Below are 115,343 nucleotides of genomic sequence, written 5' to 3'. Positions count from 1 at the left end.
TTGAATACGAAAGACGTCATGACCCGAATGTGGGGAAGGAATCCAACGCTAACGGATCAGCGGAGGGCGCTCGCTCCGCACTCAGCGAGCCTGCGGAGAAGTCGTTGAGGAACTCCGACGATGCAGGCATGCTGTCCGACTCAAGGTGTCCGTCGCGGAGTGACAGCACACGCTGCATCGATGAGGCCAACGCCGCGTCGTGCGTCACAAGCACGAGGGTGGTGCCGTAATCTCGGTGGAGTGAAAGCAGCAACTCAATGACATGGGCACCGGTAGAACTGTCGAGGTTCCCCGTCGGCTCATCCGCCAACAAGATCGGCGGTCGACAGGCAAAAGCCCGCGCCACGGCGACTCGCTGTTGTTCTCCCCCGGATAACTGAACCGGATAGTGCCCCACACGATCGGACAGTCCGACCGCAGCCAACAATTCAGCCGCGCGGTCGCCGACGTGGCTTGCTCCCTTGAGCTCCAGTGGAACGGAGACGTTCTCGATAGCCGTAAGGGTGGGGATGAGGTGAAACGATTGGAAGATATAACCCACCTTTTCACGTCGGAAGCGGGCCATCTGACTCTCACCCATACTCGTAATGTCTGTTCCATCCAGGTGAATTGATCCAGTGGTCGGTCGATCGAGGCCGGCCATCAAACCGAGCAATGTCGACTTTCCGCTCCCGGACGGACCCACAATGGCCACGGTCTGCTTTGCAGGGATTTCAAAGGTGATGTGGCCGAGGATCGTGACAGAACGACTTGCCGCGGGCAAGACCATCGAAACATCTTTCACGGTGATCATCAAAAACCTTTTTCGGCTTCGGAGATAAGAAGTCAGTGAATGATATTATACTGTACAGAGTCAGTGATCGAGACTTGCTTCAGATTAACCGATGAAACAATTTCATGACATAGTCGTGCCAGCCTTCTTGATGCTGCTTGGGCCGCTCACGTCGGAAGCGATCTCTTCTTCAGCCTCAGACGATAGACCACGCATCGTGGCATTTGGTGACAGTCTCACGGCCGGGCTTGGGGTGGAGGCCGATGAATCCTACCCGGCTCAGCTTCAACGTCGACTGGACAGCCTCGGCTACAACTATCGGGTGATCAACGCCGGTGTGAGCGGTGACACGACGGCCGGTGGACTTCGACGAGTAGCCTGGATCCTCAATAACAAGCCTGAGCTGGTGATTCTCGAATTGGGCGCGAACGATGGGCTTCGAGGGCTCTCGATCGATCACGCAAAAAGCAACCTTCGTCAGATCATCCGACAATTACAGGAGGGCGGTACGACGGTGGTCCTGGCTGGGATGAAGTTGCCACCGAATTATGGACATGAGTACACGGCACGGTTCGAAGCCATGTACCGGATGCTGGCCAAAGAGTACGAGCTTGCCCTGATCCCCTTCTTCCTCGAAGGGGTAGGCGGTTCGTCCTCGTTGAATCAGGCTGACGGCATTCATCCGACTAGGGAAGGCTATGAGATTATCGTCGACCAGGTGCTCAAAGTTCTCAGGCCAGTCCTGAATGAACGGTTACGCAACCCCTCGGCTCTTCAAAAGCAAAGTTGAAGATGAGACTACTCGATCCAAATCAGCAGAACCGACAAACTACAAGACACAGCGGCATAAGTCGGATCGACGAGACGCTATTCCCTACGACTTTTTGAAAAACGTGTCATAGACGCCGTACGCAAGGACCACTCCAATCAGCGTATAGTACAAGCCTGTGATTCCGCTATAATCAGGAGCCCCTCCTCCCTCTGGCGCGTTCGCCAACGCCGGTAAAGCTTGGACGAGCAGAGCCCCCAGTAACAGACTTATTTGCGAGAGTTTCCGTTTCATCTCTACCCCCTCCCAAATCCACACAACAGAATTGCGCCGTATTGTACCGGATGCCGGCTTGAAGGCGCAAGCGGAAACGAGTCGAGGGAGAATCGGCGTACCTAAGGACGGCGCAATTTGCTATTCATGGCGAGGAAGCGAGACGGCCGACTGAAGTGCCTCAGCCACATCCTTAAACGAGCTGACAAGCTTATCGAGCTGCGACCCCTTCTGGAGCATATCGCCTGTTACGGCGCGCATTTGGCCGGCATACCGTAGGACTTCTGCAGTCAACTCGCTGACTCTGGTCAGCACCTCCTTGTAGGAATCCACTTCGCGCTGAAGTTCTCGGGTTGTGGCCTGCGCAGCATTGCTCTCTCGCAGAGAGGTTTGGAATTGTTGCGTGAGGCGTCCAATGTCCGACTCACGGTCTTTCAGCTGCGATTCGAGGCTCGTCATGACCTCTTCACTTTCCCTGCGTCGATCCTCAAGGTTTCTGATCGCTTGAATCCAGGTTGAGATCGCGCCAGGACCGAGTGTGGGAGGACCGGGAAGCGGCTCCTGCCTTTCAAGCGCTTTCGCCGCAGGTTGCAGCCATTCCAAAAAGACCATCACATCGCTCAGTTTTACGTCTGACGAAACCGAGTGCGCGGTGATCCTTTTCCCATTATCAGAATAACCCCTCGGAGGTGTCGTTATCTCGTCCTTCCCAAGGCTGGAGTTGCGGGATTGATGAGGCTGGGCCCATCGCCGATATTCCAGCAGCACCGCGATGCAATGGCGGCACATGGGCTCTTCAGGAAGCGTGCAGGAACATTTCGAGACGAGGTGGCCGTCGTTCAATCGAATGTTCTGCTCGTACAGACCGGCATTGCCGACGACAGTGGAAGTGATCTGGGAATCATCGGCCGCAACAATACGGACCCGATTCGCAGTCAAGTACTGATGGGCAATTTGAAAGGCCGAGGCATTCGACACGGCCTGGATCATTTCAGAGGTCAACAATCCAAGGCGCTCGGCACTGCAGGAAATTTTGTTTCGCATCTAGACGCGGTGAAATCTTGGGCAAGCAGCGCGCATGATGGCCTCAGTGTGACGAGCGAGTTGAATCCTGTCAAGCAATGACCCGTTTCGCGTTGCCCTCCCTCTCCTTGACCGGCTCCAGAAAAAGGCTCTGAATTTTCCTACCGGCAGGGTTTGGCGGAACTGGACTTGCCCATGGGCGTCAGCCAAATATAGTCCGCGATGGGTTCCTGCATGAGAGCCCGAACATCAGATCCTTTACCTGGCTCAAACGACATCATGTAAATCGTGGTCTGTTTGACCTCCCCTTCCAGGCGCCTGGCGACCCGCTTCGGCACGGGGAGGTTATATTGAACATGGCCCGCACCCGTGTAGCTCACGATCATACGACGGGAGCCGCCGCTCTCGCGACGAAGCTCCTCTTGCCTAGTGGCCAACGTCCTCGCCATACCCTCATCCCGAACCATCGACGCCTCATACATCGTTTGGTAGTGCTCCTCGGTTCCTCCGTGACAGCGTCTCAACTGATCGACGATCCTCTCGCGGTACGCTGGATCGTCGACGATCTCTTCCTGGAGGATACGCCACGGCGCCCATTCAGGCTCTTGCCTGGCCTGGTCAAGGCCCACCTTCACGACTCGACGAATCAAGGGTTTGGGTGGATTCATCGCCCGGACGGACAACTGCCGGTTTTGAGCAAACCTCACCAATGGCGCGTAGTCATCAAAGGCTCCCCCCCAATTTTGTTTCCAGCGCACCTGTTCCAAAAACTCGTTCGCATCCGACTGGGCGGTCGAGACATAGTCATCGAGCGCCTGTTGACCGTCCCAGCCGAACATCTCCATTCCAATAGTGGGTTCAATACCGTCGGCCACCAATTGATTCAGCACTTTCAGTGCTGCTTCGATATGGTATGGATTGTGGTGCTCCTCTCCCAGATAGACAATGTCGGACTGTTCCAGCGCCGTGACAAATTCTGGAAAGGGAACCACGCGACCGGTTTGGGTTTCGAGGAGCTGCCAGGGTTGCCATCTCTCATCGTCTGCAGAACGCAGGCTGCCATTTCCCTCAGCCGTACAGTCGATCGGAAATGCCAGGATCCCCACGAACAAGCCCAGCATGACGCCCGATCGCCGCCGCAGAGGGTCGGTAGGCAGGAATCTCGACTTCATGAAAACACTCCTACCACACAGAATGACCGTGAACAAGCGGACTTGACCCTGAAGTTTGATGATGACTATCCTCCTAAATGATGCCGTCTCATTGATACCTCACGCACACAGCCCATGACGCTTTCATGAGTCGCGACCCCCTCACCGAATTCCGCCTTGTCGTAAGTCATCGGGCGCGTCAGTCTCCCGGACAATGGGAGGCTTCAAAGAAGTTGCTGGAGGAGACCACCTTTCCCTCCACCATCGCCCGACTCTGTAATGCCGTCCAGAGCAAGGATCTTCCGGCGTCCGTGAAGCAAACCTTGTTGCGCCTTTTCGAGCGGCATCCGCTTCGACGCGCACAGGATCTAGATGGAGCAGGGCTCAAGTGCCTAACCGGCCTTACACCTGCAAAAGCCCTACGTGCGCTGGTCGTCTTTTTTGAGTTGGTGCCGGCAGCCGCCTCGAAATGGCCTGTGGCTCACCTGTCGAGCGAGGAGGTCGAGGAAGCCGTTCGCAATCTGGACAATCCGTTCGATCTCCTACGTCGCACTGAAGTGGCGTCTATGTTGGAGATTGGAGCCGGCGATCTCTCGTTCGCTGAGGAACTCGTCGATCTGTACGGCTCCGAGCTCACACAACAACAGCGGCCATTCATCGTCCACTGCCTAGACCGACTCGATCCTCGTTCTGATCTGGGCGGTCCGCTCCATGCGAATCCGGAGAGAATGCAAAAGTTCCAGCGGAAGAAGGGCATATCCTTCTCCTTCTTCGGCAAGCAAGATATGTTTGACCTTGAAGATCTAGATAGGCAGCAGTTGCTGGCGCCACGATATACCATTGCCACCTGTTGGGCACCAGCCACCCCGACCTTTGCCTACGAGCCGACCAGGCTCTCTGAAATCTTCATCCGCAATGAACTCAAGCGAACCAAGGGCGAGTTTCATCACGTCCCCTTCCGGAAAGAACAAGCGCTCGAAGTCCTGCATGCCGGTCGCGCTCTTCTCTTCCCACCATGGAAGTTTGACATCATCGGTCCCCTTCCCCTTCTGACCTTACTCGCCCGTCGCGGATCACTCTGTGTGCTCGGATCAGTGGATGAGCAAGTATTTTGGGAACTTCTCGCGCAGTTGCTGGAGGAACCCCGCTATCGGCCGCGAGACCAACCATTTGACTCCGTCAATCTGCCCAAGATCTTCGGCGAGGTCCACCATATTCTCACAGGTCTCCAGGTCGGCGAATCATTTGACTTGGCCGAAGCGGCGGCCCTTCGGCGTCACTATCTTCAGTCGGCCTCACCAGCCTTCATAGACTGCGTTCAAGGTCATTTTCGTTATGTCCGCGTCAGCCGTGGCGCCATCTTCCCTGGCACTCCCGCGAGCAGCACCGCAAGGAAGTTCTCCGGCATGCGGGAAGAACCGCCTCCGTGGATGCTCACGCTTGTTCCGGCCTAGAAGTGCCCCACGGCTCGGTGCCAGGGGAGTAGGGACGAAAACACATGACTAATTGACCGTTTTTCGACCTATTGTTAGACTTCGATCGTGTCCGATCACCAAGTCATTCTCAAGCGCCACCCCACGATTTAGTCCTAACATGAATTCGACCCAGACCATTCGAGCCATCCAGGAGAATATTGCGCGGGTGATCAAGGGCAAACCGCAGGTGATCGAAATGAGTCTGGTCGCTCTCTTGGCGCGAGGGCATCTTCTCCTCGAAGACGTACCGGGAGTCGGAAAAACGACGCTCGCACATAGTCTGGCACGATCGTTGGATTGCTCCTTCAAGCGTATTCAGTTTACGAGTGATCTGCTTCCATCCGATATCGTCGGGGTCTCCATATTCAATCGTCAGAAACAGGCATTTGAATTCATGCCCGGTCCGATCTTCGCCAACATCGTGCTGGCGGATGAGATCAACCGAACGACGCCGAAGACGCAAAGCAGCCTTTTGGAAGCGATGAGCGAAGCGCAGATTTCCTTCGACAATAAGACCTATCCCCTGAATCAGCCCTTCATGGTCATTGCCACGCAGAATCCAGCCGAATACCATGGCACGTTTCCGCTCCCGGAGTCGCAACTGGATCGGTTCTTGATGCGGCTTCGCATCGGCTATCCCTCGCCGGAGGAAGAGAAGAAAGTCCTCGAGCGATCGCAATCGCTTCATCCGGCCGAAGAGCTTCAACCGTTGCTTACGGCTCATGCTGTCCTGCTGCTCCAGGATCAGGTCGATCAGGTCCTCATGGAAGAAAGCATCACGGACTATCTCCTGGCCATTGTCCAAAGCACCAGGCAGTCGGATCTGCTGTCATTGGGCGTGAGCACCAGAGGAGCGTTGGCGCTGAGCCGCGCTGCCAAAGCGTTGTCGCTCGTCCGTGGACGGACCTATTGTCTCCCGGACGATATTAAGGAACTGGCCCCCATCGTGTTGTCTCACCGCATTATGGTGGCCCGCACACAAGGTTTGCATCAGAGAACCTTTGAGCAAGCTGAGAGCATCATCCAGGATCTGGTCGATACGATTCCCGTCCCTGTCTAGCGTCTCCGTTCTCACCCGGCGCAGGTGGTCCATGCCGCATCAATCTCCTTCCTTCTTCCGTCGATTGTTTCGCCACCGTAGAACGAACGTGACCTCGGAAGGCATTCAATTCCTGCTCTTCACCATGGCGATCGGCCTCGCAGCCATCAATACCGGCAACAATCTCTTCTATCTCTTGTTCGCGATGATGCTGAGCCTGATTTTGACCTCGGGAGTTGTGGCGGAATATTGTCTGCGGCGGTTGGAATTCCATCGTCATCTTCCCGATCATGTCCTTGTGAATGAACCGTCCACTGTCACGCTGGTCGCGAAGAATCGGAAGTCATGGCTCCCCAGCTTTTCCCTGACGATGTTTGATGTCAGCGATGGTCACGAGCTGCATCGAGGCCTGGAGGTTCGCCAACTCCTACCAGGCGCGAGCCGACTCTTGTCGTATCCTCTCATTGCCACGCGGCGTGGCCGGCTGCAACTTAGCGGGGTATGCGTCGAGACGGAGTTTCCCTTCGGACTCTTCAAGAAACAAACCTTTTACCCGCTTGAAGAAGCAATCATTGTCTGTCCGGAACTCAAGCCGATGGACGAGCGATGGCTAGGGGGTCTTTTCACTGCGGGACCGGACCGTAGCATCCACCGACGAGGCTATGGCAATGATTTGTACAATCTGCGTCTGTATCAAGCAGGAGATGACTCGCGAAAGATTCACTGGCCGACGACGGCACGGACCTCCCAACTGACGGTCCGAGAAACCGAGGCCGAAGACCAACGTCGAGCCATCGTTCATCTACCGATCGTCGCTCCAATGAGCCACGATGCCTTGTTTGAACAGGCGGTCTCCCTCACGGCCTCCATCGTTCACCACCTGACGCAGCACGGATATATTCTTCAGTTGGTCGTGGGGTCGTCGCGCTCGCCCTTCGATCAAGGCGAGCTCCACCTCTTGGACCTTCAGCGAATGCTCGCTCTCTGCGAACGGACTTCGCCCCATGCAGAGTCCGCTATGCCGGGAGAATCGCTGAGACACCCTTTGGATCTCGATGGAGCGACAATCATCGTCGTGCAGTCCTGGCTGGGACCAGAGGATACCGAGCCAGAAAACCTCACCCTACTGATTAACGGATCCGTCGTTGCCGGAGCCTCACATGCAGTTTGATCACGCCCATCGGTTCGCATCGATTTGGCTGGCTACCACGTCCTTCATCGGCCTGACGCTTGGGGCAGGTCTGCCGGAATGGCTGGCTGCCCTGACGGGTGCCGCGCTGATTCTTGCCCTCTTACGGAACAGAGGCGGCAAGGTTGTGGATCCACTCGCCGCCTTGACGTCGATTTCAGCCATGAGATGGAATCTGCTTGTGATCGTCGGATTTCTTGGATTCTGGGTGGATGTATTGTGGGTCTCGGGCGAACTGCTCCCCGCAGGCATTCACTTCCTCATGATCCTCCTGATCATCAAGCTGTTCAACCTCAAGCTTCGTCGCGATTATCTCCAGCTCTACGCCATCAGCCTCGTGGCGATCCTGGCTTCCGGCTCTCTCACGGCGGAGCTATGGTACCTCCCCATTTTCCTGCTCTATCTTTTGGCCGCTGTGTGGGCCCTGTTGCTGTTTCAGCTGACCAACAATCTGGATGGAACCAGACTACCGACGACGTCGGCCACTCTGCGAGCGCAACCTCCTGCCTCGGTCAGCCAGGTAACACCACAACTCTTTTGGTTTGCAAACGGGCTTGCCCTCGCAACCTTTGGTCTGACCTTGGCGATCTTCTTTACGATTCCCCGAGTCAGTGCTGGGTTCTACCAAAAAGGCTTTGGGGAGAACATGCGCACGTCGGGCTTCTCCGAAACGGTGAACTTGGGGGAGATCGGGCCCATCAAGCGAGATCCCACAGTCGTGATGCGAGTCGGGTTGTCCGACAGCTCTCGACATGAAGCGGGTCGGCTTTACTTACGAGGTGTGGCATTCGATCAATACGACGGCAAGGCCTGGACTAATCGACTGAGTTACCGACGGACTGTGAGCGAAGACGAGACCGGGACGTTCGTCCTCCACGGTAGTCGATCTCCCGCGTCGGCCCACCATGGCGAAGCCATCCGACAGAGCATTCTTTTGGAACCGCTCGACACCACCGTGCTTTTTGCTGCCGCTTTTGTCGAGAGAATCAGCGGAAGGTTCCCCAGCGTTCAGTCAGACTTAGCCGGGTCTGCCTACTTGCCATTCCCCAGTTCGTCACGAATCGAATATTCCGTCCTTTCGCGCTCCAACCCGGTACTACCGGCGGATCTCAGTTCGGAATCCAACCTCTATCCGGAATCATTTGCCCGACATTTCTTGCAGATCCCCGCTCAATCCGAACGAATCGCTACCCTGGCGAGAGAGATCGCCCACACGAAGCGCACGACCTACGAGAAAGCCGACGCCATCCAATCGTTCCTCACCCGTAACTTTCGTTATAGCCTGGATGCGCCTCTGAGAGATCAAGACCAGCCGCTTGAAGAGTTTCTCTTCACCCGAAAAACCGGCTATTGCGAACACTATGCGACCGCCATGGTGGTGATGCTCCGCACCATCGGAATCCCAGCACGCCTCGTCACGGGGTTTCTCGCCACCGAGTGGAATGAATACGGCAACTACTACTTGGTCAGACAGCAAGACGCCCACGCCTGGGTGGAGATGCATCTGCCGAATTCTGGATGGATCACGATGGATCCAACTCCACCCTCCATCGAAACTCTGGCCAGCGGATCATCAGCATGGCATGCGTTGGAACGAATAATGGATACCATCAGACTCCACTGGAGCCGATTTTTTGTCCAGTATAGTGCCGCGGACCAGCTTGCCGTTGTGCGGGAACTAAAAGCGGAGAGTACGTCGGCCCGAACCAAGGCACTCGATTCCTTGAGCGCACTCCTCAGCCCGTTCATCTCCATACTTAGTGGGATAAAGGACTATACATCTAAAGGAGCGATACGGTCTTTGACTGAGGTGCTTGGCCCAGCCTTGATCGGCCTTGCCATTCTTCTCTGGCTAGGGATCAAGCGGCCCTGGGCCAAGGGGACGGCCAGTAAAAAGACGTCTGAGGACGAACAGCTCATCACGCAACTCTATGGACGAATGATCAGCCACCTAGCTCGTAGAGGTGTTCCCAAACTCACTGCAATGCCACCTCTTGAATTCGCCCGCCTCACTCAGGAGCGGTGGAGCGATGCCGCTTCGGCGGTCGCCTCCATTACAGATCTCTATTGCCGAGCCAGATTCGGTCGAATTCCTCTCACAGGAGAAGAACTGCACCGAGCAGAAGATCATCTTCGCTGCCTCATGGCGCTCGATAAACCGTAACACAATCGGAAACCGATCGTCCCCCGCACACATCGTGATATGTGCCTGAAGAAGACGGACTTACCAGCCACTCAGCCTGATAAGGAACGATAACTTCTATTGGAGCGGGAAAAGGGATTTGAACCCTCGACCCTCGCCTTGGCAAGGCGATGCTCTACCACTGAGCTATTCCCGCTCGCGAGGTTTGAGATGCGGAGTGTACTGACCTCGTTGAAGACTGTCAAGCCAGGGTGCTGCTGTAAGTACAGCAAAAAAGAAAGTTACCAAGTTTAAAACGTTACCTATGTGTAACTGCCATCGCTAATGACAGAGCATGTTAAGCAAATCATGTGATATTAAAGCATAATAAGTACGAGTCGGCGCATGTCATAGCCTCAACTACAAAACATTGTAACCTCTGCTACTCACGCCTTACCGTGGATCTGTCTCCAAACTCCTAGAACACAATTCCGAAAGATCGATCTCTTTTCATTAACTTACGACGTCAATGAGCGAAAAGGCTACGTACGGCCAACATGGCTTGGATATTGCGAAACATGTCAGCTGAATCTCTGGGTGTGAAGTGATTATGTGCGACACGTTCTTTACAAGCGAGTCGGTGATGAGCCAAAGATATCAGTTTCAGTTCCCCATCATTCCGATTAAGAGAAAACAGATTAGTGCCGGTATCTCTCCGGCAAATATGAAAATCAAACAGGGAAACCGAGCCAGTTCAAGTTCCTAAACGTTGAGGAGGTATCCACAATGTTCTTGTCACGTCGACAATTTTTGAAGGTCTCAGCAGGCACCGTCGCGGCTGCCGCCGTGGCGGACAAAGTCCTGGCCCTGACGGCCCTGCAGCCGGTGATCGAAGTGGGCAATCCCTTGGGGGATTATCCGGACCGCTCGTGGGAGCGGGTCTATCATGACCAATACCGGTATGATTCCTCCTTTACGTGGGTCTGCTCCCCGAACGACACCCATGCTTGCCGCATCCGGGCCTTTGTGCGGAACGGCGTCGTCATGCGGGTGGAACAGAACTACGACCACCAAACGTATGAAGACCTGTACGGCAATCGTGGGACGTTTGCCCATAACCCACGGATGTGCCTGAAGGGGTTCACCTTCCATCGCCGGGTCTATGGGCCCTATCGCTTGAAGGGGCCCTTGATGCGGAAGGGGTGGAAACAGTGGATGGATGACGGCTCGCCGGAGCTGACCCCGGAATCCAAACGCAAGTACAAGTTCGACAGCCGTTTCTTGGACGACATGCTGCGGGTCTCGTGGGACACCGCCTTTACCTATGCGGCGAAGGCGATGATCGTCATCGGCACACGGTACAGCGGGGAAGCCGGGGCCCGGCGGCTGCGCGAGCAGGGCTATGCGCCGGAGATGATCGAGATGATGAAGGGGGCGGGGGTGCGTTGTTTCAAACACCGCGCCGGCATGCCCATTCTCGGACTCATCGGCAAGCACGGCAATACCCGTTTCAACAACAGCGTCCTGCCGTTGCTGGACACCTGGATCCGGAAGGTCGGTCCGGATCAGGCGCAAGGGGGGCGGTATTGGAACAATTACACCTGGCACGGAGACCAGGACCCCTCGCAGCCCTGGTGGAACGGCACCCAAAACTGCGATACCGATTTGAGCGACATGCGGTTCTCCAAGATGAACACGAGCTGGGGCAAGAACTTCGTGGAAAATAAGATGCCGGAAGCGCACTGGAAGCTCGAATCGATCGAGCGCGGCTGCCGCATCGTGGTCATCACCCCGGAGTACAATCCGACGGCGACGCGCGCCGACTACTGGATTCCTCTGCGACCGCAATCGGACGGGGCTCTGTTCCTCGGGGCCTGCAAGATCATTCTCGATGAGAACATGCAGGACATCGACTACATCAAGCAGTTTACCGATATGCCGCTGTTAGTCCGTACGGATACTTTGCAGTATTTGGATCCGCGGGATGTCGTGCCCAACTACAAATTTCCCGACTTTTCCCACAGCTATTCGGGCCGGATCCAATCGTTGAAATCGGATCAGATCGAGCGGCTCGGGGGCTTCATGGTGTGGGACTTGGCCAAGAAACAGGCGGTGCCGCTCCATCGGGAGCAGGTCGGCTGGCATTTCGACAAGAGCGGGATCGATCCGGCCCTGACCGGCACCTATCGGGTCAAGTTGCTGAACGGCCGCGAAATCGACGCCCTGCCGATCTACCAGATGTATCTGATCCACCTCCAAGACTACGATCTGGATACCGTCCATCAGATCACCCGCTCGCCCAAGGACCTCATTGTTCGCTGGGCGCGCGACTCCGGCACGATTAAGCCGATGGCCATCCACAACGGCGAGGGCGTCTGTCACTATTTCCATATGACGGAAACGGGCCGGGCGGCGGCCCTCGTCACGACCTTGACCGGCAATATCGGCAAATTCGGCACGGGCTGCCATACCTGGTCCGGCAATTACAAAGTGGGGATTTGGAATGCCACGCCCTGGTCCGGGGTCGGCTCCGGTGTGCATCTCTCGGAAGATCCCTGGCGGCTCAATCTGGATGCCAATGCCCATGGGAAGGAAATCAAATACCGGAATTACTATTATGGCGAGGAGCCGGGGTACTGGAACCACGGCGACACCGCCTTGATCGTCAATACCCCAAAGTATGGGCGCAAGGTGTTTACCGGCAAGACCCATATGCCGACCCCCAGTAAGATCCGGTGGGTCGTGAACGTCAACATCTTAAACAACGCCAAGCACCATTACGACATGGTGCGGAACGTCGATCCGAACATCGAATGTCTGATGACGCAGGACATCGAAATGACGTCCGACGTCAACCACAACGATATCGCCTTCGCCGCCAACTCCTGGATGGAGTTCACCTACCCGGAGATGACGGCCACGGTATCGAATCCCTGGATTCAGATTTGGAAGGGAGGCATCCGACCATTGTACGACACGCGGAACGATGCGGATACGTTTGCCGGCGTGGCGGCCAAGTTGGCCGAGATGACGGGGGACGGCCGCATGCGCGACGTCTTCCATTTCGTCTATCTGAATCGCGTGGATGTGTATGCGCAACGGCTCCTCGATGCGTCCAGCACCTTCTACGGCTACAGTGCCGATGTGCTGTTGAAGTCGGAAAAGGGCTGGATGGTGATGACTCGCACCTATCCGCGACATCCTCTCTGGGAAGAGACCAACGAGTCGAAACCGATGTGGACCAGGTCCGGGCGCATCGAGACCTATCGTGTCGAACCGGAAGCCATCGAGTACGGCGAAAACTTCGTCGTGCATCGCGAAGGGCCGGAGGCGACCCCCTACTTGCCGAACGCCATCTTCACGACGAACCCCTATGTGCGGCCGGACGACTATGGCATTCCCATCACGGCCCAGCACCACGACGACAAGACAATTCGGAACATTAAGCTGTCCTGGGCTGAGATCAAGCGTCATAGCAACCCCCTGTGGGAGAAGGGGTACCAGTTCTACTGCGTGACCCCCAAGACCAGGCATCGGGTCCACAGTCAGTGGTCGGTGAACGACTGGGTACAGATTTACGAGTCGAACTTCGGCGATCCCTACCGCATGGACAAGCGGACGCCGGGTGTCGGCGAACATCAAGTGCACATCAATCCGCAAGCGGCCAAAGACCGCGGCATCAACGACGGCGACTATGTGTACATCGACGGTAATCCTGTCGACCGTCCCTACCGCGGCTGGAAGCCGAGCGATCCCTACTACAAGGTCGCGCGGTTGATGATTCGCGCGAAATACAATCCGTCCTATCCGTACCATGTCACGATGGCCAAGCATGCACCCTTCGTCTCGACGCCGAAGTCGGTCAAGGGTCATGAAACGAGACCGGACGGGCGCGCCATCGCGATCGATACCGGCTACCAGTCCAACTTCCGGTACGGCGCGCAACAGTCCTTTACGCGCAGTTGGCTCATGCCGATGCATCAAACCGACTCGCTCCCCGGTAAATATTCGAACGGGCTCCGGATGAAGTGGGGGTTCGAAATCGACCACCATGCGGTCAATACCGTGCCGAAGGAATGTCTCATCCGCATCACCAAGGCGGAAGACGGCGGCATCGGGGGTCGTGGGCCGTGGGAACCGGTGCGGACCGGCTTCACGCCGGGTCAAGAAAACGAGTTTATGATCAAGTGGCTCAAAGGTGAGCATATTAAAATTAAAGTCTGAGGTAGACGTTCACCGTGACTCGTTAACCGTGCATCGCAGCAGAGGGTCCCGACGTTTAACGAAGAACGAGTAACGAATAACGGTCGCGACTGAAAGGAGCAACGCAATGCCTGAAGTCTATAATTGGCAGCTGGGACGCAAGATGTTGTATCCCTACGAGGAACGGCATCCGAAGTGGCAGTTTGCCTTTGTGTTCAACATCAATCGCTGTTTGGCCTGTCAAACCTGTAGCATGGCCGATAAGTCGACCTGGCTCTTCTCCAAAGGCCAGGAATACATGTGGTGGAACAACGTGGAAACCAAGCCCTACGGCGGGTATCCCCAGTTCTACGACGTGAAGATCACGCAGCTGATCGAGCAGGTCAATCCGGGTGGGCAGGTCTGGAACGTCCGGGTCGGACGGAAGCACCATGCCCCCTACGGCGTGTTCGAAGGGATGACGATTTTCGATGCCGGGGCCAAAGTGGGCCAGGCCGCGATCGGCTATATTCCGACGGACCAGGAATGGCGGTTCGTCAATATCTATGAAGACACGGCCACCTCGATGCGCGCCCTGGTCGAGGGCATCGACAAGACCGGCTTCTCTCGGGATGAACCCTGGAAAATGACCGGCAGCAGCCTCCCGGAACATGAGACCTTCTACTTCTATCTTCAACGCATTTGCAATCACTGCACCTATCCCGGCTGCTTGGCGGCCTGTCCGCGCAAGGCGATCTACAAGCGGCCGGAAGACGGGATCGTCCTGATCGACCAGAATCGCTGCCGAGGGTATAAGAAATGTGTCGAGCAATGTCCCTATAAAAAACCCATGTATCGGGGGACGACGCGGGTCAGCGAGAAGTGTATCGCCTGTTATCCTCGGATCGAAGGGAAGGATCCGCTCACCGGCGGCGAACCGATGGAAACGCGCTGCATGGCGGCCTGCGTGGGCAAGATCCGGATGCAGAGCCTGGTGCGGATCGGCGAGGATGGGCTCTGGGCCGAAGACCGGTGGCATCCGCTCTACTATGCCATCCGGGTCGAGCAAGTGGCCTTGCCGCTGTATCCGCAGTGGGGGACCGAGCCCAATGGGTACTACATCCCGCCCCGGCATTCCCCCCGTGGCTATGCCCGGCAGATGTTTGGGCCTGGTGTGGACAATGCCATTGAAAAGTATCTGGTGCCGAGTCGGGAACTGTTGGCTGTACTTCAGCTCTGGCGCGCCAGCCAGCAGATCATCTTCCGGTACGATGTCATTCCGGGGCCGAAAGTCTTCGAAACCCAGATTCACGGGAAGCGGTTCGAGATGTACAACGATACGGTGTTGGGCTTCAATAAGTCGGGGAAAGAAGTGGCCCGCATTCAAGTCGAAGAGCCCATCTATATCCGGCCGGCCGAACGGGTAACCTGGCTGTAGCGCGACCTCAAGCGCAAGGCTCCGCGGGGGCGGCGTCCGTCAAGGGTGTCGCCCCCTTCCTGTTTCAGGACGGCAAACCCTCGCGTTGTTCAGCAAACACCCATGTGACTACCCCGACCTACGCACGTATCGTAGAAAGTGCTAGGGCCGATCTAGCCAGAAACATCTATCTTTTGGCTCACCACCACTGTATCTTCAGAGCACTTGACGAGATGGATACCGTCCAGTACAGTTTTTACTTATGGCGTCCTTGCTATTCAACTGTGGAGCAATCCCGGCGTGACATCACATCAGCAGCAATCAGTGCCCTTTGCTGCACAGGCCATCCCATTTGATGAGTTTCTCGCTTCCGGTAAACTCCCAGATGGCTATCTGCATAGTGATTATGTCGCTCAGCAATTCGTCGAGCGCCTTGTGCACTATGTTCTTAGCGTGCCCGCCGGCAGTTATTCCATGGCTCAGCTGAGCCAACTCTTGGAGCAGCTCGATCCACGTACGCAGGTCTTCTTTTTCAAGCGCTTGAAGGAAACGAGTCCGGACTCTTTGAAAGATTTTGCACCCCTCTACTACGGGTTCATGAACGAGTTCCATTCCCTCCTGTTCACATAAGATTGCCAACTAAAAATACCCCTTGTCCGCACTCGAATCTCATGTATAATTGCGGCTCATCCAAACGAGAAGGAGTATAAGGAGTATTATGAATCCATCGTTACAAAGGGGAGTCACCAGTTTCTACAATTTGATTTACGAAGCACAGACTTTCGCCACTGCGATGGCAAGGATCGACACCGCTGAGCAGGAGCATTACGCCGGGCGTATTGAAGGCCTCAACTGGGTTCTCGATCGCTGTCAGGAGCTGGAGGACATGGATACCAACCTTACGCCATCGTCCCTTCAGCGAATCCTGGGGGAAGTCAAATCAGATTTGGATCATGAACTATCCGTACAGCGAAGAGAGAAAGGACGCAGAGCCGACGGACGGGAGGAAGCCCTCAATTTCGTTGCCGATTATCTCTCCAGCCTCATTACAGCAACTGAGATCGAGTCCGCCAAGGCCACCGTCTAACCCGGTCCTTTATCACAGCGCGGTCCGTGTCTCTCATGTCGCCGCATGGGTCTTGCTTTCTCCAGTCACGTCTGGAGCAGCGTGACCCAGTCGTGAGACACCAAATCGACCGGTTGTCGAACGGTATACCATGACTCTACCAGCTCACCCCCTCTCATCCAGGCTGATCGATCCAGCCGCTTCTCCCTTCTCTCGGGTGGCGTCCCAACTCCCAAAGCGACATCCGAACCCCCCATTGTTGTGGGAAATATTGATTGCTCGACCGACTGCCGTTCCCCCATCAGTTCACATTGATTAACCCTTGACCAGGACTGACAACTCTCACTAATATAAAACATGCGCTCACACAGATCAGGCCCTCCATGGCTTCCAACCACTCACCGGGCTCCCAACAACCAACCCCACTCTTCATCAGAAACCACACAAGCCCAATTCGCCTCTCTCAATGCTTCGCTCCTGTTCTGTCCTCGGTGCCGCATGGCCACCCCGACGAGAGAACGACTTCTGCTCGTTCTACCCGTCGGAAATCTTTATGAATATCTTTGTGTCCATTGTGGCACTTCGACTGGTTCAAAGACTGACAATCGCGACAAGACTGTTCAAATTGTCGCTCCTTAACCTCATCAAGTATCGATCCATCACCGGTCGGAGCATCCGACAGGGTGGTACTTAACCGGCTATCCTTATCCACTGATCCCGTATCGACACCGACACAGCCTCAGGTATCAGGCCTGACCGCATATGCCCCCCAGCGCAGGAGACTGCGCCGACCAGATACCGGCATGACTGGGACACCATGGACATTCTAGTAGAGATGGACCGTCGCTCGACGGACCAGGGTCTGGTGCCTCTCGACCCAATGCCGTCACTGCAGAGAAGTACGTCGCAGGCTGGGTCAACGAATTTGTTCCAGCGGAATGCCTTCCTCGATCAGCATCACCGGAATGTTGTCGCGGATGGGGTAGAGGATCTGCTGGTCGGCGCGAATCAGACCACCGTCGAGCACATCGGATACCGGCCGCTTCCCCAAATTCTTCACTCCGCCTCGTGCCACAGCGGCATTGAGCTTCTGAATGAGGGATTCCTCCGCCAGAGTGACCACCTGCTTGGTATCCGGGCAACAGAGGATTGCCAAAAGCTCTTTGTCAATGCTCACAGTCATCGACCTCCCATGTATGATGCCCCTAGAATATTCGAACGAGACATCTCGTGCAAGCTCTCTCATAAGGAACTCCTCATCCTCAGCCAATTCTGATACACTCGACCTGTTTTCCGCAAGCCTGGCTCGTCATGATTAAATTCTTTTGGAAGACGTGCGTGACAGGTCTCATCGTCTTGGTCCCGGCCTGGGTCACATTCTTGATTCTCTCGACTCTGTTCACCATCCTTGACGGGGTCGTCGGCCGATACATGTCGGACCCAGTCCCAGGTCTGGGCCTACTGCTATTGGTCATCCTTCTCGCTGTTGTTGGCCTCATCGGCGATCATGTCATCGGGCAAGGCCTGTTAGTAAGGCTGGAACAGCGCATTGAACGGATCCCACTCGTGCAGAGCATCTACCTCACGCTGAAAGGCATGACCGATGTTTTAAACTTCCGGTCTCGCTTTGGTAGCAGCAAAGTGGTGGCCTTTCCATTCCCGCGCGATGGATGCTGGGCATTGGGTTTCGTGATGGGGATGGCGCCTTCATCCCTCCAGGTCGAACCATCCAGCACCCTCTTCATGGTGTTCGTCCCGACCGCCATCCACCCCCTTACAGGATTTCTTGCCTTTATCCCGGAGCAGGTCCTCCGCCCGATCAATCTCCCTGTTGAGGATGCGATGAAAATGGAGTTTTCAGCCGGATTCTATAGACCCAAGCGCGGATGGCTTGACGCATCTCAATCCCTCCACTCGTGATCCAGCATGACCGAGAGCATCCACATCAGACCAGCCAGTCAAGACGATCTGGATATCATCGTCATGTTCAATGCCGCCATGGCACTCGAAACAGAGCGCCGTCAGCTCGATCTTGCAACATTGCGCCAGGGGACTCTTGCAGTCTTAGAAAGCCCCGCCTATGGATTTTATGTCCTCGCGGCACTTCCGGAGGACAAACGCTACAAGCCGGTTGGCCAGCTCATGATCACCTACGAATGGAGCGACTGGCGGAACGGCGCCTTTTGGTGGATCCAAAGCGTCTATGTCGAGCCGAATCGGCGTGGCCAGGGCGTGTTTCGAGCCATGCACGACCATATCCTCGTCAGAGCCAAGGCCGATCCACGAGTGTGCGGACTCAGGTTATACGTGGAACGAGAGAATCGCAGGGCTCAGACTGTGTACCAGCATCTGGGACTCACCCCGTCAGCGTATACGGTCTTCGAGCAAGATTTCGTCCTGGGGCATGAAATCACTTCCAAATAGGCAAGGAGTCCCAATGAAATTCCCTCATTCCTTGATTTGTCTTCTAGCAGTCGCCTCCTTGCTTCAAAGCTGCGCCTTCAGTCGAGGGACGCTAGGCGACGAACTCCAAACCGACGTTGTCAAGACCATTCAGAAAGGTACGACAACAAAGGAAGAGCTGCTTCATCTCCTAGGGGCCCCGGATCGGCTACTCGCTCTCAATGGCAGAGACGTCTTTCAGTATTATCGATACGATGCAAAGGCAGGCAGTCTTCTGCTGATCGTCCTCAATTTCACGCGTCTTTCTATCAAGAGCGACGATCTCTTCGTCATTCTCGACCGCGATGGGGTTGTCGAGGATGTGATTTCATCGAAACGGACGGAGGACCTCAAGTTCCGATTCTGGCCGTTTGGAGATTGATGTGATCAACGACTGCAAGGACATCTGCGCCTTTGTTCTGGTGGTGACTCTCGGCTTGTCCCTGTTTGGCTGTAATGTCGTTCGAATCACACTCAACAGGCCCATCACTCCGATGGATGTCGCATTCATTGTTCCGGGGCGCACTACCCTGGCTGACGTTGTGGCCAAGCTGGGAGCGCCTGACTCGATCACCGATTCCGATACGGGCCTTGTGGCTACCTATCGGTTCCTTGACTTGAAATACTCACGGATCAATTTGGGTTGGCTCGCGAAACCCTGGACACCTGTGGACCCTGATTTGATCTTTTCACGCACGGGACTCGGTGTGGACGCCTTTGAAGTGTTGTGTGATCCGAAGTGGGTGGTAGTGCACCAAGGGTTTCACCGTCATCTCTACAGACATCCTTTTCACCCCTATCCCTTCCTACAATCCCGGGACCCCACTGTTCACGAATTGCCGCCGTTCAACGCCCTCGCTATAATGACGAGCCATGGATGAGGGAATATCCGACCATCCGACCCATCACTCCAGCCACGTCCGCTCCTCCTCCTATATCCCGGCCGATAAGGACACCGAGTTTCTTCAACGCGATGAGCTTCGCTCCGTCCGCATCGGACTTGAGCTGCTCAAGCCCGAACTGATCCAAAAAGAAGAACATATCAAATCCACCATCGTGGTATTCGGGAGCGCCAGACTGAACGAGCCGACTGTCGCAAAGCAGGCGCTCAGCATGGCGGAAGAAGAAGCAACGCAAGCTCCGAACGATCCCGTTCGCCAACAACAACTCGGTATCGCCAAACGGCGGCTCGAATTGGCGAAGTATTATGATGTCGCCAGAGAATTCGGGCGGTTGGTCTCCTCGATCTGTCAGATCGGCGGTCATTGTCACTACGTCATCGTGACAGGTGGCGGACCAGGCATTATGGAAGGAGCCAACCGTGGCGCGGCGGACGTGAATGCCAAATCGATCGGGCTGAACATTGAGCTGCCGCACGAACAGCAACCAAACCCCTATATCACGCCGCGCCTCAGTTTTCAGTTCCATTATTTCGCCATTAGAAAAATGCATTTCCTCATCCGAGCCAAGGCTCTTGTGGCGTTTCCCGGAGGGTTCGGCACGGTCGATGAGTTGTTCGAAACGCTGACCCTACTCCAGACCGGGAAAATCGAGAGGCTGATTGTCGTCTTGATTGGACGAGCCTTTTGGGAGCGCTTGATCAACTGGCAACTGCTCGTTGAGTACGGCTTGATCACGGAGTCAGACCTCGCCCTGTTTCACTACGCCGAGACGGCTCAGGAGGCTTGGGACCTGATCGCACGCCACAATGGAGTGCCCACGCCATGAAACTCACATTCCATGGTGCCGCTCGCTCCGTCACCGGGAGTCGGCATCTATTGGAGGTGCCGGGCTTCCGGCTGCTGCTCGATTGCGGAATGTTTCAGGGCCGCCGAGAAGAAGCGGCCCGCCGAAACCGAGACTTGGGGTTTGAGACAAAATCCCTGGGCGCCGTCTTGCTCTCGCACGCCCATATCGACCATTCCGGTGCCCTCCCGATGTTGCCGCGGCAAGGCTTTTCCGGGAAAGTCTACCTCACCAGAGCGTCAGCCGATCTCACTGGCATCATGCTCGAGGATTCCGCTCGTGTACAAGCAAACGACTGCCGCTATGTCAACAAACAAGAGCGTCGACGTGGGAAGACCTGCATTCGGCCATTATATGATGGGGAGGACGTCCGGAGGATCGTCCGACGGTTTGAGGGAGAACGGTACGGCGATCAGCTTAAGATCGCACCTCGGATCACCGCATCGTTTCATGATGCAGGCCACATCTTGGGATCGGCTGCCGTCAGAATGAAATATACGGCGCGCGGCAATACCACCACACTCTTGTTCAGCGGCGACCTGGGTCGATCTCATATGCCCATCTTGCGCGACCCTGAGCCGCCGCCTCCCTGCGACGTGTTGATTCTCGAATCTACATATGGCGACCGCATGCATGAACAGCTCGGCGAGGAGATGAAGAAGAAGGCGCAGGATCTCCTCGACCATGCGCGGACCCACAAGAGCAAGATCATCGTGCCGGCCTTTGCCGTGGGGCGGACACAGGAATTGGTCATGCGGATCAAGGAGCTGGTCGGTGAAGGCCGCGCGGACCCGGTTCCGATCTACATCGACTCACCCCTGGCCGATAAAGCTACGGAGGTCTTCAAACGACATCCTGAGTGCTATGACGACGAAACCATCAAGACCTTCTCATCCGGTGAGGATCTCTTCTCCTCCCGCTACATCCATTTCGTGTCATCTTCTGAGGACAGTAAGCGGCTTAACGCCATGCGCGGCCCCTGTGTCATCATTTCTTCCTCCGGGATGTGCGAGGGGGGACGTATCATTCATCATCTCAAACATGCTATTCAAGACGAAGCGACTATCATCGTGTTTGTCGGCTTTCAAGCGGAACATACGCTCGGGCGAAAGCTCGTCGAAGGCTGGGACGTCGTCCCTATCTTCGGCGTGCCGACGCCAAGACGGGCTCAGATCGTCAGGTTCAATGGTCTGTCGGCACATGCCGACCGGAATGATCTCTTGGCATACGTACGAGCCATCCACCCACCACCCAGCAGCATTTTCATCGTACACGGCGAAGAGAAACAGGCTCTCTCCCTCGGCGCAGCGATCCAGGCGGAACACCCGACCATCGATGTACGGATTCCACATCAGAGTAGTACGTATGACATCTAGGTCTCTACAGTTCGTCGCAATGGGTGGCCGACATGCGGCTAGGCTGCTGGCCCTATCCTGCGCCGCTGGCCTGCTTGCCGGTTGTCTCACCCCTGCCGCAGCAGAACCGAACCAGGAACGCCACCGTCTGCGTGAATTGGGGATCGTCGTCGGACAATATCCTCCCGGTCCCCTCAACGCGATTACCGACATTGCAGGCGTAAAGGTCGGCCATACCACGTTGATCTCAGGCGTGGGCCCCTTAAAGCCCGGGCAGGGCCCTATTCGCACGGGTGTGACGGTCATCATTCCGCGCGACGACGTCTGGCACAAGAAGGTTCCGGCAGGCTCGTTCGTCCTCAATGGTACCGGTGAGATGACCGGCCTCGCCTGGGTGGCCGAGTCGGGTTTTCTTGAATATCCCGTCGCACTCACCAATACGCTCAACGTTCCACGCGTGGCCAACGGCGTGATGAGCTGGATGATCAGGCAATATCCGGAGATCGGCATTTCCGACGATACGCTCACACCAGTCGTGGCCGAATGCGATGACGGCCGATTGAACGATATTCAGGGGCGCCACGTGTCCGAGGAGCATGTCCTGGCGGCGCTCGACGGTGCCACCAGCGGGTCGGTGGCGGAAGGCACGGTCGGCGCCGGCACGGGCATGGTGTCTTATGGATTCAAAGGCGGAATCGGCACGTCATCGAGAACAGTATCCGACAAGGAAGGTGGCTATAGGGTGGGAGTCCTGGTCAACGCGAACCACGGACGAAGACCGGAACTGATGGTCGCTGGGGTCCCTGTCGGAAAGCTCTATGATCCGCCACAACAGGTCTCCGAAGCAGTCGTGCCTGGCCAGAGCGAAGGGTCCATCATCATCGTGATCGCTACCGATGCGCCGCTGGATGGGCGCCAGCTCACCAGGCTGGCCAAGCATGCGGCGCTCGGTCTGGCCCGCACCGGCTCGACGGTGCGCCACGGAAGCGGGGATTTCATACTGGCTTTCTCCACAGCCAACGTGATTCCACACTACCCGACAGCTCCTACCTACAACTTGACGCATCTCGCCGACCCTCATCTGAATCCGCTCTTCGCGGCGACGGTCGAGGCCACCGAAGAGGCCATTCTCAATGCACTCACCACGGCCACCACGGTGACCGGCCGCGACAATCACCGCATCGAAGCCATTGACCTCACCCGACTCACAACCTTGCTCGCCGAATCACGTTGAAACTGATCACCTGAATCTTGAGCGCCTGCTGTAAAGTGAGCCAAGCTTGCAAATGTAGCGATTCCCTCGCTATCCTTCTGAACGTCAACCAGGAGGGTGGTATGGGTGACTACCAGATCGGGGGCGGGTTGCAACTGCTGACCGCGGTGCAGAAGACCGAAGCCTTCGGTGAGTTCCTAAAAACCAGGATGATCCATGCCCTGGAAACAGAGGATCCGACAGAACTCCACTACCTCCTTGCGCAGGTGGACGACTACCATTCCTACCTGTGGCGATATTATAAGAAATTGGCGCAGACCAGGGCTCAGCGGATGGATCCAGGAGTCTGACTCGATCCTGTGGCGAGCCCGCGCGCCCCTCACTCATGCCGGGCTCATCGACCACCCTTCCACATCACGAGACGAGATCGTGCAATTTGCCGTGGCCCTCTCAAAAACAGAAGAGACGGAATCCGCGGCGCGGGCCGTGGTCCAGGACATTCGGACGCAGTTGAATGACGCCCCCATCGACCTTGCTTGCGTTTTCTTTTCAGCGCATCACGTCGCCGAGGCCGACCTCTTGGTCCATGTGCTGAGGGAGACCCTTCGTCCAAGCCTCCTGATCGGCTGCAGTGGAGAGGGCGTGATCGCCGGAGCAGAGGAATTGGAAACCGTCCCGGCGATCACCGTCTGGGCCGCCGTCCTTCCCCACGTCAACCTTCACCCGCTGCGATCATCGTTTTCATCGGCGCACGATCAATTTCACCTCTCGGGATGGCCAGAGCCGGGCGTTCCAGAGGCGTCGTTCCTCTTACTCGCCGATCCATTCACCGTGCCGGTTCAGGATATCCTTGGGCTTATGGAGGAGCGCTATCCTGGAACGAAGGCGGTCGGAGGATTGGCCGGAGGTGGACAAGAGGCCGGCATGAATCGATTGGTCCTCAACGATCAAGTCCTCGATGGCGGGTTAGTGGGTGTCCGTCTCACGGGGGCCGTGGATATTCGGCCGATCATCTCCCAGGGCTGTCGCCTGATCGGTGACCGGTTCGTCGTGACGAAGGCCGAACGCAATTTCATTCACGAACTTGGGGGCGTGCCGGCTTTGGAGCGATTGCAGGCAATCTTCGAATCGCTGACGCACGAAGACCGGCAGCGCGCTCATCGGGCGCTACATCTCGGTATCGTGATCGACGAACATCGGAATCGCTTCGAGCGGGGAGACTTTCTCATTCGGAATCTCCTCGGAGCCGACCGTACCACTGGTGCTATCGCCATCGGCGATGTGGTGCAAGAAGGCCAGACCGTGCAGTTCCATCTGCGCGATGCTGAATCAGCAGCGGAAGATTTGAACCTTCTGTTGGCGACCGACCGAGCCCGCCATCGGCATCCTCCGCTCGGCGGGCTCCTCTTCAGCTGTTGCGGCCGTGGTCGAGGGCTCTTTGGGCGGCCGAACCACGATGCGGCCACGACTACGGAACGTCTGGGACCGATTCCCATCGCGGGTTTCTTTGCGCAAGGGGAGATAGGGCCCATTGGAAACCGCAATTTCTTGCATGGGTACACGGCTAGTCTGGCGCTCTTTGCCGAACGGAATTCCTAGCAATTCCATAGTTGACCACGCCGTCTCTCCCATGCCATACAATGAAATGAAGGAGACTCGTATGAAACCTCGATACATTGTATCTATCTTTGCGATGTTGGTTCTCGCATCAACATTCGGATGGGGAGGGGCTATGGCATCAAGCGAACAACCGTCAAACGCGCAGGAAATCACCACATCGTCCGGGCTCAAATACGTGGATCAGGTGGTCGGCACCGGAGAGGTGGCGGTTGCCGGGAAAACGGCGAACGTCCACTATACCGGTTGGCTGGAGAACGGTAAAAAGTTCGATAGCTCCGTCGATCGTGGACAGCCCTTCTCGTTTCCTCTCGGAGCCGGGCGAGTTATTAAAGGCTGGGACGAAGGGGTGCAGGGAATGAAGGTGGGAGGCAAGCGAAAACTCACCATCCCATCCGATTTGGGATACGGACCGCGGGGCGCGGGTGGCGTAATCCCACCGAACGCCACGCTGATCTTCGACGTTGAGCTGCTCGGGATACGGTAGCTTCACGGTGCAGCACACGCCTCTCATCGCACAACATCGCGTCGCCGGGGCGAAACTCGTCGATTTCACGGGGTGGGAAATGCCCATCCAGTACAGCGGCGTTGTGGATGAGTATCATACCGTTCGAAGCAAGGCGGGTCTCTTCGATGTCAGCCATATGGGGCGGATTGTCGTCACCGGCTCCGGCGCGGAAGCCTTCCTTCAACGCATGACGACGAACGATCTCACAGCGCTGCGGCCCAGGCAGGCGCAGTACTCGATGATCTGTAACGAGCAGGGCGGCATCATGGACGATGTCTTCGTCTATCGGATGGCGAACGCCGGAGAATTTCTTTTATGCGTCAACGCGTCCAATCGAGCCAAGATCCTGTCCTGGCTCACGGAGCACAGTCGGGGAGTTCCTGGCTGTCAGGTCTCCGACCGTTCAGCAGAGATCGCGCAGATCGCCTTGCAGGGCCCGGCTGCGCGAGCGATCGTCGCATCGCTAGGATTGTCCCAGCTGGAACAGCTGAAGCTCAGAGAATCAGCGATGGTGCGTGTCGCAGATGTCGAATGCCTGGCGGCGAGAACGGGCTATACCGGAGAATTCGGCTACGAGTTCTATGTCTACGGACAAGTCTCGACCCTCTGGGATAAGCTGTTTGCTACAGGCAAATCCTACGGTTTGAAACCGGCGGGACTCGGGGCACGGGATCTCCTGCGTCTCGAGATGGGTTATCTGCTGTATGGCAACGATATCGATGAACACACGACGCCGATCGATGCTGGAGCGGAATGGGCCGTGCGTTTCGAGAAGGGGGAATTTGTCGGCCAGACTGCCTTGTTGATTCAACGACAAGCGGGCCCGTCCCGCCGATTCGTCGGCTTTGAGTTGTTGGAGAAAGGCGTTCCTCGCCATGGCTTCAAGATTCTCTCTGCATCGTCACCCCAGTCTCCCATCGGAGAAGTCACCAGCGGCAATCTTTCCCCTCTTCTGCAGAAGGGGATCGGCTTAGGGTATGTATCATTCGAGCATGCCGAACTCGGGACGGATCTCTTCATCGACATTCGAGGGAAGGCGGTTCCGGCAAAGGTCGTCAGGCCGCCGTTCTACAAGCGAAACTCCAAATAGCAGGAGCGCAATCTCGCCCTTGCGGCCGGCCCAACGGCTGAACAGCATGACCGAAATGGAACATCCAATGGTTCGCAACATCTATTCAGGGAAGGTGATCACTCTCAACATCGACACCGTCCAGTTACCGAATGGGGTGACGGTTGACCTCGAAACAATCCGTCATCCGGGGGCGGCAGCGGTGGTCCCTATCAAAGACGATGGTACGGTGGTCTTAATCAGGCAGTTCCGCCATGCTGCCGGCGGATTCATTTACGAAATTCCAGCGGGAAAGCTTGCTCCCGGAGAAGATCCCTTAGATTGCGCCGCACGAGAACTGGAAGAAGAAGTCGGCTATCGAGCATCCTCGTTTGAGTTACTCTCGAGTATCTTTACGGCTCCCGGCTTTGCCGACGAAGTGATTCATGTATACAAGGCCATCGGTCTCACGAAAGGGCGTCAGAACCTGGATCGAGATGAAGTGCTGGAGATCATCGAAATGCCGCTGCATCAGGCGATCGCACGAATTCAAGATGGTACAATCCGAGATGGGAAAACGATCGTCGGCCTTCAAGCGGTCTTTATCCGAAAGAGCGATTGCCGCTGATCAGGGCGAGGTGGGGGCACCATTGGAGTCGGTCTGGATCAGAGTTGTGCGAAACGTGAATCGTAATCAACGCTCATGTCGTTGAGCTTCAAGAAGGAGAAGAGTGCTCATGTTGCTCGAGGGGAAAAAAGGACTCATCATCGGCGTGGCGAATAAGCACAGCATCGCTTGGGCCATCGCGGAATCGACGGCCGGTCAGGGAGCTCATCTCATCTTCAATTATCAAAATGAACGACTGAAACAAAATGTGGAAGAGCTCGCCGCCACCTTGCCGGGCGCGAGAGCGTTCCCCTGCGATGTGACCAACGATGGAGAGATCACATCGCTCATGCAGCAGGTCCAGAAGGAAGCCGGACAAATCGACTTCCTTGTCCACTCCCTGGCCTTCGCCCCCCGGGAAGAGCTGAGCGGACAATTCGTGAATACCACTCGACAAGGGTTTGCAACGGCGCTCGACATCAGCGCCTATTCTCTCGTGGCTGTCGCAAGGGCCGCCTTGCCGTTGATGGCCGCCGGAGGCTCCATCCTCACCCTCACCTATCTCGGGAGCGAGCGCGTCGTACCCCATTACAATGTGATGGGGGTCGCGAAAGCTGCACTCGAAGCGACCGTTCGCTACTTGGCTTACGATCTCGGCCCCCTCAACATTCGCGTGAATGCGATCTCCGCTGGACCGATCAAGACGCTGGCCGCGCGCGGGGTTTCAGGCATCACCAAGATGGTGGACCTCCATAAGGAATTTGCGCCGCTCCGTCGCCCAACCGAGCAGAGCGAGGTCGGCGACACCGCATTGTTCTTGGTCAGTTCACTGGGGCGGGGCATTACCGGCGAAGTCATCTACGTAGATGGAGGATTCAATATCCTAGGCATGATGGTTTCCGGGGGACAGGGAATCTCCTGACCTATCGACGACCAAGCCATTGGGTGTGTGAATGATACGGATGAAGACCCTCCTACTGGTTGTTCTGGTAAGCAGCCTGTCCTTCTTGCCGATGCAGTCCACGGCACAGGAGTCGAGCCACCGTCTTGCCAGACAGGCTCTCGCGGAATGTAATCTCGGGAGACTCGCCATGGATCGTGCCACGCGCCTGGCTCATTTCCAACAGGGGCAGACCTTGGGCGAGCGTGCGGTGGCAGCCGATGAAGGAAGCGCCGATGCCCACTTTGCGCTGTTTTGCAATCTGGGGGAGCTGCTCCGCATCGACGGAGAATCCCTCACCTCCCTCTTCGGGCTTCGACGCATGATGAAGGAAATCGACCGGACTCTCGAACTTGATCCAACTCACATCGGTGCGCGCTCGGCCAAGGGTACCTTGCTGGTGAGGCTTCCCAGCGTCCTTGGAGGTGACTCAGAACAAGGTGAGCGACTTTTGCAACAAGTCATCAAGCAGGCACCCGAAGCAGTCAATGCTCGGTTGGCACTCGCCAAGGTTCGGTGCCAGCACGGCCACCACCAGGAAGCCGTGGCACTGGCCGCCGATGCGCTGGCCTTAGCTAAGGAATACAAGCAGATTGAGTTCGTCCCGGAGGCCGAAGCAGTACTGCAGCAGGCACGAGCCAACGCGCGGTAACAACCAAGGAATACCGTTCCTAGCCCAGCTCGACATCAACGAAGCCACCCTCTCTCATCGCTCAACTGTTCCCCTAAGCGCCTTCAAGCGCCCCTGACGCTTCTTGCCCTCAATCCGTCGCTCCTGAGAACTCCTGGTCGGTACGGTGGCTTTTCGCTTCTTGCGAGGAATCGCCGCACGTTGTATGAGTGTCCGTAAGCGGTTCAGCGCATCCTCACGGTTGCGCTCCTGCGTGCGGTATTGCTGAGCCTTAATCGTGATCACTCCATCGGCTGAGATGCGGTGATCCCGCAACCTCAACAGGGCATCTTTATAGAGTTGCGGCAAAGATGACCTATGGATATCGAATTGCAGATGGATGGCGGTCGAGACTTTGTTGACGTTCTGCCCACCTGTACCTTGCGACCGAATGCCGTGTATCTCCATCTCGCAATCTGGAATGCCAATGGACGATGAAATGTGCAGCATGATAAATAGCTAGCACAGTCAATATCCAGGCGCAACGAGTGGCCCCACAACGGACCTCCTCCCGTTTCCCCTCTCTAACTTCAACAACACCAATATAGGAACGCCTCTTCAAAGAGAGCGTATTCGCACCGCATCATCACGATCAATACGCTCGTTTCAATAATCACACAATGACAATGGGTTAGGAACTCATACGTGAGACGCGATTCAACTAATTGTAACTATTGATCATTTATGCACTGTGCGTCTTTCTAGAGTGAACCGAGTCGGTTCATAACGTAGGCACCGGATGTGCTTCGTGAATCAGTGAACGCCGAGTCTAGGCGCGTCTCGAAGGGACGAGAGTGCGATGTCGCCATTTGAACATCTGGCTGGGCCTCAGGGCGAAACACCACAGAACGGGATACCTGGCTTAATACATTGGCGGTATGACCTAGTAGCTGGGTTACAAGTTGCGCTGGTGGCACTTCCACTTTCTCTGGGCATTGCACTCGCCTCAGGTGCAGCTCCGATTGCAGGAGTGATCTCAGCCATCATCGCAGGACTCGTCTTTCCTCTTCTCGGCGGATCTTATATCACCATCAGCGGACCAGCAGCAGGCCTCGCACCAGCTCTACTGGCTGGTATTCTGGCTCTCGGTCAGGGAGATCTTGAGGCAGGGTACCCTCTGGTGCTTGTGGCCATTTTCTTTACTGGAGCAGTACAGATATTTTTGAGCATCTATAAGGTCGGCCGTTTCGTCATGTACTTTCCGATGTCGGTGCTCCATGGCATGTTGGCCGCCATCGGGATGCTGATTATCATCAAGCAGATTCCCTCACTCCTCGGCCACCTGACGCTTTCAACTAAATCGATTCCGGAAGCCATCATCCTCATCCCCGCGCAGATCATGGGGATGAACTTCGAGATCTTCGCCGTCGGAGGCATTACCTTGGCCCTGCTCTTCGCGCTCGACAGCAATACGGTCAAGAACCAAAGCTGGGCGAGGAATATTCCTGCACCTCTCTTAGCCGTTGCCTTGGGCGGGATAGCCGGGTGGATGCTGCACATCCCCGAGGCCTATTTGATCCATGTCCCTAAAGATGCTCTGATCCAAGGATTCCATTTCCCCAATTTCTCGGGGATATGGCAGCGCCCGGAACTATGGTTTACGTTGCTGACCACGGTTATCACCCTGACGTTGATCGATGGAATGGAGACCTTGGCCACCATTGCCGCCATCGATAGAATCGACCCATTCACCAGAAAATCGGACCCTACTGTCACGCTTCGGGCCATGGGTATATCCAACATCCTCTCTGGGTTAGCCGGCGGATTGACGATTATTCCAGGGGGAATCAAGAGTACGGCAAACGTCATCGCAGGAGGGCGAACACTATGGGCGAATTTCTACCACGCCCTGTTCTTGGCGCTCTTTGTCTGGGTCGGCACCGGCCTTATCAACAGAATCCCACTCACCGTCCTGGCTGCGTTGCTCATCTTCATCGGATGGAAACTCTGTGCGCCGAGAATCTTTTTAAAGGTTTTTTCGATCGGGGTCGAGCAACTCCTGGTCGCGTCCGTCTGTGTCGCGGTCACACTCTACACATCAAACATCTTGTCGGGAGTCATCGCAGGAACCGTGACGAAGGTGCTCGTGCTTTGCTTTGATGTGGCAAAGGCGCTGACGATGGAACAGCAATCCCATGCCGGTCACACTGCATCCTTCTCCACCCGCCTCTGGGCCGCATTTGGAGAGCTATTCCGAGATCCCGTTATCCGAATCGGAGATGGGCGCACCAGTAGAAAAGGATCTCTCCCCGTCATGAGTGTCGCGGCAAAAAATATGAAGCACCCTTACAAGATCTACCTCTCATCGCTCAGCTGCATGAATTTGTTGAAACTCGACGACAAACTCAAGACCCTCCCTAATCACAGGGACAACTTCATGATCATCTTGGCTGGGCATGTGGTGGATCACACTGCGATGGAGTATTTGCATCGGTATCGAGATCAACATGTGAAAGAGGGTCGTAAGTGCGTAATCATTGGAACTCAACATTTCCTTTCTCATTCAGACCATCGTTTGGCCTACCGAGTGAGCCAATCGGATGAGGCTCTGGCCTATGGGTGAGGCTCGCTTGTGAGGCATTGGACTTCACTTTAAGTTCTCAGCCGATGTCGTAGGGTCGCAAGTTCTCGGTTTAGTCACAGGGTGCCTGTCCCTACCGAATGTCATCGATTTCCCTTCCACAAAGTGGTCGTCGTCAACACCTTGCAGCGTAACTTCGCATACAGTAGCATGCCATGAGAGGCTCTCCCATGATGCAAGCGAGTATTTTCGTCGTCGACGACCAAGCTGCATTTCGCAACGCACTCGACAAACTGCTTTCTCGTATGCAGCACCGGGTTCGGTCGTTTCAATCCGGCGAAGAACTCCTGGCCGCGGTCGAAGAGGATGTGCCGGACTTGATCTTGCTCGACCTGAAGATGCCCGGCATGACCGGGATCGAGGTTCTGCAAGCGCTTCGTCCCAAAGGCTGCGACGCCCTCGTCATCCTGCTGACCGCATATGGAACCGTAGAGGATGCGGTTGAAGCCATGAAGCTCGGGGCATTTGATTTTCTCATTAAAACGGTCGATCTTGAAACACTGGAGCCGGTCGTCAAGCGCGCTCTTGAGCATATTCTGCTGAAGCGGCGAGTATCCTACACCATCGAGCACGAAGCCCATCAATATCAACTGGGCAACTTGATCGCACAGAGCCCGGCGATGAGAGCCTTGCTGGTCCAGGTGCGGGAAGTGGCTCAGAACCCGAATATGCCCATCCTCGTGATGGGAGAAACCGGCACTGGGAAAGAATTCTTAGCGCGCGTCATTCATCATAACAGCGGGCGCGCGAAGGGGCCGTTTGTGAGGATCAGTTGCACCTCTCTTTCCTCCATGCGGTTCGAACGCGACCTGTTCGGGTATGAACGAGGCGCCTTCGCCGGGGCGGAACGGAGGAAGCTCGGTCTGCTGGATCAAGCGGAAACCGGCACGCTGTTTTTCGACGAGATCGGTGATCTCGACCTCGTGATGCAGGGTAAGCTCCTCGGGATCGTACAAGATCGAACGTTTCGCCGTCTCGGCGGCGTCGAGGATATTTCCGGGGACTTCCGCGTGATCGCCTCTTCTTACCGGGATCTTAAGGAGGAAGTGTCGGCAGGGCGTTTTCGAGAGGACCTCTTTTTTCGGCTCAACGCGATGCAATTCGTCGTACCGCCGCTCAGGAGCCGCACCGAGGATATCGTACCCCTGGCCAAGCTCTTCATGATGAAGTATGGGCTGGAACTCGGGAAAGAGGTGACCGATATCGATCCGAAAGCCGTGGCGATGCTTCAACAGTATTTATTTCCTGGCAATGTGAGAGAACTTCAGAACATTATAGAACGGGCGATGATGCTGTCCATCGGCAAGACTTTGACCAGTAGCGACCTCCCGGGAGCGCATTGAAGCCGTGCGCGTTCGGCCAGTCAACGCGAACGGTTGGTACATGGTCGGTAGTATTCGGGTGTCGTCGGAGTGTTTATGCAAGGACGTTTTCCTCGGAAGTTCTTAGACGATCTCCCGATCCTTCCCAAGCTGCTTCTCATTCCGGCCATTCCCTTTGTCTCTCTGATGTTATTCAGCATGATGACCTATCTCGATGTTCAGAATTTTATACAGGGTGAAGAACGGCTGACACACCTCTACCAGCGTCAAAAGACGGCAGCCCAATACGTGCGCACTATCGCAGATTTGGAAACCGCATTTCTGGGTTATGTCATCTCTGAGGACGATCGATACCTGGCACGCTTTCAGGAGGGGCGGACAAGCGTCATGACAATGGACCAGGAGCTGGAAATCCAACTTCCCGCACAGCATGCACGCTTCGAGGACATTCGCGCCCTGGTGACGAAGTCGTATTTGGAGAAAGAAGCCTTGCTGCAAAGCATGCAGCAGGGAAATCGCGCCGACGCCATACGGTATGTTCGCGAGGGACGAAGTCGAGAGGTCATGCGTGAGGTTCGGAAATGGATGGAATGGTTTGATCAACAGCAACATGGCATGCAGCAACAGGAGTTGTCTCGATTGAGCTACGATCGAACGTGGACACGCTTTCTCATTCTCGGCGGCGGATTGGTGACGCTCACCCTCGTCATCCTCGCACTGGCGCTCATTGCCCATTCCATCGCCACTCCATTAACGGCCTTATCGAAGGTCGTCGGTTCCACGGCCGGCCAGACCATTCCCTCCATTCCTGTCTTTGACCGCAAAGACGAAATCGGAGAGCTCACCACCGTGATGAAAAAGATGAGCTTACAGATCCGCAAAGATCTCGACGAAGTCCAGCAGTCGGAAGCCACCCTCAAGAAGCTGAATGCACACTTGTCCGCATCCGAGGGGAAGTATCGAGGTCTCGTGGATCACGCACCGCTCGGCATCTTTATGACAAAAGGAATCAGAGTCACGTTCAGCAATCGTTACAATCAGCAGTTGGCGGGGCTGGACCCTGAATCCGCTGCCGATCCCGAGACATTCCGCCAACGGATGCATCCTGAAGATCGCGACCGCGTTGTCACGACGTTTGCAGAAGCCGTCGCCGCGGGGAGACCCTGTGAAATCATTTTCCGCTTACTTCAGGATGACGGCAATATCCGAACGGTTTTAAGTCAACGTGTGCCCATCATGGAGTTTGACAGTCCCGATGTCGTCTATGTGGGCTTTAATATCGACATTACGACCCTCGACAATCTCCAATTGCAATTGCGGCGAGCGGAAAAGTTGGCGACGTTGGGACAAGTTGCGGCCGGCATCGCCCATGAGCTCAGGAATCCGCTGGTGGGCATCGGTTCGACCGCCAAGGTGTTGTTGGACGACTTCGAATCCGGCGATCCGAAGCGAAAGGAAGTCGAAGTGATCTTGTCGGAGACTCGGCGATTGGATCGAATCGTTAGCCAGATCGTGGACTATGCACGGCCGCGCCGCCCTGCACCGACAGGCATCGATCTTACCCGACTCGCCGATGAGGTCTCCAAGATGTTGAGGCTCCGGTTGGAGGAGAAGCACCTCACGATCAAGGTCACTATTTCACCCATGATCAGCGAATTCATCGCCGATCGAGACCTCCTGAGACAGGTTCTCTTAAATGTCGTGGACAACGCAATTGATGCTACTCCGAAGGGTGGCGCTCCCATCGAGATCATCGGGCACGAGTTATTCCGGGAAGAGAGGCCCGGTTTGGTGATTCAAGTCAAGGACGAAGGTGTGGGAATTCCTCCCGAGTTGCTCCCCAACGTATTTCAACCATTCGTGACGTCCGGAAAAAAGCATGGAACAGGACTGGGGTTGGCTATTTGTCAGAATATCATTGAAAGCCACGAGGGAAGCATCTATGTCACGAGCGAGGTTGGAAAGGGTACGATTGTCGGCATCTGGTTACCGTTGGAGCAACGAACTGCATTGGAAAGGGTTTGACGCATGCACACAGTCGTTTTTGTGGTCGACGACGAACAAGTCATTCGCACGGCCATCGTCAAGCGGCTGAACAGACAAGGACATTTCGCTACCGGCTATGAATCCGGCGAGGTGTTGCTGCGAGAGCTTGAGCACAAGCTCCCTGAGCTTGTGCTGCTCGATCTGAGGATGCCCGGCATCAGCGGTCTTGATGCCCTCAAACACGTGCGTCAACTTGCTCCCTCCGCCCTCGTCATCATGCTGACCGCATATGGGACAGTGCAGGATGCGGTGGAAGCCATGAAATTGGGAGCGTACGATTTCTTGATCAAAACGGTCGATCTGGAAGGAGTGGAGGAGGTCGTCAACCGTGCGATTGAAATCCTAAAATTACGCCGCCGCCTGGAATCGGAACTTGATGGCCAGACCAACCGCTACCATCTGAGTAACGTCGAGGCTCACAGCCGCGCGATGAAACAGTTGCTCGACCAAGTTCGAGAAGTCGCGGAGAATCCAAAACCTACCGTGATGCTGTTGGGCGAGACCGGAACAGGGAAAGAGTTCCTGGCAAGGGTGATCCATCACAATGGGCCGAGGGCGTCGGGTCCCTTCGTGGGGGTCAACTGCACGGCGATTCCCAAGGAGCTCTTTGAAAGTGAATTGTTCGGATACGAACGGGGCGCCTTTACCGGTGCCAACCAGCGCAAGCTGGGCTTGCTCGAAAAGGCGGAAGGCGGCACGCTGTTTCTGGATGAGATTGGGGATCTCGATCTGACGATGCAGGCAAAGCTGCTGCGGGTGATTCAAGAACGATCATTCAGGCGGCTAGGGGGAACTGACGATCTCGGGGCTGATTTCCGCCTCATTACCGCGACGAACAGAGAAATCAAGAAAGAGGTGGAACGAGGAGCCTTTCGCGAAGATCTCTATTTTCGTCTCAATGTCGTCTCATTTGAGATCCCTCCCCTTCGTAAGCGATTCGAAGACATTATTCCTCTCTGTCGGAAAACGATCGTCCGCTTTGCACGGGAATTCGGCAAGCCTATCCCAGAATTGGACTCGGAAGCTCGCGCAATGTTGGAGCGATATCAATATCCCGGGAATATTCGAGAACTGGAAAACACCCTCGAACGAGCCATGATTTTCTGCTCGGGACAAACGCTGACGGCGAACTATCTCCCGCGAGAACTCCATGAACAGGTCGGGCAAACCACCACGTCTGTTTCCCAAGGGGCTGAGCGCGTGATTCGCATTGAAATGCAAGTCGGCAAGCACACGCTGGAGCGAATCGAAGACTCCATCATCGAAGAAGTCTTACGGCTGGCCGACTACAACAAAAGTTTGGCTGCCAAGCAACTGGGCCTCACCCGATTCTCGCTGGACCGACGATTGAAAAAGCTCACGGATACACCACGGTAACGTTCCCCTCCGTTTCATCGAGCTAGCATGACAGTCCAAGCGGTGAAAACTGACCGAGCGATAAAGTCCTGACCACCAGCCTGATCTCAGCAACGAAGTGCGGTTTCTTACCCTGCCGACCGGGGGCACAAAACCGGAGATCACAGTAGGCGCTGGATCGGCACATTTTAAGGGACTCAGTTCTCTGCTTTCATTCCTTGTGCCGTTGGCATATGATCCAGTGCGCGTTCCTCATGATGTCATACCCTACGGTTCATTGATGGAATCTTTTCAATGGAGCGGTTCCTTTCACAGATCGAGAATGACGTAGAAGCCCACGAGCGTAACCTTCTCCGCAGACGGCATTACCAGGTGAGGCCACGGCAGCCATCATGGGCAAAGATTCGGAGCACCCGCCGCAGCGGCCAGAAATGAGATGGACCCCGCTCAGCCCGCAGCTGGGTAGAGAGTATGGTGTGGCCATCGGCGCAACGTTTTTTGCGTTTGTTCTGCGCTTGTCTCTTGATTCTTACCTCGACGATCGCTTGGCCTATGTCGCATTCCTCGTGGCTATAGCAGTTACCACGTGGTATGGCGGGATAGGGCCATCGGTCGTGACGGTTGTCTTAGGCGGCCTGATTGCCAATTGGGTCTTCATTCATCCCCGTTCTAGCCTTACCTTTACTGATCTGGAGGATCAAGCCGGGATCGCCGTCTACTTGACGATCAGTTTCGCGCTGGTCGGGTTTGCACAAACCTGGCGGTGGGCTTGGAAGAAAACGGAAGAAATGACACAAGAACTCCGAATGGAAATGGACCGCCATAGGCAGGCCGAAGTCGGCCCCCTGCATGTCGAATCAACGGAATCCGCACCGGCTCCACAACGCGAACACAGCTTGTAACTCGAAGCTCCTTCACATATGAGAGAAGGCAACAGAGCTTTCCCGAAGGCGACTCTCACCCGTTTGACTCCTCACTTCATCCCGATCCGTGCTTCTCCAGCTTTATCCCCTCCTCCTACATCGGAAACAATCACGGAGGATCGCTCCTAGCCCATCTCCACGTAGAAGGAGGATGATCGCCTATTCGCTCAACCGTTCGCCTAAGAATCTTCAGACGACCCTGTCGTTTCTTGCGCCAAATCCATGGCGCCTGACGATCGAAGTTCACATTTCTGACTAGCGATTTCTTCTTGGAAGAGGTACAAGATTGTGGCCGAGGAAACGTTCTAACGTTAAGTCCCGGCTAGACAAAGAGTTATCCTGAACTAAGGAAGGTCTGATTAATTCCTGATTTTAATCAGTTGGCACTCAAAACACGGGGAATTGAGCTGATTATTTGTCGGAACTTTGAATAAATCAGACCTTCCCTAAGCGATCCAAGAAGGGAGATCGCTGCCCCCGAGAGTCGGGGGCCGGAGACCTCGGAAGCGCCGAGCATCAATCTGTGCTAGGAGGTAATTATGCAGCAAGTGGCACATCACCGAAGACGTAAGGTCGCGGGCATCATCAGCATCTCAGTCCTCGTCTGGAGTCTGCTTCTGAGCCCTGTAGCCTTTGCCCAGTCCCCCTCGACATTCAAACAGGACTTAGCCCTGTGGGCACCTGTTTTCATGACGGTGAAGCTTCCCAAGTCGTTTTACGCCTACATGGAAGTCAACCCACGCTTCTTCGATCTCGACGATGGCGGCGACATTGGTCAGCTCTTACTCCGTCCGGCAGCCGGCTATCAGCTGACGGAGAAGCTCTCCATATGGCAAGGTTACGCCTGGGTCGGTAACTTTAATGTGCCGCACACACCACCTCAGTCGTCCTTCTTCGAAGAAAACCGGATCTACCAGCAAGCCAACTATGTGCATAAGTTCCAATCTTGGAACACCCTGAGCCGCGTTCGCCTGGAAGAACGCTGGATCGAGGGTGCAGCCGGTACTGCGGTGCGGCTCCGTCTGATGTGGCGGGGACTGTATCCTTTGCCCATTGCTCCGGAGTGGGCCTTTGCCACCTACGACGAGGTCTTCATCAACCTCAACACGGTCGAAGGTCGTAGAGGACCAGAAGCCGGATTCGATCAAAATCGGTTTTTTATCGGCATCAACCGGACGTTCTCTAAACGGTTCAACATGGACTTCGGTTACCAAAATCAGCTGGGCAACGTCAGGTCGATCCCTGATCTTGCCAACACGATGAACCACACCATCTTATTTAATTTTTTCATCAATCTGTAGGGCTTTGCGTGAGGAGCCCGTGCGTGATGGAAGAAGAGCAGCTTCGTTTTCCCGGCAGTCACCACATGGGGGAGGGTCTACTTCTTCACCTATGACGGCAAGAAAGCAGACAGAAGGGCATAGAGTCGCTGAGCTCGACTACGTCAACCGGCCACCTACAGCTTGGATGTATCGAACAGAGCAGGCTGCTGGAAAACCCTCCGTTCGTCCTGAGGCTCTCGAAGGATGAACGGAGTGATCATTGAATCTACCGAAGGGTTTCCGTTCGTGCTGTGCCTGTCGAATCACACGAAGGAACTTTTTTCGCAGCCTGTTGGGGTGACCTAGTGATGAAGCGGTTCGTTCGGGTAACTCAACGAGAAGCCGTTAGTGGCCAAGCACCGTTCTTCATCTCACCCGGAAGTGAAGCTGTACACACTCTCACCGTCGGCAACGCTACCGACGAATGAGAGTGTATAGAGTCTCTGAGAATCGGTGTTCCGTCCTGTGGAACCATTACGTACGTTCTGAGACCTCCGAGAGATTTGCGACCAAACCCACAATCACTACTTCGTCGCGGTCGTCGCGGTCGTTGCATTCGCGAAATTCGTCTCCAGCACGAAGCGTTTATGCAAAGGTTGCGTCGGTCGCACATTATCATGTCCCACGAGCGCGCGGAACTTCTGGATCTGTTCAGCGGAGACTTCGATGGTATCGTGCATGACCATCCAAATGACCCCTTCGGAGCATGGTGGAGTGGTGAAGGATCCCGAGTATAGGTAGTAGGAGCGCCGTTCGGGTAAGAGAGTTATCGGATTGACGGAATGGTTGTGGTCATCCATGATTTCCCCGACCTTGGTAGGAGCATGCTCTAAAAATGTCTCGAAAAACGGATTGTGTTTCCCCTCCTCCATGAAGACGGCAACCACCGCCGCTTCATGTCGCTCGTTGTGATGCACCAGATGCAGTTCCATCGGGTAATGTCTCTGATCGACCGTGTGTTCACTCGGAGTATGGAAATGAAATTGTTCAAGCAAGTAGAGGTCATCATCAAATACGATAGCGCTGTCCTTGTCAAAATGGAGCACCGTCTGGCCGTGCTTGGGATAACGGGACTTGGCCGTTTCTGAAACCGGTTCCACTTCTTGTAGTGTATGCCCGTTGTTGACCACATGGAAGGGAGCGTCTCTATAAGAAAACTGAATGTCGTCGAGTGTCGTCTTGCGGGTGCGCAACAGATCGATCGGTGACTGGTTCATGCCTTTTTCACAGAGAGAGGATTCCGGCCCGAGCTTGCCCCAATGAAGCGGTCCACGATCCCCGTCATAGCCCCATGAGCTGTGCCCTGTCTCTCCCGCATACGCGCACCCCGGCACCGACAACGCGAGCGTTAGCATCATGATCCGAATCACCATCCTCGCCAAGTCTCTGTGGGGCAACAGGCTATCTGCGACTGCTGGACTCAGTGTATCCATGACCCATCCCTCCTCTATAAGTTGATAGTCTGTCGGAGTCTCCCTGACTCACCAACAAATCGTGAAACAGTAACGGAGACGGGACAGAAGCCTCTTCAATGACTGTAAGACTCGGACTCCTACGCACATTCAACTTCTTTTGGCTGCGGATGTTTTTTCAGCAATCCACATGATAAAACGAGCGATATTGCACACTGTACACAGTGCGAATTCTAAAATCAATCCTCCTATCGAATCTTTCCTTCCATCTCGTCACGGAAGTTTAGCTAATAAAAATAACAACTTGTAGATCGCGCGATTTTACTGTTTGGGGTGTGAGTCTTGCTCATTCCTATAATGTAACTTCGCGTAATCGGGGCCAAGGTGGCACCAACAGATGATTTCGTCCATGCAAACGGTCGGAACTTCGCCGGGGTAACCCAAAGCCCAGACTCGCGAGAGACAGAAGCACGATGCGCTATCTTACGAAGACCATATTTCTTGTCCTGGTTCTGGTCTCATTGCCAGCCTGCGGGACCACCGTCCACCCTGGTCATCGGGGGGTACATTGGAATCCTCTGACAGGGGGGTTAACCACCCAACCACTCAAGAGCGGATTCTATTGGCGAGCGCCATGGAGCCAAATCTACCTGTACAACGTGCAATGGCACAGTTACACCGAAACGATCGAAGCCTTAAGTTCAGACCACCTGCCGGTCATCCTCAAGACCGTCATTGTCATGAGACCCATTCCTGACGAGGTGTCCTTCCTCGCTCAAGACATAGGATCGGAATTCTATCCTCGGGTCGTCAGACCCGAGTTGCTGGCCGCCATCCGGAGCGCCGTCTCTCGCTATCCTATGGTCACGGTGCTGGAGCACGGTTCTGAAATCGTAAGCAGGGTGGAGGCCGTAGTGGCGGAAAAACTCAAAGACCGTCATCTCCAAGTGGCGAGCGTCGCCATGGCCGATATCGAACTGGCCAGGGTCGCCCTCGATCCTGTCGGACGAAAGCAGGCTAAGGAACAGGACAAGGAACCGCAACAATTCGAGCTCATCACGGCTGAAAAGTGAAATGATGGAATTCACTCACGAATGCGAGGTGAGAACTGCTTCTCTCCTTCGGTCGACCTCAGAAAGGAGGCTCACATGCGTCCAATAGGCTTATTCGCGATGTGCGTATTATTATTAGCCGCCTGCACAACCCCATCCCTGTTTCCACCAGAGATCACGAAAGATATCGAAACTGACACGGTTGCCGTCAAAGCGTGGAAAGCCCAGACAGCTTACCCGTCAGGGGCCAACTTCACCTCCCACAAAGTGGAGTTAGGGGGGCAGATCACCCAAGTTCTTCGGAAGCCGGACGGTGTCGTGATTCTCGCTCAGGAGCAGCCCATCGACAAATATCTGGGGTATGGACCTACGAGCCTCAGACGGGAAGGCGCATTGGAATTCGCGATCGTTTTTAACGGCTTTCCAGACGCCGACATGTTACAGGTCGGCAATCAGCTTGCCGTCGTCGGAGCCACGGACGGCTCAAGCCCAGAGATGATCGGCAGGATGCCGAGAGTTGTACCGCATCTTGTTGCGCAATGTCTTCACATCTGGAAGACAGAAGGGTTCGATACCAACAATTACTACGAAGGCTCAATGGGACAACATTACCCGCTGGAGAACCGAACCTTCTGTCAGGAGGCGGGCAACGGGGGAACCTTGTCAACCGGTGGTGGTCAGGAGAATCAGCCATCCGACTCCACAGGCTCGTGAAGAGGAGGGAAGGGTCGGTCTGGAATTGAGCCAGCGCTCGGGTATGACTTTAAAATGAGTTCACCATGGGGCTGCACAGCCCGTTTGCAATGGGTGTATTAGTGGGCAGCCTGTGCAACCCAACACATGTTTCCTTCAGCGATCACGAAGGACGCCGAAATGGATACCTGTGATTCAAGGCTCTGGGAAGAACAGGGGTACCACCTTACCATCGTCCCTTTAGACACTCAGAAGGCGCAAGGATCTACTTAGTCCCCAGTTTTTATCTAAAGAGTCCACTCTCAGCGGATAGTCGGTCGATACAGACTTCAACGGCAATCTTAGTTCTTCACCTCCCAATTCAACACCTCATTGTCGGTAGACGTTACAGATAGGCTCATCACGAGTAAAGCAGGCCGTCTCTGTTTCTGAGCCGGATTTTCATATATTTTTCATCACATCATCCGCTCTCCTCTGTGTCCTTGTGACACATCATGTCAGTCTGTCCTGCACTAATGCTTGCTGTCCCCTTATTTCTACAACCAGCCAAAGACGGAAAACTGAAAACTCTCCCCACGGATAGGCCGGTAATTCGTTTTTATTGCTGGCATTGCGTTTGCTCCTGGTAAAGGCAGGTGGTCGACGATGAATACCAAACGAGAATGGCACGTAATCGGAACGCAGAGGATCGCAAACGTCAGAGTCGCACTAGTCTGACGAAACACCACAAAAATACAAACTCTCATTTGAGCTATGGATCCACGATGGAATTGATGGACTACATGTTTCTTCCGGATCAAGAGATTTGGCGTGGTTATCCGAAATCCCATCCTGACGATCAGGTCTATGGCAAATCGTTCGAAGGCTTGCAGCTGAGGCTCCGTCACCTGCATCCCGGTCTGACCCGTTCACGTACCTCTTCAATCCTGCTCCACTCAGCCGAGACTGACAGCGGCACATCATCGAAGTCAGGAACACTCACGAGGAGGGAAGACAATGGCCGACGGTAGATCTTCCAAGAAGCGGGTCATGGTTGCGAGACAAAAACGGCAACTCGAGGAGGAAACCAAGCAACTGCGCGAGTTCGTAGCGGATCTCTCCTTCAGCAAGATCGTCCTCCTACAAGAGGTGTGGGAGAGACAACGCCGAGAGATTCGGCAGTAACGACGTCTTCTCTATTATGACATAGCAAGAGGAGACACTGGTAGGAGCTGTTACGGATTAGGCCTTCTTCTAGAACCGGTTTTATTGCTGTTGATGGTCGACCACGCAGGGAATCGGGAAGAGCCTGGCGAGTCGAGGTCATCTTCTGCCGGACGGTCAGGATCTTCATAGGCCGACCGTACCTCTCGTTCGGCAGAAAAGGAGGAATCATGCGTTATGTTGTGAAGGTCATGTTGCTTGTCATGATATTGGGCTCACTGCAAGCTTGCGGGACGACCGTCGCACCAGGTCAACGGGGATTACGTTGGTATCCTTTGAGCGAAGGCCTGACCACCGAAACCCTGAAGAGCGGGTTCTATTGGCGGGCACCCTGGAACGACATCTACCTGTACGACGTGCAGGTGCGCAGTTACACCGAATCGGTCGACGCACTGAGCTCAGACGACCTGCTCGTCGTCCTCAAAACAGCCATTATCCTGAGGCCGATTCCTGAGGAGGTCTATTTCCTGGCACAGGAAATCGGACCAGATTTCTATCCTCGCGTCGTCCGACCGGAGCTATTGGCGGCGGTCAGAAGTGTCGTCTCGAACTATGCCATGGTCACCGTACCGGAGAAAAGCTCGGAAATCGCAAGCAAAGTACAGGCGGTTGTGGTCGATAAACTCAAAGGCCGCCATCTCGAAGTCGCGAGCGTTGCTTTGGCCGACATCGAACTGGCCAGGGTCGTCCTGGAGGCTGTGGAACGTAAGCAGGCAAAAGAACAAGAGAAGGAACAAAAAGAATTCGAGCTCATTATCGCCGAAAAAGACGCTGAGATTGCTCGCCGTCGCGCGAAAGGGGAGGGCGATTCTATTCGTATTCGAGCCGAAGGAGAGGCGGAAGGTCTCAGAATTAGGTCGGTTGGCCAGGCGAAGGCACAGGAAACCATTACCAAGACGCTGACGCCGGAATATCTCCGATTCAAACTCTATGACAGTTCGAATTCCAAGTTTGTCCTCCTACCGGACAAGCTCAATGTGCCGATTTTGATCAATCCCGGGACTGACCACTCAACCGGGCAGTCGCGTGAGGAATTTCGTATGGGCTCAGACATGCGTTTGGGCCGGCAGTAGGCCGTCGCTTAAGAAAATTATGCAATTGCATACTTCTCAGCGGCAACAGAAAATGGAGGTGAGACCGTGACGTGCGGACGCTGCAATGGGTTCATGGTATTTGAGCCGATCTCTGATGTCACGGGACCGGCTGGTTCGAGCCAACTGCAAGGGTCGCGATGCGTTAACTGTGGAAACATCGAGGACGCGGCCATTTATATCAATCGCCTGAAGGATCACTCGACACGTGCAGCAGGACCTCGAAACATCGGAGTCGACGTTCCCCAACAGACAATGAAGATAGAGATACCCTGTGCATAAGCGCATCGAAATCGATGGGGACCCCGCTCAGGAAGCGCAAGGTAACGAAGCGGTCCAGAATTGAGCGAAGGAGGGCGATATGATCGAGTCTGGCAAGAGCGTGCTGATCGTCGAGCACAACGATGATCAGCGCCACGTGTTGAGTCGGATGTTGGAGAATGAAGGATATCGCGTCCACCAGGTGTCCGAGGAATGCCTAGCGTTGGAAGAACTGAAACGTCGACGATTCGATGTGGTGATCAGCGCTCATCACATACCACAGATCAATGGATTTCGGCTCATCTTGCTAGTCCGACTTCTTTGGCCAGGTCTCCCCACGATTCTCTTGCTGCATGACGAAACACAGTTGTCTCCACTGGCCGAGCAAGGCAGAGCATACGGCATCCTTCGCAAACCATATGTCTTCAGTGAGTTGCTGGAGCTCATGAGGAACGCCATCCGATCGACGCGTGAACCTCGATCACGAATGTCGAAACCTATCCTCCTGTCTTCGTGATGATGAGACGAAAATGCAACGGGTGCTCGTCACCCTATGTTGGCTGGCTTGAGGAGTATGGCCCAATCAATAAACGATTTCGCCAGATGTTGTTTCGAAGATCTTGGGGAAAAGAGGCTTTCATCTCAGCAACCCTCTTGTCTATTCCCATACGCTTTCTGTTCGATCATCGCCTTGCCCGGTGACTACCTATGGCTCGTGACACGTACGATTTTGACCTGCTCTGTATCGGAAGCGGCCCTGCCGGCCAGCGGGCGTCGATCCAAGCAGCAAAACTCGGCAAACGCGTCGCCGTCATTGAACGCAGGTGCATTTTGGGCGGCGTCTGCGTAGAAACCGGTACGATCCCCAGCAAAACGTTTCGTGAAGCGGTGCTGTCTTTTCTGTGCGCCGCTCATCATGTCGAACAGCATTTAGGGAATCACTTCGACAGCCGACCGACGGCGGCGCAACTCTTGGCCCGGGTCGCGGATGTCACCAAGCGAGAAGTCGAGGTCGTCGCCGATCAACTTCGCCGGAACGACGTGGTGTTGATTCAAGGAGAGGCGTCCTTCAAAGACACCCATACCGTCTCCGTCGCCGCTGAACAAGAGTCCAGGATCGTCACCGCGGCGAACATCTTGATCGCGACCGGAACCATTCCTGCTCAACCTGAAGGCGTGTCGGTTGACGGAGAGGTCATCCTGACCAGTGACGACATCACGAGCATCAAGAAGCTCCCGCGAAAGATGGTCGTCGTCGGCGGCGGCATCATCGGCGTTGAGTACGCTTCCATGTTGGCAGCCTTGAAAATCCACGTCACATTGGTCGACCAGCGAACGGGCCTCTTGGAGTTTCTGGACTCCGAGATCGTCGAGGAATTGATGCATCAGATGCGCAATCGCAACGTCACCTTTCGACTGGGCGAGGCGGTCGAAAAGCTCGACCTGACCGATGAGGAGCCCCATCGAGCCATCCTCACGTTGGAGTCAGGGAAGCGCATTCTGGCCGAATCAGTTCTCTACTCGGTCGGAAGGATGGGCGCCGTGGAGAGACTCAATCTTGCCGCAGCAGGTTTGAGCGCCGACAAGCGAGGCCGCCTCACGGTCGATGCTCAGTTTCGCACTAAAATCCCCCACATCTTTGCTGCAGGCGATATTATCGGCTATCCCAGCCTCGCCTCCACTTCTGCCTCCCAAGGGCGCCACGTGGCTTGCCACGCCTTTGGAGTGGAAATTGATCCACTCCCCGACCACCCGCCTGTAGGCATTTACGCAATCCCCGAGATTTCTATGACCGGACCACCGGAGCAGGTTCTGACCGACCAGCACGTACCGTACGAAACAGGGGTCGCGCGGTATCGCGAAATCGCCCGGGGGCAGATCCTTGGCGACGACAGCGGGCTTGTGAAATTACTATTTCATCGTGCGGATCGAAGGCTGCTCGCCGTGCACGCCATCGGAACGGGGGCGACGGAATTAACGCATATTGGTCAGGCAGTGCTCGACCTCGGTGGCGGGTTGGAGTATTTCTTGCGCACAATCTTCAACTATCCGACGTTGGCCGAATGTTACAACGTAGCCGCGTTAGATGCGCATAACAAACTCGCCATGACGGCGTCCCACGTGCCAAAGGAGGCCACATGAACGCTAAGGACATGCTTTCGATCATCTTCTGTGGAATGCTCGGGATACTCCCTGCCTGTGCGATGAATGGGTCGGCGCAACCAACAGCGCCCTCCACAGAGCCGGCCGCGACGCAGACCGTCTCCCAGATGCGCGCCTCGGACCGAATGTTTTATTGGCGGGAGGAAGGGCGAGAGCTTCATGCCATGGCGAGGCTCAGAGAACGCGAAACCGACCTGCTCTTGAAGACACAGCCAGGGCCGGCGATGAACGAGTTCGCGAAGCAGATGCGGCTCTTCGCCCACCAGTTGGAAGAAGCAGCCGTCTATGCGGACACGCAGGCCAAGAACGCCGCGCGCGAGATTCCACCCGACATGATCCAACAACTTCAGTCCGCGCCGCAATGAGCCACGAACAATCGGCATCGACCAGATCGATGCCCTTACGTAGTTTTCAGGGGCCCTACCAGACCGTTTCCGAGGAACACCTGATGAAGGTACGGAACTCCTCTGCCACGCACACCGACCGAACGACCTATCAAGACCCATTAGGATCCGATGTATCGGCCTCGGGCGAAGGCTGAGTTTTGCCGACGTCGTATCGGTCGAGGAGCCGGTACAGCGTACGCCGACTGATGCCGAGTAAACGTGCCGTCCGCTCCTTGTTGCCATGCGCTGATTCCAGCATTCTAAGCACCTGGTCCCGCTGCAGGGCCTTCAGTGTGCCGGGCAAGAGGTGATTGTGGTTCGAGATGCCTCCGTCTTTACGAAGGATTTCAGAAGGAAGATCATCGAGCGCGAGAATCGCGTGCGACGTCAGCGCCACCGCCCGTTCCACGACGTGCTCTAACTCACGCACATTGCCCGGCCACGCATACCCCGTCAGCGCACGCATCGCGGCAGGGGAAAAGGATGTGACGGGAACTTCCTTCTCATCGCCGTAGCGGGCGAGAAAGAACTCGGCCAGCACGGGAATGTCTTCCGGCCGCTCCCGGAGCGGCGGGATGAAAATGTTGACCGTATTCAGCCGATAGAGGAGATCCTCTCGAAACCGACCGGCCTCGATCAAGTCGGCCAGATTCCGGCGCGACGCGGCGATGACCCGCACGTCCACCTGTACCGACTCGTTGCTCCCGATCCGTCGGATTTCTCCTTCCTGGAGGACACGCAGCAGTTTGGCCTGCCCGACCGACGAGAGATCGCCGACTTCGTCCAAGAAGAAGGTCCCGCCGCTCGCCTCCTCCAGCAAGCCCCGCCGCAAGATATGGGCTCCGGTAAACGACCCCTTGATGTGGCCGAAGAGCTCGCTTTCGAGCAAGGAGTCGGGAATCGCACTGCAGTTCACGGCGACGAACCGGTGCGTGGCCCGGGGGCTGTTGTCGTGGATGGCGCGGGCGATGAGTTCCTTGCCCGTCCCGCTCTCCCCCTGAATCAACACGGAGGCTCGGCTGCGAGAGACTCGTCCGACGAGTTTGAACACCTCGACCAGTTTCTTGCTTTGCCCGATCAACGAGGCGGTCCGCGGCCGTTCACTGAACGCACGTGGAAGCGTCCGATTGTCCTCGATCAGGCGCCGGTACTCGACAGCGCGCGTCATGGTGAGCACGAGTTCTTCGAGATTGACCGGTTTGGTGATGTAATTATAGGCCCCTTGCTTCATGGCTTGGATCGCCGTGTCGACGGACCCGAACGCGGTCAACAGGACAATCGGCATCTCCGGCATAGTCTTGCGTAGAAAATCCAACAGATCCAAACCGGACAATGGGGTCATGCGGATGTCGCTCAAGACGGCATCGTACATCACCTCATTGGCTTTGCTCAGGGCTTCCGCGCCGTCACAGGCCATGTCCACCTCAAAGCCGACTTGGCTCAAGGCTTCGGCCAACATCTCTCGATTCTGTTGATCGTCATCCACGACCAGGATTGAAGGCAAGCCACTCATGGGCGTTTCCGGATCTCCCGCTCCTTCCACATAGGCAGGTCCACCGTGAACTCGGTACCCTGTCTCACCCCGCTCTTTACGGCGAGGCTACCACTGATCCACAAGAGCACTATTTCCTTCATTCCTGTTCTAAGCACGTGCCATGCCAAGAGTCTGTGTATGTCGTGCGTTACGCATGTCGATCTCTCTCTCAAGCGATACTCCTCGATGGAACCCTAGGACCTTGAGCATCCACACAAGTGGTTTTCAGCGAGCATGCAATTGTATTTATTATGATGTCTCTTGATAGATCTCAGAGATTTCTTACTGGGTGGAAGAGGGCGTAGTCGCACATGTCTGTCGTTTTGCCTCGCCTCGAAGCAGCGCAACTCTCTCAGTGAGAGTCTCTACGCGCCACAGACGTGCAGTTTCCGACTTACGATGGAGTTATTCTCACGATCGTCTGGAGCCTCTGTCAGAATCATTCCGAAGGGCAGCTCACAGCACAACCCTCAAAGACAAACACATGTTTTTCTGAACAATTCCACGATTGATTGCTCAATCTACTCGCGCTCTAAGATCACATTTATTCGAATAATCGTTTTTGATGAATCGCTCCGCATCCATCGTCGATGGATGCGCTCAGACTAGGTCATCTTGGCACACCTATGCGTTCCTGACACAGTGTCTTTTGATCGAGTTTCACTCTTTCCGAGGAAAACTACGTCAACTGTCATAATTCGTACGACCTGCGCACTTCACTAGGTTAGGCAGACACTTTGCACGGTATTGATCTCATGATCAGCATTCAAGATGACCCTGTCGCAATTAAGCCGGTGGTAGATCAGGACAGATCGGTGAAAGAATCGGCGGCGGGCACGCTGCATCTTTCATTTGAAGCTCGATCGCTCACAAGCTTTATGAATGTGAACGGCGGCCTTCCTGAGAAGCAATCTCCTATGGTTCCGATGGTTCCGATTAAGAGACTGGTTCCATGAATATGAACGCGAAAAAGAATAAGAGGATCTGGCATGAATAAGATCGTTCTCATTGCTCTGCGCAGACCGTACACCTTCGTGGTGATGTCGATCCTCATCGTGCTGTTCGGGGGGCTGACGGTTCAGCACATGCCGACCGATGTCTTCCCGAATATCACCATTCCGGTCACCTCCGTCGTCTGGATCTACTCCGGCCTGTTGCCGCAACAGGTGGAAGGCCGCATCACGTATCTGTTCGAACGGTTCGTGACCGCCACCGTAGAAGGCATCAAGTACATGCACAGCCACTCCTACTACGGGAGTAGTATCACCAATATCTATCTCCAAGACGGCGTGGACGTGGGGCGGGCCGAAGCGGACATCGCGGCTATTGCCCAGACGGTCGTGAAAGCGTTGCCGCCCGACATTTCTCCGCCCATGATCATGCGCCTCGCCCCCTCGTCGATCCCCGTGGCGATGCTGGAGGTGAGCTCCGACAGTATGACCCCTGCGGAGCTCTACAACCTCGCCTACATGCGGATCCGCCCGCTGCTCGTGACCGTCAACGGCGCCATCCTGCCGCATCCCTATGGGGGCCAGGATATGCAGGTCATGGTCAACCTCGATCCACAGAAAATGCTCGCCCGCAGTCTCACGCCGTCCGACATTCACAATGTCCTCATGAAGCAATACCGCGTGCTGCCCACCGGCGACATCAAGATCAACACGACGGATTGGATCGTTCAGTCGAATGCGTCACCGTTGCAGATCGATGAGTTCGCCAATATCCCGATCAAGCGGGAAGGCAACGCGTTCGTCTATCTGCGCGACGTGGCCTCGGTGCGCCTCATGGGCCGAGTGCAACAGAACGCGGTGCTGGTCAAAGGCAAGCAGACCATCATCATCGTCGTCATGAAGAGCACCGAGGCCTCGACCCTGGCGGTGGTGGATGGGATCAAGAAGATGATTCCCCGGGCCGAGCAAGTCGTCCCGGAGAGCGTGAAGATCCGGCTCTTGGACGACGCCTCGACCTTCGTCAAGGATGCGATCTCCGACGTGCTGCATGAAATGCTGACCGCCGGCGCGCTGGTCGGCCTCATTGTGCTGCTGTTGCTCGGCTCCTGGCGGGCCACCGTCATCGTCTGGACGTCGATCCCGCTGTCCATCTTGACCGCAATCATCGGCCTGCATTGGCTCGGGGAGACGATCAACGTCATGACCTTGGGCGGGCTGGCCCTGGCCGTCGGGATCCTCGTGGATGATGCAACTGTGATGATCGAAAACATCGATCGCCATCTCGAGATGGGCAAGCCGCTGGAACAGGCCATCATCGACGCCGCCAATCAGATCGTCGTCCCGACGCTCGTCGCCACGCTCTGCATCGCGATCGCCTGGCTCCCGCTCTTCGGGCTGACCGGTGCCTCCGGCTATCTCTTTAAGCCCATGGCGGAGGCCGTCATGATCGCGATGATCGCGTCGTTCATCCTTTCGCGCACATTGGTGCCGACCATGGCGAAATATATGATGAGGAGTCACCATGTCGCAACCGCATGAAGGCCACCACCACGAACAACCAGGCGCGGAATCCTTGAGGAAGTCCCTAACGAAGGTCACAGGTGAAGGATGAAGCAGATCGTCGCGATAGCCTTGCGCAGACCGTACACCTTCGTGGTGATGTCGATCCTCATCGTGCTGTTCGGGGGGATGACGGTTCAGCACATGCCGACCGATGTCTTACCGAATATCTTGATTCCGGTCACCTCCGTCGTCTGGATCTACTCCGGCCTGTTGCCGCAACAGGTGGAAGGCCGCATCACGTATCTGTTCGAACGGTTCGTGACCGCCACCGTAGAAGGCATCAAGTACATGCACAGCCACTCCTACTACGGGAGTAGTATCACCAATATCTATCTCCAAGACGGCGTGGACGTGGGGCGGGCCGAAGCGGACATCGCGGCTATTGCCCAGACGGTCGTGAAAGCGTTGCCGCCCGACATTTCTCCGCCCATGATCATGCGCCTCGCCCCCTCGTCGATCCCCGTGGCGATGCTGGAGGTGAGCTCCGACAGTATGACCCCTGCGGAGCTCTACAACCTCGCCTACATGCGGATCCGCCCGCTGCTCGTGACCGTCAACGGCGCCATCCTGCCGCATCCCTATGGGGGCCAGGATATGCAGGTCATGGTCAACCTCGATCCACAGAAAATGCTCGCCCGCAGTCTCACGCCGTCCGACATTCACAATGTCCTCATGAAGCAATACCGCGTGCTGCCCACCGGCGACATCAAGATCAACACGACGGATTGGATCGTTCAGTCGAATGCGTCACCGTTGCAGATCGATGAGTTCGCCAATATCCCGATCAAGCGGGAAGGCAACGCGTTCGTCTATCTGCGCGACGTGGCCTCGGTGCGCCTCATGGGCCGAGTGCAACAGAACGCGGTGCTGGTCAAAGGCAAGCAGACCATCATCATCGTCGTCATGAAGAGCACCGAGGCCTCGACCCTGGCGGTGGTGGATGGGATCAAGAAGATGATTCCCCGGGCCGAGCAAGTCGTCCCGGAGAGCGTGAAGATCCGGCTCTTGGACGACGCCTCGACCTTCGTCAAGGATGCGATCTCCGACGTGCTGCATGAAATGCTGACCGCCGGCGCGCTGGTCGGCCTCATTGTGCTGCTGTTGCTCGGCTCCTGGCGGGCCACCGTCATCGTCTGGACGTCGATCCCGCTGTCCATCTTGACCGCAATCATCGGCCTGCATTGGCTCGGGGAGACGATCAACGTCATGACCTTGGGCGGGCTGGCCCTGGCCGTCGGGATCCTCGTGGATGATGCAACTGTGATGATCGAAAACATCGATCGCCATCTCGAGATGGGCAAGCCGCTGGAACAGGCCATCATCGACGCCGCCAATCAGATCGTCGTCCCGACGCTCGTCGCCACGCTCTGCATCGCGATCGCCTGGCTCCCGCTCTTCGGGCTGACCGGCAGTTCCGGCTATCTCTTTAAGCCCATGGCGGAGGCCGTCATGATCGCGATGCTCGCGTCGTTCATCCTTTCGTTCACACTAGTGCCCACCATGGCAAAATATATGATGAGGAGTCACCATGTCGCAACCGCATGAAGGCCACCACCACGAACAACCAGGCGCGGAACAATCGGCGAATATCTTCGTCCGCTTTCAGAAGAACTTCGAGCGCCATTTCAATCGGTTTCGCGAGCGCTACGGCGCCTCGTTGGAATGGGCGATCGCTCGTCGTCGTGTCTTCGTCACCGTTTCACTCGTCATCGCGGTAGCCTCGATGGGCTTATTTTTCTTCCTCGGCCGCGACTATTTCCCGGAGATCCGGTCGGGGGTCTTGCAAATGCACATGCGGGCACCGCTCGGCACACGCATCGAGGTGAGCGGACGTCTGGCCACGTTGGTGTCCGCCACCATCGAAGAGCTGTTGCCCGATCAAGTCGAAAACATCGTCAGCAATTGCGGTCTGCCGGTCGGGCCGCACAATCTCGCGTTCATTCCGACACCGACGGTCGGCTCTCAGGATTGTGATTTGACGATCCTCTTGAAGGACGAAAAGTCTCCCGTGTGGGAGTACCGCCAGATCGTCCGTAAGGGCTTGAAGGAGCGCTTTCCGGGGACCGAATTCACGTTTCAGCCGTCCGATCTAACCGCCAAGATTCTCAACTTCGGCGCGCCCGCGCCGATCGACGTGCAGGTCAACGGCCCGGACATCTACGCCAGCTATGAGTTTGCTCGGAAGTTGATGGACAAATATCGCGACATCCCCGGCGCCACAGACGTGGTCATCCAGCAAACCATGCGCACGCCGACCATGATGGTCGAAGGCGACCGCACGTTCGGACTCGGAGTCAATAGAACCCTGTCGGACATGGCCGACAACTTACTCATGACGACCGCCGGGAGCCAACAAGTGGATCAGGTCTACTGGCTTGATCCCTCAACCGGTATGTCGTACCTGATCAACGTCTATACGCCGCAGCCGTTCATCAATAGCGTCAATAGCCTCAAGACCGTCCCGGTCGACTCAGGGAACGATACCACCACAAACGAAGTGCAACTCCTAGGAAATTTGACCGACCTTTCGGTGGAGGGAACGCCGGGCGTCGTCACGCACGGCAACATCATGCCCCTCTTCGACATCTATGTCTCGACTGAGGGGCGCGACCTCGGTGCCGTTTTAGCGGACGTTGAAAAGGTTACCGAGAGTCTGAAGCACGAGAAGCCCCGCACGGCTGAAATTGAGATCCACGGCCAAGCCCAGCTGATGCGGGACGCCTACTCTGAGCTGATCTTCGGGCTGCTCGCCGCGATCGTGCTGATCTATCTGTTGATCGTCGTCAATTTCCAATCCTGGCTCGATCCCTTCATCATCATTACCGCCTTGCCCGGCGCGCTGGCAGGCATCGCCTGGGCCTTGTTTCTCACCCATACGCGTCTGTCGGAGCCAGCGCTGACCGGCGCCATCATGTGCATGGGCACAGGGACCGCCAACTCGATCCTCGTGGTGTCCTATGCGCGCGAGATGCTCCAGGAGCACGGCGACGCGCTGCGGGCCGCGATCGAAGCCGGAACGACCAGGTTCCGTCCTGTGCTCATGACGGCCGCGGCCATGATTATCGGGATGGTCCCCATGGCGACGGGCTATTCACAGAACGCGCCATTGGGTCGCGCCGTCATCGGCGGCTTGCTCATGGCCACGCTCTTCACCCTGTTTTTCGTACCCTGCGTGTATGCCATCGTTTACAGCCGGCGTACGGCTAAGCTACCGAAGGAGATCATATGATTATGACATCCATTAGATCACGTATCATCATTGCAGCAGTCATTGTCTGTGGAGCCTACCTCGGCTATCGGATGCAAGAGGCCAAAAGCGACGCCGCCTTGCTGCACAACAAGACGCTCGAAGAGGCCGTGCCCACGGTCGCGGTCGTTTCTCCCAAGCCGCTTCCGGGGAGCGAGACCATTGTGCTTCCCGGCAATATCGTGGGTTGGTACGAGGCGCCGATCTACGCGCGCGTCACGGGCTATGTGAAGATGTGGCACAAAGACTACGGTGACACAGTGAAGGCAGGCGACCTCCTCGCCGAAATCAGCACGCCGGATCTCGACGCCGAATTTCGGCAGGCTCATGCGGATTTAGAATCCGAGCGCGCCAAATATCGGCTCGCCGAAGTGACCGCGAATCGCTGGATCGCGCTGCGCCCCAATCATGCGGTGTCCGAGCAGTCGATCACGGTGCAGGAACAAAACATGAGAGCCCAGGGCGCGATGGTCAAGGCAGCGGAGCAAAAGGTCAAGAACATCGAGGCGTTCATTGGGTTTAAGAAGATCATCGCGCCGTTTGACGGTGTCGTCATCCAACGTAACATCAACGTCGGCGACTTGGTCAGTAAGGAGGGCAACCTCAGTACCCCCAATGCGAAAACGAACCTGTTTACAGTCGCCGTCGTCGATAAGCTGCGTCTCTTTGTCAGTGTGCCGGAGGCGTTCGGACCGTTTCTCCAGCCGGGCCTGAAGGCCGACGTGACCGTGCCGCAATTGCCTCATCGACATTTCGACTTTCAGTTTCTGACCGTTGCCAAGGGATTCGAGGTGGGCACTCGCACCGCCACCACCGTGTTCACGATCGACAACGAGGACCGAGCGCTCTGGCCCGGCTCCTACGCCCAGGTCCATCTGACGGCGCCGATCGACCGACAAGCCTTCACGATGCCCTCCACTGCGTTGGTGTTCCAGGAGCGAGGCACACAAGTGGCCGTGGTAACGGAGGACGATCGTATCCACCTCAAACCTATCAAGATTAGTAAACTCATGGATCAAATTGTCGAGGTTGAAGAGGGACTTTCACCCGACGATCGCATCGTGAACAACCCGAGCGCCGCATTGCTCGAGGGCAACAAGGTACGCATCGTCACACCTACTGCAGGCTACGATCTCGTCACGGGCGAGAAGCCGGCACCGGAAGCGGCCGCACCCAAGCAAGACTCATCGTCGAAGCCGTTATGACATTTGAGCGTCGAGAGATTGGAGCGATTGTGTACCCATGAGAAGACCAACGAGATCGGACCTATTGTGTCTTGTGCGCGCCTGCCTGGAGCGCTGCAGCCTGGTGCTGGTGGCGCTCCTGCTGCCGGCGTGCAGCGATTGGTTACCGCGCGCCAATCTGGCGCCGACCTATGAGCCGCCGCAATACGTCGTACCGGCGTCGTGGCATGGCTCCAGTCCCTTCGTGGAGGCCACTCCGTCGGATACGGAACTGCGCCCGGATTGGTGGAAAGCGTATAACGATCCGGTGCTGAATAAGCTCGTCGAGCAGGCCATGGAGGCCAATCCGGACCTCCAGGCCGCCGCCGAGCGGTTCGTGCAGGCCCGTAACATCATGATGAAGGCCCGGGCGCAATACCTGCCGCAGATCGGGATCGAGTTCGGCGGGTCCCACAACCGGCAGTCGTTTGAGCGCCTCTTTCGTCCAGAAAATAGCCCGTTGCAACAAGCCACGATGGAACTGGGTGGGTTGGCCTCCTGGGAGTATGATTTATGGTCGGCGCTTCGCAATACCGCCCAGGTGGAGACCTACCGCGCTCAAGAACGGGCCGCCGACTGGGGTCTCGCCCGCCTGAGCCTTCAAGCGGAGGTGGGGACGGACTATTGGCTCCTCCGGGGCTTCGACGCCCAGACCGCCATCTACGTGCAATCGATCGACCTCTACAAAAGCACGCTCGACCTCGTCAAATCTCAGTTTGCCGGCGCGATCGCGTCCGCCCTCGATGTCGCCCGGGTGGAATCGCTGTACTACAGCACCCAGACGAAACTCGCGCAGGTGCAAGCCCAACGGCAAGTGACGGAACAGGCGATCGCCATCCTGCTCAATGTGACGCCGACCAGTTTTACGATTGACCCGATCAACGAACTGCAGGTCGCCAGCTTTACGGTGCCGCGGACCCTGCCCGCCACCTTGCTGGAGCGCCGGCCCGACATCGCGGGCAGTGAGCGCCGGATGGCCCAGGCCAGCCGGGCCGTCGGGATCGCCCGGGCCGCGTTTTTTCCCAACCTTGCGTTTCGGGCGGATGGCGGCTTTGAAGACGGCTTCAATCTGGTCAAGCTGGCCAATAGTTTCTGGGCCTATGGCGCCGCCGTGTCGCTCCCGGTGTTCCAAGGGGGCTATCGCCGCGCCCAATTGAACCAGGCCTGGGCGGCCTATCGCGAAATGGAGGATCTGTACCGGTCGACCGTGCTCAACGCGTTTCGCGAGGTCGAGAACAATTTGACTCTGACGAACCGCCTGACCCTCGCGGCCGATCGGCAGGACGCCGCCGTGGGCGCGTACTTCAAAACGCAGAATCTCACCATCGAACTGTACCAGGGCGGGCTGGCGTCCAGTTTGGAAGTCATTTACGCCGAGCTCCAGACGCTGCTGGCGCGCATCGACGCGGTGCAAATCAAGGCCGACCTGCTGCGCTCCTCCGTCGCCCTCATCCGCGCCCTGGGCGGCGGGTGGAACCGGCAGCAATTGCCCTCGGACGAGCAGATTCAACCGTTTGGGACGTTCCAATATGTCAAGATTGACAAATCGACTCCCGCCGGCGGGGCCGGCGGGATCATCGCGGGGCATCCCGAGAATAACCATTTGTACAACGATCTGACCAAGCCCGCCGTGCGGCAACAATGAGGGGTTGCATCGGCAACCTGCACGGCGGTAGAACAGGACCAGGGTCGCTGGCCTGGAACCCACGAGAGCGGATGCACGAACGACGAGGCGGACGTCTCACAACGAAGTGACTAAGGCAGGCACCTTGTTCGGCGAATGCAGGGCCACGAGCACAGATGGTGATCCATTGATTCAGGAACTGAGCCACGAATCGGCACTCAAATAGGTGGTCGGGACGAGGCTGGTCTCATGAGGGTGGCATCCGGACGGGAGGGATGAGAACAGATGGATAACACGCAGATGAGAACCCTCATCATTGTGGCCCGAGACTCGATGTTAGGGGACTTAGAGGACCTCCTGGAGCGAAACGGGGTCAAGGCCTACACGGTCTTGAGTAACGTCATGGGGAAGGGGGTCTCGGGTCGTGTGTATGGGACCTTCCTCAACCCCGACACCAATACGATCATTTTTGCGGTCCTCCCCTCCGACCATGCCGATCAGGCGATCACCGCGCTGCAAGCCCTGCATGCCACACGCAAAGCGTCGTCCCATGACACCCCGATTCCCCTCAAGGTCTTTTCCTTCCCTTGTGACGAGCATGTGTAACGCACCGCCCAGGATCAGGAACCGGTCGGATCCGAAACATCGACCTCGGTCGAAAGCCGCGTTTTGCCGAGTCCGTATCGGTCGAGGAGCCGGTACAGCGTACGCCGACTGATGCCGAGTAAACGTGCCGTCCGCTCCTTGTTGCCCTGCGCGGACTCCAGCATCTTGAGCACCTGGTCCCGCTGCAGAGCCTTGAGTGTGCCGGGTAAAATCTCGACGCGGTCCCCATGATTGCCGTTAGTCTGCAGGACTTCGGGCGGCAGGTCGTCGATAGAGAGGATTGCGTGCGAGGCCAGCGCCACCGCCCGTTCCACGACGTGCTCTAACTCACGCACATTGCCCGGCCACGCATAGCCCGTCAGCGCACGCATCGCGGCAGGGGAAAAGGACGTGACGGGAACTTCCTTCTCATCGCCGTAGCGGGCGAGAAAGAACTCGGCCAGTAAGGGAATGTCTTCAGGCCGCTCCCGGAGCGGCGGGATGAAAATGTTGACCGTGTTCAGCCGATAGAGCAGATCCTCTCGAAACCGACCGGCCTCGATCAAGTCGGCCAGATTCCGGCGCGACGCGGCGATGATCCGCACATCCACCCGTACCGACTCGTTGCTCCCGATCCGTCGGACTTCTCCTTCCTGGAGGACGCGCAGCAGTTTGGCCTGTCCAGCCGACGAGAGATCGCCGACTTCGTCCAAGAAGAAGGTCCCGCCGCTCGCCTCCTCCAGCAAGCCCCGCCGTAAGATATGGGCCCCGGTAAACGACCCCTTGATGTGGCCGAAGAGCTCGCTTTCGAGCAAGGAGTCGGGAATCGCACTGCAGTTCACGGCGACGAACCGGTGCGTGGCCCGGGGGCTGTTGTCGTGGATGGCGCGGGCGATGAGTTCCTTGCCCGTCCCGCTCTCCCCCTGAATCAACACGGCGGTCCGGCTGCGAGAGACTCGTCCGACGAGTTTGAACACCTCGACCATTTTCTTGCTTTGCCCGATCAACGAGGCGGTCCGCGGCCGTTCACTGAACGCACGCTGAAGCGTCCGATTGTCCTCGATCAGGCGCCGGTGCTCGACGGCGCGCGTCATGGTGAACACGAGCTCTTCGAGATTGACCGGTTTGGTGATGTAATTATAAGCCCCTTGCTTCATGGCTTGGATCGCCGTGTCGACGGACCCGAACGCGGTCAACAGGACAATCGGCATCTCCGGCATAGTCTTGCGGAACGAATTCAACAAATCCAAACCGGACAATGGGGCCATGCGGATGTCGCTCAAGACGGCATCGTACATCACCTCATTGGCCTTGTTCAGGGCTTCCGCGCCGTCACGGGCGATGTCCACGTCAAAGCCGACTTGGCTCAAGGCTTCGGCCAACATCTCTCGATTCTGCTGGTCGTCATCCACGACCAGGATTGAAGGCAAGCCACTCATGGGCGTTTTCGGATCTCCCGCTCTTTCCACATAGGCAGGTCCACCGTGAACTCCGTACCCTGTCCGACCCCGCTCTTTACGGCCAGGCTGCCGCCGCTGTCCGTCACCACGCGGTGGCAGATCGCCAACCCAAGTCCTGTTCCGCCCTGCTCGTGTCGCGTCGTGAAAAACGGCTCAAATATCCGTGATAGGTGTTCAGGAGGAATCCCGTTGCCGGTGTCGGCGATGGTCAAGCGGACCACCGTGCCGTTGACGACCGCACCTTCATTCACGATAACGGTTCCTGGAAGCTCCGTCCTGCAGACGGTGTGCGTCCTGATGGTCAATTTCCCACCGGACGGCATAGCCTGGACGGCGTTGACGGCCAAGTTGAACAGCAGCCCATGCAAGGCACGGGGGTCGCCGGCGACCGGCGGGAGATCCGCTTGTAAGTCCGTCTTCACCGTCACGCGCTGCTTTTGCACATCCGGTGAAAGCAGGGACAACACTTCTTGGATGGTGCCATTGAGGTTGATCGGTGCCGACCGGAGACGTACACGAGTCTGATCCAAGACCTGCCTGATGATTGCGACCATGCGATCGACCTCGGATCGAATGACGGCAAGGTGTCGCTGCCGGTTCGAGGATTCGCCGGCATGGGTGAGCATTTGCAAATGGCCGGAGAGCGCGTTTAATGGGTTGCCCAATTCATGGGCCATTGTGGCGGACAACTCTCCCAGAGCGGCCAATCGTTGACTTTCTTCCACCGCGAGCCTCGCCTCGACCAGCTCACTGTTGGCTCGCTGCAGCTCCGCTGTGGCCTCTGCGACCCGCTTCTGCAGCGTCTGGTTGAAATGCCGAATCTCATCCAGGAGACGATCCTTCTCTAATCCGGCTTCTCGCACGCGATCAAGCATGCGGTTGAATTGACCCGTCACCTCTCGAATTTCAACAGGGCCTGTGGTCGCTACATGGCTGGATAGATCTCCAGCCTCCACGTTCTGCATGGCATACAAGAGTCGGTGAACCGGCCGATGGATCTTGACATGGATCAACAGCAAAAAGGTCAACGATGCGACGAGGACGACGCCGATGCCGATCCCTTTGGCCAGCTCGATTTCCTGCTTGATGAGATCATCATACTCCTGCACCGAAAACAGACCACGCAACGCACCGACGACTTTGCCGTCGATCGCAATCGGGGCCGTAATGCGCCAAGCCCGCTCTGCCGATGATTCATCGAGTTGCATGATCGGGCGTCCCGCTTCGATCTCAGCTCGCTCCTGCCGGTCTAACGTCTGAGGTGGCACATTCGGATCCGTGCTCACAATGAGGAAACTGGATGAGGGCGTGATTTCAAACACAGAGAGACGCAGGATTCGAGGGCGGATCTCGCGGACGTCCTGGATCAGTTCTTGAAGAACGGTCACATCCTCGATTCCTCCTGTCCTGCCGATCATATTGCCCACGAACTCGGAAATGCGCAGAAACGCGACCTGGCGATTTTCCGCTCCTGCCCGATTAACGATGTCGCTTTCAAGGAGTGTCATGAGGCTGATCGACAGTCCGACAAGCATGGCTCCGGTGACGATGAACCAAGCCATGATGCCGTCGAACTTGAACCACTTCTTGAACATCTCGCCCTCGTCAAACGTTCCCTCCCTATACTTATACATCTGTAATAGGTTCGATGACATTCGGAGTATCTCCAGCCAGTTACTTAGCTGAAGTAACAGGACATTGTTTCAGCTCTATAGTTGGGAAGTCACTGTGTCATTTGAAAATAAGCGAATCTAGCTCTTTGACCTCAGTATTCCTGCACAGTCAGACAATGCCACAATGACACAACCTGCAAAACATGATCCTGACACAGCATCGTTCAACAATGACTGATTAAGCGATAACTTCACGATCAACGCATAGTTCGTAATGTATAAATCATGGTAAACGAGCGTTATCGCACGTACAGCACCTTCTCAACACGCACATGTTTCCATTAACCGGCCGCAGGTATCGATGCCTTTTCGTGCGTCAGGGAAGGCATAAACCCAGGTATGAATAGACTGCTTCTCGCTCGTGTTTCTGATCGTAGTTCAAGGCGATGAGGCGAACCTCGCTCGGGGCAAAATGCCAACACAACCGCTAAGATATTGAGTCGGTCGTCCATTCATTGAGCCTCTTATTTATTACGACCGGATACCTTTGACACAGTGTGCAATTGTGACACGTTTCATTTGTAACGAATTGGCACGCTTGTGTGTCATGGCATGCCAGGCAGACACCTTGCTAAGTAGTTCGGTCATGAACCATGGTTTGGGAATTTCTTTTCGACGATGCTCTTGTCTCGCAATAGGTTCTATAGAGGTTAAAGACAGGTAAACCAAGGTGGGACAGTGTGAGTTCGAAGGCCGCAAAGCGGACTTACACTTCTGACAGAATAATAACTTCGATATATGGAGAGCCCTCTCATATGAAACAGCTAGTCCACATTGCCTTGCGCAGACCCTACACATTCGTTGTGCTGGCGATCGTTATCGTGGTGTTCGGGGCGATGGCGGTCCTCGAGGCACCGACTGACGTCTTTCCGGTTATCCAAATTCCTGTCAGCTCCGTCGTCTGGGCCTACGATGGACTGATGCCGCAGGATGTCGAGGGACGAATCACCTTCGTATTCGAGCGCTTCCTCACCTCGACTGTAGAAGGGATCAAACGTATCCATAGCCACTCGTTCTTTGGTTTCAGCATCATCAACATTTTTCTTCAGGACGGAGTCGATCTCGCCGGCAGCGAAGCAGATATCGCGGCAATCGCCCAAACTGCCGTTAAAGCGCTGCCGCCTGATATTTCTCCCCCTATGGTCATGCGTCTGTTCCCGTCCCAAGTGCCGGTGGCCACGTTGCAAGTCACTTCGGATACGCTGACCCCGGCGGAGCTCTATAACCTCTGCATCATGCGGATCCGTCCTTTGCTGGTCACGATACCGGGCGCGATCCTGCCCCACCCATACGGCGGCCAGGATATGCAAGTCATGGTCAACCTTGACCAGCAGAAATTGCTTGCCCGGCACCTCTCCCCCTCGGACGTCCATGAAGCTCTCGATAGGCAGAATCTCGTGCTTCCCGGTGGTGACATCAAGATTAAGTCCACCGACTGGATCGTATTGACGAACGCATCTCCATTGAAGATCACGGATTTCGATGATATCCCGATCAAGCGAGACGGCAATGCCTTCATTCATCTGCGCGACGTCGCGTCGGTGCGCCTCGCGGGCCGGGTGCAAACGAACAGTGTGCTGGTAGACGGTCAACAAGCGGTCATCATCGTGGTCATGAAGAGCAGCGAAGCATCTACCTTGGAGGTCGTCGATGGGATCAGGGAAATGATCCCGCGCATTGAAAAGGTCGTGCCTCAGGGGGTCAAGGTCAAGATGATCCTCGACGCCTCGAGTTTCGTCAAGGAGGCCATCGCCGATGTGCTTCATGAGATGATGATCGCAGCTGCGCTGGTCGGCCTCATCGTCCTGCTGCTCCTGGGTTCCTGGCGGCCGACCGTCATCGTTCTGACGTCAATCCCGCTTTCCATTCTCAGCGCCCTCATCGGCCTGCATTGGCTCGAGGAATCGATCAACATCATGACCTTGGGCGGATTGGCCTTGGCCGTCGGCATTCTCGTCGACAATGCCGCGGTCATGATCGAGAATATCGATACCCACCTCGCCGAGGGCAAACCGGTGGAGACCGCGATCCTCGATGCCGCCGGTCAGATCATACTTCCAACCTTCGTTGCCACACTCGCCATTACGATCGTCTGGGTCCCACTGTTCCATCTGAGCGGCGTATCCGGCTGGGTGTTTCCCCCGATGGCAAAAGCGGTCATCATCGCAGTAGTGGCTTCATTCGTCCTGACGTACACCTTGGTGCCGACATTGGCAAAATATATTTTGAGGGAACACCAGGCGCACGGCGGTCACTCCGAAGGGAAACCGTCACGGAATCCCTTTGTTCGCTTCCAAGACGCGTTCCAGCGCGGTTTCGACCGGTTCCGTGACTCGTATACGGCGCGGCTCGAACAGTCGATCAACCATCGTGGCCGTTTCGTCGTCGTCTCGATGGTGATCGCGACCGGATCTCTCATCCTCTTTTACTACAACGGACGTGAGTTCTTCCCCGAGGTCAAGTCAGGCATCCTGCAGATGCATATGCGGGCGCCGCTCGGCACACGCCTTGAGGCGGCCGGGCGCATCGCTTCGCTCGCCTCCCATGACGTCGAGGATATGTTGAAGGGCCAGGTCAAAGACATCATCAGTAATTGCGGTCTGCCGGTGGGGGCCCATAACCTTGCCTTCATTCCGACTCCGACGATCGGCTCTCAAGATTGCGATCTGACTATTGCCCTGAAGAACGAAAAGTCGCCGGTGTGGGAGTACCGACGAATTCTCAGCAAGGGCCTGGAAGAGCGCTATCCGGGCACCGAATTCACGTTCCAGCCTGCGGATCTGACCGACAAGATTCTTAACTTCGGTTCACCTTCCCCGATCGACGTGCAGGTGAACGGCCCGGAGCGGTACGCCAACTATGAGTTTGCCCAAAAATTGGCGGACAAGTTCCGCAAGATCCCCGGCGCCAGCAACGTGGTAGTCCATCAAACGATGCGCACGCCGACCATGCTCGTCGAAGCCAATCGCAGGTTCGCACTCGGCATGGACATGGACCAGACAGCCATCGGGAACAACATGCTTGTGACGACCGCCGGCAGCCAACAGGTCGATCAAAAGTATTGGCTCGATCGCACGACGGGCATGTCCTATCGGATCAATGTCTATACACCGCAACCCCAACTCACCAGCATTAAAGATCTGATGACCGTTCCGGTCACTCACTCTAATGTCGACTCATCGGAAGGCAACGATGTGCAACTGCTCGGCAACCTAGCCAACATTTCAGCGATGGGAACTCCGGGAGTGATCACTCACGGAAATATCATGCCGCTCTACGACATCTACGTGTCGAACGAAGGACGCGACCTCGGTTCAGTTCTAGAGGATGTCCAGAAGGTGATCCATGAAATGAAAGACGAGACTCCCCAAAGCGCAGCCGTCGAGATCCACGGCCAGGCCGAGCTGATGCACGACGCCCTTCATGAAATGTTCGTCGGTCTCATCGCCGCGGTCGTGCTGGTGTACCTCCTCATCGTCATCAACTTCCAGTCGTGGCTTGATCCCCTCATCATCGTGACGGCCCTGTTCGGCGCCTTGGCCGGTATCGCTTGGGCGCTCTTCACCACCCATACGAATATTTCCGTCCCTGCTTTCATGGGGGCCATCATGACCATGGGTACCGCAACGGCCAATTCGATCCTGCTCGTCGCCTTCGCACGCGAGCGGCTGGCCGCCCATGGCGACGCGCTCCGAGCCGCCCTGGAGGCCGGCACGGCTCGTATTCGACCGGTCCTCATGACCGCCGCAGCCATGATCATCGGGATGTTGCCGATGTCGATGGGGAATTCACCAAATGCGCCGCTTGGTCGCGCCGTGATGGGCGGACTGGCCGTCGCGACCCTGTTCACCCTGTTTTTCGTTCCCTGCGTGTACGCCATGATCTATCACCGACGAACCGTTCCTCAAAAGGAGGCTATCTAACATGAACAATTTACGTGGCAAAGGCATTGTGGTTGTGGCCATTCTCTTGTGTACGCTCTATATTGGCTACCGATTCTATGGAGAGCAGCAAGCAGCTGCGGCGTTGCAGGTGAACACCCTTGAACGCGCCATACCGGCGGTGGCCCTCACGCAGGCGCGTCCAGGCGAAGCGACTGACACCATTACGCTTCCCGGCAATATACAAGCCTGGTACGAGGCGCAGATCTTCGCGCAGGTCTCCGGTTATGTGAAGATGTGGCACAAGGATTACGGCGCACAGGTGAAAGAGGGCGAGGTCCTTGCTGAGATCAACGCCCCGGCGCTCGACGCACAATATTCCCAAGCCAAGGCGGATCTTGACACCGAGCGCGCCAAGTATGTTCTGGCTGAACTGACCGCGAAACGCTATGTGGCGTTGCGGCCAAATCAGGCGGTCTCCGAGCAGTCGATCTCGGTGCAGGTTCAAGAGGCAAAAGCACAACAGGCGCGAGTCAAGGCTTCGGAACAGAACGTCAGGAACTTCGAGGCGCTGATCCGGTTCAAGACGATCGTCGCCCCCTTTGAGGGTGTGGTGACCGCGCGCAACATCAACGTCGGCAACTATGTCAATAAAGAAGCGAGTCCGGAAGGAAGCGCAGGCGCCATCAGGGACCTCTTTACCGTAGCCGACGTCACCAAGATGCGCTTGTTCGTCAGTGTGCCGGAGACGTTCGGGCCTTTTCTGAAGCCTGGCTTGACGGCCGACGTGACCGTACCGCAATTTCCTAATCGGCATTTTACGGCCCAGTTTCTGACTGTCGCCAAGGGATTCGATGTGAGCACACGCACTGCGGTCACGATCTTTACGATCGAAAACGATGACCGTGCCCTCTGGCCCGGATCGTATGCGACTGTTCGTATCACCGCGCCGGTCGAAAAAAAGATGCTGACGATTCCGTCGAGCGCGATGGTGTTCCAGGAACATGGCACGCAGGTGGCCGTGGTAACGGAGGACGACCAGGTGCACTTCAAGCCGATTGCTGTCGCCAGAATTCTCGACAACACCGTCGAAGTAACAGATGGGATTTCGACCAGCGACCGCATCGTGAACAACCCCAGCGCCGCGTTGCTCGAAGGCACCAAGGTGCGCATCGTCACACCCGCTCCCGGCTACGATCTCGTCACGGGCGAGAAGCGGGCACCGGAAGCGGCCGCACCCAAGCAAGACTCATCGGCGAAGCCGTTATGACATTTGAGCGTCGAGAGATTGGAGCGATTGTGTACCCATGAGAAGACCAACGAGATCGGAGACATTGTGTCTTGTTCGCGCATGCCTGGAGCGCTGCAGCCTGGTACTGGTGGCGCTCCTGCTGCCGGCGTGCAGTGATTGGTTACCGCGCGCCAATCTGGCGCCGACCTATGAGCCGCCGCAATACGTCGTACCGGCGTCGTGGCATGGCTCCAGTCCCTTCGTGGAGGCCACTCCGTCGGATACGGAACTGCGCCCGGATTGGTGGAAAGCGTATAACGATCCGGTGCTGAATAAGCTCGTCGAGCAGGCCATGGAGGCCAATCCGGACCTCCAGGCCGCCGCCGAGCGGTTCGTGCAGGCCCGTAACATCATGATGAAGGCCCGGGCGCAATACCTGCCGCAGATCGGGATCGAGTTCGGCGGGTCCCACAACCGGCAGTCGTTTGAGCGCCTCTTTCGTCCAGAAAATAGCCCGTTGCAACAAGCCACGATGGAACTGGGTGGGTTGGCCTCCTGGGAGTATGATTTATGGTCGGCGCTTCGCAATACCGCCCAGGTGGAGACCTACCGCGCTCAAGAACGGGCCGCCGACTGGGGTCTCGCCCGCCTGAGCCTTCAAGCGGAGGTGGGGACGGACTATTGGCTCCTCCGGGGCTTCGACGCCCAGACCGCCATCTACGTGCAATCGATCGACCTCTACAAAAGCACGCTCGACCTCGTCAAATCTCAGTTTGCCGGCGCGATCGCGTCCGCCCTCGATGTCGCCCGGGTGGAATCGCTGTACTACAGCACCCAGACGAAACTCGCGCAGGTGCAAGCCCAACGGCAAGTGACGGAACAGGCGATCGCCATCCTGCTCAATGTGACGCCGACCAGTTTTACGATTGACCCGATCAACGAACTGCAGGTCGCCAGCTTTACGGTGCCGCGGACCCTGCCCGCCACCTTGCTGGAGCGCCGGCCCGACATCGCGGGCAGTGAGCGCCGGATGGCCCAGGCCAGCCGGGCCGTCGGGATCGCCCGGGCCGCGTTTTTTCCCAACCTTGCGTTTCGGGCGGATGGCGGCTTTGAAGACGGCTTCAATCTGGTCAAGCTGGCCAATAGTTTCTGGGCCTATGGCGCCGCCGTGTCGCTCCCGGTGTTCCAAGGGGGCTATCGCCGCGCCCAATTGAACCAGGCCTGGGCGGCCTATCGCGAAATGGAGGATCTGTACCGGTCGACCGTGCTCAACGCGTTTCGCGAGGTCGAGAACAATTTGACTCTGACGAACCGCCTGACCCTCGCGGCCGATCGGCAGGACGCCGCCGTGGGCGCGTACTTCAAAACGCAGAATCTCACCATCGAACTGTACCAGGGCGGGCTGGCGTCCAGTTTGGAAGTCATTTACGCCGAGCTCCAGACGCTGCTGGCGCGCATCGACGCGGTGCAAATCAAGGCCGACCTGCTGCGCTCCTCCGTCGCCCTCATCCGCGCCCTGGGCGGCGGGTGGAACCGGCAGCAATTGCCCTCGGACGAGCAGATTCAACCGTTTGGGACGTTCCAATATGTCAAGATTGACAAATCGACTCCCGCCGGCGGGGCCGGCGGGATCATCGCGGGGCATCCCGAGAATAACCATTTGTACAACGATCTGACCAAGCCCGCCGTGCGGCAACAATGAGGGGTTGCATCGGCAACCTGCACGGCGGTAGAACAGGACCAGGGTCGCTGGCCTGGAACCCACGAGAGCGGATGCACGAACGAAGGGAAGGCGAGCGGGCTCAGCGAAGAGCACCAGTTCGAGCCCACCCATGGCTCAGTTAATTGCCTCCAGAACGCCTCGACTGACGCTCAGGACCGTGGCCCCTATCCGTAATAGAGCGGGGCCACGAGCACAGATGGTGGTCCATTGGCCCAGAAACTGAGCCCTGAACCGGCACTGAGACCGGCACTGAGATAGGTGGTCGGGAGGGGGAATCACCCGTGGGGGTTGGAGAGGGCAGATCTCACAAACCATTCGGACGAGAAGGATGAGAACAGATGGATAAAACGCAGATGAGAACCCTCATCATTGTGGCCCGAGACTCGATGTTAGGGGACTTAGAGGAGCTCCTGGGGCGAAACGGGGTCAAGGCCTACACAGTTCTGAGCAACGTCTTGGGAAAGGGGGTCTCGGGTCGTGTGTATGGGACCTTCCTCAATCCCGAAACCAATACGATCATTTTTGCGGTGCTCCCCTCCGACCATGCCGATCAGGCGATCACGGCGCTGCAAGCCCTGCATGCCACACGCAAAGCGTCGTCCCATGACACCCCGATTCCCCTCAAGGTCTTTTCGTTCCCTTGTGACGAGCATGTGTAGCGTCGTGGACGGAAAAGCTATACTGTGTCTCTCTAGCAACCTGCTGGACCGTTGGATCAAAGGACTGAGCCAGATTCGCGGCTTGCCGGTTGATAGACGAATCGGCCGGCTCTTCTCAAACAGAGCCTTTGCCGTCAGGGTTTAGTGCCTTTCTTCCCGAAATATTCTTGCCTACCCACGGCCACGTCGGAGACGAGCATAAGTCCAGCATGCCGATCGAAGAGCGGACGGAGACCCGCGAGAATCGGTTCGACTTTGTCTTCGGGCACGACGGTCAAGATGATTTCGAGGCTCTCCTGTTCGCTCGACATGAAGTGCGCCTCCCGCACGCCGTGGTGACCCTTTCCGGACACGTTGCCGATAATCGTGTAGCCGCTCGCTTTCACTCGATCCAACAGATCGGTGACGAACGCTCGGTGTTCTCCCGCGACGATCACGCGGATTTCCTTCATCTGATGCAAGGTTAATCCCATCAATACACTCCTTTCACGGGCTGGTTTCTATCCCTTCTCGAACCGATGCCCCTTCTAAGGCTATTACGATCGGGTGCCACGTCCCATCGGGACGATAGCGATACCAAACCCGGTCCTCGGGATCGAGCACCACCAGATGGACCCACTCGTTGTGATAATAGTGCTGAAGTATTTCATGGCGCGCAATGAGTTTCTCGATTCCTTTCCGTGGAACCTCAACGATCGTCAACAGTCGCATCGGCTCGTGGTACGCGCCTTCGCCGCTCATGACGGTTTGTCTGGCTAATCCAAGCCGGAGATCGCTCCATGGCCCGGACATGATCCCGAGCCGACCAACCACATTATGGTAGATCTTGCTCCCACTGCCGTAGACCTCGTTGTCCACCGCGGAAAAGTAGTGTTCCATGTTGATCCACTGCGCCACGACCTGCGGGGCTGTGAGCAACACTTCAAGCAGTCGATTACTAGGATCTTCTCGATAATCGTACGATTGCAGGAAGACGCGGCCCCCCAGGTCTAAGCCTTTCGTCAGTTCGCGCCGCCCGATGAGGAACGACGTATTGTTTGACAGGCCCCATTCCGGTCTGACTTGACTCCAGTCCACGCTCCGCCTGCGGACATGCGCCTCGGCTTCCTTCTCCGTGACACCTGGTTGGATATCGGGAAAACGACCACAGCGTTCTTGACTAGTGAGCGCGGAGGCTTCTTTGAGGTCTTCTTGGAGTCGAGCAATGTCCGCGCGATGGGTGGACGGAGCGTCTTCGAGGTCGAAAAGCTGTATGGCATCGGTCGTCGTGTCCATCTGACCGGCGAGAAAATGCGTATCGGATGGGATGTCGATCCCATGTTTGGCGATTCGCTCGCGGACTTTGAGATTATTCGCCATCACCGCGAGGGCACGTGCATTGGGCTTACCCTCATTGCCGCCGCAGGCTCCGCAATCGAGCGCGGATTCGTAGGGATTGTTGTCCGACGTGCTCCCATGGGCGCAGAAGAGGACGAGTCGCGCGAAGTTCTTGGTCAGCCCCATCATACGAAGTGCCGTATCGACGGTCATGACCTGTTCTTCCAAGGTGAAACCGGTCCTGGTGAGCCGTTCCCTGTGTCGTGACGTCGATCGCGCCGTCAGGTCGTATTGCCGCCGCAGGGTTTCGACAAAAGCGTTGATCGTCTCCGGCGTCAGTCCAACCCGCTCAATCTCTTCCGCATCGATCGGCGGCTCCGGATCTCCGTCCGCCGTCAGCGCGCGCTGGCGCAAGCCTTCGACAAGCGCGGGCGTGATGCGGAAACCCCGGAGTCCGAGCTGCTCGTGTAAGGCCTCTCTGATCACGGCCTGTTGTTCCGTTTCGAGCATTTCCGCCGTTTCACCAGGCGCCAGCTTGTCTATCGTCAACGTAGTAGCCAGAGAGGGAACGAACAGGCGTCGCAACCAGGCGGTCCAGCGCTGATAGAGGGCCGGAATCAATGTCTTGCCGAAAATCGGCAAGCCGTAAAACCAGCCGAGCGATTCCACCATAACATAGGGGGTCACGACATTTTCTTTCAGATCGTGCAAGAGGGTATGACCCGCATGCACCCACTTGGCCCGCGCCGCGTGCAGCGATACCTTCTGATCGAGATAGCTGCGCGGAACCTCCCGGACCTCATTCTTCGCCCGCATGATCACCGGGAACTGTTCGGTATCATGCTCCTTTCCCCAAGCCCGATAGCGTATGAAGGCGGCAAAGAAGCCGGCGAAACCATAGGTCTCATGTGGGCCGACCGATTCGAGATGGCGACGGAACGGTTCGGAGCGCACGTCGATACAGTAGACCGATTGTGAGGACGGGCGCGCCGGCTCAGCGGGAGCGGTCTTCTCAGTACGCGCGCGTAATTGTCCTAGCAACTGTTCCTGGTAGCCAGCCTCCAGGGCCTTGAGCCACACCGGTCCATGGTCTGATTCGGGAAACGCTTCCATCCAGTCGACGACTTGCGTGAGGTCCGCAGGGACACTTTCGACGAGAGCGGTTGCATCAATGTTCAATGAACGGGCCAAGGCGAGAAGTCGACGCGCCGCCGCGCGACGAACGGCCGCCTGCAGACGGGGTATGACTTCGGCACGATACCTCCCGAGGACATCATTCCAGTTATGCCCCTTCCGATGCGAGAGCCGGTCGACTTCCTCGGCGTAGAGAGCGGGCAACCGTCCTGTCACCCGCTGCCGTCGGAGATAATATTCTTCTGGATAGTCGCGCATATAGGCCATGACGGACTCGTATCGTCCGTCGATGCCGAGCTGGTCCTTGCAAGTCTGTTGGACCAATTCTCGCGCGTACCAGAGACGGATCGCCAGAAACTTCACGAGACCGACCGGGTAAGCTTGCTGCCAGGGGTAGTCACGTTCTTCTCCACGCCACTTGATGAAGCCGGCCCAGCCTGGCAGCGCGGTCAATTGTAACGATAAGTAATCTTGTAATAGATCGGAGGGAATCCCCATCGCATCCAGGTGTTCGAGGAGGGCGTCTTCGGGATGGTCCGGCAGCCGGGCGATCTTCCTGCAACTATCTCTGATTCCACAGGGAGACCATTCGTGGGAAGCCATGGCCTTCCAGGCTTCATACAGACCCTTTTCACGACCCGGCATGGTCCAGGTGGCATGACCTTCGTCCAGGAAGGCGCCGCACCACTTGATCATTTGTTCATTGATCTGAGGGACGATTTGTGTGCCGAGCGTATCGTCGCACCAGTGCGAAAGCGTAAGCCATCGGCACAGCGCGCCTTGGTTCTCATCCACGACCTTGCGGACTCGATCATCCAGTGAGAACGGACGGAGGACGAGCTCCAACTTACGGACGAGGGCCTCGATCATCGGCCTGTCGGGATCATCGAGTTGATCGTCAAGCGGTTCGATGGCCGGAGCACAAAGTCCTTCAGCCAGACAGGTGCGCAAAACCGAACCCTGCGTGACCTGGTGCGATCCGATGGTCACAGGTCGATCGATGACTCGCGTCTGGAGTGCGTCATCGAGATGAGTCGGGCGGATTCGACCGGTCTTGAGGTACTCACGATACAGATGGCCGGGAAGGTAGCCGTTGCCGTTCATAAACTGCTTCCCTCGCTTGACGGCTTCTTCAAACGGCAAATATTCGATGCTGTGCAAGGGATTGTGGTGCACGAAGGTCCGCATCGGCCAGTACTGCGCGATGACTTCCCCCGCAAGGCGGACGACGCCGCGCAATTCCATTCGCCTGGATTCACTGTCAGGAACGTGCCCTAGCGGTTCCATGAGAGAGGTTGCTCCATAGCGGCAGTCTCATTCGGAGTCTGATCCGGCGCATACAAGCTCGTCGGGGCCAAGCCGAGCGCCAGCAACGCCAGCACCACGATCAGCAGGGAAGTAAATTCTGGATGACGGAGATCCGCGTAGCGCAAATCTGACCGGTGGGCGCCGAAGAGCAGCTGTTGCACCATCTGCATGATATACCACGAGGCGGCCAGCCAGGCCGCGAGCGCGATGAACAGGCCGATCGTTGAAAAGGGCGGAGCGGTCAGCAGCAACCCCATGAACCCCGCGAAGACCCCGAAGGGAGGAATTCCCATCGCCGCAAGACCCAACAGAGATAACAAGACCGCATATTTCGGCATCGCCGCGGCCAGGCCCCTGATGGCCTGCGGGTCCACATCATCGCCGTATCTGGTGCGGATCACCTGCCAAGCCACCAACAATCCGCTCGTCGCGAGACCGACTGCTCCGGCCAGGACGGCCGCGCGCGCGTTCGCCCTGTGGGCCCCAGCCACAAACCACCAGAGGATCGAAAAGAACGAGACGCTGCCGTAGCCGACCAAGAGGCGGACACGCGACTGGGCTAATGCCTTGATCGCACCGTACAGAGCGCTAATCAGGGCCGCCAGGCTGATGAACGCGACAAAGTCGTCCGGCATCGTCGGCATGGCTGTCGCCAATTCGTGAAGGCCCAGCACCGGCAACAGCAACACAATAAACGACGGCAAGCTACCAGGCAGCCTGGTCAGAGCTGTGAGGTAGCCATGATGAAAAGGCATGAGCGGCAACAGCACGGCACAGGTCGCCAAGGATGCCACCGATGAGATAGGCGGTCCCGTCATGAGAGAAAGTCCCGCGCCCCCGACAGCGACCGCGAAGCAGCCGATACCCCACCAGGAGATGGGCCAAAGCGTGGTGTGGTGTCGGTATAGGAGGAGCATGATGGTCAGCATGACCGAGATCAGGCACAACAGACCGACCGAATTCCCGGCGGTGAGCAGGCCCATTCCCAAACCGAGAAAGACCAAGGTCATGATCCAGGAGAGCCGATGGGTTTCGTGAACCGGCTGGCCTAATGCGGACACCACGGCTGCGAGCGGCAGCAAATAGAGCGGTAAGAGACCATCGGGTGGAGTCGGAAACCATTCGGCAACTCCGGCGATCGACGCCAGGCTGATGACGGACCAGACGATCGTGGACATCCTCACCCGGTAGGGATCGGACCAACAGGCCAGACACACGAGCGCACCGACAAACGGAACACCGGTCAACAGCCATGGTATGAGCAGATCCGTCATCGAGACCACCCGCGTTCCAACTTATCAATCCGATGAATCAGTTGCGCTGCCATCGAACCGATCACCTGATAGAGCTCATCAGCGTAGATCCGATTCAGGAACACCGTATAGAGCCGAGCTCTGATGTCGTCGATCCAGGCCGGCATCCAGACCGTCCGACCGTGGGCACGCATGTACAGGTAGGTCCAGCCCAAGATCGTCATGAGCGCGGCGATCACGACAATGAGGTCGAAGAGCCAATCCGGGAGATCGGCGGCCTTGAAGTACGCGGCCACCTCTTCCGGATTCGGGTAGAGAAATGACGTGAACGATCCGACTGCGATCAGATAGACGAACACGATGAAGAGGAGCGTCAGCAACATGGCGGACGAGACCTTCCATGAGGCCACAGCGCGAAGTCGCGTGAGCGTCAAGATCGCTTGCGATGACGTGATCCAGATGAAAAACAGGATAATGACGTTTCCATGGGATTCCAGCAACGGAATGTGCAGGACTCCGTGCGTGACCAATAGGATAACCAACGGAATAAAGAGTGTCGTCACAAAGCCGGTCGACCACGTTAAGCGGGAGAATCCCACCTCCTCGCCCTCATGGTCCACATGGGGAAAATGGGGCTCCTGTCGCGCCTTATGGATGACGTTGCCGCAATTCAAGAAGACGGTTGCCTTGAACAATCCGTGGGCGATCAAGTGGAACACGGCCAGCGAAAAGGCTCCCAAGCCGCATTCCATGATCATGTAACCCATTTGGCCGATCGTCGAGAAGCCGAGCGTCTTCTTGATGTCGGTTTGCGCCAGCATCATTGTGGCGCCAAGGGTGGCCGTCAGGGTTCCGATGATAAAGGCCAGATGCAGCGTGGCTGAACTCATTCCGAAGAGCGGGGCGAGTCGGTTGATGAGAAAGCCTCCGGCGTTGATGATGCCGGCGTGCAACAATGCGTGGACCGGGGTGGGGGCGAAGAGCGAGCCCGGCAGCCACAGATGCAGAGGAAACTGAGCTGATTTGCCCATCGCGCCGATGAAGAAGAGCAAGGTCACCGCCGTTGTCGCGTTGATATCCATCCCAGGCAGAATCGAGAGGGTCATGGGCGTGGCGGCCGCTCTTGCAAACAGCTCTTGGAATTCGAGGGTCCCGTAGAGTTGATAGGCGAGGACAATGCCGGCAAGAAACGCCGTATCGGCGATACGCAACAGCGTAAACGTTTTGAACGCGCCGGCCAACGTCGCGGCATGCACATGGTTGTGCGCGAGCAAGTAGAGCAGGTAGCTGAGGAGCTGCCAAAAGAGAAACAGCATCATGAGGTTCCCGCTCGAGACCATGCAGATCAACACGAAGTCCGTCAGACAAATCAAGGTGAGATACCGGCGCGCATGACGATCCTGGTACATGTAGCCGGTCGAGTAGCAGTAAATGATGGTGCTGACGCCGGTGATCAACGTCATCATGACCGCGCTCAGCCGATCGACATAGAAACCGATGGGAATAATGAAGGATGCGACGGAAGCAGGATCGTAGAACCGAACGGTGACGGGTCCCTGCGATGAGACGAGGGTCAGCGTGCCGATGGCACCCAAGAAGGCCAGACCGACGAGACAGGCGGCAGCCTTCGTGTGGATGGAACGTGTTGTGTCACCACCCCTCATCACGACGCCGGCGGCGATGAGTAAGAGAAGCGGGACAATTAGCACGAACGACAGGAGCATGGCATTCTCACGGATGGTTGAAAGCCTTCGTCTTCTCTCAGTCAGGCGCCAGGCCCACCTCGCGCAACGGTGGGCGGCTAACCATTAATACGGGCTCTCTCTATTCGTCAAGCAGAGACTCGGCGCCGATCCCTCCTCATGCGCCGTTGTCCGCCTCGCCGCTCTGTCTTCCGAGATGCTGCGATCTCACCTCCACGTCGCCATGCCGGTGCCGATCAAATCGAGCGTTCGCGGGCGCGCTTATCCAAGCGTTGAATGGCGGATGTGAGGGTGTGACTGACTCGATAGAGGATCGCGTCCATATAGAGTCGATTCAGGAACAGCACATAGAGGTGAAACCGGACGCTGTTAATCCAGGCCGGCGTCCACAGGGTCCGGCCATGGGCCCTCATGTACAGATAGATCCAGCCCCCAATCGTCACCATGGTCGATGCCACGAGCAGGAGGTCGAAGAGCCAGTCCGGAAGATCGCCGGCCTTGAAGTATGAAGCAACCTCGTCGGGGTTGGGATACAGGAACGCCGTGAACGATTCAACGGCAAACAGATAGACAAACACGATGAACAGAAGGGTCACCAGCATCGCCGCAGACACCTTCCAAGATGCGACGGCCCGCAAGCGGGTCAGCGTCAAGATCGCTTGCGAGGACGTGATCCAGATGAAAAAGAGAAAAATCACGGTGCCCTGAGACTCCAGCAGTGGAATATGTAACACGCCGTTAGTCGCAAATAGAATCAGCAAGGGAATCAGCAGGGTCGTGAGAAATCCCGTCGTCCAGGTTAGAGGCGAATAGCTTTCCTCTTTCGCCTCCTGTCCTGGATGCGGGACTACCGGTTCTTGTCTCGCCTTGTGAATGACATTCCCGCTGTACAAGAACACCGTCGCTTTGAACAGACCGTGGGCGATCAGGTGGAACACAGCCAACGAGAAGGCTCCCAAGCCGCATTCCATGACCATGTAGCCCATTTGGCCGATCGTCGAAAAACCGAGCATGTTCTTGATGTCGTTTTGCACCAGCATCATGGTTGCGCCGAGAATAGCCGTCAACGTCCCGATGACGAGGGCGATGTGCAGAGTGGTGGAGCTCATCCCAAAGAGCGGGGCGAGGCGATTGATGAGAAAGCCCGCGGCATTGATGATACCCGCGTGGAGTAAGGCGGTCACGGACGTCGGGGCATAGAGATAGCGGGGAAGCCAGCCGTAAAATGGAAACTGAGCGGACTTACTCATTCCGCCGACAAGGAGCAGCAAGGTGACTGCCGTCGCCCCGTTGAATTCGAGACCAGGGAACAGGGACACGGTGGCCGTCGATTGCACGGCGACGGCAAAGAGGTCAGGAAATTCCAGCGTGCCGTACAGCGAGTATGCGAGCACGGTCCCGCCCAAGAAAGCGACATCACCGACCCGCAAGAGCGTGAAGGTGCGAAACGCACTTTTCAGCGTCTCTTGGTGGCTATGATTGTGGACGAGGAGATACAGGAGGTAACTCAGCACCTGCCAGAGGATGAACAACATCAATAGATTCGCGCTGGACACCATGCAGAGGAGGACAAACAGGGCCACCCCGATCAAGGCGAGATACCGCCGCTCGTGCAAATCCTGGTACATATACTCGACGGAGAAGGTGTAAATGATCGTGCCGATGCCCGAGATCAACACCATCATGATCGCGCTCAACCGGTCGACGTAGAGGCCGATCGGGACGGCCAACACCGTGGACGCGACCGGATCGTACAATCGAAGCGTAATCGGGCCTTCCGTGGCCACCACATACAACGTGGCGATGGCGCCGCAGAAAGCCGCGCCGATCGGCCAGCCAGCGATCTTCGCGCGAGCGTGGCGCGTGGCTTCTGGACCGACGCTCACGATAAGAGCGGTCACCAATGGAAGCAGCGGCACAAGCAACACAGCCGACATCATCACCTCAAGGATTCTGAAAACACAAAAGCCAACCGCACGCTCGATTTGCGATCGAGGCATGTCCGGTTGGCTTGTACTGCGACCGGCCACTCGTGCGAACTGCCGGCCACCCTACGGCCCATCATCCAAGAATCAGGCGCTCTTGCCCGTCCCACTAAAAATCATGGGATGGACAACATGGCCCTGTAGCTGATGGCTTCATGAATAATATGGTGCAAAGGATAGCGTCAAGCCTGAACTAGCGGATGAGGGCTTCATTCCATGAGAGTTCGAACCGAAAGGCCCACTGCTGGTCCTGCGATGGACACAAAGGCCTACCGGGATAATTACTTCTGCGGCAGGTCTTCCCCTTTCGACATCATGGCATTCCACATGAAAAGACGATATGCCTGTCCGCCAATTAACCCTCGTCCTGAGGGAAGCAAGAAGCTCCTCGCACCGTGACCTCGGATGTCATGTTGATCCCCGTTTTCCCTTTCTCCACGATTCGAAGTAACTGAAATTTGCAGCGAATTACATCTGTTTGGCCTGTGACCTATTCTGTCACGACCCACCGGTATAATAACTCCCGTCTGATAAACCGGCACGTGATGGCTCTGGGTGACGAGCAGGAGTGGCATACAGAGAATCCTTAACCCTTGAATGGGTCATTGATTCTTGATGAAGGCGGCGCGATGCAATCGTGCAAGTGTGAGGAGGGAACGATGAAGGCTGCAACAACGTTGATGGTTCTGCTGCTAATGGCCTTGGCCCACGTCGGAGCGGAAGATCTCGGCAATCTCAGTGCGAATCCGTTTCTCTACGAGTCCACCGCCAATCCATTCGGCAAAGGCAGCCCCTTCACGCCGAACGGCATCAACAACCGCTTCAGCCCCTACGGCAGCCCCTTCAGCAATAAATCGGCCACGAATCCCTTCGCGACCGATGCTCCTCGGCTCTACGATCAGCAGGGAAACTATCGCGGCAAGCTGAGCGCGAACCCATTCGATCCCGACTCCACGAGCAATCCCTACGGCCGGTATGGCCCGCCGTTTGCGCAGGATTCGATCAACAACCAGTATGGCGCGGGCAGCCGGCTCAAGCTCGATTCACCGAACAATCCATTCGGTTCGGGCTGGAGAATTGAAGGACGGTAGGGTCCTTTGTGCCTGGTATGGCGGCCGAACGTCGGATCCATAAGAATTAGGAGGAAAGCTATGTGTTCATTTATACTTGGCATTCTTCTCGGGGACGATTATTTCAGCGAACGATCGTAACCGCATGAACGTAGCGATTTCCCGAGCGCAATGTCTCGAGGTCGTGGTAGCGGACCATCGGATTGCCGGCTCCATTCAGAAATCAATAGATGAGATGATTCTGATAAACCTCTTTTGCAAATTAAGTCAGTAGGCCGTGCAAAGACGAGAGGTATGTTGAAGGAAACTATTGACGCCAAAACGTGCTCATTTAGGCTTTTCACGCTTCAGCGCAACGGCAGCCCTGAGGGGGCATGACAAATACTGGCTTCTTAGAAAGCGCGGTGATTTCGAGCCTTGAAAAGAGTATCCTTTCCGAGTTTTTCGGCGACTGATCAGTATCTCATTTGGTAACAAGGGCAACATGGACAACTTTTTCACTCCCGAACAGATCACCAACTTAGAACAGGTGGGCTGTAAATTCTCGCCTGGTGGTTCCCATAGTAGTCGGACCCTCATGTTGCCTGAATTACAATGCCTGCTCGACGCCGTGCCACCTGGATCGCCCATTGATGGTTACCACTCCGCCATACTAACGACCAATGTCCTCGGGAAAGGAACACAAAGCACCAAGCAGAAATCATTTCGCCATCTGCGTGAGCTGTACGGGCTTTCGGAGGCTGTGCCTATCTTTGCTGTTCTCCGGCGGTTGTATCTCGCCGATCCCCAAGGCCTCCCGCTGCTCGCATTGCTTTGCGCGTGGAGCCGAGACCCATTGCTCCGTGCGACCACTCCGGCCATATCGTCAGTTCCCGAAGGGATGGAAGTGAGCGCCGAAGCTTTGGCTAACGCGATTGCTGAGGTATTCCCTGGCCAATATTCAGAACTGAACCAGAACAAGATTGCGCGCAACGCGGCGTCCAGCTGGACACAGTCCGGCCACCTAGTTGGCCGGGCGCACAAAGTCCGCCGCCGGGTACAACCAACCGTGAGTACAGTGACCATGGCGTTATGGCTTGGAGAGGTTGCGGGCATCCATGGAACGGCGTCTTTCACTAACCCTTGGTGTCGATTGCTCGACTTAAGTGCAGATCAAGCTCGATCGCGCGCGATGGAAGCGCATCGGCATGGACTGCTCACGATGCGAGCCGTTGGAGAAATTGTGGAGCTCACCTTTCCCGGCTTGCCCGCAATTGAGCACGTGTCGTCATGAACGCCATCGATCGATTGATTGCAAATTACCAGCGGCAAGTGTCCCTGCCTTGGGCAACCAATCTCGCAGGCAAACAACGCATATGGTTTGCGGTATACCCTCCAGCCGAGGAGCGGCGTGTCAGAGCGAACCTGCAACAATTTGAGGCAGCGACACACGCAGCTACACATGGGTGGTTGGAGGTAGACCTCACGAGGCTCCTACCGGAATGGCTTTCGCAGCATGAATATCGCGAAGGTATTTTCGCCGAACCACGGTTCCTGTCATCGCATCAGGATCTAGAAGAACTTGCTGTAGAGAGGGTGCAGCAGGCCTGCACTGCAGAGGAAGCTGATCTGAATGCAGTTGTGGCAGTTCTGGGGCTTGGCAGCCTCTTTGACTTTATTCGTGTTGCGCGGTTGCTTGACGCAGTGGAAGCTACCATTCGCGGTCGGCTGCTCGTCTTGTTCCCTGGTGAGTATCGTCACAATAGCTATCGCTTCATGGATGCGCGAGACGGATTTAACTATATGGCGGTTCCTATCACCACTACGGAGAGTTTCTTGAAATCATGAAAAACCGGGACATCTATTGGCGTGACCCCCTCACAGCGGAGTTGCTCAACAACGGCGTCTCCAAAGTTGCTGAGATCGAGAATGACCCGGAGCAGATCAAGACGCTGCGATTTGAGTTAGAGACCTTTGTGTGTGATGGGGAATATGCACGCGGCCTTGAGCATATTCTGAAAGCCTATCTCGATGGACTCAATCGAGAGGAGCAGAAAGCTGTCTGGGTCAGTGGATTTTTTGGAAGTGGTAAGTCGCATCTTGTCAAAATGTTGCGGTACCTCTGGGAGGACTATCGCTTTTCAGACGGCGCTACCGCTCGATCACTTGCCAAACTCCCATCGGAAGTTTCTGATCTACTGAATGAGCTTACTAATAGGAGTCGAGCGCACGGTGGATTACGCGCGGCAGCGGGAACTTTGGGGGCTGGTGCCATGGATAACGTGCGCCTAGCCTTTGTGCAGCTAGTCCTGAGGTCTGCTGGACTACCCGAAACACTGGCTCAGGCTAGGTTTCTCTTATGGTTGTCCAGTTCAGGGCTCGCGAAGAAGGTTGAGACTGCTCTCGAACAGAAGAATCGTAACCTCCAGAAAGAAGTCCGCAACCTCAAGCTCTCGACACCGCTTGCAGAAGCGCTGCTAGAGGCGGACCCAAAATATGGCACGGTGGCTAATGCCCAGGCCGCGTTGCGAGCAGAATTCCCAGACAGCACCTCACCGACCATCAATGAAAGCCTCGAACTGATTCGCCAAGTGTTTGGTCAAGATGGAAAGTTGCCCTGTACCTTGTTCGTTGTAGACGAAATTCAGCAGTTCATCGGAGAGAAGATCCCCCGCGCGATGGATGTGCAAGAAATCGCAGAGCATTGCTGTAGAAGCCTCGACCGACGACTTCTCCTCGTGGGCACCGGTCAGTCCGCTTTGACGACCACGGCCAGTTTAGGCCGACTGCAAGCTCGCTTCGCCGTCCGTGTGCAACTCTCCGATACGGATGTGGAGGCGGTGATTCGCCAAACGGTCTTGCATAAGAAGTCGGAGCGAGAGGACCACATCCGGAACATCATAGAAGCCAATCAGGGCGAAATCAGCCGGCATCTTCAAAACACTAGACTCGCTGCGACTCATGCAGATGAGCCGTTCTATATTCCCGATTACCCGCTCTTGCCAACACGGAGACGTTTCTGGGAGCGGGTGCTGCGCAATACCGACCACTCAGGGACTTCGGCGCAGTTGCGCACTCAGTTGAAGATTGTCTTCGACGCGACGAGAGAGACGGCCGAGAAACCCATTGGGACAGTTGTCCCGGCGGATTTCATCTATGACCAGATCGCGACAGATCTCCTCAATACGGGCGAACTGGAGCGAGAATATGATGAGATCATCAAGAAGCAACGCGACAAGACCCCGCAAGGTGAGCTTCGCTCTCGTCTCTGCGCGTTGATCTTCCTCATTAACAAATTGCCAACGACACCAGGGGCTGACGATGGCATTCGTGCAAACCCCGAAACCTTGGCGGATCTCCTCATCTCGGATTTGGTGAAAGATGGGGCTGTATTCCGGCAAGAGATTCCGAAGCAGCTTAAGCAGCTGGTGGATGCCGGTCATCTCATGCTGGTCGGGAACGAATATCGACTCCAGACTCGTGAGGGAGCGAAGTGGACTCATGACTTCAACCGTCGCCGCACCAGTGTTCTGAACGATGAGGCACGCATTAACGGAAGGCGTCATGAGCTACTGCGTGATACGGTGGCGCAGGCACTCCGACCCGTCTCGTTGCAACATGGAGTATCACATCAAACACACAAACTGATTCATGAGCTGAGTACCGTAAAGCCAGCTGAAAGCAAAGAGGCAATCACCATCTGGTTGCGTGACGGATGGAATGACGAAGAAAAAGCGGTGGTGAATGATGCGCGTGCAGCGGGCACAAACAGCCCAATGCTGTTGGGTTACTTGCCGCGACTGTGTCATGAGGAATTGCGACAGGCCATTGCATCTGAGATGGCAGCAAATGAAACGCTCAATGCACATGGGGCCGTAACGACGTCTGAGGCCATCGAGGCAAGAAAAGCGGTGGAAACGCAGCAGGCGGTGGCCACTCATAAGATAAAGGAACTTCTGGATCAGATAGTGGGCGGCTCAAAAGTGTTTCTCGGTGGTGGTGAGGAAGCATCCGGCATCGAGTTGGCCGATAAGGTCGAGCAAGCCGGCAGTGGATCACTGGTGCGACTCTTCCCGAAATTCGGCGATGCGGACCATGCTAATTGGGGCCAGGTGGTGAATCGTGCGAGAGGTGGCGATGTGGGCGCACTGGCGCAAATCGGATACCGAGGGGAAAGCAGCCACCATCCTGTTTGCCGACAGGTGCTTGATCTGGTCGGGGCTGGGAAGAAAGGGAAAGACATCCGCGATTACTACAAGTCAGCTCCATTCGGCTGGCCACAGGACGCGGTGGACGGCGCGCTCTATACGCTCATGGTGGCGGGGAATGTCCGCGCAACCCTCAACGGCCAGCCGGTTCAGACCAAAGACCTCCCACAGAACCAGATCGGAGCAGCGCACTTCTATGTGGATGTCCCTCCGCTCAATGTGACGCAGCGGCTAGATCTCAAGGCGCTGTTTCAGAAAGCCGGCGTGACCACGAAGAATGGCGAAGGGTCATCAGCAGCAGTCGAGTTCCTGAAACAGCTACTCGCCCTTGCGGAGAGCGCAGGAGGGGAGGCTCCGCGCCCAACCCCACCGGATACACAGGCAATCCAGGATCTCCAGATGCTCAGTGGCAATGCGCAACTCCTTGCGATTCATGGGAAGAAGGTAGAGGTTGAAGGCCTGATCACTGCATGGAAGAAAGCCGGCGATAGGATCGCCAGGCGGATTCCGGTGTGGGAGCGTCTTCTTGAGTTCAATCGTTTCGCGAGTGATATACCGGAGGCGAAGAGCTGGACGGAAGCGATCCAGGCTATTGCAAGGAATCGCACGCTGTTAAACGAACCAGACTCAGTTCCTCCGCTCATTCAGAGGATAACGCAGCAGCTTCGTGAGGCGATGACGAAGCATCAAGCCGATGTCACCTCGGCCTTTGAAACAGGAGAAAGGCGCCTTGCGCAATCAGATGTCTGGAAGCGCTTGAGCACTGATCAACGGAAGGAACTCGCGGCCCGTTTCCAACTCGCCCCGCCAGCCGTGATGCCACTGGGGAATGAACAAGACATTCTCAATGCCCTTCGGAATAGCTCTCTCTCAGAACGACGCAATCTGCTCGATGCGATTCCACAACGTTTTACCCGTGCACTGGAAGAAGCCACCAGACTCTTGGAGCCGAAGGCCGTGCGGGTCACTTTGCCATCGGCCACGATTAAGAACGAAGCAGAACTCGATGCGTGGCTGGATGACGCCAGGGAACAGATTGCGGAGAAGCTCAAGGATGGCCCCGTGATTCTATGAAGGCCCTTTCATCGGAACTTCGCAAGCAACTCGGCAAGACTGTCTTGCAGGCGAGAGAAGCTGCCGAGGTCGGTGCACGTAAAGCGCTTGAAGCTTTGGCGGTTCACGAACCGGAACCCTACAAGCACCTGAATGAAGAGCAACGCCTCCTTCGGCGAGCCCTTCGCGCACAGGCGAGACAACTGGGTGACGAGGAAATCGGTGCCAAGAAGGGCGCGTATGACATCACACACCTCAAGGAAAAAGTTGCCTACGATCAGTGGCATCGTCTGCTCTTCGCCAGATTCTTAATCGAGAATAATCTGCTGCTCTCACCCGAACATGGCGTCGCTGTGTCCCTTCACGACTGTGAGGAACTCGCGCCCAATCTTGATTTGCCAGATGGCTGGGCGGTCGCGGCCAAGTTTGCAGCGAAGGAACTACCAGAGATATTCCGGGCGGATGATCCAGCCGGCCGCATCGACCTGCCTATTGAAGACCGTAAGCAGCTCATTCAGTTCGTGATGAGTTTGCCGACGGAAGTTTTCCTTGCAGACGACTCGCTCGGCTGGGTCTACCAATTCTGGCAAGCCAAACGAAAAGAGGAAGTGAACGAGTCGGGCACAAAGATTGGAGCCGACGAACTGGCACCGGTTACTCAGCTCTTCACTGAGGACTATATGGTCCTCTCTCTATTGCACAACACGCTTGGGGCCTGGTGGGCGGGAAAGCTGGCACAAGCAGATCCGACCAAGTTCAAGGTTGAGACTGAGGAAGAAGCGAGAAAGGTGGCTGGGATCCCAGGTGTCGAGTGGACTTACCTGCGGTTCATCAAAAGTGAGAATGGCGATTGGCATCCCGCTGCCGGCACGTTTGACGGCTGGCCTGAGACGGCACAGGAGATTCGTGTTCTCGACCCCTGCATGGGCAGCGGACATTTCCTCGTGGCGGAATTGCCGATCCTCGTGGCCATGCGAATGGCTGAAGAAGGATTAACCGTTGAAGAGGCGGTGGTTGCTGTACTCCGAGACAACCTTTATGGCCTCGAATTGGACGCCCGCTGCACTCAGATTGCGGCATTTAATCTCGCGCTTGCGGCCTGGAAGCTCGCCGGCTTTCAAAAACTTCTGCCGCTGAACCTCGCCTGTTCCGGCCTTGCGCCGCGTACGAAATTGGAGACTTGGACCAAGCTCGCCAATGGCAATCAACGCCTGCGCGAAGGAATGGAACGGCTCTATCAGGTATTTAAGGACGGACCCACGTTGGGGAGCCTGATCGATCCTCGAAAGTTTGGCGGCGATCTACTCAGCGCAGAATTCGAAGAACTGCAACCGCTGCTTCAAAAGGCGTTGGAACGGGAGAATGAACGCAGGGATGAAACAGGGCACGAATTGGCTGTGACTGCACAGGGTTTGGCTCATGCAGCAGAAATTCTATCCGACCAATTTACTTTAGTCGCAACTAACGTGCCTTACCTTGGACAGAAAAAGCAAGAAGACAAGCTCAAGAACTATTGTGCAAGCCATCATCCCAAGGCTAAAGCAGATCTAGCTACTTGCTTTGTAGAGCGCTGCCTCGACTTCACCACTTTTGACGGGTCTTCTGCACTTGTGACACCGCAAAACTGGCTTTTCTTGGGCAGCTACAAAGTGCTGCGTGAAGAATGCCTGAAAAGGCAGCGTCTGATGTTCGCAGTGTGGTTAGGATCTGGTGCTTTCGAAACAATTGGTGGCGAAGTAGTCAACGTTGCTCTGTTGTGCTTTAACAACCTCCGACCCAACGGAAAAGAGCAAGCATGTTGTATTGATGTCTCAGAAAACCAGGACCCAAGGGAGAAGCTAGCAAGTATCATCTCTCAACAGCCAGTAAGGGTTAGCCAGACAGCGTACCTTTCTAGTCCTGACATCCGCATAACATCGGAAGCGATCGAATGTGCAACCCTTTTGGGGAGGTACGCGCTGTCTCCGCGGGGGGTGGTCAATGGAGATCAAGAATTATGGTTGCGGTTCTTCTCGGAGCTGCCTGCCATCACGAATCGCTGGAGGTGGATGCAGTCGGCCGTTTTGTCGACCATTACTTATGGCGGAAGAGATAGAGTAATTGACTGGTCCACAGGTGGACGCGGGATGCTCAGACCAGGTTTAGGGAATCCAGCATACGGCAAATTGGGAATTGCGGTAAGTAGAATGGCCGAGCTCCCAGCCTCGTTATACACTGGAGAGCTTTACGACCAGAACACAGCAGTGTTGGTCCCAACCAGTGACAGGCATTTACTAGCCTTGTGGGCATTTTGTACATCGAGTGATTTCACAGCTCTCGTTCGTAAACTCGACAAGAAGTTAGGTGTTACACCAGCGACACTTCTGAAGGTTCCTTTTGACCTTCACCGTTGGCTGGGCGTGGCGAGTGTGGATCATCCGAAAGGATTGCCAAAACCGTTCTCCAGCAACCCGACTCAGTGGCTCTTCAGCGGCCATCCTAACGGCTCAGACTATCCCCTCCAGGTTGCTGTCGCGAGGCTTCTCGGCTATCGATGGCCTCGCCAAACTGGCTCCAGCTTCCCTGATTGTCCAGCATTGGGCGAGGAAGGCTTGGAGAAGTTCGCAGATTCCGACGGGATTGTCTGTATCTCCGCCATCAAAGGTGAGGAACCAGCCGCGGAGCGTCTACGTGCTCTTTTGGCTGCAGCCTACTGCTCGGAATGGACTGCGGCCAAGCAAGCTGAACTCCTGGCACAAGTCGATCATGCCGGCAAGTCACTCGAAGACTGGCTTCGGAATGGGTTCTTCGAGCAACACTGTGCACTCTTTCACCATCGCCCGTTCATCTGGCACATCTGGGATGGCCGCAAAGATGGATTCAGCGCACTGGTGAACTATCATCAGCTCAGCAAATCAAATCTGGAGAAGCTGACCTATTCGTATCTCGGTGACTGGATCAGTCGTCAGAAGACAGCAGTCACTGCCGGCGAGGCCGGCAGTGATGCCCGGCTTCAGGCAGCAAAAGAACTTCAGCAGGAGCTAGAGAATATCCTCAAAGGCGAACCGCCCTACGACATCTTTGTTCGCTGGAAGCCAATTGAGAAGCAACCGATTGGCTGGGCCCCTGATCTGAACGACGGGATACGACTGAACATCCGTCCCTTCATGAGCGCGAGAGATGTCGGAAAGAGAGGCGCTGGCATCTTACGCGCCAAGCCGAACATCAAGTGGAACAAAGATCGAGGAACTGATGTGACCAGCGCTCCCTGGTTCAAGATCTTCAAAGGGGAGCGCATAAACGATCATCATCTGACTCTCGAAGCAAAGAGAAAAGCTCGGCGTTCGATCGATTCCAACGCTTCCTTGCACAAGAAATGAGGGGGGTGTTCGGTAGGCAGATATTGCAATTCGGGAGCGGACGCTCTATTGTCAGAAAAAACGATCGCTTTTTCTGACATTAAATCGCCATGAAAGTCTCTCACCCCATTGCCCGTAAGCTCCTAGCAAGACTTGAATCGTCGGCCGGTGCGGTCGTCTCCGTCAAGGACCTCACAGAATTAGGGTCTCGAGCTGCCGTAGATCAAGCTCTCTCGCGGTTGGTCCGGGAGGGTCGTATTCTGCGGGTTCGACGAGGCCTGTACGCCTGGCCTCGCACCAGCGCGTTGCTCAAGCGGTCGGCGGTGCCATCGCCTGATGAACTCGCCCAAGCCTGGGCCAAAAAGAATGGATTGCGGCTGGTTCCCTCCGGCGCCTATGCCGCCAACCTGCTCGGCCTCACCACTCAGGTCCCCGCAAGAATTACGTACTACACGAACGGACGAACCAAGACGCTGACACTGGGGCCTTACTCGGTTCGCCTCCTGAATCGGGGACCCAAGACCATGGATGTGGCAGGTCGTGTGAGCGCACTGGTTCTTCAGGCGCTGCGGTATGTCGGGAAGGCGGGAGTGACTCCTGAGAAGATCGCCCGGCTCCGCTCAGTGCTCCACAAACGGGACAGGGCTGACCTTGCGCGGGCGCTCGCTCATGCCCCGGCCTGGATGAAGCCGGTCCTGCATCAGATCATTGTGAAAGAGGCCAGGTAATGGACGGCGTGGCTCAGGCATCGCCACAGGATCGCGCTGATTTATTTCAACAGGCTACCGCTCAGTTGCAACCGGCGCGGTCACCGGTCATCATCGAAAAGGATTTCTGGGTCTGTTGGACGTTGCGACGAGTTTTTGAGGTCATGCGCTTTCAACCTCAGCTCATTTTCAAGGGAGGCACCTCGTTGTCTAAGGCGTATCAACTCATCGAACGGTTTTCAGAAGATGTGGACCTCTCGTTGAGCCGACGAGATCTTGGATTTGCCGATGACCGGGATCCAGAAGAACCAGGGATCAGCAAGAAGGAATCGACTCGTCGTCTTGATGCGCTCGTGTCCGCATGCCAGAGTACCATCAAGAACAAATTGCTCCCAGAACTTCGGCAGGATTTTGCTCGCGTGATCGGTCCGTCCGGATGGAACCTTGCCCTCGATCCTGCCGATCCACAGACGGTAATCTTTACCTATCCTTCTAGTGGCTTGTCCGGAGAGAGTGAATCCTACATTCGCCCTGCGATCCGGCTGGAGTTGGGTGCGCGTTCAGACAATTGGCCGGCTGAGCAACGTGTCATTCGATCCTATGCCGCCGAGGCCTTTCCCGAGGCATTTCGCATCGCTGTCTCCTGCTCGGTGAACACCATGGAGGCCGTGAGGACCTTTTGGGAAAAGGCGACCCTCCTTCATGCCGACTATCATCGCCCCGCAGAAAAGGCGCCGATAGAACGTGTGTCGAGGCATTATTACGACCTCTACCGATTGTCACAAGATGACATCGGTCGGCAGGCGTTGATTCGGTTGGATCTTCTTGACCGTGTCGTCAGGCATAAGGGATTGTTCTTTGCCTCGGCATGGGCGAGCTACAACACAGCCCGACCCGGGACTTTTCACCTTGTTCCGCGAGAGGACCGCTTGCCCGCGCTCCGGAAAGACTACGCCGAGATGCGGGCAATGATCTTTGGTGTGTATCCTCCATGGGAAGAAATTTTGAATGGTTTGAGCGCGCTCGAGCGCCGGATCAACGATCACCATGTAGCCCCGGCGGAGCAGGCCATATGAGCGCTCCTGACAATCTGACGGTCGCAGAAGTCCTCGCCGAAACCCTGCGCAGGGTGTCGCGGGCCTATGCGCCTGGAGATCAAGTTGCCCCATGCGCGGTGCTGTGGCTAGACCCAGACCGGCTATGGGAGACAATCATTCCTGAACTAGCCAAGTCCATGTCGGAACTGTTCATTCTTGGAACCTACGCGCCGACAGAACGTCGCGGGCCGGCTCTATGGCTGCGCTGCGTCGAGGCGCGGACCGTCCCTGAAGCGCCGGCCACTGGCACGACGCCAATTGTTTATCTTCCTCACTTGAAGTACGACCAACTTAGAGATCTTGAATCGCTTTCTTCGGATCTTGCCCCTTTGGCCGAGATGCAATTTCGCGGGGCGCTCTGGCTGCATCCAAACGGCAAGGAGTGGACGCCGTTCGCCTTTCTGGTCTCCGATCATGGCGGTCTGGGCCTGAACGTCCCTCGTGATCAGGCGACTCAGGATGCGCTACTGCGCGCCCTGCCCAAACTTTTGGACGAGCGAATTGACGATCTGCGGGGCAAAATGCTCGATGCTGACTTCTTCAATGAACTCATGGCGCCGGACCCGGTAGGACTGATCTTGCGTTGGCTCCATGATTCGGATGGATTCAGAAAGCGAACCAGTAGTCCGGAGTGGCATGCGTTCTGCCAGCAATGCAAAGCCGATTATCGTTTCGACCCTGAAAAGGATGGCCCCATGCGAGCTGTTGAGCTGCTTGCCAATCGAGACAATCATTGGGCAGCGGTGTGGCAACGGTTCGTCGAAGCGCCTTCCAACTATCGGGGCGTGGTCGAATGGCTGCGACGTGCCGGACCCAAGGTCCCTTCGATGTATGACACCGGTGAAGTATGGCCTTCGATCAATGACCAGCAGGAGCGTGAGCTTACTGCAGCGCTCACTGCTGTGGCGAATCTGCCATTGGATAGAGCCGCTCATGACATTCTGCAGTTGGAGAGGCATCACGGCGTTCGTCGGCAGTACCCGTGGCGAGCTTTAGGATTAAGCCCATTAGCAGTCGCCTTGGAACCGCTAGCTAAGGTGGCCGCACTATGCCAGAAGCCACCGGGCGGCCCGACGGCCGAGGCGTTTGCCGAGGTTTATGTGAAGCAAGCGTGGGAAGTCGATGCGGCAGCACTTGCTGTGATGGCAGCCTGCGAAGCCATCGATCAGCATGGGCCAGTGCTCGGAGCATTGCGCGCCATGTATTTGCCTTGGCTCGAGGCGACAGCCCGACATCTCCAACATTTGTTGGCAGCGACTCGGAAAGCTCCCGCACGACGTCACGCTGTGAACATACCGGTTGTGGGCCGTGTCGTCCTGTTTGCCGATGGGCTTCGGTTTGATGTCGCGACGTTGCTGCAACAGCGTCTCGGTGAAGAAGGGTTGGATGCGACACTCGATTGGGATTGGACACCGATTCCTAGCGTCACGGCAACCGCGAAGCCCATGTGCTCTCCCTTGGTCAGTACGCTGCGAAATGGTGACATCAGTGATGAGTTCGCCCCGACCTTGGAAAATGGGCAGCGCATCACGCAAGATCGATTCGTTCAGGCGCTCGCGGCACAGGGATGGCAAGTATTGGGCGGTGCGGACACTGGCGACCCGACCGGCTCAGCATGGACGGAAGCCGGGACGCTCGACAAACGAGGGCATAACGAAGGTTGGAAACTGGCTCGTGCGGTGGCAGGAGAAGTTCGGGATCTGGCCATTCGTATTCGTTCATTGATCGAAGCCGGCTGGACGGAAATTCAGGTGGTGACGGACCACGGGTGGTTGCTGCTTCCCGGTGGCTTGCCCAAGGTGGAGCTGAAAGCCTATCTGGCAGAACATCGGTGGGGGCGCTGTGCTGCCATCAAGTCAGGTGTGGCCACCAACTTGCCGGAGTTCGCCTGGCAGTGGAATGATGCCGTTCGTGTCGTAGTCCCGCCCGGCGCGGGGTGTTTTAAGGCTGGGATGGAGTATTCGCATGGAGGCGTCTCATTACAGGAAATGGTTGTCCTCCACATGACGGTACGAGCTGGACAACAGACCAGAAAAGAAACCAGACTTGCTGATGCGCGTTGGACAGGAGCGCGATGCCGGATTACCGTCGATGGTTCTTCAGAGGGATTGAGTGTCGATGTACGAGTGCGCCAGAGTGATCCGAGCACCTCGTTCTTGACTGGAAGACAACCGAAAACCATCGGCAGTGATAGGGCTGTGGTCGTCTTCTTGGAGAACGATGCCGATATTGGGAAACAAGCTACCATCGTTCTTCTCAATGCATCTCATGAGGTCATCCATTCGTCGCCTACGACCTTAGGAGAGAATCCATGACACTGGAACTTGACGCGCTCGACAAGATTGCAGCCAAGGCCTTTGAAGGCTACGTCGTCCGCAAGGATCTCGTCCGGAAGTTCAAGGGGCAGTATCCCGTGCCCACCTATGTTGCGGAATTCCTGCTCGGTCGCTACTGCGCGTCGGTCGATGAGGACGAAATCCGCGAGGGGCTACAGATTGTGGAGCGCCAGCTTGGAGAGAAGACTGTGCGAGCCGGCGAGCACGAACTTTTTAAGGCCCGGGCCAAAGACAAGGGGCACGTCAAACTCATTGATCTCATTACGGCCCGACTGGATGCTGCAACAGATTCCTTTTTAGCCACGTTGCCCAGTTTGCAGCTCAGGGATGTGCGGATTAGCCCGGAATTGGTTCATGCGAACGAACGTATGCTCACCGGCGGGTTTTATGCCGAGGTCGAGCTGACCTACGATCCCACTATCGCGCAGGAGCGAAATGGCCGTCCCTTTGGAGTGGAATCTTTGCGGGAGATCCAGATTTCGAAGCGCGATGTGCTGCCCACTTTGTACCGTGGCAGAGAGTTGTTCTCACTCGAGGAATGGAAGCAGTTTTTTATCAGAAGTGTCGGCTTAGAACCACAGAAACTGTCCGCGCGAGCGCAGGACATGTGCATCTTGCGCATGGTTCCATTTGTGGAGCGAAATTACAATATGGTGGAACTTGGTCCGCGAGGAACCGGCAAGAGCCATCTGTTCCAGCAGATTTCTCCCTATGCGCATCTTATCTCAGGGGGTAAGGCGACGGTCGCCAGGATGTTCGTGAACAATGCCAGCGGCCAACGAGGCTTAGTCTGCCAGTATGACGTCGTCTGTTTCGATGAGATTTCTGGTGTGTCGTTTGATCAGAAAGACGGCGTCAACATCATGAAAGGTTACATGGAGTCGGCCGAGTTCAGCAGGGGCAAGGAAAGTATCCGGGCTGATGGCGGGATCGTGATGGTCGGCAATTTCGACGTCGATGTGCAACATCAGCAGCGGATCGGGCATCTTTTGGGTCCTTTGCCGCAGGAGATGCGTGATGACACCGCGTTTATGGATCGACTCCATTCCTATCTTCCAGGGTGGGACATCCCCAAAATCAACCGAGATGTCTTAACCGATCATTTTGGATTAGTCAGTGATTTTTTGTCCGAGTGTTGGAATCAGTTGCGACGCCAAAGCAGGCAAAATGTGCTGCAGGGGCGTGTTCATTTGGGGGGCGCGCTCAGTGGACGGGATGTAACCGCCGTTCAAAAGAGTGTGAGCGGACTCGTCAAACTCCTGTCGCCAAATCCGGACACTCCTGTCTCAGACGAACTTCTCGAATGGGCCTTGCGGTTGGCGCTCGAATGCCGCCGTCGGGTGAAAGAGCAGCAAAAGCGGATCGGTTCAGCTGAGTTTCGAAATACCCAATTCAGCTATGCCTTGGGCGAAGAAGGGGTGGAGAAATTTGTCGCGACACCAGAGCTCTATAGCGAAGATAGCATCGGCAGTGATCCACTCCCACCAGGACAAGTATGGGTGATTTCTCCCGGCGCGCAGGAGGACAATGCAGGCCTTTATCGCATTGATGTGACTGAAGGACCGGGCAGCGGGGTGAAGATATTGAATCAGCCGGCTCCCCCTCCGTTCAAAGAAAGCGTCCGTTGTGCCGAGCAGAATCTCTACGCACGGGCCAAAGAACTCGTAGGAGATCGAGATCCTAGGGAGCATGAATTTTCTGCCCAGTTGCGTGCATTTGATTCTTCGAAAACCGGGGCTTCCGTTGGAGTAGGCGTATTGTTAGCTCTGTGTTCGGCGCTGTTACAGAAGAGCCTCAAAGGCGGCCTAGTAGTCGTGGGAGGGCTGAACCTGGGAGGCTCCATCGATCCGGTATACAACGCGGTGAACATCGCCGAGCTTGCGGTGGAAAAGGGAGCGACAACTCTGCTGATCCCAGTTTCGGCCAGAAAACAGATGAATGATCTGTCCGATGACATGGTGACCAAAATTAACATTCAGTATTTCACTGAGGGGAAAGATGCACTGATTAAGGCACTCCTAGATTAGGCTTTTGCCGATGCTCTTAAGCGTGATACGACATAAGTCTTTGAGGGAACGCGGTTCAGTAACACTGAAGATTTCGCAAGCCAGTTCATTTATGAGAGGACATGAGCCGAATGCATAATCCGCCGCACCCGGGTGAAACGTTGAGGGAAGATATTCTGCCTGCTTTGGGCTTGAACATGACACAAGCCGCGGCGCAACTGGGTGTGACCCGGGCCGCATTATCGCGCGTCTTGAATGGCCGCGCCGCGATCTCTCCGGAAATGGCCCTGCGATTAGAAGGATGGCTTGGCATGAAACACGGAGGCCGTGCCGATGTGTGGGTGGCCAAGCAGGCAGCCTATGACCTGTGGCAAGCCCGGCAGGCCGGCGCACCACGAGTACGGCGGGCCATCTTGGTCACAACGTCTGCCTCCTAGGTGCACTTGTTCGCCCCCTCACGCGATCCTATAATTGTGCGGGAAGGACTCATGGAAAACGCAGTCCGCAATACCATCATCAAATTCGAGCAGGAATTCTTGGGGCGAGGCCCAGATGAGGTCCGGGCATTTGTGGTGCGAGACTTGGTCGTGGTCCGCTTGAAGGGAGTACTCACACCGGCCGAGCGGCAGCTGGCGAAAACTGCCGAGGGTGTTGAAATGGTGAAGCGTCTACGACAGACGTTGATCGCGCTGGGTCGTGATAAGCTTTGCGAACAAGTCAGCGAGATCACCGGAGCCAAAATCTTAGGTCTCTTCACCGATATCGATGTGCAGCTCGGAGAACGAGTCTTTGTCTTTACGATGGATCGGGATGTCCAGAACGGCAGCCGCTAAGATGAGGATGCTGCAAAACCTCACCAGCGTCGTTCTCGCATCGCTCAAGGCCTCAACGTACCAACCGCGTACGCCCTCGGCCTTTCGCTTGCTGCGGCCTTGCTGGATGAGCTTTTCCAGCATCCTCTGATACCATACATACATGATCCGTCGCACGTTGGAAACGCTCTCCTTCGACAACACCTATGCCCGTCTTCCCGACGCCTTTTACGCACGGTTGAATCCGACTCCGTTCAGCGCCCCTCCCTATCTGGTTCATGCCAATCAAGCCGCAGCGGAACTGATCGATCTTGATCCGACGCAACTTACGCGACCTGAGTTCACGGCGCTTTTCGGCGGGAGTGCCTTGGCGCCGGGGATGGAGCCGCTTGCCATGCTCTACTCCGGCCATCAGTTCGGCGTCTATGTGCCTCAACTCGGCGATGGACGGGCGATTCTCCTCGGCGAGGTGAAGAATGAACAAGGGGAACGGTGGGATCTGCATCTCAAAGGCGCGGGCATGACGCCGTTTTCGCGCGATGGTGACGGCCGGGCGGTACTGCGCTCCACGATCCGTGAGTATCTCTGCTGTGCCGCGATGAGCGGCCTCGGTATTCCGACCACGCGGGCGCTTTGCCTCGTCGGCAGCGACGACAAGGTGTACCGGGAACAGCTCGAAACCGGCGCGATGCTGGTCCGCATGGCGCCCACCCATGTCCGCTTCGGCACGTTCGAAGTGTTCTATTATCGGAAGCAACATGATCATCTAAAAACGCTGGCCGACTATGTGATCGACCAGCATTTTCCCCATCTCCGCGATGCCGACGACAGATACGTGCGTTTCTTTGGTGAAGTCGTCGAGCGTACCGCGAGGGTGATCGCCCAATGGCAGGCTGTCGGCTGGGCGCACGGGGTGATGAATACCGACAATATGTCGATCTTGGGTCTGACGCTGGACTATGGTCCATACGGATTCATGGACGACTACGACGCAGGCTTCATCTGCAATCACTCGGACCACAACGGCCGCTATGCCTTCAACCAGCAGCCCCATATCGGGCTCTGGAATCTGAGCTGCTTGGCGCAAGCCTTGTTGCCGCTGGCTGAAAAAGAGGCTTTGAAGGCAGGCCTCGAGACCTATCACCCTCTATTCGAGCAGGAGTATTTGAAACGGATGCGGGCAAAATTCGGCTTGGTGGACGAGCGAACAGAGGACGACGAACTCATTCGCGACTTTCTGGGTCTCCTCCAAGGCAGTCATGCGGATTATCCGATTGTGTTGAGGGCGTTGAGTGAGTTCTCCACGGACGACGGCGCAACCAACGAAACATTGCGTGAACAGTTCCTGAACCGCGACCGTTTCGACGAATGGGCTGGACGTTATCGGGATCGACTGCGGAATGAGAGCAGCTGCGACGATGGGCGGCGTGACCGTATGAATCGTGTGAACCCCAAGTATGTGCTGCGTAACTACCTTGCTCAGGCGGCGATTGAGAAGGCCCAGAACAAGGATTTCTCCGAAATCGACAGGCTCTTCACTTTGCTCCAAGATCCTTTCAACGATCAACAGGGCATGGAAGCCTATGCCCTGCCTCCACCGAACTGGGGCAAGCATCTGGCTGTAAGTTGTTCATCGTAAGATGAGCGTAAGCCTACGCTGCGCGATGTCACGGCACCGCGATCCCGATCTCCGTCTTTCCTCTGTGATCTGTCTGTTGTAGAGTGTCGGCGCCCCGTCACGGATAGGGGCTCCTCTCCCCCTGTACGGTCCGAAGACATGGCAAAGAAGCAAGGCGATTCCAAACTAGCCGTCGCGGGAACGATTACTCTGGGGTTGGCGATTGCCGGAGTGCTGCTCGTCCAACAGCCGCTGAAGAGCACCAGGCCACCCTCGTTGGGGGGCCAGCCTGCGCCCCATCCGGCGGAAGGCTTGGTGCAGGCTCGACTGTGGGAGGACCCCCTGGAAGCCGTGCGGCGCGTGGCAATAGGCGAGGGCATCCTGACGGCGGCGGGCGGGGAGGTGAAAGACGATGTGGAGCGGGTCAGAGTTCTCCGGCAAGAACTGGATGACAGGATCGCTCTGGTTGAAGGACGCCCCATCACCGTTCTGCTGGTGGCGACCGATGGTGGCTCATCGGGAGAAAGCCGGGAAAGCCGCATCCGTGATCGCTACGCCATCGGCTCGGCCCTCGGCGTGGCCTGTTATGCACCGCGGCAGGAAGATCAGCTGTCGTATATCGTCTGGCGGGACCAGAGTGGTGCAAGCCGGGTCTTGCCGTACGAGTGGTACGAAGAGGGGCTGCGCACCTGTTCGCTTGAACCAACTTGGGCCCAGGCGGTCCTCGTTCTGTGGATCAGCAGCGAGATCGCTGGGGATCGCCCTATCGCCGCGCTTCGGCGGCTCACAGAGTCCATTCTCTGTACCGAAAGCTCCATTGGACGCCATGTCTGCCGCAGGTCTGAGGACGGGACGGTGCTGCTGGATCTCCAGCGGGAGCAGCATGTGCGGTTCAAAATCGTCGGCCCGCGCAGCTCCTCGGCCTTCCGCAATCTCCTGGAAGAAGCCGCAGCCTCGGTCCAAGGGCGGGAAGCACACGTGATTTGGGCCAACTACGGCGGCCGCATTGAACTCTATTCACCCTGGGCCACGGCCATGCCTAAGCTTCTGACGCAAGGGATCACCGTCAGGCCCAAGCCGCCGGAATCCACCGAATGCGCCTCGCCCGACGCGAGCCGGGCAAGCCGGGCGGAGCTCTGCTGGATCCTGCTGCGGGTCGGGATCGAGCTCAAACACAGCATCGGATCCGACGATCATCTGTTTGAGGCCATGATACAGGAGCTTGAACGACGGCGGGTCAAGTTTGAGCGTGATGCCATCGTCCTGATTGGGGAATGGGATTCGTTCTACGGTCGAGTGCTGCCGGTCGAATTCACCGCGGCGGTCTGCAGTCGCATTGCCCATCGGTCCGACGAGGACAACCGGGCGATCGAGGCGGATCGCCTGGCAAGGATTCAAGCTGATTGTGCGACCTATGATCAAGCGGTCGATCTTCAGGTCAGGAACCCGTCAGGGACGCGCGAGCTCGAGCTCAACATCCGGCGCTACAGCTATCTTCGCGGACTCGATGGAGAGCTTCCCGGCGGGGACAAGGGCGAGGGGGCGAGGGTGAGTGCAACGAAGCAAGTCAAGGGCACGTTGTTCGGGAATGAGATACTTGAACGGCCGGTCGGGACGAGCCAGTTCGACTATGCGCAACGTCTGGCCGCTCGCATCGAGCGGGATATGACCGAAGAGGCCAATCTCAGGAAGTATTTAAAGGCCGAGGGTGAAGGAGGAGACAAGGAAGCAGGGCTCAAGCCGGTTGCGGCCATCGGCATCCTCGGCAGCGACGCCTACGACGCGTTGCTGGTGCTACAAGCCATGCGCGAGCGGTTTCCTGACGCCGTATTCTTTACGACCGATCTCGACAGCAGGCTGGTCTATGCGGAGGACTACCACTGGACGAGGAATCTCGTGCTGGCATCCCACTACGGGCTGGAACTGTACGGCCTATTGCAGGGTGACGTGCCGCCCTTTCGCAGTAGCTACCAAACCTCCGCTTATTTCGCGATCCTTCAAGCGGTGGGACATGTGTGGCCGCTACGCACCTGTCCTCCCGAGGCCGCGAGCCGGCCGGTGGCCGACACACCCTTGTCACCCTGCGGCTACAAGGCGAATCTGACGGCGGATCGCGTGTGGTTCAGCGCGGAGGAACCGCCCCGGCTCTTCGAAGTCGGCCGTCATGGCGCGATCGATCTCTCAGTGGGCACGATTGAACAAGGGTACACCCTCCATCCACCCAGGGTGGATCTCTCCAATCACGATCCCCAGACGAACGGCCGACGTCCTCCCTCCGGAGCCCTCTATGGGACCGCTGGTCTGGCCTACTTGATCGGTTTCGTCATCTGCTGGACCAGACCTGACTCTCATCAGTGGGTGACGCGGCACACAAGAGAGCTGGCACTCGGCGCCCTAGGCGCCTTCGCACTGGCCTTTGTCGTCGACAAGGTTCTGCTTGATCTGCTGCTGCGAGATCACGACCAGGGCGAGCCGTTTTACTGGTTCGAAGGGGTCAGTCTGTGGCCGACAGAAATACTGCGTGGCCTAGGCACGTTGCTGGCGCTGGTTCTGCTGGTCAAAGGCTGGTGGAATCTCCGGTCGAATCTGGAGCACATGACGGAACGATATGGGTTTGCGCTTGAGGCGAACAAGGCACAACCAGAACGATGGCGACGATACCTGACGACGGTGCAATGGGGCCTGTCCCCGCGCGGCCTGCAGAGCGACATGCAGGCCGGCCCTCTCTGGCAGCTCTACCGTGAGGCCGGGTCAGGGCTGAACCGCCTCATGCGGCTGCTGATCCTCATGACGGTCTATGCCATGCTCTTCATGCTGCTCTGGAAGGTCATGGGGACCGAAGACTTTTCCGGCCCCTGCCGGGGGCTGTTTAGTTGTCATCTAGATGTGGTGCTGGCGCTGGCCAGTTTCGTCTGCCTGGCGGGACTCAACCTGTTCGTCTTCGATGCCGTCCTCCTCTGCCGGCGGTGGATCGGCGCGCTGGATCAGGTGACGGAGGGCTGGCCCGCGGCCCTGACGGACCATCTCGAATGGCAGCGGCCGGAGAATATGGTCAAAGCCCAGGAGTTGATGAAGATCGACCTGATTTCGCAGCGGACCGACGTCGTCAATCGGCTCGTGCGGTATCCCTTCATCGTCCTGCTCGTCGTGATGGTGGCGCGCAATAGTTATTTCGACGACTGGCATTTTCCCCTGACGATGATGGTGGGATGGGTGGTCAACGTCCTGCTGGCGATGGCTGCGGCACTGCTCCTGTACCGCGCAGCGGAGCAAGCGCGCCATGCCATTCTGAGGAGGCTCAACCACGCTGTTCTGAAGGGGCTGGATCGCGGCGCGGCAAGCGATGGCGATGTGAAGCTGACCCGTCAGGTCATTGAAGACATCGAGGCGGTGGGCCAGGGCGCCTTTGTGCCCTTATGGCAGCAACCCGTGGTCGAATCTTCATTCTATGGCCTCGTGGCGTTCCTTCAGTATCTCTATCTGAGTTAGTGAGAACTCACATGCGAGAAACCTTATTGGGTGGATTGAAGGTCCGACTCGTCGGCGGGTCAGACGGTCATGGAGGCGGTACCGGGCCGGTCGTCATGCTCCTCCATGGCTTTGGCGCGCCCGGAGACGATCTGGTGCCCCTTGCTGAGGTGATTGATGTTCCCGCAAACACCCGCTGGCTCTTTCCCGAAGCCCCGCTCTCGCTCAATATGGGGTACGGCGATTCACGCGCCTGGTGGATCATCGACTTCGCGAGGATCCAGGAAGATCGCGTCGCCGGTCGCATTCGTGATCTGTCGGTGGAGATTCCGCAGGGCCTGGCCTTGGCACGTGAGCGGTTGCTCGTTTTTCTCAAAGAGTTACCTCGGCAGCTCTCGATTGATTACAAGAAGACAATCATCGGCGGGTTTTCACAGGGCGCGATGCTCACCTGCGACGCAGTGCTCCATACCGACTATCCGTTTGCAGGATTGGTGCAGCTCTCCGGAAACCTCCTGGCTCAAGCGGTCTGGGGCTCTCTCATGCAGAAACGCAACGGACTGCCGGTGTTCCAAAGTCACGGTATCCAGGATGACATCCTCCCATACATCGGAGCGGAGCGTCTCCGCGACGCGCTGATTCAATCTGGTCTTGCCGTGGAGTGGCACAGCTTCCGCGGCAGGCATGAGATCCCTGAGTCGGTACTACGGCGACTGAGCACATTCATCATGAAAGCACTCAAAGGGTAACCATGCAGTCCATTGCGCTCACCACAGCGCTCATTCCTGGCGACCATCGACTCAGTAGCCCAGAACACTTTGAGCTGGTTCGCCGATTCCTGCTGAGGGAAGTCTGATGTTGGTCTTGATTCACAAAGAATGCGGCGGCCCTGCCCTTGAGGAGTCGTTGATAGGCGAAGTCTGCGCCATCCCCATCAACCGCTTTCCCTTTCCCTGTTTTACCTGTCTGGAAGAAATCCTCGACGAATCCGAAGTGCGGTTATCCGAAGAGCTAGGGATCTAGGTCGCGCCTAATTCCGCCTAGCCGTCACGCAGCCTGCAGTAGAAACTCAACCCTGACGGCTTCAAATGGGAACTCAACGCCAGCACCTGGTGTCCGGATGAGCAGCCCGGCCGAGAGGAGGGCCGTGATATCACCATGCACGGCTTTCACATCGCGGCGCACTCGACGGGCTGCCTCGCGAATAGAAACGGGTCCGGCTCCACATAGTGCCTTGAGCAGCTCCCATCGCTTGGCCGTCAGTACCTGCCACAGCAACTCGGGAGTGGCAAAACTGATGCGCGCAGAGCGTCGTGCTTTACGGGATTTCCACGCACGTGGGAATTCGGCCATTGCATCGGATGGAGAGCGAACATCAAGTATCACGGTTTTCATGGTTCCACCTCGCAATATCGGTCTGAAATGCCGCAATCAGAGTCTCTGGATCTGAGAAGGCATAGGGGTGTTCCTTCCCGCGGTAGTGACGATGATCACCCTTGCCGTTCTCGTACCGAAGCACGCAGGTGCCATCTACCACGTAGGCGAGCCGATATTTGAAGCGATGAGTACATCCCGCCAGCGGTTTGGGAAGATGCCAAAGTACCAACTCAGCGAACGCGGTAGTGGAATAAACGATTCTCGTGCGGATGAGCACGACGGCCTTCACGTTGGAGACGATACCAACACCCGGAGGCGTTGTCAATGGCTCCAACAACCCACGAAAGACGAGCGCGGAGCGGACGGCCGACCGACTTTGAGTCGAAATGCCGGCCGGCCTCTTGTTGCGTTGCCGGCACTGGCATACCATGTGCTATGTCATGATCGGCAATTACCAAGGAATGTATTCGAAGCATGAATATGCAGCACTTCGAGCTTATCGGTGTCGACGGCAACCGCATCAAGGGTGATCGCGCCGAGGGAACAGCCCGGCAACTTCTGTTCATCACCGGTTTTCTGTCCAACCGTTGGGGCAACAAGAGCAAAGCGTTGGCACAGTGGTGTCAGGAGAAGGGTTGGGGATTCTGTTGTTACGACGTGCGCGGGTTCGGCGATTCGGAAGGACAGTTCACGGACTATACGCTTTCCGCTTGGGTCGCCGATGCACACGCAGTCCTGGAATCCTTTAGACCCCGCATGCCTATTACTATAGTCGGTAATTCGCTCGGTAGTTGGATCGCCTGGCTGGTCGCGCAGGAGTTCCCCCTCGTGGAAGAACTGATCTTGATCGCGCCGGCGTTCAACATGATGGGCGAACGAACCAAGACCATCTCCAAGGAACGGCTCCACGACTGGCATACCGCCGGATGGATGCCATGGGATGATGACCCGTTGCATAAGGATTGGCCGCTCTCCTGGAAGTGGGTGGAGGAGAGCGAAGCCTATTGGGCGAAGACATTCGACAATCTGCGTCCAGTGAAGACGACGATTCTTCACGGCCTTCATGACACTGTCATCTCACCGGATGGTAGCCGTCGATTTGCCGATGAACTGCTTCGTCGTGATCCGAATTTTCCGCTTGAACTTCACCTGATTCCTGGCGACCATCGACTCAGTAGTCCCGAACACATTGAGCTGGTTCGCCGACTAGTGCTGAGGGAGACCTGATGCTTGTCTTGGTTCACAAGGAATGCGGCGGGCCGGCGCTGGAAGAATCGCCGGTGGGGGAGGTCTGCGCCATTCCCATCGATCGCTTTCCCTTCCCTTGCTTCACTTGCCTAGAAGAGATCCTCGACGAATCGGAAGTGCGGCTATCGGAAGAGTTGGGGATCTGAGCGCGGTTTTAGCCGACCGATGTTCGTACATGCTCAGGTCGGACTCCAAGCCCGATCATTCTGGCGGGGATACGTCGTAGAAAGGGGAACCGCGCAAGGAGCCGGAGGGCCCAAGGAGCCGGCAGCGGACCTTTACTATCCAGTACAGGCCTGATGACACGGTTCTGGACGATGAGTTGGGCCCGTTGCGTCAACTGGGTAGGCCACATACGGCGGGCTTGCACCTTGGCCAAATCCGCTTCGGTCATTTGCCCTTCACGCAACGGTTGGGCCAGCAGATTGGCCGCCGCCACCGCGTCTTGAATCGCCAGGTTGATTCCCACTCCCCCGACCGGCGACATGGCGTGGGCCGCGTCTCCGATACAGAGCAGTCCAGGCCCATACCACTGCCGCAACCGATCGACTTGAACGGTCAGCAATTTGATCCCTTCCCAGTCTTGCAGTTCGCGGACGCGGCCTGCGACAAACGGGGTCAGCCTCGCTACACTGTCGCGGAATAGCGGTAGGCCACTCGCTCGAATCTCGCCCAGTGTTCCCTTGGCAATGACGAAGCCGCACTGCCAGTAGTCACCCCGGTTCAGCATGATAAAGATCCGACCAGCGTCGAAGCGGCCCATCGGATCGACCGGGTCCTCGGTCTTGCGCGACAATCGGAACCAGAGCACATCCATCGGAGCGCCGAATTCTTCTACAGATAGTCCTGCTTTCTTGCGGACAATCGAGTCCCGGCCATCCGCCCCAACGACGAGTGCGGCGCGAATTTCCAACGATCCCTTCGGCGTTTCAGCGCGAAGCCCTACGAGTGAACCTCCGGTCTCGATCACATCCGTCACATCCGCGCTCATGCGTATCTGAAAGGTTGGATAACGGCTTCCCTCGTCCACGAGGAAGTTGAGAAAGTCCCACTGCGGCATGAAGGCGACGTAGCGGCATTGGGTCGGCAGATGAGAAAAATCCGCCACCGTGAACTCCGGATCTCCGAACCGCGCGTTGATCCGCGACACTTTCTGATGGGGCAACCGAAGGAATCGTTCGAGCAGCCCCAGCTCATGCATGATTTCCAACGTCGAGGGATGCAAGGTGTCGCCGCGAAAATCACGCAGAAAATCTTCGTGCTTTTCGACGACGAGCACCGAGACGCCGGCCCGAGCCAACAGGAGGCCCAGCATCATTCCGGCAGGCCCTCCGCCGGCAATGCAGCATTGGACTGAGATGGTTTCGGGCATCAGGCCACCGTTAGATGTGCAGAAAGGGGGTAGTGAGGGATTATAAACTGAACCATCCTTAAATCGGATGTACGGCGCTCGGAGGAGCTAGGGATCGAACAGATTCCAGACCCTAGTGATGCATCCCAGAAATACGTTCATGGTGAGCTTGTCGAACCACGAACGGAAATCACATGCCCTTCGACAAGCTGCTATGTGGATGTCAAGTGGCCGATAGAGGAGTCCTCTTTCGGTTATCATCTGCGTGTCCTTCCGGCCCAAAGAGAGACTGGCTGCTATGCGTGGCACGGCACACGGCCGTCACACTGACTTGGAATGCGCCCCTCTCTCGGGCACAAGGCCCCGGGATCTCTGTCTCAAGCATCGAACCTCAGGAGTGCGAGCCTCCCGGTTCTGCCAGTCGTCGAGTCGTTCCCTGGGGCGATGTCTCCTCTTGGGCCACAGGACCCGCCTGCACGCTTGCTCTGACCACATACGGCCGCTGCTGCATCAAGACCGCGGCGATGCGCGTCGTGAGCTTCCGCGCTACCGCCACAATGGCGACCCGCGCAGCCAGATGACGCGGATGAGTCCGACACACCGAGCGGTAAAAATCCCGCAGCTCGCCGTCCTGGCGGATGGCCGACCACGCGGCCTGGATGAGTTTACTTCTCAACCGACTATCTCCTGTGCGGGTGATCGAGCCTCGATCGGTATGCGATCCGGTGGAGCGCTCGGTGGGCACCACGCCCAGAAACCCACCCAGTTGGCGGACGTGGCGCAGTTCCCGCCAATCCCCGATCCTGGCCACCAGCTGACTGGCCACGATCCATCCAATCCCCGGAATCGTCCGCAGCAACGCGAGGCACCGGGACAGCTCGGGATCACACTGACAGTAGCGGCGGATCTCCTTGGTCGTCTTCACGACCTGCTGTTCATGAAACGCTACACTGTCGAGCAACTGATCCAGCTTAAAACGCACCGCCCCCGAGCAGGCCAGCTGGCGGAGTTGCTGCTTCACCAGGCACGACCACTAGCTGCCCGCTGGGGCCGGGGGAAACGCAAGCCCTTCCAGGAGCAACAGGGCTTTGATGCGCAGCTTCATGCCGACCAGCTCGCGGACAAACGTGTCGCGCAGTTGGGGGAGATGCCGCAATTCGCGATAGGGCGGCGCGGGCACATGAATGCTCTTCAATTGTCCTCCCCGCAGCGTCTCCGCCAGCCCCCGACTGTCCAGCCGATTGGTCTTCACTCGCTGCCCAGGCGCTTTGGGGATCATCGACGGAGCGGCCACCACGCAGGGAGCGCCAGCGGCCACCAACCGATCATACAAGCCGTAGCCCGTGGGGCCCACCTCATACGCGTAGGCGACTTTTTGGCCCGCAAAGTGCTTGCCCACGTAGGCCAACAGATGCTCGACACTGTACGGAATCTGCATCGATCGACTCACGCCTTGGTGATCCGTAAAGGTCACCGAGATACTCCGCTTATCCACATCCAATCCAGCAAACACATCGTAGTCCCGGGGAACAATAGTTTGGCTTCCCATTTGACGTCCTCCTTCGCACCATGGCGATTCCATGCACCATCATACTCACGAAAGAGGACGTGTTCTGACACCAGACATCCATCATACAGGTCTCAGGGCGAACGGATTACAACAAGAACTTTCGGGGCGCAATACTAAAAGCACATCCTTACCTGTTTTAATGGCCTCAAGGTTTAAAGCTGGACTGCACGTGATCCAGGGCCGCCAGGAGCGCGGCGCGGTCCTTGGACTTCACAACCGCGAACAGCTCCATGAGCCAAGCGCGGTGGGGTGCGAAGACCTGCTCGGTCTGGACAAAGTGTGTCGTTCCGTCAAAACTCCAGTCAGGATGAAAACTCTCCGGTTGCCCTGAGACGAATGTGCGGAGCTCTTGTAGCTTCTGAGGAACGATGTTGGCCTTCTTCAGGGCGAGAGCTGTGACAACATCCACGATGCGAAGCCCAGCCCAAGCATTGGGATCGAGGTCAGGTTTCTTCAGCAGTTCTCCAAGACGGTGTTCGGCTTCTCCATAGCGCCCTGTCGTTAGGTGCGCTTCAGCAAAATTGGCCTGGGCGGACACATCCGCTGGGTGCCGGTCCAACCATTGTTTCGATAATTCAAAGGCCGATGTGTACGCGAAGAGTTTGTCATGATAGACGCCATTCGTTATCTGATAAGCCTCGTTGTAGTCCGGATACAGCGTCAGCACATTACGATAAGACTCGGCTGCGGTTGGCCAGTCTTCAAGCGCAAGCGCGGATTTTGCCAAGTTGTTATGGGTTTGAGCCCAGCCTTCCGGTAAGTGTTCTCTAGTGCGAATCTCGAGCGCGGCGCGATAGGCCGCGACGGCCTGGGCGAGGAGCTGCGTGCCGGCCTCGCCGCCGGTGCGGGTGCCTTGCTCCCTCAGCACGGCGCCGAGATTGTTCTGGGTCGTGGCCCAGTCTTGCGGGAGCTGCTCTTTCGTACGGACCGTGAGCGCGGCGCGATAGGCCGCGACAGCCTGGGCGAGCAAGCGGGTGCCTTTCTCGCCGCCGGTGCGAATGCCTTGCTCGCTCAGCACGGCGCCGAGATTGTTCTCGATTGCAGCCCAGGCCTCTGGAAACGCGGACTGTGTATAAACTGACTGTGCCTCTTTGTATCTGTTCACTGCTTCGGCTAAATTTTCCTGAATGGCGGCCTCTTTCGTGCGGATGCCGATTTGCCAATCAGCCAGGCCAATAGTCCACTGCATGTCCGCCCAGAGGGTTGGGAGATCCTTTTTCTCAACGTAGCTGAGGCCTTCATTGTATGAAACAAGTGCCTTGTCGAATTGGTAGTTGGCGTAATAGGTGTCGCCCGTAGACTTGAATTCGCCTACCACTTCTTCCGTGAGCTTAATCAGCTGACGTCGCCCTTCTTCGATCTGGGCTGGTGTGGACTTACCCGGACCAGCTTCCACAAACAGCGTGTCACGACTAGCTCGTGGCTCGGGATCGGCCCGTAATTGCATAGCCCGGTCTGTCACGAGAATGATTTCGCCTGATTCATATACGAACGAGGGTTCAACTGACCGGTCGCTCTTTAACTGGCTCTTAGAAAGGGCCTCGACCTCCTGACGCTTTTTCTTGAGCAAGTCCACCTTGCTGGTCGCATTCTGCTCGCACCGTGTAGCAGCCTGTTTCAAGTTCTTTTGATAGACCGCGGCAAGGCACTGCTTGCCCAAGTCGCTCGATTGCTCGTATTGCTTCACGAGGGCCGCAACATTGGCGAGGACCTCTTGCTCTGGAAGCCCATGTTCGGTCGCATACTCCCTCACCACCTGCTCCGGATCTGTACTTCCTTCTTTGACATCGGGTTTGACCTGGCTCTTCAGCTTTTCCGGCAGCCTCTCAAGGAGCTTGTCGAGTTGTGCAGGCGACAGAAATTCCGGAGACGGTTCCGGCAAGAGAAAAATGTCACTTTTGAAATCTTCCTTTAGCTCCACTTTTCCACCGATTGGCGTGGCAATGGCCCACCCCTTGCGCTTGACGTAGAGCACGATGGTTTGCCCGACCCGATAGGCATCGGGTACCAGCACACGATAGCCACCATCGAGTTTCGTGAAAAAGGGATTGCCGACGTTCACGATCCAGACCTGTGCGCCGAGTGCCGGCTTTTTCGTGTTGCCGTGGTTTTCGAATACTTGGCCCTGTAGCCAGTTCTCAGCACGAGCAAATCCCTCCAGACTCAGGAGTACTAATGTCAGCACGACAATGCAGGTGCCTGTGCGCATTACTCACTCTTCTCCATGGGAAAACTGAGGTCAGTGTTCCCCAAGGTGGCGTAGTTTGAGTAGGTCTTGTACCCCTCCTTCTGCGCCGTAAATTTGATCCGGGCCTGCTTTTCTTTCGTGACCCGAAAACGGAAGGATCCATCACGGTCGGTCAGTTTCTTCATGTCGAAATCAGGCAGGGAGACGACCACATCCCGTAGAGGCTCGCCGGTCGCCTCGTCCAGCACGGTCCCCGACAGTTCTTGCTCCAACAGTGCGGCTGGCGGAGGTCGCCCGCCCCACTTCGATGGAAGATCCAAGAGGAGTGTCACGGCAGTCAGAATCGCGACGGCCAAGCCAGCCCAGGCCTGCCATCTCTCGACGAGCGGCTTGGTTTTTCCGGCAACGCTCGCGGTCGAGGGCTCATTGTGAATGTGGATATCGCCACCGGCCTGGTAAAGGTTCCCCTGCACCGTCCACTGCTGTTGGGCAAAGACGGACTTGGCCTGTTCGAGCACGGCCGTCGCTTCTGTTGCAGTGATGTCGTTGAGCTTGCGAAGAACCGGTTCCCGTCTTTGCACATCGGCAAGCGGTGCGCCTCGCAAGGACTGGATCAGTCCAGTCGCATGATTGAGACGATACCCATGGAATGCCTTGAGCGACGAGGCAAGCGGTGTATCGTCAAGAAGGCAAGGGACGATCGTCTTCTTGAGCGCGATCGCCGTACACCATTCGAACTCCACGAAATGGGACGCGGCTGAGTTTTTGGACCAGGCGAGGAGAAATACGTCTTGATCGGCGATGGCTTCACCTAAGACCTTCGGCCATTTCTGCCCGCCGTAGATTTTGTCCTGATCGCGCCAGATGGAAATCCCGGTATGTGTCGTGAGTTGCCCCTCAAGCTGCTCGATAAGCGGCAGGTCAGCGCGGGAATAGCTGAGGAAGACGGTCGGCATCCGAGTCGCCCTAAGTAGGAGATCGGATGGGTACCATACCGCAAAGTTGATTAGCCGCTCAAGGCAGCAGGTTCACGGTAGATCATCTGCGTCAGCGTAAGGGGGCAAGGCAGCCTTGGCCTCGCGGCTTGGCACTCTTCAGATGAAGCTCAAACAGGCTCGGGAACAACTCTTGTGTTTCTCTGCTCTCTCGGAACAGCGAGAGACACAACTCATTAACCTCCCGAGGTTGAGAATGAGGGTGTTTCCCTAGCGTATTAGAATGGACGATGCACTGGACATTTGGATTCCTCAGACAACGGCTTTGGCCAACCGGGTAGGTTCCAGGCCGCGGGCGCCGATGTGATCGGTATCCTTCGCATTTCCGGACTGCTAGAATGCGGCATGGCTTCCGATGAGACCTCGACACTTCCTCGTCGAACGGAGGCACTCTATGCAGAAGTTATCGTGCCCCGTCATATCGCAAAATCCTTCACCTATCTCGTCCCTCCTGCCTTAGCTCAGACCATCGCCATAGGGCGTCGCGTCCTGGTCCCGTTTGGACGTACGGTGCTGGAAGGGGTCGTCATCTCGCTGAGTGACCACCTTGCAGCCGAAATAAAGTCCGGTTCCATTAAAGAGATCCGCTCTCTAGATCGCGATTCAAGCCTGCCTACGTCGCTGTTCGAACTATCTCGCAAGGTCGCGGAATATTACGTTGCACCCTGGGGCCAGTGTCTCCGGCTCATATTGCCTGCAATCGCAACGCAAAATCCTCCTCCCACCCGATACGTAGCCACTGCGCAGGGCCGCGCGGCCTTGAAAACCGGTCTCTGTCCAGACGATCTGAGGCCGATGCTCGACCGAATTGCCCGACGAACTCCAGGACTCCTCTCCTCGACACTTCAGCCCACTCGGCAGCGAAAAGTTCTGCGGGGAATCGATGCCCTCATCAGCAAGTCGTGGATCGAGCTCGTGCCTTCGACCAATGCCGACGTCCGACTCCAAGCGCCGCATGGGAGGCTCACTTTGGACAAGCATGATCGTCGAACGCCGGTGGAGGGGATTCTGCCCGCTGACAGGCTTCCGGAGGTCGATGCCTCCTGGAAAGCGCGCGTCTCCCAGTGCCTTCACAACAACCACATGAGGAAACTCGTCCTCCATGCCCCGTGGGAACACCGACTCAGTCGGCTTGTGGACGCTATTCAGCAAGCACACTCCATGAAGAAATCCACTCTCGTTCTCACCGGCGAGGTCGTGAGAGCATCCTGGTTAAAACAGGTGCTCTCTAGACTCACGGACCTCCAAGTAACCTTCGCACGCCCACCTTCAGAATCGAATCGATGGCAACAGGGTCAGGAACAGGTTCACTCGGTAGTCGTCGGAACCCGTTCAGCCATATTCTCGCCACTTCGGTCGATCGGGCTGATCTGGGTGGAAAACGAAGAGGACCCTGCCCTGAAAGAACCGCAGGAGCCTCGCTATCATGCCAGAGAAGTCGCCTATTTGAGAGCTGAGAGCGAACGGGCGCTCGTTGTACTGGCCTCGGCTCACCCATCCCTTGAAGCGAGGTTCGATCCCGAGGCTGAGATCCACCATGTCCCACAAGAAGTTGTCCTTCGACCTACGATTGAACTCGTTGACCTTCGCAACGAGGCTGCAGGCACTCTTCTCAGTCACAAACTCATCCGAGCGATGCACGACGCGCTACAGGACCATACCAAGATCCTCCTCTTCCTCAATAGGAAAGGTTATGCCGGGACCTTGGCTTGTAGAGACTGTAGCTGGGTTCCTCGGTGCGATTCCTGTAACGTGGCGCTTACCTATTATCGTGAGGCCACCAGTCTCAGGTGTCGTTACTGTGGCAGGGCAAGTCCATTGCCTGATCTCTGCCCTTTGTGCCGAACGCCTCGTATACGTCCTATTGGTGAGGGCACCGAGCGAGTTGAAGCCGACGTTCGCCGCCTATTCCCACAGGCCAAAATCGCCCGCCTCGATGGCGACACACTCCGGCGTTCCGCGTCGGCGCATGCCCTGTGGGAAGGGGCCAAGTCGGGCGCGTGGGATGTTCTCATCGGGACCCAAGCGCTGTTTCATGGAGAGCCGCTGTCCTGCTACAGCTTGGTGGGGATCCTTCAAGCAGACTCCGGGTTGCATATCTCGGACTTTCGTGCAGCGGAACGCACCTATCACCTGCTGGTTGATGCTGCCGACCTGGCATATCCAGCGCCCACCGGAGGACGAGTCATCGTGCAGACTCGCCTTCCTACACATCATACCGTACAGGCCTTGATCTCAGGAGAACCCACTCAATTTTACGATGAAGAACTCGCCGCACGCCGGCTTCTTCATTATCCGCCCGTCTGTCGATTAGCTGAGCTTTCGGTAATCGGCAAAGACCTTAGGATGGTCGAGGAGGCTGCTAAGCGATGGAGTGCGGACCTTGAACAGAATTCCAGTGACCAGGAGCCTCTGCATATTTTAGGTCCGGTGCCGGCCACACGTCGGCGTCCAAAAGGCCGTCAGCAGTATCGCATCTTGGTAAAGGGAACTTCTGTCACCGCCCTCAGCCGACGGATCCATGAATCCGTCCAGAAAATGGAGCGGGAGTACCGCAAGGGACGGATCAAATTCATTGTCGACATTGACCCGATCGAGAATGGATGAGGTTAGGCGCCCTTCCTCTTTTTCTTCGCCCGAGAAATCGGCTCTGTCGCAGCCTGCTCCGCATGTACAGACGTAGTCAGCTTACGTGCCCGTTTAAAGAGTCCGTAAGAAAACGAAATCCAGAAGACGGATGAGAAGAGACCCAGCACGACGGCCGAAAGGATCGTTCCCATCTCAGATTCGGGAAGTGATTCTGCCTGGCCTCTGAGTTGAATCATCAGCACCAACGGCCAGGCAAAGCTTTCCAGGCCGAGCAACAAGGTAGCCCATGCCCATAGTTCCGTGATCGACTCTGTCATGAACCATAAGAACAGCCACGCGGTCAGAGCCCATCCGACCACGACGACCGGGGAGACGCTTCCTCCCCATAAGAGCCAGAAGCCGACTGCGGCAACGAGGGTCCCTAAGAACTGATTGAGAAATATCATGAAACGTCTGATCCGAGCATGGAATGGTGGAGTCTGACGGGAGCCTGTCGTGATGTCAATGCGAAGAAGGTTGACTGTGCGCGGCGAGTTGTCTAGCGGGTCAGTTCGACGGCAACCGTATCGAGCAGGACGTTCAGGTCGAACGGCTTTTGAAGGGTCCGCCTGGCTCCGAGCATTTTTGCGATGTCCAAGAAATTGAGGATGCCGATCGTATCACTTCCCCCGGTCATCGCAATAACACGAGCATCGGGAAACTCCCGGCAGAGCGTCATGATGGTTTCTAGTCCGTCCTGGTCCGGCATGAGAATATCCATGATGACAAGATCCGTCGACCTCGTCCGATACCGGTCAAGCCCCTCTTTCCCGTTGCCGGCCTCATCGACCTCGTAGCCGGCCTGTTCCAATATTTCACGGATGACCTGACGAACTTGGTCCTGATCATCAATCACGAGGACCGACGGCATCCGACACCTCAATCGATATCCTCGATGGTTCTGGAACGCTGTTGGCCGCCGCACCCGCAGGTTCCGGGTAGTCGGAAGCCTGATCCAATGCCTTGCGAATGGCATAGGCCAGCTCGTGCAACGTGACCGGTTTGGGGAGGCATTCCGTCACGCCCTGCGACCAGGCATCGTCCAGACCAGACACACCATTTGACCCGGTGCAGAGGATGACAGGGAGATCCGGTCGAAGTCGTCGACATTCTCGAGCCAGACGATCCCCAGTCATGCCGGGCATCGTCCGATCGGTAATCAGTAGGTCGAACCGCTTGGGTTCGGCCTGGAAGAGTCCCAATGCTTCGGCAGCCGTTCTACAGACCACTGGATAGTAGCCGAGGGATTCCAACAGCTCTCTTCCTAATCGAACAACGGAGTCTTCGTCATCGACAAATAGAACACATTCGTGTCCATGGGGAACCGGATCGTCCTTCTGAGCCGTCCATGGCCCACAAGCCGGGAGAGCAGGAAAATAGGCCGATACTACCGTACCGGCGCCGATTTGGCTTTCAATCACCAGGGTACCGCCATGCGCCGTGACAATGCCGTAAACCACCGCTAATCCCACCGCCTGCTCCTCGCTGCCCGCCTCCGACGCCGCGAACGAAGAGAACAATCGACTGACTCTCTCGGGGTCCATCCCCTCGCCTGTATCACGAACGCTCAGACAGACGTACCGTCCAGCGGGGAGTCGACTGGAAGGCATGATCTGATCCGTGACAAAGTCTCGGTTCCGAAGCTGAACGTCAAGGATTCCTCCCGTCCTCTGCATCGCACAGAGGGCGTTATCGACCAGGTTGAACATCATCTCATGCAGCTGCACAACGTTGGCAGAAATAGGGCTGGTCGCGTGTGCGATCTGCGCTCTGAGTTCAATCCACAAGGGAATCGTCGGACGAAGGAGCCTCAGGGACTCTTTCGCAAAGGAATGGAGGAACACAGGGCACCGACCGTGATCGTTTTGCCCACCGAAGACCAACAACTGCTGGATCAGTTCCCGGGATTGTTTCGCCCCCGCTATGACTTGCCTGATATGGCGATGCGCCTTGCTCTCAGCCGGAATCACCGGAAGCGCCAGCTCGCTGAAGCCGAGGACGGCCGTGAGACCGTTGTTCAACTCGTGCGCGATACCGCCGGCAAAGGTGCCGATCGCTTCCCTCCTCGCAGCCTCCCGACCCCTGGCTTCGACCTGTTTACGATCGGTCACATCGACGACCGTCCCGAGTGTGCGGGTCGGTTGCCTCGACGAATCGTCGCCGTCAAACGCAGTCAGAGAACGAAGCCTGATATGCCGCATAACGCCGTCTGGCCTGACGAAACGGTACTCGACCTCAGACAGGCCATCGCCCATCACGGCACGAGCTGTTTGGACGGCAGAGCTCACCCCCTCCCGATCATCGGGATGAACCAGCTCGAGGTGGCGCTGCCATGAAGCAGGCTCATCGGTACCCACGCCATAGATGTCCCGTAGGATCGGTGACCAAGAGAGCGAATCTGTCCGGTGGTCCTGTTCAAAGCACCCGACCCGTCCTATCTCCGCAACAAGATCAAGTCGCGTCTCGCGTTCCCTGAGCGCCTCTTCGGCCTGCCGGCAAGTGTAGACATCCTCGGACCGGGCGTTATTAGGCGTTTCTGTACCCTCCCCGAGTTGAGAGACGTTACTCATGGTCCAAACGACCAACGTCACCCGGCCCTGACGGTCTTTCACCGGTGACACCGATACGTCATTCCAAAATGAGGTGCCGTTCTTGCGGTAATGGCACAACCCGACACGACAGGCCCATCCACCTTGGAGGGCCATCGCAAGCTTTTCGAGCGAAGCCCGATCTGTGTCCGGGCCGGTCAACAGTGACGTCGTTTGCCCGAGCACCTCTTCTTCAGTGTAGCCGGTCAGCAGCAGGAAGGCCGGATTGACGTAGACGATGGAATGCTGGGACAACGTCGCATCCGTCACGAACACACTACAATTGGTGGCCGCGATGATGGTTGCATTCAGGATGTTCTCTTGGCGCTGTCGCATCACTATCCCGAGAACCAAACCTATGGACAGGAGCAACCCTAGGAAGAGACCAGTAGTCATACAGGACAACCTCCCGGTCTGTGCACACAGAGTAGTTATGAATACGAAGCACTTAAAGACAATCTACATGAAGTGCAAGGGGAGTGCCCAGATATGAAGAGCAGCTGCAAAACTAGCTTTTTGCACCTAACCGCAGTAGAGCTGAATGATTCTCGCTCATCCCCGCCGTTTCGCAAAAAAGGCGGCTGCCTGCGCTCGCCGGGTGATGCGGAGCTTCTGAAATACGTTTGCCAAATAGTTCTTGACGGTCTTGTCGCTGAGTCCGAGCGCGACGGCGATTTCCTTGTTGGTCTTTCCCTCGGCCACTAGCGCGACCACTCGTTCTTCCTGAGAAGACAGTGGATCCGTACCAGGGATCCCCGGGAGCTCGTGAAGCCCCCTCAACCAGCCCAACGCCCGTTCAGTCACCGTGGAGTCCAAAATCGATTGACCGTTGGCCACCGAGCGGATGGCTTCAACCAATGCGGGTGAATCAATTTCTTTGAGGACATAGCCATGAGCGCCGGCAAGCACTGCGGCGAGAACGGAGTCGTCGTCGGCGTAGGACGTCAAGAAGATGACCCGTGTCCCCGGCAGTGTCCCTAGGATCTCCCGACAGGCATCCACCCCGGAACCGTCAGGTAGTCGGACGTCCATCAAGATCACATCGGGCTTCAACCTTAGCGTTTGCTGGATCGCATCCGCCATGGTGCCAGCTTCCCCCACTACCGTGACACCCTGCATTTGACCGAGCACCGTCCGCAGTCCCACGCGAATAACCTCGTGATCGTCGACGAGCAGCACTCGAACGACGTGCCTTTTAGTGGTGAGCATCATCAATATCCTTTGGAAGATGGACTAAGATCCTCGTCCCCTTGTCATGTTTCGACTGAATGGCGAACAAGCCCCGAACTTTTTGAGCCCGTGCCGCCATGTTGACTAACCCATGACCAACACCCTGAACCGAGCGTGGATCAAACCCAATACCGTCATCCGTCACGGCGAGACGATCTGAGCGGAGGAGATCCCGGAGCGAGACCGTGATCCGTTTGGCACGGCTGTGGCGCAATGCATTACTCAACCCCTCGCGTACGATGTTGATGATATGGATCGCCTGCTCGGTGGATAGCCGTCGTGCTGCCGCATCATCGATCCTCACGCGACAGCTGGCGGAGGCGGCGATGGACATCGTATCGACCATGCTCCGCAGGGCGGTCGAGAAGTCTCCGCCCTGCATCACCTGCGACTCGAGTCCCGCAATGAAATTCCGGACCTCCGTCATGACATGTTTGAGCTGCCCAATGGCGTGATCCACGGTCGCCATGAATTTCTCCGCCACCTGATCGTGTTGATTCTTGATCGCTGATTTACCTGCTTCCAACCCAAGTCCGACGGCGTACAAGGATTGGAGAATCCCGTCGTGGAGGTCTTGACTGATCCGTTCACGTTCCTGAAGTGCTGCGCTTAGGTCTCGCTCGCGCTGAAGGAGAGTCTCTTCCATTTGTTTACGCTCAGTGATATCAGTCGCAGCTCCGAGCACCATGTGGACCTGGCCTTGGTCATCGAAGATCGGTCTCTTGACCGTCTGTAACCAGCGCCTCCTCCCCTCCGCATCAGTGATCTGCTCCTCCGGGATGAACCGCTCCTGCGCGGAATTCATGACCTCAAGGTCACTCTGCCGAAAGGACCTCCCCCCTTCACTGTCGGCATTGAACTCGACGTCCGATTTCCCGATCAAATCTTCCACCGTCGTCCCATACCAATCAGCCACAGCTTTGTTGGCCATGGTAAAACGTCCTTCCCCATCCTTGGCAAAAATGAGATGGGGGTCTGTGTCGATGACCTGTCGCAAAAACGTATGCGAACGGCGAAGCTCGGATTCCGCTCGTTTCCGTTCTCCGATATCCCTCAGGATCGCACAGCCATACTCTTTCTCATCGTACCGCAGATAATTGAAGGTCACCTCCATCTCTAAGATAGAGCCGGTGCGTGACCAATAGGTGGCTTCGAACGCCAACGCTCCCTGCTCCTTTAAGTGATTCCAATGCTCTCCCCATCGTTCCACAGGGAAATTAGGATCGATGTCATGCACCGTCATGGTCGTCAAGTCCTGGCGGGCATACCCCAACATTCGACAGGCCGTCTCGTTCACGTTGAATATGCGAGCGCTCGAATCCACCCACAAGATCGCTTCGACCGCCTGATCCACCGAGAACTGGGTGAGCCGCAGCGCTTTTTCCATCCGTTTGTATTCGGTGATGTCCTCGCACACGATGAGTGCTGATGATTCTCCCTCCGGGCTCCGCAGCTCACGCACCAGCTCACGTACCCACAGCAGCGCGCCATCTCTTCGCACCTTGCGAAATTCCCATCGCGCGACTCCTTCCGGATGCTGAAAGAACGCTCCTATCGCGGCACATACGCGCGCTCGATCTTCTGCGAAGAAGAGCTCCGCCACCGGCTTCCCGACGAGGTCCTCGACACCATAGCCCAAGTACTGCGCCCCGTACTGGTTGACGGATCTGATCATTCCTGTTCGATCCACGGTGAAATACATAGAGGGAGTTGCATCATAGAGACTCCGGTATCGTTCCTCGCTCTCCCGCAGAGCGTCCAGCGTCGCTTGGCGGTCCATTTCACCGCCAAGCCACTGCGCCATCAGTTGAATGAAATCCCTTTCGGCTATGCTAAACGGTTTCTGCCGGGGTTCGACGCTCGTAAAACACAGGGTCCCATAGGTGCCCTCCAGCCCGTTGATCGCAGTCCCGAGGTACGATTCCAACTTCAGTGCAGCGTAAGCGGGATGCCCTTGCCAATCTGGAGATGCCCCGGCATGCTCGAAA

General features: G+C 56.6%; 92 protein-coding genes and 1 tRNA gene (1 of these 93 only partly in view). 64 read left to right on the top strand and 29 right to left on the bottom strand.

The genetic code is table 11. The features are described 5' to 3' along the window. Positions 1-16: 16 nt before the first annotated feature. Positions 17-793, bottom strand: coding sequence for an ABC transporter ATP-binding protein (locus tag P0119_00755; protein ID MDF0664581.1), 777 nt, complete (start codon positions 791-793; stop codon positions 17-19). Between the two features lie 91 nt (positions 794-884). On the opposite strand from P0119_00755, the gene P0119_00750 reads away from it, so the two are divergent. Further along, positions 885-1,562, top strand: coding sequence for an arylesterase (locus tag P0119_00750; protein MDF0664580.1), 678 nt, complete (start codon positions 885-887; stop codon positions 1,560-1,562). An 84-nt stretch (positions 1,563-1,646) separates the two neighbouring features. Here the strand turns inward: P0119_00750 and P0119_00745 are convergent, their stop codons facing one another. The 3 genes from P0119_00745 to P0119_00735 form a co-directional block, all read right to left on the bottom strand. Beyond that, positions 1,647-1,835, bottom strand: coding sequence for a hypothetical protein (locus P0119_00745; GenBank protein MDF0664579.1), 189 nt, complete (start codon positions 1,833-1,835; stop codon positions 1,647-1,649). A 120-nt stretch (positions 1,836-1,955) separates the two neighbouring features. Next, positions 1,956-2,858, bottom strand: coding sequence for a hypothetical protein (locus tag P0119_00740; GenBank protein MDF0664578.1), 903 nt, complete (start codon positions 2,856-2,858; stop codon positions 1,956-1,958). Between the two features lie 140 nt (positions 2,859-2,998). After that, entirely contained in the window at positions 2,999-4,009 is a 1,011-nt protein-coding gene (locus tag P0119_00735) for a ChaN family lipoprotein (GenBank protein MDF0664577.1), read from the bottom strand. A 125-nt stretch (positions 4,010-4,134) separates the two neighbouring features. On the opposite strand from P0119_00735, the gene P0119_00730 reads away from it, so the two are divergent. The 4 genes from P0119_00730 to P0119_00715 all read left to right on the top strand — a co-directional run bounded on the left by P0119_00730 (position 4,135) and on the right by P0119_00715 (position 9,855). Next, complete coding sequence (locus tag P0119_00730; protein MDF0664576.1) at positions 4,135-5,442, top strand: hypothetical protein; 1,308 nt, start codon at positions 4,135-4,137, stop codon at positions 5,440-5,442. 139 nt (positions 5,443-5,581) lie between these two features. Then, positions 5,582-6,523, top strand: coding sequence for a MoxR family ATPase (locus P0119_00725; GenBank protein MDF0664575.1), 942 nt, complete (start codon positions 5,582-5,584; stop codon positions 6,521-6,523). 31 nt (positions 6,524-6,554) lie between these two features. Continuing rightward, positions 6,555-7,673 (top strand): DUF58 domain-containing protein, encoded by a 1,119-nt coding sequence (locus P0119_00720; protein MDF0664574.1) that lies wholly within the window; start codon positions 6,555-6,557, stop codon positions 7,671-7,673. Further along, positions 7,663-9,855, top strand: coding sequence for a DUF3488 and transglutaminase-like domain-containing protein (locus P0119_00715; protein MDF0664573.1), 2,193 nt, complete (start codon positions 7,663-7,665; stop codon positions 9,853-9,855). The genes P0119_00720 and P0119_00715 overlap by 11 nt, the downstream gene beginning before the upstream one ends. Before the next feature lie 100 nt (positions 9,856-9,955). Here P0119_00715 and P0119_00710 read toward each other — a convergent pair. Next, positions 9,956-10,030, bottom strand: a tRNA-Gly gene (locus tag P0119_00710). A gap of 569 nt (positions 10,031-10,599) precedes the next feature. Here P0119_00710 and P0119_00705 point away from each other — a divergent pair. The 4 genes from P0119_00705 (at position 10,600) to P0119_00690 (ending at position 16,499) form a co-directional block, all read left to right on the top strand. Continuing rightward, positions 10,600-14,037 carry a molybdopterin-dependent oxidoreductase gene (locus tag P0119_00705; GenBank protein ID MDF0664572.1) on the top strand — a complete coding sequence of 1,146 codons (3,438 nt, stop codon included), beginning with the start codon at positions 10,600-10,602 and terminating at the stop codon, positions 14,035-14,037. A 106-nt stretch (positions 14,038-14,143) separates the two neighbouring features. Beyond that, on the top strand, positions 14,144-15,433 hold the full coding sequence (locus P0119_00700) for a nitrate oxidoreductase subunit beta (protein ID MDF0664571.1): 1,290 nt from the start codon (positions 14,144-14,146) through the stop codon (positions 15,431-15,433). 279 nt (positions 15,434-15,712) lie between these two features. Next, positions 15,713-16,042 (top strand): hypothetical protein, encoded by a 330-nt coding sequence (locus P0119_00695; GenBank protein MDF0664570.1) that lies wholly within the window; start codon positions 15,713-15,715, stop codon positions 16,040-16,042. Positions 16,043-16,130: 88 nt separating this feature from the next. Further along, positions 16,131-16,499: a hypothetical protein gene (locus tag P0119_00690; protein MDF0664569.1), complete on the top strand. Its 369-nt coding sequence runs from the start codon at positions 16,131-16,133 to the stop codon at positions 16,497-16,499. A gap of 895 nt (positions 16,500-17,394) precedes the next feature. Here the strand turns inward: P0119_00690 and P0119_00685 are convergent. Then, positions 17,395-17,661: a hypothetical protein gene (locus P0119_00685; GenBank protein ID MDF0664568.1), complete on the bottom strand. Its 267-nt coding sequence runs from the start codon at positions 17,659-17,661 to the stop codon at positions 17,395-17,397. 155 nt (positions 17,662-17,816) lie between these two features. On the opposite strand from P0119_00685, the gene P0119_00680 reads away from it, so the two are divergent. From P0119_00680 to P0119_00615, 14 genes are all read left to right on the top strand, one after another. Continuing rightward, positions 17,817-18,398 (top strand): DUF502 domain-containing protein, encoded by a 582-nt coding sequence (locus tag P0119_00680; protein MDF0664567.1) that lies wholly within the window; start codon positions 17,817-17,819, stop codon positions 18,396-18,398. A gap of 6 nt (positions 18,399-18,404) precedes the next feature. Further along, complete coding sequence (locus tag P0119_00675) at positions 18,405-18,902, top strand: GNAT family N-acetyltransferase (GenBank protein MDF0664566.1); 498 nt, start codon at positions 18,405-18,407, stop codon at positions 18,900-18,902. Positions 18,903-18,915: 13 nt separating this feature from the next. Then, entirely contained in the window at positions 18,916-19,302 is a 387-nt protein-coding gene (locus tag P0119_00670) for a hypothetical protein (GenBank protein ID MDF0664565.1), read from the top strand. Position 19,303: 1 nt separating this feature from the next. Then, complete coding sequence (locus P0119_00665; GenBank protein MDF0664564.1) at positions 19,304-19,801, top strand: hypothetical protein; 498 nt, start codon at positions 19,304-19,306, stop codon at positions 19,799-19,801. Beyond that, a complete protein-coding gene (locus P0119_00660; GenBank protein ID MDF0664563.1) occupies positions 19,794-20,648 on the top strand; it encodes a TIGR00730 family Rossman fold protein in 855 nt (284 codons plus the stop codon). The genes P0119_00665 and P0119_00660 overlap by 8 nt, the downstream gene beginning before the upstream one ends. Then, positions 20,645-22,042: an MBL fold metallo-hydrolase gene (locus tag P0119_00655; GenBank protein ID MDF0664562.1), complete on the top strand. Its 1,398-nt coding sequence runs from the start codon at positions 20,645-20,647 to the stop codon at positions 22,040-22,042. The genes P0119_00660 and P0119_00655 overlap by 4 nt, the downstream gene beginning before the upstream one ends. Then, positions 22,032-23,255: a P1 family peptidase gene (locus P0119_00650; GenBank protein MDF0664561.1), complete on the top strand. Its 1,224-nt coding sequence runs from the start codon at positions 22,032-22,034 to the stop codon at positions 23,253-23,255. Before P0119_00655 ends, P0119_00650 begins: the two co-directional genes overlap by 11 nt. A gap of 101 nt (positions 23,256-23,356) precedes the next feature. Beyond that, complete coding sequence (locus P0119_00645; protein MDF0664560.1) at positions 23,357-23,584, top strand: hypothetical protein; 228 nt, start codon at positions 23,357-23,359, stop codon at positions 23,582-23,584. Positions 23,585-23,663: 79 nt separating this feature from the next. Further along, complete coding sequence (locus tag P0119_00640; GenBank protein ID MDF0664559.1) at positions 23,664-24,833, top strand: FIST N-terminal domain-containing protein; 1,170 nt, start codon at positions 23,664-23,666, stop codon at positions 24,831-24,833. A 133-nt stretch (positions 24,834-24,966) separates the two neighbouring features. Beyond that, a complete protein-coding gene (locus tag P0119_00635; GenBank protein MDF0664558.1) occupies positions 24,967-25,338 on the top strand; it encodes an FKBP-type peptidyl-prolyl cis-trans isomerase in 372 nt (123 codons plus the stop codon). Between the two features lie 7 nt (positions 25,339-25,345). Continuing rightward, positions 25,346-26,449, top strand: a complete 1,104-nt coding sequence (gene gcvT, locus P0119_00630; protein ID MDF0664557.1) for a glycine cleavage system aminomethyltransferase GcvT — start codon at positions 25,346-25,348, stop codon at positions 26,447-26,449. 55 nt (positions 26,450-26,504) lie between these two features. Further along, positions 26,505-27,035, top strand: a complete 531-nt coding sequence (locus P0119_00625; protein ID MDF0664556.1) for an NUDIX hydrolase — start codon at positions 26,505-26,507, stop codon at positions 27,033-27,035. Positions 27,036-27,144: 109 nt separating this feature from the next. Next, positions 27,145-27,936: an enoyl-ACP reductase gene (locus P0119_00620; protein ID MDF0664555.1), complete on the top strand. Its 792-nt coding sequence runs from the start codon at positions 27,145-27,147 to the stop codon at positions 27,934-27,936. A 40-nt stretch (positions 27,937-27,976) separates the two neighbouring features. Continuing rightward, entirely contained in the window at positions 27,977-28,606 is a 630-nt protein-coding gene (locus P0119_00615) for a hypothetical protein (protein ID MDF0664554.1), read from the top strand. A 54-nt stretch (positions 28,607-28,660) separates the two neighbouring features. On the opposite strand, the gene arfB is transcribed toward P0119_00615, so the two are convergent. Then, positions 28,661-29,074, bottom strand: coding sequence for an alternative ribosome rescue aminoacyl-tRNA hydrolase ArfB (gene arfB, locus P0119_00610; GenBank protein ID MDF0664553.1), 414 nt, complete (start codon positions 29,072-29,074; stop codon positions 28,661-28,663). 349 nt (positions 29,075-29,423) lie between these two features. On the opposite strand from arfB, the gene P0119_00605 reads away from it, so the two are divergent. The 6 genes from P0119_00605 to P0119_00580 all read left to right on the top strand — a co-directional run bounded on the left by P0119_00605 (position 29,424) and on the right by P0119_00580 (position 38,153). Then, entirely contained in the window at positions 29,424-31,187 is a 1,764-nt protein-coding gene (locus P0119_00605) for a SulP family inorganic anion transporter (GenBank protein MDF0664552.1), read from the top strand. 188 nt (positions 31,188-31,375) lie between these two features. Continuing rightward, positions 31,376-32,548, top strand: coding sequence for a sigma-54 dependent transcriptional regulator (locus P0119_00600; protein MDF0664551.1), 1,173 nt, complete (start codon positions 31,376-31,378; stop codon positions 32,546-32,548). Between the two features lie 75 nt (positions 32,549-32,623). Further along, positions 32,624-34,552, top strand: coding sequence for an ATP-binding protein (locus P0119_00595; protein ID MDF0664550.1), 1,929 nt, complete (start codon positions 32,624-32,626; stop codon positions 34,550-34,552). Between the two features lie 3 nt (positions 34,553-34,555). Next, complete coding sequence (locus tag P0119_00590; protein ID MDF0664549.1) at positions 34,556-35,950, top strand: sigma-54 dependent transcriptional regulator; 1,395 nt, start codon at positions 34,556-34,558, stop codon at positions 35,948-35,950. Positions 35,951-36,321: 371 nt separating this feature from the next. Continuing rightward, positions 36,322-36,831: a DUF4118 domain-containing protein gene (locus P0119_00585; protein MDF0664548.1), complete on the top strand. Its 510-nt coding sequence runs from the start codon at positions 36,322-36,324 to the stop codon at positions 36,829-36,831. A 560-nt stretch (positions 36,832-37,391) separates the two neighbouring features. Beyond that, a complete protein-coding gene (locus P0119_00580) occupies positions 37,392-38,153 on the top strand; it encodes a DUF2490 domain-containing protein (GenBank protein MDF0664547.1) in 762 nt (253 codons plus the stop codon). 545 nt (positions 38,154-38,698) lie between these two features. Here P0119_00580 and P0119_00575 read toward each other — a convergent pair. Further along, complete coding sequence (locus P0119_00575; GenBank protein ID MDF0664546.1) at positions 38,699-39,607, bottom strand: carbonic anhydrase family protein; 909 nt, start codon at positions 39,605-39,607, stop codon at positions 38,699-38,701. 452 nt (positions 39,608-40,059) lie between these two features. Between P0119_00575 and P0119_00570 the strand changes: the two genes are divergently transcribed. The 7 genes from P0119_00570 to P0119_00540 all read left to right on the top strand — a co-directional run bounded on the left by P0119_00570 (position 40,060) and on the right by P0119_00540 (position 46,414). Then, on the top strand, positions 40,060-40,659 hold the full coding sequence (locus P0119_00570; GenBank protein ID MDF0664545.1) for a prohibitin family protein: 600 nt from the start codon (positions 40,060-40,062) through the stop codon (positions 40,657-40,659). A gap of 75 nt (positions 40,660-40,734) precedes the next feature. Continuing rightward, positions 40,735-41,352, top strand: a complete 618-nt coding sequence (locus P0119_00565) for a Slp family lipoprotein (protein ID MDF0664544.1) — start codon at positions 40,735-40,737, stop codon at positions 41,350-41,352. Between the two features lie 975 nt (positions 41,353-42,327). Next, complete coding sequence (locus P0119_00560; GenBank protein ID MDF0664543.1) at positions 42,328-42,495, top strand: hypothetical protein; 168 nt, start codon at positions 42,328-42,330, stop codon at positions 42,493-42,495. A gap of 209 nt (positions 42,496-42,704) precedes the next feature. Beyond that, entirely contained in the window at positions 42,705-43,607 is a 903-nt protein-coding gene (locus P0119_00555) for a prohibitin family protein (GenBank protein MDF0664542.1), read from the top strand. A 379-nt stretch (positions 43,608-43,986) separates the two neighbouring features. After that, positions 43,987-44,403, top strand: coding sequence for a response regulator (locus P0119_00550; GenBank protein MDF0664541.1), 417 nt, complete (start codon positions 43,987-43,989; stop codon positions 44,401-44,403). A gap of 191 nt (positions 44,404-44,594) precedes the next feature. After that, the gene (sthA, locus tag P0119_00545; protein ID MDF0664540.1) at positions 44,595-46,028 is read left to right on the top strand and encodes a Si-specific NAD(P)(+) transhydrogenase; all 1,434 of its coding nucleotides are present in this window, start codon (positions 44,595-44,597) and stop codon (positions 46,026-46,028) included. After that, positions 46,025-46,414: a hypothetical protein gene (locus P0119_00540; protein MDF0664539.1), complete on the top strand. Its 390-nt coding sequence runs from the start codon at positions 46,025-46,027 to the stop codon at positions 46,412-46,414. Before sthA ends, P0119_00540 begins: the two co-directional genes overlap by 4 nt. Positions 46,415-46,544: 130 nt before the next feature. Here the strand turns inward: P0119_00540 and P0119_00535 are convergent, their stop codons facing one another. Further along, positions 46,545-47,948 (bottom strand): sigma-54 dependent transcriptional regulator, encoded by a 1,404-nt coding sequence (locus P0119_00535; GenBank protein ID MDF0664538.1) that lies wholly within the window; start codon positions 47,946-47,948, stop codon positions 46,545-46,547. 1,010 nt (positions 47,949-48,958) lie between these two features. Between P0119_00535 and P0119_00530 the strand changes: the two genes are divergently transcribed. From P0119_00530 to P0119_00505, 6 genes are all read left to right on the top strand, one after another. Continuing rightward, positions 48,959-50,458: an efflux RND transporter permease subunit gene (locus P0119_00530; GenBank protein MDF0664537.1), complete on the top strand. Its 1,500-nt coding sequence runs from the start codon at positions 48,959-48,961 to the stop codon at positions 50,456-50,458. A 69-nt stretch (positions 50,459-50,527) separates the two neighbouring features. Next, complete coding sequence (locus P0119_00525) at positions 50,528-52,027, top strand: efflux RND transporter permease subunit (GenBank protein MDF0664536.1); 1,500 nt, start codon at positions 50,528-50,530, stop codon at positions 52,025-52,027. Continuing rightward, on the top strand, positions 52,011-53,711 hold the full coding sequence (locus tag P0119_00520; protein MDF0664535.1) for an efflux RND transporter permease subunit: 1,701 nt from the start codon (positions 52,011-52,013) through the stop codon (positions 53,709-53,711). Before P0119_00525 ends, P0119_00520 begins: the two co-directional genes overlap by 17 nt. Before the next feature lie 2 nt (positions 53,712-53,713). Further along, the gene (locus tag P0119_00515) at positions 53,714-54,934 is read left to right on the top strand and encodes an efflux RND transporter periplasmic adaptor subunit (protein MDF0664534.1); all 1,221 of its coding nucleotides are present in this window, start codon (positions 53,714-53,716) and stop codon (positions 54,932-54,934) included. 103 nt (positions 54,935-55,037) lie between these two features. Beyond that, positions 55,038-56,597: an efflux transporter outer membrane subunit gene (locus P0119_00510; protein ID MDF0664533.1), complete on the top strand. Its 1,560-nt coding sequence runs from the start codon at positions 55,038-55,040 to the stop codon at positions 56,595-56,597. A 264-nt stretch (positions 56,598-56,861) separates the two neighbouring features. Beyond that, positions 56,862-57,182: a hypothetical protein gene (locus P0119_00505; GenBank protein MDF0664532.1), complete on the top strand. Its 321-nt coding sequence runs from the start codon at positions 56,862-56,864 to the stop codon at positions 57,180-57,182. A 14-nt stretch (positions 57,183-57,196) separates the two neighbouring features. On the opposite strand, the gene P0119_00500 is transcribed toward P0119_00505, so the two are convergent. Further along, on the bottom strand, positions 57,197-58,600 hold the full coding sequence (locus tag P0119_00500) for a sigma-54 dependent transcriptional regulator (protein ID MDF0664531.1): 1,404 nt from the start codon (positions 58,598-58,600) through the stop codon (positions 57,197-57,199). Then, positions 58,597-60,216, bottom strand: a complete 1,620-nt coding sequence (locus tag P0119_00495) for an ATP-binding protein (protein MDF0664530.1) — start codon at positions 60,214-60,216, stop codon at positions 58,597-58,599. Before P0119_00495 ends, P0119_00500 begins: the two co-directional genes overlap by 4 nt. Before the next feature lie 833 nt (positions 60,217-61,049). Here P0119_00495 and P0119_00490 point away from each other — a divergent pair. From P0119_00490 to P0119_00475, 4 genes are all read left to right on the top strand, one after another. Continuing rightward, positions 61,050-64,217: an efflux RND transporter permease subunit gene (locus P0119_00490; protein ID MDF0664529.1), complete on the top strand. Its 3,168-nt coding sequence runs from the start codon at positions 61,050-61,052 to the stop codon at positions 64,215-64,217. Position 64,218: 1 nt separating this feature from the next. After that, positions 64,219-65,445, top strand: a complete 1,227-nt coding sequence (locus P0119_00485; protein ID MDF0664528.1) for an efflux RND transporter periplasmic adaptor subunit — start codon at positions 64,219-64,221, stop codon at positions 65,443-65,445. A gap of 109 nt (positions 65,446-65,554) precedes the next feature. Beyond that, positions 65,555-67,108 carry an efflux transporter outer membrane subunit gene (locus P0119_00480; protein MDF0664527.1) on the top strand — a complete coding sequence of 518 codons (1,554 nt, stop codon included), beginning with the start codon at positions 65,555-65,557 and terminating at the stop codon, positions 67,106-67,108. A 359-nt stretch (positions 67,109-67,467) separates the two neighbouring features. Next, entirely contained in the window at positions 67,468-67,788 is a 321-nt protein-coding gene (locus P0119_00475) for a hypothetical protein (GenBank protein ID MDF0664526.1), read from the top strand. 134 nt (positions 67,789-67,922) lie between these two features. On the opposite strand, the gene P0119_00470 is transcribed toward P0119_00475, so the two are convergent. The 5 genes from P0119_00470 to P0119_00450 form a co-directional block, all read right to left on the bottom strand. After that, positions 67,923-68,261 carry a P-II family nitrogen regulator gene (locus tag P0119_00470; protein ID MDF0664525.1) on the bottom strand — a complete coding sequence of 113 codons (339 nt, stop codon included), beginning with the start codon at positions 68,259-68,261 and terminating at the stop codon, positions 67,923-67,925. Positions 68,262-68,274: 13 nt separating this feature from the next. Beyond that, positions 68,275-71,526, bottom strand: a complete 3,252-nt coding sequence (locus P0119_00465; protein MDF0664524.1) for a DUF2309 domain-containing protein — start codon at positions 71,524-71,526, stop codon at positions 68,275-68,277. Next, positions 71,514-72,821 (bottom strand): proton-conducting transporter membrane subunit, encoded by a 1,308-nt coding sequence (locus tag P0119_00460; GenBank protein MDF0664523.1) that lies wholly within the window; start codon positions 72,819-72,821, stop codon positions 71,514-71,516. Before P0119_00460 ends, P0119_00465 begins: the two co-directional genes overlap by 13 nt. Then, positions 72,818-74,524 carry a proton-conducting transporter membrane subunit gene (locus tag P0119_00455; protein ID MDF0664522.1) on the bottom strand — a complete coding sequence of 569 codons (1,707 nt, stop codon included), beginning with the start codon at positions 74,522-74,524 and terminating at the stop codon, positions 72,818-72,820. The genes P0119_00460 and P0119_00455 overlap by 4 nt, the downstream gene beginning before the upstream one ends. A gap of 215 nt (positions 74,525-74,739) precedes the next feature. Continuing rightward, complete coding sequence (locus tag P0119_00450; protein MDF0664521.1) at positions 74,740-76,503, bottom strand: proton-conducting transporter membrane subunit; 1,764 nt, start codon at positions 76,501-76,503, stop codon at positions 74,740-74,742. Positions 76,504-77,147: 644 nt separating this feature from the next. On the opposite strand from P0119_00450, the gene P0119_00445 reads away from it, so the two are divergent. The 4 genes from P0119_00445 (at position 77,148) to brxC (ending at position 82,819) form a co-directional block, all read left to right on the top strand. Then, the gene (locus tag P0119_00445; GenBank protein MDF0664520.1) at positions 77,148-77,579 is read left to right on the top strand and encodes a hypothetical protein; all 432 of its coding nucleotides are present in this window, start codon (positions 77,148-77,150) and stop codon (positions 77,577-77,579) included. A gap of 463 nt (positions 77,580-78,042) precedes the next feature. After that, the gene (locus P0119_00440) at positions 78,043-78,831 is read left to right on the top strand and encodes a hypothetical protein (GenBank protein MDF0664519.1); all 789 of its coding nucleotides are present in this window, start codon (positions 78,043-78,045) and stop codon (positions 78,829-78,831) included. Further along, positions 78,828-79,385, top strand: a complete 558-nt coding sequence (locus P0119_00435) for a DUF1788 domain-containing protein (protein MDF0664518.1) — start codon at positions 78,828-78,830, stop codon at positions 79,383-79,385. The genes P0119_00440 and P0119_00435 overlap by 4 nt, the downstream gene beginning before the upstream one ends. Then, positions 79,382-82,819, top strand: coding sequence for a BREX system P-loop protein BrxC (gene brxC, locus P0119_00430; protein ID MDF0664517.1), 3,438 nt, complete (start codon positions 79,382-79,384; stop codon positions 82,817-82,819). Before P0119_00435 ends, brxC begins: the two co-directional genes overlap by 4 nt. An 8-nt stretch (positions 82,820-82,827) precedes the next feature. Here brxC and P0119_00425 read toward each other — a convergent pair whose 3' ends face one another. Beyond that, positions 82,828-83,085, bottom strand: coding sequence for a hypothetical protein (locus P0119_00425; GenBank protein MDF0664516.1), 258 nt, complete (start codon positions 83,083-83,085; stop codon positions 82,828-82,830). A 501-nt stretch (positions 83,086-83,586) separates the two neighbouring features. Here P0119_00425 and P0119_00420 point away from each other — a divergent pair. From P0119_00420 to P0119_00370, 11 genes are all read left to right on the top strand, one after another. Further along, positions 83,587-86,157, top strand: a complete 2,571-nt coding sequence (locus P0119_00420) for an N-6 DNA methylase (GenBank protein ID MDF0664515.1) — start codon at positions 83,587-83,589, stop codon at positions 86,155-86,157. An 89-nt stretch (positions 86,158-86,246) separates the two neighbouring features. Beyond that, on the top strand, positions 86,247-86,864 hold the full coding sequence (locus P0119_00415; protein ID MDF0664514.1) for a DUF6088 family protein: 618 nt from the start codon (positions 86,247-86,249) through the stop codon (positions 86,862-86,864). Further along, on the top strand, positions 86,864-87,919 hold the full coding sequence (locus P0119_00410; protein MDF0664513.1) for a nucleotidyl transferase AbiEii/AbiGii toxin family protein: 1,056 nt from the start codon (positions 86,864-86,866) through the stop codon (positions 87,917-87,919). Before P0119_00415 ends, P0119_00410 begins: the two co-directional genes overlap by 1 nt. Then, on the top strand, positions 87,916-90,255 hold the full coding sequence (gene pglZ, locus P0119_00405; GenBank protein MDF0664512.1) for a BREX-1 system phosphatase PglZ type B: 2,340 nt from the start codon (positions 87,916-87,918) through the stop codon (positions 90,253-90,255). The genes P0119_00410 and pglZ overlap by 4 nt, the downstream gene beginning before the upstream one ends. Further along, the gene (gene brxL / locus P0119_00400) at positions 90,252-92,303 is read left to right on the top strand and encodes a BREX system Lon protease-like protein BrxL (GenBank protein MDF0664511.1); all 2,052 of its coding nucleotides are present in this window, start codon (positions 90,252-90,254) and stop codon (positions 92,301-92,303) included. The genes pglZ and brxL overlap by 4 nt, the downstream gene beginning before the upstream one ends. Before the next feature lie 101 nt (positions 92,304-92,404). Beyond that, the gene (locus P0119_00395) at positions 92,405-92,719 is read left to right on the top strand and encodes a HigA family addiction module antitoxin (protein ID MDF0664510.1); all 315 of its coding nucleotides are present in this window, start codon (positions 92,405-92,407) and stop codon (positions 92,717-92,719) included. Positions 92,720-92,770: 51 nt separating this feature from the next. After that, positions 92,771-93,115 carry a DUF2294 domain-containing protein gene (locus P0119_00390; GenBank protein ID MDF0664509.1) on the top strand — a complete coding sequence of 115 codons (345 nt, stop codon included), beginning with the start codon at positions 92,771-92,773 and terminating at the stop codon, positions 93,113-93,115. Between the two features lie 142 nt (positions 93,116-93,257). After that, the gene (locus P0119_00385) at positions 93,258-94,733 is read left to right on the top strand and encodes a YdiU family protein (protein MDF0664508.1); all 1,476 of its coding nucleotides are present in this window, start codon (positions 93,258-93,260) and stop codon (positions 94,731-94,733) included. 138 nt (positions 94,734-94,871) lie between these two features. Then, positions 94,872-98,201, top strand: coding sequence for a hypothetical protein (locus P0119_00380; GenBank protein ID MDF0664507.1), 3,330 nt, complete (start codon positions 94,872-94,874; stop codon positions 98,199-98,201). An 11-nt stretch (positions 98,202-98,212) separates the two neighbouring features. Continuing rightward, complete coding sequence (locus P0119_00375) at positions 98,213-98,929, top strand: hypothetical protein (protein ID MDF0664506.1); 717 nt, start codon at positions 98,213-98,215, stop codon at positions 98,927-98,929. Between the two features lie 106 nt (positions 98,930-99,035). Then, the gene (locus tag P0119_00370; protein MDF0664505.1) at positions 99,036-99,203 is read left to right on the top strand and encodes a hypothetical protein; all 168 of its coding nucleotides are present in this window, start codon (positions 99,036-99,038) and stop codon (positions 99,201-99,203) included. Between the two features lie 24 nt (positions 99,204-99,227). Here the strand turns inward: P0119_00370 and P0119_00365 are convergent, their stop codons facing one another. Together P0119_00365 and P0119_00360 are read right to left on the bottom strand one after the other, a co-directional pair. After that, positions 99,228-99,575 (bottom strand): hypothetical protein, encoded by a 348-nt coding sequence (locus P0119_00365; protein ID MDF0664504.1) that lies wholly within the window; start codon positions 99,573-99,575, stop codon positions 99,228-99,230. Then, positions 99,556-99,987 (bottom strand): DUF6516 family protein, encoded by a 432-nt coding sequence (locus P0119_00360; protein MDF0664503.1) that lies wholly within the window; start codon positions 99,985-99,987, stop codon positions 99,556-99,558. The genes P0119_00365 and P0119_00360 overlap by 20 nt, the downstream gene beginning before the upstream one ends. Positions 99,988-100,031: 44 nt before the next feature. Between P0119_00360 and P0119_00355 the strand changes: the two genes are divergently transcribed. Beyond that, on the top strand, positions 100,032-100,784 hold the full coding sequence (locus P0119_00355; GenBank protein MDF0664502.1) for an alpha/beta fold hydrolase: 753 nt from the start codon (positions 100,032-100,034) through the stop codon (positions 100,782-100,784). Further along, on the top strand, positions 100,784-100,951 hold the full coding sequence (locus P0119_00350; protein MDF0664501.1) for a hypothetical protein: 168 nt from the start codon (positions 100,784-100,786) through the stop codon (positions 100,949-100,951). The genes P0119_00355 and P0119_00350 overlap by 1 nt, the downstream gene beginning before the upstream one ends. Before the next feature lie 8 nt (positions 100,952-100,959). Here the strand turns inward: P0119_00350 and P0119_00345 are convergent, their stop codons facing one another. From P0119_00345 to P0119_00325, 5 genes are all read right to left on the bottom strand, one after another. After that, positions 100,960-102,177 carry an FAD-dependent oxidoreductase gene (locus P0119_00345; protein ID MDF0664500.1) on the bottom strand — a complete coding sequence of 406 codons (1,218 nt, stop codon included), beginning with the start codon at positions 102,175-102,177 and terminating at the stop codon, positions 100,960-100,962. Between the two features lie 370 nt (positions 102,178-102,547). Next, positions 102,548-103,177, bottom strand: a complete 630-nt coding sequence (locus P0119_00340) for a transposase (protein ID MDF0664499.1) — start codon at positions 103,175-103,177, stop codon at positions 102,548-102,550. Between the two features lie 12 nt (positions 103,178-103,189). Continuing rightward, positions 103,190-103,705, bottom strand: coding sequence for a transposase (locus tag P0119_00335; protein MDF0664498.1), 516 nt, complete (start codon positions 103,703-103,705; stop codon positions 103,190-103,192). Between the two features lie 166 nt (positions 103,706-103,871). After that, the gene (locus tag P0119_00330; GenBank protein MDF0664497.1) at positions 103,872-105,935 is read right to left on the bottom strand and encodes a tetratricopeptide repeat protein; all 2,064 of its coding nucleotides are present in this window, start codon (positions 105,933-105,935) and stop codon (positions 103,872-103,874) included. Continuing rightward, positions 105,935-106,870 carry a TIR domain-containing protein gene (locus P0119_00325; GenBank protein ID MDF0664496.1) on the bottom strand — a complete coding sequence of 312 codons (936 nt, stop codon included), beginning with the start codon at positions 106,868-106,870 and terminating at the stop codon, positions 105,935-105,937. The genes P0119_00330 and P0119_00325 overlap by 1 nt, the downstream gene beginning before the upstream one ends. Positions 106,871-107,254: 384 nt before the next feature. On the opposite strand from P0119_00325, the gene priA reads away from it, so the two are divergent. Next, complete coding sequence (gene priA / locus P0119_00320; GenBank protein ID MDF0664495.1) at positions 107,255-109,516, top strand: primosomal protein N'; 2,262 nt, start codon at positions 107,255-107,257, stop codon at positions 109,514-109,516. A gap of 2 nt (positions 109,517-109,518) precedes the next feature. Here priA and P0119_00315 read toward each other — a convergent pair whose 3' ends face one another. The 5 genes from P0119_00315 to P0119_00295 all read right to left on the bottom strand — a co-directional run. Continuing rightward, complete coding sequence (locus P0119_00315; GenBank protein MDF0664494.1) at positions 109,519-109,944, bottom strand: hypothetical protein; 426 nt, start codon at positions 109,942-109,944, stop codon at positions 109,519-109,521. 92 nt (positions 109,945-110,036) lie between these two features. Then, entirely contained in the window at positions 110,037-110,408 is a 372-nt protein-coding gene (locus P0119_00310; protein ID MDF0664493.1) for a response regulator, read from the bottom strand. After that, positions 110,386-112,521 (bottom strand): PAS domain S-box protein, encoded by a 2,136-nt coding sequence (locus P0119_00305; protein ID MDF0664492.1) that lies wholly within the window; start codon positions 112,519-112,521, stop codon positions 110,386-110,388. The genes P0119_00310 and P0119_00305 overlap by 23 nt, the downstream gene beginning before the upstream one ends. 156 nt (positions 112,522-112,677) lie before the next feature. After that, a complete protein-coding gene (locus tag P0119_00300; GenBank protein ID MDF0664491.1) occupies positions 112,678-113,337 on the bottom strand; it encodes a response regulator transcription factor in 660 nt (219 codons plus the stop codon). After that, positions 113,321-115,343: the final stretch of a PAS domain S-box protein gene (locus P0119_00295; GenBank protein ID MDF0664490.1), read on the bottom strand. 2,240 nt of this gene lie beyond the right edge of the window; 2,023 of the gene's 4,263 nt are visible here — the last part of the coding sequence; the start codon falls outside the window, past its right edge; the stop codon is at positions 113,321-113,323. The genes P0119_00300 and P0119_00295 overlap by 17 nt, the downstream gene beginning before the upstream one ends.

The organism is Nitrospira sp., from assembly GCA_029194665.1.
In the GTDB taxonomy this organism is placed as follows: domain Bacteria; phylum Nitrospirota; class Nitrospiria; order Nitrospirales; family Nitrospiraceae; genus Nitrospira_D.
Note: the sequence above shows the minus strand (reverse complement) of the source record. Positions and strands in the feature narration are given on the sequence as shown.

Excerpts from the sequence above, each read along its gene's own strand:
- P0119_00390 (MDF0664509.1), top strand. The coding sequence starts at position 92,771 with ATGGAAAACGCAGTCCGCAATACCATCATCAAATTCGAGCAGGAATTC.
- P0119_00395 (MDF0664510.1), top strand. The coding sequence starts at position 92,405 with ATGAGCCGAATGCATAATCCGCCGCACCCGGGTGAAACGTTGAGGGAA.
- P0119_00525 (MDF0664536.1), top strand. The coding sequence starts at position 50,528 with ATGAAGCAGATCGTCGCGATAGCCTTGCGCAGACCGTACACCTTCGTG.
- P0119_00720 (MDF0664574.1), top strand. The coding sequence starts at position 6,555 with ATGCCGCATCAATCTCCTTCCTTCTTCCGTCGATTGTTTCGCCACCGT.
- arfB (MDF0664553.1), bottom strand. The coding sequence starts at position 29,074 with ATGCTGCACATTTCATCGTCCATTGGCATTCCAGATTGCGAGATGGAG.
- P0119_00325 (MDF0664496.1), bottom strand. The coding sequence starts at position 106,870 with ATGCCGACCGTCTTCCTCAGCTATTCCCGCGCTGACCTGCCGCTTATC.
- P0119_00540 (MDF0664539.1), top strand. The coding sequence starts at position 46,025 with ATGAACGCTAAGGACATGCTTTCGATCATCTTCTGTGGAATGCTCGGG.
- P0119_00345 (MDF0664500.1), bottom strand. The coding sequence starts at position 102,177 with ATGCCCGAAACCATCTCAGTCCAATGCTGCATTGCCGGCGGAGGGCCT.
- P0119_00715 (MDF0664573.1), top strand. The coding sequence starts at position 7,663 with ATGCAGTTTGATCACGCCCATCGGTTCGCATCGATTTGGCTGGCTACC.
- P0119_00310 (MDF0664493.1), bottom strand. The coding sequence starts at position 110,408 with ATGCCGTCGGTCCTCGTGATTGATGATCAGGACCAAGTTCGTCAGGTC.
- P0119_00625 (MDF0664556.1), top strand. The coding sequence starts at position 26,505 with ATGGAACATCCAATGGTTCGCAACATCTATTCAGGGAAGGTGATCACT.
- P0119_00470 (MDF0664525.1), bottom strand. The coding sequence starts at position 68,261 with ATGGGATTAACCTTGCATCAGATGAAGGAAATCCGCGTGATCGTCGCG.
- P0119_00575 (MDF0664546.1), bottom strand. The coding sequence starts at position 39,607 with ATGGATACACTGAGTCCAGCAGTCGCAGATAGCCTGTTGCCCCACAGA.
- P0119_00335 (MDF0664498.1), bottom strand. The coding sequence starts at position 103,705 with ATGGGAAGCCAAACTATTGTTCCCCGGGACTACGATGTGTTTGCTGGA.
- P0119_00660 (MDF0664563.1), top strand. The coding sequence starts at position 19,794 with ATGGATGAGGGAATATCCGACCATCCGACCCATCACTCCAGCCACGTC.
- P0119_00380 (MDF0664507.1), top strand. The coding sequence starts at position 94,872 with ATGGCAAAGAAGCAAGGCGATTCCAAACTAGCCGTCGCGGGAACGATT.
- P0119_00315 (MDF0664494.1), bottom strand. The coding sequence starts at position 109,944 with ATGATATTTCTCAATCAGTTCTTAGGGACCCTCGTTGCCGCAGTCGGC.
- P0119_00485 (MDF0664528.1), top strand. The coding sequence starts at position 64,219 with ATGAACAATTTACGTGGCAAAGGCATTGTGGTTGTGGCCATTCTCTTG.
- P0119_00705 (MDF0664572.1), top strand. The coding sequence starts at position 10,600 with ATGTTCTTGTCACGTCGACAATTTTTGAAGGTCTCAGCAGGCACCGTC.
- pglZ (MDF0664512.1), top strand. The coding sequence starts at position 87,916 with ATGAGCGCTCCTGACAATCTGACGGTCGCAGAAGTCCTCGCCGAAACC.
- P0119_00655 (MDF0664562.1), top strand. The coding sequence starts at position 20,645 with ATGAAACTCACATTCCATGGTGCCGCTCGCTCCGTCACCGGGAGTCGG.
- P0119_00745 (MDF0664579.1), bottom strand. The coding sequence starts at position 1,835 with ATGAAACGGAAACTCTCGCAAATAAGTCTGTTACTGGGGGCTCTGCTC.
- P0119_00645 (MDF0664560.1), top strand. The coding sequence starts at position 23,357 with ATGGGTGACTACCAGATCGGGGGCGGGTTGCAACTGCTGACCGCGGTG.
- P0119_00330 (MDF0664497.1), bottom strand. The coding sequence starts at position 105,935 with ATGCGCACAGGCACCTGCATTGTCGTGCTGACATTAGTACTCCTGAGT.
- brxL (MDF0664511.1), top strand. The coding sequence starts at position 90,252 with ATGACACTGGAACTTGACGCGCTCGACAAGATTGCAGCCAAGGCCTTT.
- P0119_00555 (MDF0664542.1), top strand. The coding sequence starts at position 42,705 with ATGCGTTATGTTGTGAAGGTCATGTTGCTTGTCATGATATTGGGCTCA.
- P0119_00585 (MDF0664548.1), top strand. The coding sequence starts at position 36,322 with ATGGGCAAAGATTCGGAGCACCCGCCGCAGCGGCCAGAAATGAGATGG.
- P0119_00635 (MDF0664558.1), top strand. The coding sequence starts at position 24,967 with ATGGCATCAAGCGAACAACCGTCAAACGCGCAGGAAATCACCACATCG.
- P0119_00515 (MDF0664534.1), top strand. The coding sequence starts at position 53,714 with ATGACATCCATTAGATCACGTATCATCATTGCAGCAGTCATTGTCTGT.
- P0119_00455 (MDF0664522.1), bottom strand. The coding sequence starts at position 74,524 with ATGCTCCTGTCGTTCGTGCTAATTGTCCCGCTTCTCTTACTCATCGCC.
- P0119_00730 (MDF0664576.1), top strand. The coding sequence starts at position 4,135 with ATGAGTCGCGACCCCCTCACCGAATTCCGCCTTGTCGTAAGTCATCGG.
- P0119_00490 (MDF0664529.1), top strand. The coding sequence starts at position 61,050 with ATGAAACAGCTAGTCCACATTGCCTTGCGCAGACCCTACACATTCGTT.
- P0119_00375 (MDF0664506.1), top strand. The coding sequence starts at position 98,213 with ATGCGAGAAACCTTATTGGGTGGATTGAAGGTCCGACTCGTCGGCGGG.
- P0119_00740 (MDF0664578.1), bottom strand. The coding sequence starts at position 2,858 with ATGCGAAACAAAATTTCCTGCAGTGCCGAGCGCCTTGGATTGTTGACC.
- P0119_00495 (MDF0664530.1), bottom strand. The coding sequence starts at position 60,216 with ATGTTCAAGAAGTGGTTCAAGTTCGACGGCATCATGGCTTGGTTCATC.
- P0119_00410 (MDF0664513.1), top strand. The coding sequence starts at position 86,864 with ATGGACGGCGTGGCTCAGGCATCGCCACAGGATCGCGCTGATTTATTT.
- P0119_00450 (MDF0664521.1), bottom strand. The coding sequence starts at position 76,503 with ATGCCTCGATCGCAAATCGAGCGTGCGGTTGGCTTTTGTGTTTTCAGA.
- P0119_00425 (MDF0664516.1), bottom strand. The coding sequence starts at position 83,085 with ATGCCACTGATCGTAGGCAACTTTTTCCTTGAGGTGTGTGATGTCATA.
- P0119_00385 (MDF0664508.1), top strand. The coding sequence starts at position 93,258 with ATGATCCGTCGCACGTTGGAAACGCTCTCCTTCGACAACACCTATGCC.
- P0119_00725 (MDF0664575.1), top strand. The coding sequence starts at position 5,582 with ATGAATTCGACCCAGACCATTCGAGCCATCCAGGAGAATATTGCGCGG.
- P0119_00440 (MDF0664519.1), top strand. The coding sequence starts at position 78,043 with ATGGACAACTTTTTCACTCCCGAACAGATCACCAACTTAGAACAGGTG.
- P0119_00605 (MDF0664552.1), top strand. The coding sequence starts at position 29,424 with ATGTCGCCATTTGAACATCTGGCTGGGCCTCAGGGCGAAACACCACAG.
- P0119_00755 (MDF0664581.1), bottom strand. The coding sequence starts at position 793 with ATGATCACCGTGAAAGATGTTTCGATGGTCTTGCCCGCGGCAAGTCGT.
- P0119_00580 (MDF0664547.1), top strand. The coding sequence starts at position 37,392 with ATGCAGCAAGTGGCACATCACCGAAGACGTAAGGTCGCGGGCATCATC.
- P0119_00595 (MDF0664550.1), top strand. The coding sequence starts at position 32,624 with ATGCAAGGACGTTTTCCTCGGAAGTTCTTAGACGATCTCCCGATCCTT.
- P0119_00565 (MDF0664544.1), top strand. The coding sequence starts at position 40,735 with ATGCGTCCAATAGGCTTATTCGCGATGTGCGTATTATTATTAGCCGCC.
- P0119_00460 (MDF0664523.1), bottom strand. The coding sequence starts at position 72,821 with ATGACGGATCTGCTCATACCATGGCTGTTGACCGGTGTTCCGTTTGTC.
- P0119_00615 (MDF0664554.1), top strand. The coding sequence starts at position 27,977 with ATGAAGACCCTCCTACTGGTTGTTCTGGTAAGCAGCCTGTCCTTCTTG.
- P0119_00620 (MDF0664555.1), top strand. The coding sequence starts at position 27,145 with ATGTTGCTCGAGGGGAAAAAAGGACTCATCATCGGCGTGGCGAATAAG.
- P0119_00475 (MDF0664526.1), top strand. The coding sequence starts at position 67,468 with ATGGATAAAACGCAGATGAGAACCCTCATCATTGTGGCCCGAGACTCG.
- P0119_00435 (MDF0664518.1), top strand. The coding sequence starts at position 78,828 with ATGAACGCCATCGATCGATTGATTGCAAATTACCAGCGGCAAGTGTCC.
- P0119_00350 (MDF0664501.1), top strand. The coding sequence starts at position 100,784 with ATGCTTGTCTTGGTTCACAAGGAATGCGGCGGGCCGGCGCTGGAAGAA.
- P0119_00520 (MDF0664535.1), top strand. The coding sequence starts at position 52,011 with ATGTCGCAACCGCATGAAGGCCACCACCACGAACAACCAGGCGCGGAA.
- P0119_00535 (MDF0664538.1), bottom strand. The coding sequence starts at position 47,948 with ATGAGTGGCTTGCCTTCAATCCTGGTCGTGGATGACGATCAACAGAAT.
- P0119_00415 (MDF0664514.1), top strand. The coding sequence starts at position 86,247 with ATGAAAGTCTCTCACCCCATTGCCCGTAAGCTCCTAGCAAGACTTGAA.
- P0119_00650 (MDF0664561.1), top strand. The coding sequence starts at position 22,032 with ATGACATCTAGGTCTCTACAGTTCGTCGCAATGGGTGGCCGACATGCG.
- P0119_00360 (MDF0664503.1), bottom strand. The coding sequence starts at position 99,987 with ATGGTATGCCAGTGCCGGCAACGCAACAAGAGGCCGGCCGGCATTTCG.
- P0119_00500 (MDF0664531.1), bottom strand. The coding sequence starts at position 58,600 with ATGAGTGGCTTGCCTTCAATCCTGGTCGTGGATGACGACCAGCAGAAT.
- P0119_00300 (MDF0664491.1), bottom strand. The coding sequence starts at position 113,337 with ATGATGCTCACCACTAAAAGGCACGTCGTTCGAGTGCTGCTCGTCGAC.
- P0119_00600 (MDF0664551.1), top strand. The coding sequence starts at position 31,376 with ATGATGCAAGCGAGTATTTTCGTCGTCGACGACCAAGCTGCATTTCGC.
- P0119_00465 (MDF0664524.1), bottom strand. The coding sequence starts at position 71,526 with ATGGAACCGCTAGGGCACGTTCCTGACAGTGAATCCAGGCGAATGGAA.
- P0119_00590 (MDF0664549.1), top strand. The coding sequence starts at position 34,556 with ATGCACACAGTCGTTTTTGTGGTCGACGACGAACAAGTCATTCGCACG.
- sthA (MDF0664540.1), top strand. The coding sequence starts at position 44,595 with ATGGCTCGTGACACGTACGATTTTGACCTGCTCTGTATCGGAAGCGGC.
- brxC (MDF0664517.1), top strand. The coding sequence starts at position 79,382 with ATGAAAAACCGGGACATCTATTGGCGTGACCCCCTCACAGCGGAGTTG.
- P0119_00370 (MDF0664505.1), top strand. The coding sequence starts at position 99,036 with ATGTTGGTCTTGATTCACAAAGAATGCGGCGGCCCTGCCCTTGAGGAG.
- P0119_00685 (MDF0664568.1), bottom strand. The coding sequence starts at position 17,661 with ATGACTGTGAGCATTGACAAAGAGCTTTTGGCAATCCTCTGTTGCCCG.
- P0119_00735 (MDF0664577.1), bottom strand. The coding sequence starts at position 4,009 with ATGAAGTCGAGATTCCTGCCTACCGACCCTCTGCGGCGGCGATCGGGC.
- P0119_00560 (MDF0664543.1), top strand. The coding sequence starts at position 42,328 with ATGGCCGACGGTAGATCTTCCAAGAAGCGGGTCATGGTTGCGAGACAA.
- P0119_00750 (MDF0664580.1), top strand. The coding sequence starts at position 885 with ATGAAACAATTTCATGACATAGTCGTGCCAGCCTTCTTGATGCTGCTT.
- P0119_00530 (MDF0664537.1), top strand. The coding sequence starts at position 48,959 with ATGAATAAGATCGTTCTCATTGCTCTGCGCAGACCGTACACCTTCGTG.
- P0119_00445 (MDF0664520.1), top strand. The coding sequence starts at position 77,148 with ATGAAGGCTGCAACAACGTTGATGGTTCTGCTGCTAATGGCCTTGGCC.
- P0119_00355 (MDF0664502.1), top strand. The coding sequence starts at position 100,032 with ATGAATATGCAGCACTTCGAGCTTATCGGTGTCGACGGCAACCGCATC.
- P0119_00690 (MDF0664569.1), top strand. The coding sequence starts at position 16,131 with ATGAATCCATCGTTACAAAGGGGAGTCACCAGTTTCTACAATTTGATT.
- P0119_00700 (MDF0664571.1), top strand. The coding sequence starts at position 14,144 with ATGCCTGAAGTCTATAATTGGCAGCTGGGACGCAAGATGTTGTATCCC.
- priA (MDF0664495.1), top strand. The coding sequence starts at position 107,255 with ATGGCTTCCGATGAGACCTCGACACTTCCTCGTCGAACGGAGGCACTC.
- P0119_00675 (MDF0664566.1), top strand. The coding sequence starts at position 18,405 with ATGACCGAGAGCATCCACATCAGACCAGCCAGTCAAGACGATCTGGAT.
- P0119_00365 (MDF0664504.1), bottom strand. The coding sequence starts at position 99,575 with ATGAAAACCGTGATACTTGATGTTCGCTCTCCATCCGATGCAATGGCC.
- P0119_00550 (MDF0664541.1), top strand. The coding sequence starts at position 43,987 with ATGATCGAGTCTGGCAAGAGCGTGCTGATCGTCGAGCACAACGATGAT.
- P0119_00505 (MDF0664532.1), top strand. The coding sequence starts at position 56,862 with ATGGATAACACGCAGATGAGAACCCTCATCATTGTGGCCCGAGACTCG.
- P0119_00670 (MDF0664565.1), top strand. The coding sequence starts at position 18,916 with ATGAAATTCCCTCATTCCTTGATTTGTCTTCTAGCAGTCGCCTCCTTG.
- P0119_00570 (MDF0664545.1), top strand. The coding sequence starts at position 40,060 with ATGCGCTATCTTACGAAGACCATATTTCTTGTCCTGGTTCTGGTCTCA.
- P0119_00305 (MDF0664492.1), bottom strand. The coding sequence starts at position 112,521 with ATGACTACTGGTCTCTTCCTAGGGTTGCTCCTGTCCATAGGTTTGGTT.